The organism is Peribacillus sp. NPDC097224, assembly GCF_044761985.1.
GTDB lineage: Bacteria > Bacillota > Bacilli > Bacillales > DSM-1321 > Peribacillus.
In genome coordinates, this window is record NZ_JBIWDK010000002.1 from 115,343 (window position 1) to 230,685 (window position 115,343).

The 115,343-nt window shown below is 41.7% G+C and carries 117 protein-coding genes and 3 riboswitches (2 of these 120 running past the window's edge); of the genes, 34 read left to right on the top strand and 83 right to left on the bottom strand.

All coding sequences use genetic code 11. The features are described from left to right. Positions 1 to 196 carry the 3' portion of a monovalent cation/H(+) antiporter subunit G gene (gene mnhG, locus ACIQXR_RS04110; protein WP_402871059.1) on the top strand. The gene continues 143 nt to the left of window position 1, outside the view, so the window shows 196 of its 339 coding nt (coding positions 144-339); the start codon falls outside the window, past its left edge; its stop codon occupies positions 194 to 196. Positions 197 to 248: 52 nt separating this feature from the next. Here the strand turns inward: mnhG and ACIQXR_RS04115 are convergent, their stop codons facing one another. The 5 genes from ACIQXR_RS04115 to ACIQXR_RS04135 form a co-directional block, all read right to left on the bottom strand. Then, the gene (locus ACIQXR_RS04115; RefSeq protein WP_402871057.1) at positions 249 to 641 is read right to left on the bottom strand and encodes a hotdog fold thioesterase; all 393 of its coding nucleotides are present in this window, start codon (positions 639 to 641) and stop codon (positions 249 to 251) included. Positions 642 to 803: 162 nt separating this feature from the next. Next, on the bottom strand, positions 804 to 1,370 hold the full coding sequence (locus tag ACIQXR_RS04120; RefSeq protein ID WP_402871341.1) for a 5' nucleotidase, NT5C type: 567 nt from the start codon (positions 1,368 to 1,370) through the stop codon (positions 804 to 806). A 16-nt stretch (positions 1,371 to 1,386) separates the two neighbouring features. Continuing rightward, positions 1,387 to 2,481 carry an FAD-dependent monooxygenase gene (locus tag ACIQXR_RS04125; RefSeq protein WP_402871054.1) on the bottom strand — a complete coding sequence of 365 codons (1,095 nt, stop codon included), beginning with the start codon at positions 2,479 to 2,481 and terminating at the stop codon, positions 1,387 to 1,389. 21 nt (positions 2,482 to 2,502) lie between these two features. Further along, a complete protein-coding gene (ribD, locus tag ACIQXR_RS04130; protein WP_402871052.1) occupies positions 2,503 to 3,597 on the bottom strand; it encodes a bifunctional diaminohydroxyphosphoribosylaminopyrimidine deaminase/5-amino-6-(5-phosphoribosylamino)uracil reductase RibD in 1,095 nt (364 codons plus the stop codon). A gap of 15 nt (positions 3,598 to 3,612) precedes the next feature. Then, on the bottom strand, positions 3,613 to 4,362 hold the full coding sequence (locus ACIQXR_RS04135; RefSeq protein ID WP_402871050.1) for a GTP cyclohydrolase II: 750 nt from the start codon (positions 4,360 to 4,362) through the stop codon (positions 3,613 to 3,615). A gap of 241 nt (positions 4,363 to 4,603) precedes the next feature. Between ACIQXR_RS04135 and ACIQXR_RS04140 the strand changes: the two genes are divergently transcribed. Next, complete coding sequence (locus tag ACIQXR_RS04140) at positions 4,604 to 5,002, top strand: YuzC family spore coat inner layer protein (protein ID WP_402871049.1); 399 nt, start codon at positions 4,604 to 4,606, stop codon at positions 5,000 to 5,002. Between the two features lie 36 nt (positions 5,003 to 5,038). Here the strand turns inward: ACIQXR_RS04140 and ACIQXR_RS04145 are convergent, their stop codons facing one another. Further along, a complete protein-coding gene (locus tag ACIQXR_RS04145; protein ID WP_402954320.1) occupies positions 5,039 to 6,544 on the bottom strand; it encodes a leucyl aminopeptidase in 1,506 nt (501 codons plus the stop codon). Between the two features lie 123 nt (positions 6,545 to 6,667). Next, a complete protein-coding gene (locus ACIQXR_RS04150) occupies positions 6,668 to 7,204 on the bottom strand; it encodes a GNAT family N-acetyltransferase (RefSeq protein ID WP_402871044.1) in 537 nt (178 codons plus the stop codon). 280 nt (positions 7,205 to 7,484) lie between these two features. On the opposite strand from ACIQXR_RS04150, the gene ACIQXR_RS04155 reads away from it, so the two are divergent. Both ACIQXR_RS04155 and ACIQXR_RS04160 read left to right on the top strand, forming a co-directional pair. Continuing rightward, on the top strand, positions 7,485 to 7,967 hold the full coding sequence (locus ACIQXR_RS04155) for a divergent PAP2 family protein (protein WP_402871041.1): 483 nt from the start codon (positions 7,485 to 7,487) through the stop codon (positions 7,965 to 7,967). A gap of 11 nt (positions 7,968 to 7,978) precedes the next feature. Next, complete coding sequence (locus ACIQXR_RS04160; RefSeq protein WP_402871038.1) at positions 7,979 to 8,773, top strand: cobalamin-binding protein; 795 nt, start codon at positions 7,979 to 7,981, stop codon at positions 8,771 to 8,773. Positions 8,774 to 8,828: 55 nt separating this feature from the next. Here ACIQXR_RS04160 and ACIQXR_RS04165 read toward each other — a convergent pair whose 3' ends face one another. From ACIQXR_RS04165 to ACIQXR_RS04180, 4 genes are all read right to left on the bottom strand, one after another. Beyond that, positions 8,829 to 9,524 (bottom strand): 3D domain-containing protein, encoded by a 696-nt coding sequence (locus ACIQXR_RS04165; RefSeq protein ID WP_402871035.1) that lies wholly within the window; start codon positions 9,522 to 9,524, stop codon positions 8,829 to 8,831. Between the two features lie 137 nt (positions 9,525 to 9,661). Then, positions 9,662 to 9,979: a YuiB family protein gene (locus tag ACIQXR_RS04170; protein ID WP_402871034.1), complete on the bottom strand. Its 318-nt coding sequence runs from the start codon at positions 9,977 to 9,979 to the stop codon at positions 9,662 to 9,664. Positions 9,980 to 10,082: 103 nt separating this feature from the next. Continuing rightward, complete coding sequence (locus ACIQXR_RS04175) at positions 10,083 to 10,562, bottom strand: NUDIX domain-containing protein (RefSeq protein WP_402871032.1); 480 nt, start codon at positions 10,560 to 10,562, stop codon at positions 10,083 to 10,085. A 117-nt stretch (positions 10,563 to 10,679) separates the two neighbouring features. Beyond that, a complete protein-coding gene (locus tag ACIQXR_RS04180) occupies positions 10,680 to 11,897 on the bottom strand; it encodes an NAD(P)/FAD-dependent oxidoreductase (RefSeq protein ID WP_402871029.1) in 1,218 nt (405 codons plus the stop codon). A gap of 337 nt (positions 11,898 to 12,234) precedes the next feature. Between ACIQXR_RS04180 and ACIQXR_RS04185 the strand changes: the two genes are divergently transcribed. Next, on the top strand, positions 12,235 to 13,227 hold the full coding sequence (locus ACIQXR_RS04185) for an NAD(P)/FAD-dependent oxidoreductase (RefSeq protein ID WP_402871026.1): 993 nt from the start codon (positions 12,235 to 12,237) through the stop codon (positions 13,225 to 13,227). Between the two features lie 171 nt (positions 13,228 to 13,398). Continuing rightward, positions 13,399 to 14,040, top strand: coding sequence for an SDR family oxidoreductase (locus tag ACIQXR_RS04190; protein WP_402871023.1), 642 nt, complete (start codon positions 13,399 to 13,401; stop codon positions 14,038 to 14,040). Between the two features lie 96 nt (positions 14,041 to 14,136). Here ACIQXR_RS04190 and ACIQXR_RS04195 read toward each other — a convergent pair whose 3' ends face one another. Both ACIQXR_RS04195 and ACIQXR_RS04200 read right to left on the bottom strand, forming a co-directional pair. Continuing rightward, positions 14,137 to 14,286, bottom strand: coding sequence for a hypothetical protein (locus tag ACIQXR_RS04195; RefSeq protein ID WP_402871020.1), 150 nt, complete (start codon positions 14,284 to 14,286; stop codon positions 14,137 to 14,139). Positions 14,287 to 14,654: 368 nt separating this feature from the next. After that, positions 14,655 to 15,017, bottom strand: coding sequence for a HesB/IscA family protein (locus ACIQXR_RS04200; RefSeq protein ID WP_402871018.1), 363 nt, complete (start codon positions 15,015 to 15,017; stop codon positions 14,655 to 14,657). A 203-nt stretch (positions 15,018 to 15,220) separates the two neighbouring features. Here ACIQXR_RS04200 and ACIQXR_RS04205 point away from each other — a divergent pair, with 203 nt between their 5' ends. Next, positions 15,221 to 15,946 carry a DUF2225 domain-containing protein gene (locus tag ACIQXR_RS04205; protein ID WP_402871017.1) on the top strand — a complete coding sequence of 242 codons (726 nt, stop codon included), beginning with the start codon at positions 15,221 to 15,223 and terminating at the stop codon, positions 15,944 to 15,946. 72 nt (positions 15,947 to 16,018) lie between these two features. Here the strand turns inward: ACIQXR_RS04205 and ACIQXR_RS04210 are convergent, their stop codons facing one another. Further along, on the bottom strand, positions 16,019 to 16,255 hold the full coding sequence (locus ACIQXR_RS04210; protein WP_402871015.1) for a YuzB family protein: 237 nt from the start codon (positions 16,253 to 16,255) through the stop codon (positions 16,019 to 16,021). 303 nt (positions 16,256 to 16,558) lie between these two features. Between ACIQXR_RS04210 and ACIQXR_RS04215 the strand changes: the two genes are divergently transcribed. Continuing rightward, on the top strand, positions 16,559 to 17,626 hold the full coding sequence (locus ACIQXR_RS04215; RefSeq protein WP_402871012.1) for an NAD(P)/FAD-dependent oxidoreductase: 1,068 nt from the start codon (positions 16,559 to 16,561) through the stop codon (positions 17,624 to 17,626). A 73-nt stretch (positions 17,627 to 17,699) separates the two neighbouring features. Here the strand turns inward: ACIQXR_RS04215 and ACIQXR_RS04220 are convergent, their stop codons facing one another. After that, a complete protein-coding gene (locus ACIQXR_RS04220) occupies positions 17,700 to 18,026 on the bottom strand; it encodes a YuzD family protein (RefSeq protein ID WP_402871009.1) in 327 nt (108 codons plus the stop codon). A gap of 154 nt (positions 18,027 to 18,180) precedes the next feature. Here ACIQXR_RS04220 and ACIQXR_RS04225 point away from each other — a divergent pair, with 154 nt between their 5' ends. Further along, positions 18,181 to 18,417: a NifU family protein gene (locus ACIQXR_RS04225; protein WP_402871006.1), complete on the top strand. Its 237-nt coding sequence runs from the start codon at positions 18,181 to 18,183 to the stop codon at positions 18,415 to 18,417. A 169-nt stretch (positions 18,418 to 18,586) separates the two neighbouring features. Here the strand turns inward: ACIQXR_RS04225 and thrB are convergent, their stop codons facing one another. From thrB to yutH, 5 genes are all read right to left on the bottom strand, one after another. Further along, complete coding sequence (thrB, locus tag ACIQXR_RS04230; RefSeq protein ID WP_402871003.1) at positions 18,587 to 19,531, bottom strand: homoserine kinase; 945 nt, start codon at positions 19,529 to 19,531, stop codon at positions 18,587 to 18,589. After that, positions 19,528 to 20,589: a threonine synthase gene (gene thrC / locus ACIQXR_RS04235; protein WP_402871001.1), complete on the bottom strand. Its 1,062-nt coding sequence runs from the start codon at positions 20,587 to 20,589 to the stop codon at positions 19,528 to 19,530. Before thrC ends, thrB begins: the two co-directional genes overlap by 4 nt. Next, positions 20,586 to 21,884, bottom strand: coding sequence for a homoserine dehydrogenase (locus ACIQXR_RS04240; RefSeq protein ID WP_402871000.1), 1,299 nt, complete (start codon positions 21,882 to 21,884; stop codon positions 20,586 to 20,588). Before ACIQXR_RS04240 ends, thrC begins: the two co-directional genes overlap by 4 nt. A 177-nt stretch (positions 21,885 to 22,061) precedes the next feature. Continuing rightward, complete coding sequence (locus ACIQXR_RS04245; RefSeq protein WP_402870997.1) at positions 22,062 to 22,979, bottom strand: L,D-transpeptidase family protein; 918 nt, start codon at positions 22,977 to 22,979, stop codon at positions 22,062 to 22,064. 119 nt (positions 22,980 to 23,098) lie between these two features. Then, on the bottom strand, positions 23,099 to 24,100 hold the full coding sequence (gene yutH, locus ACIQXR_RS04250) for a spore coat putative kinase YutH (protein WP_402870994.1): 1,002 nt from the start codon (positions 24,098 to 24,100) through the stop codon (positions 23,099 to 23,101). A gap of 150 nt (positions 24,101 to 24,250) precedes the next feature. On the opposite strand from yutH, the gene ACIQXR_RS04255 reads away from it, so the two are divergent. Then, the gene (locus ACIQXR_RS04255; protein ID WP_402870991.1) at positions 24,251 to 24,748 is read left to right on the top strand and encodes a phosphatidylglycerophosphatase A family protein; all 498 of its coding nucleotides are present in this window, start codon (positions 24,251 to 24,253) and stop codon (positions 24,746 to 24,748) included. Between the two features lie 78 nt (positions 24,749 to 24,826). On the opposite strand, the gene ACIQXR_RS04260 is transcribed toward ACIQXR_RS04255, so the two are convergent. Genes ACIQXR_RS04260 through ACIQXR_RS04270 form a run of 3 tightly spaced genes read right to left on the bottom strand, consistent with a single transcriptional unit; the run spans position 24,827 to position 27,377 of the window. Further along, complete coding sequence (locus ACIQXR_RS04260; RefSeq protein WP_402870989.1) at positions 24,827 to 25,594, bottom strand: TIGR01457 family HAD-type hydrolase; 768 nt, start codon at positions 25,592 to 25,594, stop codon at positions 24,827 to 24,829. Positions 25,595 to 25,618: 24 nt separating this feature from the next. Then, entirely contained in the window at positions 25,619 to 26,056 is a 438-nt protein-coding gene (locus ACIQXR_RS04265; RefSeq protein WP_402870987.1) for a DUF86 domain-containing protein, read from the bottom strand. A gap of 22 nt (positions 26,057 to 26,078) precedes the next feature. Next, positions 26,079 to 27,377: an EAL domain-containing protein gene (locus ACIQXR_RS04270; protein WP_402870986.1), complete on the bottom strand. Its 1,299-nt coding sequence runs from the start codon at positions 27,375 to 27,377 to the stop codon at positions 26,079 to 26,081. A gap of 229 nt (positions 27,378 to 27,606) precedes the next feature. On the opposite strand from ACIQXR_RS04270, the gene ACIQXR_RS04275 reads away from it, so the two are divergent. Then, positions 27,607 to 27,873 carry a DUF3055 domain-containing protein gene (locus tag ACIQXR_RS04275; RefSeq protein WP_402871339.1) on the top strand — a complete coding sequence of 89 codons (267 nt, stop codon included), beginning with the start codon at positions 27,607 to 27,609 and terminating at the stop codon, positions 27,871 to 27,873. Positions 27,874 to 27,939: 66 nt separating this feature from the next. Next, the gene (locus ACIQXR_RS04280) at positions 27,940 to 28,233 is read left to right on the top strand and encodes a cytosolic protein (RefSeq protein WP_402870984.1); all 294 of its coding nucleotides are present in this window, start codon (positions 27,940 to 27,942) and stop codon (positions 28,231 to 28,233) included. Between the two features lie 41 nt (positions 28,234 to 28,274). Here the strand turns inward: ACIQXR_RS04280 and ACIQXR_RS04285 are convergent, their stop codons facing one another. Next, entirely contained in the window at positions 28,275 to 28,550 is a 276-nt protein-coding gene (locus ACIQXR_RS04285) for a YutD family protein (RefSeq protein WP_230159383.1), read from the bottom strand. A gap of 123 nt (positions 28,551 to 28,673) precedes the next feature. Between ACIQXR_RS04285 and ACIQXR_RS04290 the strand changes: the two genes are divergently transcribed. Continuing rightward, on the top strand, positions 28,674 to 29,327 hold the full coding sequence (locus ACIQXR_RS04290; RefSeq protein ID WP_402871337.1) for a YhcN/YlaJ family sporulation lipoprotein: 654 nt from the start codon (positions 28,674 to 28,676) through the stop codon (positions 29,325 to 29,327). 48 nt (positions 29,328 to 29,375) lie between these two features. Here the strand turns inward: ACIQXR_RS04290 and lipA are convergent, their stop codons facing one another. Further along, on the bottom strand, positions 29,376 to 30,290 hold the full coding sequence (gene lipA / locus ACIQXR_RS04295) for a lipoyl synthase (RefSeq protein WP_402870983.1): 915 nt from the start codon (positions 30,288 to 30,290) through the stop codon (positions 29,376 to 29,378). A 234-nt stretch (positions 30,291 to 30,524) separates the two neighbouring features. Here lipA and ACIQXR_RS04300 point away from each other — a divergent pair, with 234 nt between their 5' ends. Beyond that, entirely contained in the window at positions 30,525 to 31,490 is a 966-nt protein-coding gene (locus ACIQXR_RS04300) for a M23 family metallopeptidase (RefSeq protein WP_402871335.1), read from the top strand. A 90-nt stretch (positions 31,491 to 31,580) separates the two neighbouring features. Continuing rightward, positions 31,581 to 32,339, top strand: a complete 759-nt coding sequence (yunB, locus tag ACIQXR_RS04305) for a sporulation protein YunB (RefSeq protein ID WP_402870979.1) — start codon at positions 31,581 to 31,583, stop codon at positions 32,337 to 32,339. A 15-nt stretch (positions 32,340 to 32,354) separates the two neighbouring features. On the opposite strand, the gene ACIQXR_RS04310 is transcribed toward yunB, so the two are convergent. The 23 genes from ACIQXR_RS04310 to ACIQXR_RS04415 all read right to left on the bottom strand — a co-directional run bounded on the left by ACIQXR_RS04310 (position 32,355) and on the right by ACIQXR_RS04415 (position 55,573). Further along, positions 32,355 to 33,461, bottom strand: a complete 1,107-nt coding sequence (locus tag ACIQXR_RS04310) for an HD-GYP domain-containing protein (RefSeq protein WP_402870976.1) — start codon at positions 33,459 to 33,461, stop codon at positions 32,355 to 32,357. Between the two features lie 143 nt (positions 33,462 to 33,604). After that, a complete protein-coding gene (locus ACIQXR_RS04315; protein WP_402870974.1) occupies positions 33,605 to 33,907 on the bottom strand; it encodes a YunC family protein in 303 nt (100 codons plus the stop codon). A gap of 60 nt (positions 33,908 to 33,967) precedes the next feature. Beyond that, positions 33,968 to 35,353, bottom strand: a complete 1,386-nt coding sequence (locus ACIQXR_RS04320; RefSeq protein ID WP_402870971.1) for a bifunctional metallophosphatase/5'-nucleotidase — start codon at positions 35,351 to 35,353, stop codon at positions 33,968 to 33,970. 15 nt (positions 35,354 to 35,368) lie between these two features. Further along, on the bottom strand, positions 35,369 to 36,196 hold the full coding sequence (locus ACIQXR_RS04325; protein WP_402870970.1) for a sulfite exporter TauE/SafE family protein: 828 nt from the start codon (positions 36,194 to 36,196) through the stop codon (positions 35,369 to 35,371). Between the two features lie 84 nt (positions 36,197 to 36,280). Continuing rightward, positions 36,281 to 37,129, bottom strand: coding sequence for a DUF72 domain-containing protein (locus tag ACIQXR_RS04330; protein WP_402870967.1), 849 nt, complete (start codon positions 37,127 to 37,129; stop codon positions 36,281 to 36,283). Positions 37,130 to 37,417: 288 nt separating this feature from the next. Next, on the bottom strand, positions 37,418 to 37,597 hold the full coding sequence (locus tag ACIQXR_RS04335) for a hypothetical protein (protein WP_402870965.1): 180 nt from the start codon (positions 37,595 to 37,597) through the stop codon (positions 37,418 to 37,420). Positions 37,598 to 37,829: 232 nt separating this feature from the next. Then, positions 37,830 to 39,227 (bottom strand): Fe-S cluster assembly protein SufB, encoded by a 1,398-nt coding sequence (gene sufB / locus ACIQXR_RS04340; protein ID WP_402870963.1) that lies wholly within the window; start codon positions 39,225 to 39,227, stop codon positions 37,830 to 37,832. 56 nt (positions 39,228 to 39,283) lie between these two features. Continuing rightward, a complete protein-coding gene (sufU, locus tag ACIQXR_RS04345) occupies positions 39,284 to 39,712 on the bottom strand; it encodes a Fe-S cluster assembly sulfur transfer protein SufU (protein WP_402870960.1) in 429 nt (142 codons plus the stop codon). Continuing rightward, entirely contained in the window at positions 39,702 to 40,931 is a 1,230-nt protein-coding gene (locus ACIQXR_RS04350; RefSeq protein WP_402870958.1) for a cysteine desulfurase, read from the bottom strand. The genes sufU and ACIQXR_RS04350 overlap by 11 nt, the downstream gene beginning before the upstream one ends. Continuing rightward, positions 40,931 to 42,232 (bottom strand): Fe-S cluster assembly protein SufD, encoded by a 1,302-nt coding sequence (gene sufD / locus ACIQXR_RS04355; RefSeq protein WP_402870955.1) that lies wholly within the window; start codon positions 42,230 to 42,232, stop codon positions 40,931 to 40,933. Before sufD ends, ACIQXR_RS04350 begins: the two co-directional genes overlap by 1 nt. Before the next feature lie 15 nt (positions 42,233 to 42,247). Beyond that, positions 42,248 to 43,033 (bottom strand): Fe-S cluster assembly ATPase SufC, encoded by a 786-nt coding sequence (gene sufC / locus ACIQXR_RS04360; protein WP_402870953.1) that lies wholly within the window; start codon positions 43,031 to 43,033, stop codon positions 42,248 to 42,250. Positions 43,034 to 43,463: 430 nt separating this feature from the next. Continuing rightward, positions 43,464 to 43,616, bottom strand: a complete 153-nt coding sequence (locus tag ACIQXR_RS20540) for a YuzK family famiily protein (RefSeq protein WP_483878323.1) — start codon at positions 43,614 to 43,616, stop codon at positions 43,464 to 43,466. 154 nt (positions 43,617 to 43,770) lie between these two features. Continuing rightward, positions 43,771 to 44,604 carry a MetQ/NlpA family ABC transporter substrate-binding protein gene (locus ACIQXR_RS04365; protein ID WP_402870949.1) on the bottom strand — a complete coding sequence of 278 codons (834 nt, stop codon included), beginning with the start codon at positions 44,602 to 44,604 and terminating at the stop codon, positions 43,771 to 43,773. 15 nt (positions 44,605 to 44,619) lie between these two features. Further along, positions 44,620 to 45,288: a methionine ABC transporter permease gene (locus tag ACIQXR_RS04370; protein ID WP_402870946.1), complete on the bottom strand. Its 669-nt coding sequence runs from the start codon at positions 45,286 to 45,288 to the stop codon at positions 44,620 to 44,622. Continuing rightward, positions 45,281 to 46,315 carry a methionine ABC transporter ATP-binding protein gene (locus ACIQXR_RS04375; protein WP_402870943.1) on the bottom strand — a complete coding sequence of 345 codons (1,035 nt, stop codon included), beginning with the start codon at positions 46,313 to 46,315 and terminating at the stop codon, positions 45,281 to 45,283. The genes ACIQXR_RS04370 and ACIQXR_RS04375 overlap by 8 nt, the downstream gene beginning before the upstream one ends. A gap of 144 nt (positions 46,316 to 46,459) precedes the next feature. Beyond that, a riboswitch (SAM riboswitch) is annotated at positions 46,460 to 46,571 on the bottom strand. A 112-nt stretch (positions 46,572 to 46,683) separates the two neighbouring features. Then, complete coding sequence (locus ACIQXR_RS04380) at positions 46,684 to 47,994, bottom strand: O-acetylhomoserine aminocarboxypropyltransferase/cysteine synthase family protein (protein ID WP_402870940.1); 1,311 nt, start codon at positions 47,992 to 47,994, stop codon at positions 46,684 to 46,686. A gap of 339 nt (positions 47,995 to 48,333) precedes the next feature. Beyond that, positions 48,334 to 48,642: a thioredoxin family protein gene (locus tag ACIQXR_RS04385; protein WP_402870937.1), complete on the bottom strand. Its 309-nt coding sequence runs from the start codon at positions 48,640 to 48,642 to the stop codon at positions 48,334 to 48,336. A gap of 3 nt (positions 48,643 to 48,645) precedes the next feature. Continuing rightward, positions 48,646 to 49,011: a toprim domain-containing protein gene (locus tag ACIQXR_RS04390; protein WP_402870934.1), complete on the bottom strand. Its 366-nt coding sequence runs from the start codon at positions 49,009 to 49,011 to the stop codon at positions 48,646 to 48,648. 67 nt (positions 49,012 to 49,078) lie between these two features. Beyond that, on the bottom strand, positions 49,079 to 49,459 hold the full coding sequence (gene gcvH / locus ACIQXR_RS04395; RefSeq protein ID WP_402870932.1) for a glycine cleavage system protein GcvH: 381 nt from the start codon (positions 49,457 to 49,459) through the stop codon (positions 49,079 to 49,081). Positions 49,460 to 49,556: 97 nt separating this feature from the next. Continuing rightward, positions 49,557 to 49,913, bottom strand: coding sequence for an arsenate reductase family protein (locus tag ACIQXR_RS04400; RefSeq protein WP_402870929.1), 357 nt, complete (start codon positions 49,911 to 49,913; stop codon positions 49,557 to 49,559). A 142-nt stretch (positions 49,914 to 50,055) separates the two neighbouring features. After that, on the bottom strand, positions 50,056 to 51,843 hold the full coding sequence (locus ACIQXR_RS04405; RefSeq protein WP_402870926.1) for an acyl-CoA dehydrogenase family protein: 1,788 nt from the start codon (positions 51,841 to 51,843) through the stop codon (positions 50,056 to 50,058). Between the two features lie 89 nt (positions 51,844 to 51,932). Next, positions 51,933 to 53,111, bottom strand: a complete 1,179-nt coding sequence (locus ACIQXR_RS04410) for an acetyl-CoA C-acetyltransferase (protein ID WP_402870923.1) — start codon at positions 53,109 to 53,111, stop codon at positions 51,933 to 51,935. Between the two features lie 77 nt (positions 53,112 to 53,188). After that, on the bottom strand, positions 53,189 to 55,573 hold the full coding sequence (locus ACIQXR_RS04415) for a 3-hydroxyacyl-CoA dehydrogenase/enoyl-CoA hydratase family protein (RefSeq protein WP_402990025.1): 2,385 nt from the start codon (positions 55,571 to 55,573) through the stop codon (positions 53,189 to 53,191). Between the two features lie 210 nt (positions 55,574 to 55,783). Between ACIQXR_RS04415 and ACIQXR_RS04420 the strand changes: the two genes are divergently transcribed. After that, positions 55,784 to 55,915, top strand: coding sequence for a YuzL family protein (locus ACIQXR_RS04420; RefSeq protein ID WP_402870919.1), 132 nt, complete (start codon positions 55,784 to 55,786; stop codon positions 55,913 to 55,915). A gap of 49 nt (positions 55,916 to 55,964) precedes the next feature. Here the strand turns inward: ACIQXR_RS04420 and ACIQXR_RS04425 are convergent, their stop codons facing one another. Next, positions 55,965 to 56,879: a proline dehydrogenase family protein gene (locus ACIQXR_RS04425; RefSeq protein ID WP_402870916.1), complete on the bottom strand. Its 915-nt coding sequence runs from the start codon at positions 56,877 to 56,879 to the stop codon at positions 55,965 to 55,967. Between the two features lie 153 nt (positions 56,880 to 57,032). On the opposite strand from ACIQXR_RS04425, the gene ACIQXR_RS04430 reads away from it, so the two are divergent. Beyond that, positions 57,033 to 57,311 (top strand): hypothetical protein, encoded by a 279-nt coding sequence (locus ACIQXR_RS04430; protein ID WP_402870913.1) that lies wholly within the window; start codon positions 57,033 to 57,035, stop codon positions 57,309 to 57,311. A gap of 13 nt (positions 57,312 to 57,324) precedes the next feature. Continuing rightward, a complete protein-coding gene (locus ACIQXR_RS04435; protein ID WP_402870912.1) occupies positions 57,325 to 57,660 on the top strand; it encodes a spore coat protein in 336 nt (111 codons plus the stop codon). A gap of 39 nt (positions 57,661 to 57,699) precedes the next feature. On the opposite strand, the gene rodA is transcribed toward ACIQXR_RS04435, so the two are convergent. The 5 genes from rodA to ACIQXR_RS04460 form a co-directional block, all read right to left on the bottom strand. Beyond that, positions 57,700 to 58,869, bottom strand: coding sequence for a rod shape-determining protein RodA (gene rodA / locus ACIQXR_RS04440; protein ID WP_402870910.1), 1,170 nt, complete (start codon positions 58,867 to 58,869; stop codon positions 57,700 to 57,702). A 151-nt stretch (positions 58,870 to 59,020) separates the two neighbouring features. Further along, positions 59,021 to 59,902, bottom strand: coding sequence for a metal ABC transporter permease (locus tag ACIQXR_RS04445; protein WP_402870908.1), 882 nt, complete (start codon positions 59,900 to 59,902; stop codon positions 59,021 to 59,023). Beyond that, positions 59,899 to 60,822, bottom strand: coding sequence for a metal ABC transporter permease (locus tag ACIQXR_RS04450; RefSeq protein WP_402870906.1), 924 nt, complete (start codon positions 60,820 to 60,822; stop codon positions 59,899 to 59,901). Before ACIQXR_RS04450 ends, ACIQXR_RS04445 begins: the two co-directional genes overlap by 4 nt. Positions 60,823 to 60,832: 10 nt before the next feature. Further along, positions 60,833 to 61,585 carry a metal ABC transporter ATP-binding protein gene (locus tag ACIQXR_RS04455; protein WP_402870903.1) on the bottom strand — a complete coding sequence of 251 codons (753 nt, stop codon included), beginning with the start codon at positions 61,583 to 61,585 and terminating at the stop codon, positions 60,833 to 60,835. Between the two features lie 11 nt (positions 61,586 to 61,596). Beyond that, complete coding sequence (locus ACIQXR_RS04460; RefSeq protein WP_402870902.1) at positions 61,597 to 62,514, bottom strand: metal ABC transporter solute-binding protein, Zn/Mn family; 918 nt, start codon at positions 62,512 to 62,514, stop codon at positions 61,597 to 61,599. Between the two features lie 267 nt (positions 62,515 to 62,781). Here ACIQXR_RS04460 and ACIQXR_RS04465 point away from each other — a divergent pair, with 267 nt between their 5' ends. The 4 genes from ACIQXR_RS04465 (at position 62,782) to ACIQXR_RS04480 (ending at position 66,456) form a co-directional block, all read left to right on the top strand. After that, entirely contained in the window at positions 62,782 to 62,985 is a 204-nt protein-coding gene (locus ACIQXR_RS04465) for a helix-turn-helix transcriptional regulator (protein ID WP_402870900.1), read from the top strand. Next, positions 62,985 to 63,284 carry a hypothetical protein gene (locus ACIQXR_RS04470; RefSeq protein ID WP_402870897.1) on the top strand — a complete coding sequence of 100 codons (300 nt, stop codon included), beginning with the start codon at positions 62,985 to 62,987 and terminating at the stop codon, positions 63,282 to 63,284. The genes ACIQXR_RS04465 and ACIQXR_RS04470 overlap by 1 nt, the downstream gene beginning before the upstream one ends. A 247-nt stretch (positions 63,285 to 63,531) precedes the next feature. Beyond that, on the top strand, positions 63,532 to 64,494 hold the full coding sequence (locus ACIQXR_RS04475) for a LacI family DNA-binding transcriptional regulator (protein ID WP_402870893.1): 963 nt from the start codon (positions 63,532 to 63,534) through the stop codon (positions 64,492 to 64,494). A 230-nt stretch (positions 64,495 to 64,724) separates the two neighbouring features. Further along, positions 64,725 to 64,907: riboswitch (Lysine riboswitch) on the top strand. A 97-nt stretch (positions 64,908 to 65,004) separates the two neighbouring features. Beyond that, positions 65,005 to 66,456, top strand: a complete 1,452-nt coding sequence (locus ACIQXR_RS04480) for an amino acid permease (protein WP_402870890.1) — start codon at positions 65,005 to 65,007, stop codon at positions 66,454 to 66,456. Between the two features lie 47 nt (positions 66,457 to 66,503). Here ACIQXR_RS04480 and ACIQXR_RS04485 read toward each other — a convergent pair whose 3' ends face one another. From ACIQXR_RS04485 to ACIQXR_RS04500, 4 genes are all read right to left on the bottom strand, one after another. After that, entirely contained in the window at positions 66,504 to 68,186 is a 1,683-nt protein-coding gene (locus tag ACIQXR_RS04485) for a glycoside hydrolase family 13 protein (RefSeq protein WP_402870888.1), read from the bottom strand. Positions 68,187 to 68,373: 187 nt separating this feature from the next. Then, entirely contained in the window at positions 68,374 to 68,934 is a 561-nt protein-coding gene (locus tag ACIQXR_RS04490; protein ID WP_402870886.1) for a YhcN/YlaJ family sporulation lipoprotein, read from the bottom strand. A 53-nt stretch (positions 68,935 to 68,987) separates the two neighbouring features. Next, positions 68,988 to 69,308 carry a quaternary ammonium compound efflux SMR transporter SugE gene (sugE, locus tag ACIQXR_RS04495; RefSeq protein WP_402870883.1) on the bottom strand — a complete coding sequence of 107 codons (321 nt, stop codon included), beginning with the start codon at positions 69,306 to 69,308 and terminating at the stop codon, positions 68,988 to 68,990. Between the two features lie 46 nt (positions 69,309 to 69,354). Next, positions 69,355 to 69,455: riboswitch (guanidine-I (ykkC/yxkD leader) on the bottom strand. 45 nt (positions 69,456 to 69,500) lie between these two features. Continuing rightward, positions 69,501 to 69,830, bottom strand: coding sequence for a DUF948 domain-containing protein (locus ACIQXR_RS04500; RefSeq protein ID WP_402870881.1), 330 nt, complete (start codon positions 69,828 to 69,830; stop codon positions 69,501 to 69,503). 277 nt (positions 69,831 to 70,107) lie between these two features. Between ACIQXR_RS04500 and ACIQXR_RS04505 the strand changes: the two genes are divergently transcribed. The 4 genes from ACIQXR_RS04505 (at position 70,108) to ACIQXR_RS04520 (ending at position 73,382) form a co-directional block, all read left to right on the top strand. After that, positions 70,108 to 70,644 carry a PadR family transcriptional regulator gene (locus ACIQXR_RS04505; protein WP_402870878.1) on the top strand — a complete coding sequence of 179 codons (537 nt, stop codon included), beginning with the start codon at positions 70,108 to 70,110 and terminating at the stop codon, positions 70,642 to 70,644. Between the two features lie 154 nt (positions 70,645 to 70,798). Beyond that, on the top strand, positions 70,799 to 71,920 hold the full coding sequence (locus ACIQXR_RS04510; RefSeq protein WP_402870875.1) for an ABC transporter permease: 1,122 nt from the start codon (positions 70,799 to 70,801) through the stop codon (positions 71,918 to 71,920). Further along, positions 71,920 to 72,600: an ABC transporter ATP-binding protein gene (locus ACIQXR_RS04515; RefSeq protein WP_402870872.1), complete on the top strand. Its 681-nt coding sequence runs from the start codon at positions 71,920 to 71,922 to the stop codon at positions 72,598 to 72,600. Before ACIQXR_RS04510 ends, ACIQXR_RS04515 begins: the two co-directional genes overlap by 1 nt. 161 nt (positions 72,601 to 72,761) lie before the next feature. Further along, positions 72,762 to 73,382: an RraA family protein gene (locus ACIQXR_RS04520; RefSeq protein WP_402870869.1), complete on the top strand. Its 621-nt coding sequence runs from the start codon at positions 72,762 to 72,764 to the stop codon at positions 73,380 to 73,382. A 59-nt stretch (positions 73,383 to 73,441) separates the two neighbouring features. Here ACIQXR_RS04520 and ltaS read toward each other — a convergent pair whose 3' ends face one another. The 5 genes from ltaS to ACIQXR_RS04545 form a co-directional block, all read right to left on the bottom strand. Beyond that, complete coding sequence (gene ltaS / locus ACIQXR_RS04525; RefSeq protein WP_402870866.1) at positions 73,442 to 75,412, bottom strand: lipoteichoic acid synthase; 1,971 nt, start codon at positions 75,410 to 75,412, stop codon at positions 73,442 to 73,444. Positions 75,413 to 76,313: 901 nt separating this feature from the next. Further along, a complete protein-coding gene (locus ACIQXR_RS04530) occupies positions 76,314 to 77,267 on the bottom strand; it encodes a siderophore ABC transporter substrate-binding protein (RefSeq protein ID WP_402871333.1) in 954 nt (317 codons plus the stop codon). 202 nt (positions 77,268 to 77,469) lie between these two features. Beyond that, a complete protein-coding gene (locus ACIQXR_RS04535; RefSeq protein WP_402870864.1) occupies positions 77,470 to 78,228 on the bottom strand; it encodes an iron ABC transporter ATP-binding protein in 759 nt (252 codons plus the stop codon). Then, complete coding sequence (locus tag ACIQXR_RS04540; protein WP_402870861.1) at positions 78,222 to 79,169, bottom strand: iron chelate uptake ABC transporter family permease subunit; 948 nt, start codon at positions 79,167 to 79,169, stop codon at positions 78,222 to 78,224. The genes ACIQXR_RS04535 and ACIQXR_RS04540 overlap by 7 nt, the downstream gene beginning before the upstream one ends. Then, complete coding sequence (locus ACIQXR_RS04545; protein ID WP_402870859.1) at positions 79,162 to 80,112, bottom strand: ABC transporter permease; 951 nt, start codon at positions 80,110 to 80,112, stop codon at positions 79,162 to 79,164. The genes ACIQXR_RS04540 and ACIQXR_RS04545 overlap by 8 nt, the downstream gene beginning before the upstream one ends. 357 nt (positions 80,113 to 80,469) lie before the next feature. On the opposite strand from ACIQXR_RS04545, the gene ACIQXR_RS04550 reads away from it, so the two are divergent. From ACIQXR_RS04550 to ACIQXR_RS04565, 4 genes are all read left to right on the top strand, one after another. Continuing rightward, positions 80,470 to 80,739, top strand: coding sequence for a DUF1450 domain-containing protein (locus tag ACIQXR_RS04550; RefSeq protein WP_403079747.1), 270 nt, complete (start codon positions 80,470 to 80,472; stop codon positions 80,737 to 80,739). A gap of 119 nt (positions 80,740 to 80,858) precedes the next feature. Next, positions 80,859 to 82,514 carry a M14 family metallopeptidase gene (locus tag ACIQXR_RS04555; RefSeq protein ID WP_402870854.1) on the top strand — a complete coding sequence of 552 codons (1,656 nt, stop codon included), beginning with the start codon at positions 80,859 to 80,861 and terminating at the stop codon, positions 82,512 to 82,514. A gap of 122 nt (positions 82,515 to 82,636) precedes the next feature. Continuing rightward, positions 82,637 to 84,532 (top strand): squalene--hopene cyclase, encoded by a 1,896-nt coding sequence (shc, locus tag ACIQXR_RS04560; protein WP_402870851.1) that lies wholly within the window; start codon positions 82,637 to 82,639, stop codon positions 84,530 to 84,532. 373 nt (positions 84,533 to 84,905) lie between these two features. Then, entirely contained in the window at positions 84,906 to 85,982 is a 1,077-nt protein-coding gene (locus ACIQXR_RS04565) for a tetratricopeptide repeat-containing glycosyltransferase family 2 protein (RefSeq protein WP_402870849.1), read from the top strand. Between the two features lie 91 nt (positions 85,983 to 86,073). Here the strand turns inward: ACIQXR_RS04565 and ACIQXR_RS04570 are convergent, their stop codons facing one another. From ACIQXR_RS04570 to ACIQXR_RS04615, 10 genes are all read right to left on the bottom strand, one after another. Further along, positions 86,074 to 86,625 carry a PepSY domain-containing protein gene (locus tag ACIQXR_RS04570; protein WP_402870846.1) on the bottom strand — a complete coding sequence of 184 codons (552 nt, stop codon included), beginning with the start codon at positions 86,623 to 86,625 and terminating at the stop codon, positions 86,074 to 86,076. 64 nt (positions 86,626 to 86,689) lie between these two features. Then, a complete protein-coding gene (locus tag ACIQXR_RS04575) occupies positions 86,690 to 88,045 on the bottom strand; it encodes a sensor histidine kinase (protein WP_402870843.1) in 1,356 nt (451 codons plus the stop codon). Then, positions 88,042 to 88,737 carry a response regulator transcription factor gene (locus tag ACIQXR_RS04580; RefSeq protein WP_402870841.1) on the bottom strand — a complete coding sequence of 232 codons (696 nt, stop codon included), beginning with the start codon at positions 88,735 to 88,737 and terminating at the stop codon, positions 88,042 to 88,044. The genes ACIQXR_RS04575 and ACIQXR_RS04580 overlap by 4 nt, the downstream gene beginning before the upstream one ends. Positions 88,738 to 88,892: 155 nt before the next feature. Continuing rightward, entirely contained in the window at positions 88,893 to 89,414 is a 522-nt protein-coding gene (msrA, locus tag ACIQXR_RS04585) for a peptide-methionine (S)-S-oxide reductase MsrA (RefSeq protein WP_402870838.1), read from the bottom strand. A gap of 118 nt (positions 89,415 to 89,532) precedes the next feature. Then, positions 89,533 to 90,141, bottom strand: a complete 609-nt coding sequence (locus ACIQXR_RS04590) for a response regulator (protein WP_402870835.1) — start codon at positions 90,139 to 90,141, stop codon at positions 89,533 to 89,535. Between the two features lie 11 nt (positions 90,142 to 90,152). Continuing rightward, positions 90,153 to 91,271 (bottom strand): sensor histidine kinase, encoded by a 1,119-nt coding sequence (locus ACIQXR_RS04595; protein WP_402870832.1) that lies wholly within the window; start codon positions 91,269 to 91,271, stop codon positions 90,153 to 90,155. A 93-nt stretch (positions 91,272 to 91,364) separates the two neighbouring features. Next, positions 91,365 to 92,417, bottom strand: coding sequence for a Delta(5) desaturase DesA (gene desA, locus ACIQXR_RS04600; protein ID WP_402870829.1), 1,053 nt, complete (start codon positions 92,415 to 92,417; stop codon positions 91,365 to 91,367). Between the two features lie 328 nt (positions 92,418 to 92,745). Next, positions 92,746 to 94,815 (bottom strand): Na+/H+ antiporter, encoded by a 2,070-nt coding sequence (locus ACIQXR_RS04605; RefSeq protein WP_402870825.1) that lies wholly within the window; start codon positions 94,813 to 94,815, stop codon positions 92,746 to 92,748. Between the two features lie 313 nt (positions 94,816 to 95,128). Beyond that, the gene (gene fdhD, locus ACIQXR_RS04610) at positions 95,129 to 95,926 is read right to left on the bottom strand and encodes a formate dehydrogenase accessory sulfurtransferase FdhD (RefSeq protein WP_402870822.1); all 798 of its coding nucleotides are present in this window, start codon (positions 95,924 to 95,926) and stop codon (positions 95,129 to 95,131) included. 61 nt (positions 95,927 to 95,987) lie between these two features. Further along, on the bottom strand, positions 95,988 to 96,350 hold the full coding sequence (locus tag ACIQXR_RS04615) for a Na-translocating system protein MpsC family protein (RefSeq protein WP_402870818.1): 363 nt from the start codon (positions 96,348 to 96,350) through the stop codon (positions 95,988 to 95,990). Between the two features lie 335 nt (positions 96,351 to 96,685). Between ACIQXR_RS04615 and fdhF the strand changes: the two genes are divergently transcribed. The 3 genes from fdhF (at position 96,686) to ACIQXR_RS04630 (ending at position 101,283) form a co-directional block, all read left to right on the top strand. After that, on the top strand, positions 96,686 to 99,619 hold the full coding sequence (gene fdhF / locus ACIQXR_RS04620; protein WP_402870815.1) for a formate dehydrogenase subunit alpha: 2,934 nt from the start codon (positions 96,686 to 96,688) through the stop codon (positions 99,617 to 99,619). A gap of 17 nt (positions 99,620 to 99,636) precedes the next feature. Beyond that, on the top strand, positions 99,637 to 100,110 hold the full coding sequence (locus ACIQXR_RS04625; RefSeq protein WP_402870812.1) for a helical membrane plugin domain-containing protein: 474 nt from the start codon (positions 99,637 to 99,639) through the stop codon (positions 100,108 to 100,110). 123 nt (positions 100,111 to 100,233) lie between these two features. Then, positions 100,234 to 101,283, top strand: coding sequence for an Mrp/NBP35 family ATP-binding protein (locus ACIQXR_RS04630; RefSeq protein WP_402870809.1), 1,050 nt, complete (start codon positions 100,234 to 100,236; stop codon positions 101,281 to 101,283). Between the two features lie 985 nt (positions 101,284 to 102,268). On the opposite strand, the gene ACIQXR_RS04635 is transcribed toward ACIQXR_RS04630, so the two are convergent. From ACIQXR_RS04635 to ACIQXR_RS04675, 9 genes are read right to left on the bottom strand one after another with little or no spacing between them, the layout of a single operon-like run. Then, a complete protein-coding gene (locus ACIQXR_RS04635; protein WP_403079525.1) occupies positions 102,269 to 103,246 on the bottom strand; it encodes a hypothetical protein in 978 nt (325 codons plus the stop codon). A gap of 8 nt (positions 103,247 to 103,254) precedes the next feature. After that, positions 103,255 to 103,677, bottom strand: coding sequence for a hypothetical protein (locus ACIQXR_RS04640; protein ID WP_402870802.1), 423 nt, complete (start codon positions 103,675 to 103,677; stop codon positions 103,255 to 103,257). 16 nt (positions 103,678 to 103,693) lie between these two features. After that, positions 103,694 to 104,491, bottom strand: a complete 798-nt coding sequence (locus tag ACIQXR_RS04645; RefSeq protein ID WP_402870800.1) for a hypothetical protein — start codon at positions 104,489 to 104,491, stop codon at positions 103,694 to 103,696. After that, a complete protein-coding gene (locus tag ACIQXR_RS04650) occupies positions 104,475 to 107,270 on the bottom strand; it encodes an ATP-binding protein (protein WP_402870798.1) in 2,796 nt (931 codons plus the stop codon). Before ACIQXR_RS04650 ends, ACIQXR_RS04645 begins: the two co-directional genes overlap by 17 nt. A gap of 24 nt (positions 107,271 to 107,294) precedes the next feature. Continuing rightward, positions 107,295 to 107,972 (bottom strand): hypothetical protein, encoded by a 678-nt coding sequence (locus tag ACIQXR_RS04655; protein ID WP_402870796.1) that lies wholly within the window; start codon positions 107,970 to 107,972, stop codon positions 107,295 to 107,297. Then, entirely contained in the window at positions 107,938 to 110,070 is a 2,133-nt protein-coding gene (locus ACIQXR_RS04660) for a dynamin family protein (protein ID WP_403079527.1), read from the bottom strand. The genes ACIQXR_RS04655 and ACIQXR_RS04660 overlap by 35 nt, the downstream gene beginning before the upstream one ends. A 5-nt stretch (positions 110,071 to 110,075) precedes the next feature. After that, positions 110,076 to 111,197: a hypothetical protein gene (locus tag ACIQXR_RS04665; protein WP_402870791.1), complete on the bottom strand. Its 1,122-nt coding sequence runs from the start codon at positions 111,195 to 111,197 to the stop codon at positions 110,076 to 110,078. After that, a complete protein-coding gene (locus ACIQXR_RS04670) occupies positions 111,112 to 112,674 on the bottom strand; it encodes a dynamin family protein (protein WP_403079528.1) in 1,563 nt (520 codons plus the stop codon). Before ACIQXR_RS04670 ends, ACIQXR_RS04665 begins: the two co-directional genes overlap by 86 nt. A 12-nt stretch (positions 112,675 to 112,686) precedes the next feature. After that, the gene (locus ACIQXR_RS04675) at positions 112,687 to 113,319 is read right to left on the bottom strand and encodes a hypothetical protein (protein ID WP_402870785.1); all 633 of its coding nucleotides are present in this window, start codon (positions 113,317 to 113,319) and stop codon (positions 112,687 to 112,689) included. A gap of 754 nt (positions 113,320 to 114,073) precedes the next feature. On the opposite strand from ACIQXR_RS04675, the gene ACIQXR_RS04680 reads away from it, so the two are divergent. Further along, the gene (locus tag ACIQXR_RS04680; RefSeq protein ID WP_402870783.1) at positions 114,074 to 114,196 is read left to right on the top strand and encodes a hypothetical protein; all 123 of its coding nucleotides are present in this window, start codon (positions 114,074 to 114,076) and stop codon (positions 114,194 to 114,196) included. 715 nt (positions 114,197 to 114,911) lie between these two features. Here the strand turns inward: ACIQXR_RS04680 and ACIQXR_RS04685 are convergent. After that, a protein-coding gene (locus tag ACIQXR_RS04685) for an XRE family transcriptional regulator (RefSeq protein ID WP_403079530.1) crosses the window boundary here: on the bottom strand, positions 114,912 to 115,343 show its 3' portion. The gene runs 705 nt beyond the window's last position; the window shows 432 of its 1,137 coding nt (coding positions 706-1,137); the start codon falls outside the window, past its right edge — the gene reads right to left on this strand; the stop codon is at positions 114,912 to 114,914.

The following is a 115,343-nucleotide window of genomic DNA, read 5'->3' on the forward strand; positions in this document are numbered from 1 at the left end:
CATGTTCATCCTGATTGGGACACTCTTATACTTTTATTACAAGCACAGTCATTTCGATTTCCGTGTCGTACTAGCCATCATCTTCATCTTCATGACCAGTCCAGTAGCCGGACATTTGATCAACCGCTCCGCCTACCATTCTGGCGTTAAAATGTGGGATCAAAGTGTCCAGGATGAATTGAAGAAAAGCCGATGAAGCAAAAAAGGAGCTGCCGTTTTACCCAACGGCAGCTCCTTTTTGTTCACTCTCACTTTGGCAGGTCGATGACTGCCAGCGTACATCTGGAAACGCAGACCAGGTTTCCTTCTTCATCCCGGATCTTCACATCCCATATCATGGTTGTTCTCCCATGATGAAGGATGTTCCCTTCTGCAGTGACAAGGCCCGAACGGACACCCCTTACATGATTTGCGTTGATTTCAAGCCCGACGACCGCTTGTTTCGTGCCGTCGACCAGCTGGAAACCACCGATGCTCGCAACCGACTCGGCCAGGGCGACCGATGCGCCTCCATGCAATAGACCAAATGGCTGTTTTGTCCGTTCATCGACGGGCATGGTCGCAATGACTTTCCCATTACTCAATTCCTTCATTTCTATCCCAAGTGCGCCAATCAACGAACCTTCCACATTGATATCCATCTTAGACCCATCCCTTTCATTTTAGAATTCTATCATTAAAACCATTCTACCTTGTCTGGGTGAGTTATAACAGATATAAATGAATAACCATTCATTATTGATGAAAAAAGAGGATGATCCGGGTACCTTCCAGTCATCCTCCATCTCATATACATGCCTGTCTTACTTGGATATAACCTGCTTCAGCTCCGACCAGTTTGTCAGTCTTGGGATGGACTCTATCTCACGGTTATAGGAATTATCGATGGCATATACCTTCGTTTGAATGCCCACCAACGTTTCCAAAACGGCCGGTTTATCATCGAAATAATAGTCCAGCTCCAATTTCTTGATCGTTTCAATTTTTTCATGGTCTTTCATGCCACAATAAAAATGGTCGTCCTTTACAGGGAATCCATTCTCGATCATCCATTGTTTCGTCCGTTCACCATGCTCGGCTTTTCTTGCCGTAATATAAAAGATTTCATGTCCTTCGTTTTCAAGGGTCTGTAATGCTTCCACTGCCCCCTCAAACGCCGGGCACGAGGAATAATAGATTTCTTCGGCAAGGCTATTCCACATTTTTCCGCCTTCTTCTTTACTCATCTCGAACAATTCATGAATCTCCAAGGTTTTCAAGGCTTTGAATTTTGTTAACTCTACATTTTTATTGAGCTTTTCATTATATAACTGGAATGCATATTCCCTTAAATTAATCAAAGTATCATCTATATCAAAACCGAATCTCATCTTCTTCACTCTCCATTTAAACATACGCGGTAAACAAGGATTCAAAAGATTTCTCCATGTCCACCTGCAAGGCCTGTAGCTTTTCAATATAAGCTCTTCTTTTTGGCTCCGCCCTTTTGAGCCCCGTTAATCCGCTATCTCCCAGAAGGATGTGTTCATAAATTTGTTGGGCCACTAGTTCAGCGTCACCCAGGGCACAATTGAGTCCGAAAGCACCAGTGGGGGTCATAGTATGGGCCGCGTCCCCCACTAGCAGAACACCATCTTTGGTCCACGTTTCACATGAGCAACTATGAACGTCCAATAAAATGAAGTCCTGCCAGGATTGGATATTTTCACGGACCACACTCCGTAACTCTGGGAAATTCATGATCAACTTTTCAATAAAAGGTTCAAAAGGCTGTTTCCGAAGCTGAGCGTACGAACCATGTTCTATATTCCATCCGATTTGGATGAACCCCCCCGCCTGAGTGAAGAGTGCCAACTGGGAACCATTGACCAATGCATTCTTGATCGATGGCTTCCATCCGTAAGGGGCCGGTATTTTAGCCCAGAGTAAATCATAGCCGTGGTTCTTGACCTCAACCGGGATTTTCGCTTTTTTCCGGACCGTTGAAAACCTTCCATCCGCCCCGACAATCAATCGGCTTTGAATGGTGAATTCACTCCCATCCTTAACGGCTTTCACTCCACAGAACCGCCCCTCTTTGTCCTGGACGAGATCTGTCACCCTCGTGTTCAGCATCAAGTGGAAGGAATCTAACTTTTCAGCTTCATCCAAGATCACCTTCAACAGATGCTTCTGCGGAACATGAATGCCCAGATTATCTTGATGGGCGTCCGGATAAATCTCTTTTACCAGTCGCCCCTCCTGCCAATATTCAATCTGTTCCATTCTAAGCAGGCCCAGATTCTCCACTTTCGCAAATAAGCCAAGCTTTTTAAGGATGCTCTCCCCTTCATCGTTTAAGAATTCCCCTCGAAATTCCTGTGCGACTGCCTGATTCCGCTCAAGGAGGATGACCGAAATGTTCTGTTTGGCCAATAAATAGGCTAAAAGCGCCCCTCCAGGTCCTGAACCAACAATGCAAACATCCGTTTTACCCATCATGCTTCTCACCTGTTGTCTATTTTATTTTGGATAAGCCGTTATGCGGATGTCTTCCCCAAACGTATCAACATGAGAGATGGAAACATCCAAGGCTTCATCCATTTGATTTACATCGTCCCCTGAAAAAGGAGTAAGTGAGTTTCTTCCACCCAATAGTTTAGGAGCTACATAGATTAGATATTTATCGATGAGTCCTGCCCTTAAGAATGAAGCATTTACCTCGCTTCCGCCTTCAAGCAAGACATCCGTTATCCCCTTTTTATATAGTTCGGCCATCAGGATCTCCAAATCCAACCCTGCTTCTGTTTTGGGGACCATGATGAATTCGACTCCTCTTTCGCTTAGGGAGGCGATTTTTTCCAACGAGGCATTTTCATGCGTGACAATGACCGTTCTCGCTTCTTCTACCTGTAAGACATGGGAATCTAGAGGTACGCGGAGTTCACTATCCAAAATGATGCGGACCGGATTTTTTCCCCCGCCTTCAGGAAGCCGGGTCGTCAAGGATGGATTATCGGCCAGGACCGTTCCGATGCCGACTAAAATTGCATCGACCTCATTACGTAGCAAGTGGACCGAGTGACGGGATTCTTCCCCTGTAATCCATTTCGAATGTCCAGTGTGGGTCGCCAGCTTCCCATCGAGCGTCATCGCAAATTTGGACAGGACAAAAGGCCGCCCTGTCGTCATATTATGGATAAAGCGTTCATTCAGCCTTCGTGCTTCTTTTTCCAAAATGCCCACTTCCACTTCAATGCCTGCCTCTTTAAGAAGCGCGATTCCTCTCCCTGCAACTTCCGGGTTGGGATCTTCCATGGCCACTACGACCCGTTTAATTCCCGATTCCTTCACCAAGTTCGCACATGGTGGTGTTTTCCCATAATGGGAACAAGGTTCAAGCGTCACATATAAAGTTCCACCTTTGGCATACTCTCCCGCCATTTTGAATGCATGGACCTCGGCATGCGGTTCACCGGCTTTGCGGTGAATCCCTGTTCCGGCAATCACGCCGTCTTTCACAATAACAGCCCCGACGATGGGGTTCGGGTTCGTCTTCCCTTTAGCACTGCCCGCTAGGTCCAAAGCCAGTTTCATGTAATATTGATCATTATTCATCATCACAGCTCCCCTTCACACAATTACAGTGGGATCCTCTAGTGGGATATGCCCGGATTTCTTGATTTTTGTATCCAGATAGAAACTATTCGTTTCAGTCAAACCACCCCAAAGCGGGATATGATTCTTCGCCGTCAAGCCATGCTCCTTAAGCGCTGCCAGCTTTTTAGGATTATTCGTAATCAGCGTTACGGGTTTATGACGCAGAGCTTTCAACACCGTGATCGCTCCTTCATAAGATCTTGTATCATCTTCGAATCCCAAAGCATGGTTCGCTTCAACGGTGTCAAATCCTTCTTGCTGAAGCAAGTAAGCCAATGATTTTGTAAATAAGCCAATACCTCTTCCCTCATGATCCGCAAGGTAAAAAATGGCGCCGGTTCCGTCGTCGGCAATCATCCTCATCGATTGGTGAAGCTGGTATCCACAATCACAACGTTGACTGCCGAATATATCCCCCGTATGGCAGATGCTGTGCATACGGACGAGTGCATCCTCCGCTTTCTCGAAATCACCATACACTAATACCGAAGATTGCTGGCCAAAAGCCAAGTTGGCAGTCGAAAGCGATTCGAGCACTGCTTCTTCATCATTATCCTCGCCATCAAGCTGAAGCCAGGTGTACCATTGGAAGACAGCCGAAAAGTCACCTTGCTTAACAGGGAGATTCACGGGACCGACCAGGCATAGATCATCTTTACCCGGTGTTTTCAGGATGTTCATTTTATCTATTAAAAGGTCTTTTATTTGCTTTGTTATTTTCATAGTAAAATCACCTATTTTTTAGTTTTATATAGTACGGTCTCGCTACTTACTTAAGGTAAGCAAGTATTTTAAGTATACTACCAAGCGAGGATTTTTACAAATAATAGTGTACACTTCTTTCTATTTTCCAAGTAAGAAAAACGGCTTTCTAAAACACTATCATAATCTTCTACATCCACTCATATTTTAACCTATATAATAAACCTGTCTATGGAAAGACATAGGAAAGGGAGGCAAACCTTTGGCTGATATCCCTTATTTTTTTTTCGACCAAGATTTTTTTCAGAGAAACCGTGATTGGGGAATGCCTTATCGCAATCAGGTAGATCCGCTGCTTCGCCCTTTCTCCGCCGGAAACCCCGACCTCTTGATTCAATCGGCTAAATCTTCGCAATCGTTAATGGATGATGCAAAAAAAGTAGTGGATATGATTGCCTCGTCCAAACCATTTTCGACACGGCTCATGTCCGCCGCCCAAGAATCGAAAACGGCTGCCGTCACCGACATGATCAAAAAGACAGGTATTAAAAACGAACCAGATATCAAGTACAATCCCGATGGCATCCGTTTTGATTTTTATCCAAAAAAAGGAGAGATAAATTGCCATGTCATCATCAGTTTGAAGTGGAGCAACATATGAAAAAACCGAAGCCTCTTTCCGGCTTCGGCATCGATCCTAGTTCTTGCCCGGATTGAATGTTTCCACAAGAAGGGCAAGGGTACGGGTCATGACTCCAGTCGCCCCGGCCGTACCCAGTTCATTTGCGCTCGCTGTCGTGGATGTTCCCGCAATATCGAGATGGACCCATGGGGTCGATTCGGCAAATTCACCGACAAAGGCACCACCCATGATGGCATGCCCGGCTCCTCCCGGCGAATTATTCAAATCCGCAATCTTACTATTACGCACACGCTCTTTATCCTTTTCGGTAATCGGCAGGCGCCACATTGGCTCACCGGCTTCCTCAGAGGCCTTTTGAACTTGTTCATAGAATTCCACGTTATTGGTCATGGCACCTGTCATATCATTGCCCAAGGCCGTTATAACACCACCCGTTAAGGTGGCAACATCGACAAGGTATTCCGCACCATGGTGTTTCGCATATGTCACGGCATCCGCCAATACAAGCCGTCCCTCGGCATCCGTATTCAGCACCTCGATGGTTTTACCACTCATGGCGGTAATCACATCATCCGGTTTAAATGCATTTCCACTGATCATGTTATCGGTAGAAGGAATGACGGCAACGACATTTTGATCCGGGCCCAATTCCCCGATGATTTCCATCGCACCCAAGACGGCCGCTGCACCGCCCATATCCGTTTTCATTCCAACGATTCCAGCCTTCGTTTTTAATGAGTAACCTCCTGTATCAAAGGTAATTCCTTTTCCGACCAACCCGATTACATCCGTCCATTCTTCTTTTCCCTGATATTTGAGGACGATCATTTTCGGTGGTTCGACCGATCCTTGATTGACCGCTAGAAGAGCACCCATTCCAAGCTTGAGCATGTCTTCCTTCTCGAGGATTTCAACCTCGAATCCATACCGGTCCCCCAATTCCATGGAATAGTTCGCTAAATCCGTGGAAGTCAGTAAGTTCCCAGGTGTATTAACTAGCGTCCTCGCTGAATTCGTCGCTTTCCCAAACACACGGCCGACATGTAGGGCCGCTCCCACTTCATCCGTTTGGCACTCACTATAAACCGTGATGGCTTCCAAACTTTTTTCTATCTGGTTCGATTTCTGTTTATACCCGGCAAATTTATAGCCTGCCAGCTCAAATGCCTCGGAGAATGCATGCGCCGCATCCAGTGCGTCCAACTGTTCAGTCGTGAAGGTGTCCAAAGCGATGCTGATTGTCGTAAGCCTTGATTCAGCCACCACTTTGCGGGCCTTCCCTAAAGCTTCCCTTAAAGTCTCGAAAGATAGTTCTTTTTCTTTCCCTAGACCGACAAAAATCAGCCTCTTTACGCCTAGTTTTCCTAAAGTATGTATTTTAGTGATGGACTTCTTCTTGGAAGAGATATCACCATCCTTCACCAATTGTGTAAGATGTCCCGATAATTTCTCATCCGCTTCCTGCCCAATCCCCGTGAATTTAATCGGCCGATCAAACACACCCATTAACAGGCATTCTTCCGTAACATCTAAGTTTAATGTATGTTTCACTGTAAACATTCTGATACGCCTCCATTCGAATACTCCTATTATAACCAAATTCCCCGAAATTTCCGAATTCAATGCACAAAGTGGATTTGAAATGCCCGCTTCATTCATTTAAACAAGATGATCCATTCGATTTCACTTAACCAATTTGTACATCAGGATATCATCGACATATTCATTTTCACTCATTTTAAATTCTTTAACCTTACGACCTTCTTCAATGAACCCCATTTTCTTGTACAAAGTAATAGCACCGTGATTTGATGCGAAAACGCCTAAACTCACTTTTTCGATGAAGGGATTGCTCTCTGCCCAATCCAATAATGCCTGTAGTAGCATACTTCCAATCCCCATTTCTCTATAACCCTTTCTTATCATCATGCCAAAGGTGCCTGTATGGGACAATCGCATTCTATTTTTGGCCATTTCGAATACTATCCAACCAACGACTTCTCCCTCACTTTCAGCTACCAGTAATGTTTCTCTTTCATGATCCAATATGCTCTGAACCCATTCGCTTTGTTGGGAAGATGTTTTATTGAACTCTGTGGATAACGCGATTAGGAATTCACCTTCTGACACAACGGATTTCTGGATGTCTAAAATCGCCTCGGAGTCTTCCAGTTTTCCAGGACGAACCATGTAACTAACCGGGTCTTTTGAAATAGACAATACTATCTCCTCCTTATAAAACATATGATTACTATTCATATTCTTTATCGACCTACCTAGACCTTCTAAAGAATCGCCTCTTCTTTCTAAATCTTAGCTTTATTTCACCTGCCTAGTAAGGAAGTAGTTTAGAAAGCCGCCCTTTAGAGAAATAGTATAAGAAAGATCATATTTATTTCCAATAAGCAGGGAATCGATAGGATATGATGGAAAGTATTAGTAAGGATGAATATTTTCCCGTCTCACCGTTACTTTATAAATGGAAAGAAGGCTGAAACTTTTGGAATTTTTTTTAAACTTCCCTTTAATTGCCGCTTTAATCGCCATTTTCTTTGCCCAATTCATTAAAGTCCCGATTCATTTCATCGCCTTTCGTAAATGGGATTGGTCGTTGATCAACTCAACGGGCGGTATGCCAAGTTCACATTCAGCCGCCGTGACTGCACTTACCGTAGCAGTGGGGATTGAAACGGGCATGGACTCACCCATCTTTGCCGTTGCGACACTTTTTGCCATCATCACGATGTTTGATGCAACGGGTGTTAGGAGGCAGGCAGGGGAACAGGCTGCCGTCCTGAATCAGCTTGTCACAGATTTCAATTTATTTGTCGAACAAGCGAAGAATTGGCAGAAGAAAGAGGAGAAGCAGAAGCAGCAGCAATTGAAGGAATTATTGGGCCATAAACCGATTGAAGTCTTTTTCGGCGCATTGACTGGAGTATTCATCGCACTTGTTCTTCACTTTTTAATCTTTCAAGGGTAGGTGACTTATAAATGAAATTAATCTCTCTTTGCCCAAGCAATACCGAACTCTGTACATATCTCGGAATCGAAGACCAGTTGATTGCCATCGATGACTATTCGGATTGGCCCGACTCCATACAGCATCTGCCTAAAGTCGGTCCAGATCTGTCCATTAACATCGATCTCGTGGAATCATTAAAACCTGATTTGGTTCTTGCTTCCCTCAGCGTACCTGGTATGGAAAAAAACATCGAGGCACTCAAAAAACGAAAGATTCCTTATATCATCTTTAATCCGCAATCGCTTGAAGATATCGCCCAGGATTTACTGACCCTTGGGGAAGCCGTTCAGGTACAGGAAAAGGCCGCGTTGCAGGCGGACAAATTCCGTTCCACCATCCGGCAATATAAGATGGTAGCGGACAGCATCGACCATCCCCCTTCCCTCTACTGGGAATGGTGGCCCAATCCCCTTTTCTCACCTGGCGGGGTCAATTGGTTAACGGAAATCAGCCGTCTGGCTGGAGGGTATAACCTCTTTGAAGAAGTAGACATGGCAAGCATTCAAGTGCCATCGGAAGAAGTCCTAGAAAAGGACCCGGACCACATTTGTTTAGCATGGGTCGGCGTCCCGTTACATAAGGTCAACCCTGAATTAATCAAGAAACGGAAGCGCTGGTCGGAAATGAAAGCCGTCCAAAACCATGCGATTCATATCATGGAAGAACCCTTATTCTGCCGGCCGTCCCCCAGATTGCTGGATGGACTATCCAAACTGGCTAGGACGCTTCATCCCGAAGCCTACCTCCACATCCCTACAGATTGAACGGCAAAAAAGCCGGCTCTACATTGAGTCGGCTTTTTTGCGAGCATTCATGTATTTAAAACACAAAGGAAGACATGCTTGTATGGACCGCTTTTTCGGCGATCGTATGTTTGAAGACCTGCCTCACTTTCATTTCATTCAACTCATATAACTGTTCCTCTGAAAAACGCCCGTTTCCTTTTTGTACAAGATAGACCTCCAGGGTTTTCTTTCCCCACTTCTCATATACATCTTGCACCGTGTCGTAATACAGGTCAAGGTGGTTCCCTTTAATCGCCCCACCCTTATCGGCTACCACCCCAAAACCATAATCAGGGATCCAAAGGATGGTACCTAGCGGAAACACGGATAGATCAGCAGCAATGGTCGAAAACATATCCCGCTTCACCTTCACCCCAGAATAGGTAATGCCATAAGACGGGCTATCCGGATATTTACCGGTGGATTCATAGCCTGCTGTATATCCCGTTGCCAACACCTTATGTTTTGGATACTTCGAAAGCTCTATAGCCTCTTCTATCGTTGGCGGTCCCCCACTTTTTTTCGTGGACGATGCTATAAAGGTCGCTTTATGGTGCCCACGATGAAAGGCTTTGTATTCCAGCTCGAATACCGTATTTTTCCTAATCGTTTCTTCCAAAGGATGGACTTCAGGCTCGGCTCCAAAAACATGATGAACGGTTGATTCAATAGCCAAGAAAAACAATAGGATGATGGCAACCCGCAAAAATAATGTCCGTATGATTTTCATATGTATGTCATTCCACTCCTCTCACAAGGATATTTGTTCCCTAACATGAGGAAAAGTATTCATATAGACCCAAAAATGACTACATATCACTAGAAAAACAGAAAAAAGGACCACCACTAAATGGCAGCCCCACCTATTTAAAACATTTGGTACCCCTTATTCCTCAATATCTTAATCGTGATTCCAGCCCCTATTGCACCAATTAATCCACTTGATAAAATCATCAGATCCGCCGCATGCAAGGATGCTAGGCTCGTCCCAAGTTCGGAAAACGTGTCACTGGGTTGTCTGAAATATTCAATCAACTTGGCTTTATTCACTATGACAAGGAATACGATAGGAAAAAGGACGACCATGATCCATGATGATCGAAAAAGCATGTTAAGTAAAAAGCCTATCCCGAAAAACAATACAAAGAATAAAAGTATTGAGATGACCAATACCGGTAATGGCATAATCTTCTAGACCTCCTTAAAAGAACCACTTTTAGTTTACAGAATACATAATTGGTTCGTCAACGACATAATACCAATTAATCCCTTGTGATGCATCATTGTCTTACATAAATAATTTATAAGAGGTATATCCGAAATGATTCCCTGGATTGACTCCGTCGAGCATCGTCTGCATTCTTTCTTTTTTAAAGGATAAAAGATGATTCAATAACACAGACTGCTTGCCTTCCGCAATGAGGGCTTCCGGATCATAGAACTTAGCTTCATATAGCTCGTCCATTTGAGCCGATACATCAAAACTAAGCGGCTTAAGTAAAAACACCAACATATTATCACTTATTTCCCCTTTGATGACTCCACTCCTGACGCCTACCATCCCTTCAATTTCCGTATGAATCCCCGTCTCCTCCAGCACTTCTCTAATGACTGCCTCATCCACCGTTTCATCATTTCGAACGAAGCCGGCGGGGAGGGACCATTGACCTTCCAATCCTCCATACCGTTTATTAACGACAAGCCATTCGCCTTTATCGGAAATCACGAGACCCGATACAGCCAACCAGACATTTTTGCAGCGTTCCAATCATTTCACTCCTCGTTTCTCTCAATATTTGTATTATAAACCTTTTTTTTCAGTCATACACAATAGAAAAAAGCCATCCCGGAAATTTCTTGAATGGCTCATACCTTTATTATGAAATTACAGGATGTTGAATTTACCCTTTTTCGCAACCAAATAAGGGCCGCCTATCAATAATAACGCTCTGTTATCCACCATTTTCTTCATGAACGAGGCCGTTTTCCCCGTCACTTTCTTACCAAAAACAACCCCGATTGCATCATGCTCACCAAGTGAACATACCGTCCCTTTGTTTTCGAACGTAAAGGTATCTAGGTCGGTTTGGTTGCGGACCAACTTGGTAATGTTCTTCGCAATGACTTCTCCTTGCTGCATGGCAATCTGTGCGGTAGGGGGATATGGCCGGTTTATTTCTTCATTGATGATCAATGAACAGTCACCCACGATGAAGATATCATCATGACCTGGTGCCCGCATATCGAGGTTCACTTTTATGCGACCACGCATTGCATCGAATCCCGAAGCTTCAATGACGGAATTCCCACGAACTCCAGCTGCCCACACAACGGTCCCTGCCTTGATCTCCTCGGTTTCCTCTTCACCAATTGCCACGATGATTCCTTCAGGGGTAGCTCCCTTTATGGGCGTGCCAATCTTGAATTCCACTCCTTTTTTTTGAAGATATGAAACGGCATAATCCACTAATTCGGGATCGAAACCAGGAAGTACCGCTGGTGCAGCTTCTACACAGTACATGCGGACTTTCTGAGGGTCAATATCATATTCCTTACACAGCACAGGAACACGATTGGCTAACTCCCCAAGGAATTCAATGCCCGTAAACCCAGCTCCACCGACTACGATGGTCAAGCGATTTTCGTCTTTTTCCATTTCCGAGCTATATGTGGCAAATTGCAATTGGATATGATCCCGTATTTTCCGGGCCGAGTTTAAATTGGAAATGGAGAAGGCATATTCCTTTAATCCTGGAATGCCGAATGTTTCTGATTCTGGGCCAAGCCCGACCACTAAGATGTCATACGAAACTTCGCCATTTTCTAGAATGACTTTTTTCTGTTCGGTCTTGATTTCTAAAACGGAGTCTTGAACGAACCTCACTTTACTTTTGTTGATGACATTCTTGATGGGATAGCGCACACGATCATGATGAAGGGTTCCGGCAGACGCCTCATGCAACCAGGTTGTTTCATAATGATAATCATTTTTATTCACTAAGATGATTTCCGCTTCATTTTGTCCCAATGCTTTTTGTAATCGGGTTACGGTCATCAAACCGCCATAACCTGCTCCCAAAATAACGATAGTTGGTTTTTTCAAGTAATCTTCCACCTTTACAGTATTTTTCTTTATCCCGCTTTCCATCTCAATTTCTATGCGATATCCTTAATTTCCATTAAAGAAGGCAATCCTATTCATATGTGATGCCTTTCACTAATTAAAGTTCACGAATGAACCAACAAATTCCATATAATTGAATATTATTCCATTCTCTCTCATTTTTCAAGGAAACCGATTTCCCCTTGATTAATGGAAAATCCGTCTACTTGCGCACAAACTTTCTCATTTTTCAAAAAATTTATCCATCTTCTTTAACTTCAACTATGTTAAAATGAAGAAAGAATTTCAACAAACCTAGTATATCGGAGGGATAGCGTTGGAAGTAAATGAAAAAGTATATGATATTACCATCATTGGTGGTGGACCTGTAGGCTTATTTACCGCATTCTATGGTGGTATGAGACAGGCATCAGTCAAAATCATTGAAAGCCTCCCACAATTGGGTGGACAATTATCCGCTCTTTATCCTGAAAAATACATCTATGATATCGCAGGTTTTCCTAAAGTGCTGGCTCAGGAATTAGTCAATAATTTGAAAGAGCAAATGGCGAAATTCGAACAAACCGTCGTCTTGGAACAATCCGTTCAAGAAGTGGAGAAACAGGCCGATGGCGTCTTCATGTTAACCACGGATAAAGAAGTACATTATTCCAAAACAATCATAATCACTGCCGGAAACGGGGCTTTCCAACCTCGACGCATCGAAATCGAGAATGCTAAGCAATATGAGGGTACGAACCTTCATTATTTCATTGATGACCTTAACCGTTTTGCAGGGAAAAAAGTGGTGGTCTTCGGAGGCGGCGATTCCGCAGTGGACTGGGCACTCATGTTAGAGCCTATCGCTGAAAAGGTGAGCATTGTCCATAGAAGGGATAAATTCCGCGCTCACGAACATAGTGTCGAAAATCTAAAAAATTCTAAAGTAGAAATTAAAACCCCTTACATACCTGCAGATTTAATTGGTACGGAAGATCGAATTCAAACAGTCGTCCTTAAGGATACGAATGGAGAAGAAACCGAAACATTGGATGTTGATGCAGTCATCGTCAACTACGGCTTTATCTCCTCTCTTGGTCCCATCAAAGAATGGGGGCTCGATATTCAGAAAAACAACATCTTAGTCAACTCCAGAATGGAAACGAACATCCCCGGAATCTACGCGGCTGGTGACATCGCAACCTACGATGGCAAAGTCAAATTAATTGCCAGCGGCTTTGGCGAAGCCCCTACTGCCGTCAATCATGCGAAGCAATACATTGACCCAAAAGCAAAAGTGCAGCCCATGCACAGCTCTTCCATGTTTTAGCATCCCATCACTCATTAACCGGCTCTGAATTGAGCTGGTTTTTTTATTTGTTTTATTAACTTGTGGATAACTTCCGGGAAAGCAGTTATCCATAATGGGTTCTAGATGTTTTCGGACTCTTCGATAAAGGGTAATGAATGTAAGAGAAGAAAAAGAAAGGAGTTTACATTCATGAATATCTTAATAGCAGGCGCGAATGGAACGACTGGTAAGAAAATCATCGAAGAACTATCAAAAACCCAACAGGATACGGTATATGGAATGATCCGGAAAGAAGAACAAGCACAAGGGATAAAAGACCTTGGCGGACAGCCCATCCTCGCTGATTTAGAGGAAGATGTGGATAAAGCGGTGGATAACATGGACGCCATCGTATTTGCTGCTGGTTCAGGTCCGAAGACAGGACCTGATAAGACCACGGCTGTGGATAAGAACGGAGCAATCAAACTGATTGATGCCGCTAAGAAAAAAGGCGTCGGGCGCTTTGTCATGTTAAGCTCCGTTGGTTCCGATCAGCCCCAACAAGGCCCCGAAGGAATGCAACACTATCTCGAAGCCAAGCATGATGCGGATGAACATTTAAAGGAGAGCGGTCTCACTTATACCATCGTCCGTCCCGTCGCATTGACCAATGACCAAGCGGTTGGGAAAATTAAGGCAGATGCAAAAGTCGATCATGTCGATACTTCCATACCACGAGCGGATGTCGCTAAAGTATTGGCCCAAGCCATCTCCGAAAAAAACACCTTCAATAAAACGTTTGAAATTCATAGTGGTGACCAACCGATCAAGGAAGCCTTGAAAACCCTATAAGAATGATGAAAAAAAGGGGGACACTTCAAAATGTGTCTCCCTTTTTCCATAATAAAACCCTAGGGAGATTTTAGTCTTCCTAGGGTTTCATTCATATTATTTATCTGTTTGTTTTTGCTTTTTTTTCAAATACTCCGCACGCAGATTTTCAATATGCTGCTTTTTATCAAATTTGGCAGTCGTCTGCTTTTCCTGATATCTTGTCACAGCTGCCTGGCCTTTGTAATCCAATTGATATTTTCCCACTATGTTCACCTACTTTTCCTGTCTTTAAAGAGAATCTATTCAATAAATATATCATACCTTATTTTTGTGAAGTAAACCTTATTACTTTATTTGTGTCCTGCTAACCTTCCATATATACGGTTCGTGCACACACGTAATACTAACATAGCAAGGGACTTTATGCTTTAATCGACAAAAGACGACGAATCCACATAAGCATTTCATTATCATTTTAGAATGCTCGCTTCTACGTGTTTATTGGATAAGTCTTTTATCCTGACATAAAAAGACGCCTCCCAACGTATCGTTACATACGTCAAGAAGCGCCAGATATAAACGTTGATATCGAATTAACTAAACGCTAACGATCACTGACCGTCAACCAACCATTAACAGTTCTCCGGCGTACCTTTTTCGGTAGCCGTCCTGAAGGAAGATCCACAACCGCATGACGCGATGGCATTAGGATTTTCAATCGTAAATCCTCCACCCATCATCGTTTGTTTATAATCGATGACCGTTCCATTCAATATGCTGGCATCCTCTTTGTCCACAAGGATATGGATCCCAAATTGCTCCAACTTCTCATCCTTCTCGCCAGGTTCCTGTTCCAACCCCATGCCATAGGATAATCCACTGCAGCCTCCGCCTTTTACAGCCACTCTTAAAAACGATCCCTCTTCTTCGTTTTGCTTCATCATTTCTTTTATCTGAAAAGCAGCTGCTTCCGTAATCTGAACAACTTCACTCATTATAAACCGCTCCCTCTCCTAAAGATGTGAGATAGAATCTTTCTTTACTTATAGTATATACCAAAGAAATTCCCCTGCTCAATTTTCCAGCTTGAAAAAAATTAAATGTTCCAGATCATTATCCCCCCACATTTCATGAAAAAACTAGATTAAATCGTGATTTATGGGTATAATTACCTGTGTAATTAGTCTTACAAGATTTTATGAAGGAGGTAATCTCTATCGAAGAATTACAGCCTCTATATGATAAAAGTATAGAATGTCTTCATTGTAAACAAACATCAACCACTAAGAAAATACGTTCACGCTTTATTAAAGTATCCCGTTATGACACTGATTTTTGTCCTATATATGAAAACCCGGACGCTAACGCCCTTTACTATTATATTCACGTTTGTCGACACTGCGGTTTTTCCTATTCTGAAGATTTCTCACGATATTTCCCACCTACCACAAAAGAAGTCATCGAAGAGAAAATCTGTTCTAAATGGAATCCCCATCATTTCAGTGATGTACGTTCCGTTGAAGATGCAATCAAAACCTATAAACTGGCCAGTTATTGCGGTTCCTTGAAAAAGGAGAAACATATCATCCTGGCCGGTATTCATTTACGGATTGCCTGGCTGTATAGATTTCAAAATAAACAGGAGCAGGAAAATAGGTTCCTACGACTTGCTCTTCAGGAATATGAAGCATCTTATTCATCAGGGGACTTCAGCGGCACGCAAGTATCGGAAGTCAGGATTTTATACCTTGCCGGAGATATATCCAAAAGGATCGGAAATACACAGGCAGCCATTAAATTTCTTTCCATGGTACTTGAAAGGCAAAAACACGCCATGGAATCGTCCATTATCCAAATGGCCAGAGACCGGTGGCATGAAATCAAGGAAGAATCGGAAATGGGTGGTATCGCGGCAAATGCCTGAGGAAATGTATCCTCCACCAAAAAGGAGGCGGCCCAACATGTTATTCGGCTGCCTCCTTTTTATTTATGTCGATTAAAACATTTGATATTCATCAATAAATTTATATATATTTTTCACAAGTTCATCCGTTGTATCCCCAGAAACTACTTCGCCATTAACAAGGGCATACAAAGAACTGGAACATTTCCCACAATATCCTAGGCAACCATATTCAATAATATCTAAATTAGGATCCTTCTCTAATCTTTCGAAAGCTTCCTGTGCCCCACTGGCCAGATTGCTTACACAGAACTCAATGATTGGATACATCGTTTCACCTCGCTGTCATTAACAGTTTATCCTAAACCTTTTCACATTAACAGTCAATAAATACGCACAAAAATACGCCGTTTTTAAGATATCGGTTGTGATTTACAGTTATATTCGTTATACTTTTGTCGGGGTATGTAAACAAGAAATCATATAATATTTTTATTATTCTACAAATTAGGCATATATTTATTCACATAATTCCATAGGATACAAATGGGGAATCCTATAGTAGGATAATTTATTTTCACAAGTGAAATACTTAACATTATTTCTAGAGATCAAACAAAGGGGAAAAAACATATGAAGAATTTAGTCATACTTGGTGGTGGGTATGGTGGTATGCGCATGTTACAAAGATTGCTGCCTAATCAGCTTCCTGAAAACGTGAGCATCACACTAATCGACCGCAATCCTTATCACTGCTTAAAAACCGAATATTATGCACTAGCAGCAGGTACTATTCCTGATCAGCACATCCGTGTTGCATTTCCAGAACACCCTCGCTTAAAGAACGTATACGGAGAAGTACTTTCCATTGATATGGAGAACAAACAAGTCATTATCGAGAACCAAGAGCCCGTTGCTTACGACGATTTAGTTATCGGCCTTGGATGTGAAGATAAATATCACAATATTCCTGGTGCTGATACACACACATATAGCATCCAAACCATCGATAAATCACGTCGCACTTATTCAGCTTTGAATAATTTGGGCGCTGGTGCAACCGTATCAATCGTTGGCGGAGGCCTTAGCGGTGTCGAGTTAGCCAGTGAATTAATTGAAAGTCGTTCTGATTTGAACGTAAAGCTTTTCGACCGTGGACCACATATTCTATCTGCTTTCCCAGAAAGACTAAGTACGTTTGTCGAATCATGGTTTGATAAACATACCATCGAAATCGTTCATCATTCTAATATCACTAAAGTTGAACCTAACCTGCTTTATAATGGGGATGAAGCGGTTCATAGTGATGTTATTGTCTGGACAGCCGGCATACAACCAAGCAAGATCATTCGTGACATGGATATCGAAAAAGACCGTCAAGGAAGAGCCGTTCTTACACCACAGCATTTCCTTCCTACCAATGACAGCATTTTTGTAGTCGGCGACTGCGCTAGTTTGCCACATGCACCGAGTGCTCAATTAGCGGAATCTCAAGCCGAACAGATTGTTCAAGTTCTCTTGAAAAAATGGGCCAATGAACCACTTCCTGAAAGTTTCCCTCCCGTAAAATTAAAAGGGACATTAGGTTCTCTTGGGAAGAAACAAGGTTTTGGACTTGTCGCTAACCGTCCTATCACAGGAAGAGTGGCACGCCTAATGAAATCCGGGATACTTTGGATGTATAAATACCATAACGGTTAATCTAAAATTTCATGAACCTATTCTTGAACTGACTCAAAAAGCTGCTATAAAGCTTCCTCCTGGGTCAGTTTTTTCATTTCCCTTTATATCCGTAGTTCTCCATTAATTCCACAACTTTTTTCAGGTGAACGTTCCCTTCGGCCACAATCTCATCTTCAATGAGGACAAGTGGATAAAATAAATCTTCTTCGACCATCTTCGCCGCCATGTTTTTTTGCCTATCAACATCAGGCGGATTCAACATATCAATATAAGTAATGGAAAATGGTTGCTCTGGAAACTTTCGTGTCAATGCGGCTTGAAGCCATTCATATGTATCTTTCGAAGAGGGAAGATTAACACAACTCGCACATATTTGCGTCGCCCCATATACCTCTATTTCAATTTTTTTCTTTATCATCTGTTACCTCCACCATGTATTTTCTCTGTGATTTTTGGAATCTTTTCCCTATTAATGACAGATTCGAAAAGAATAGATTTAATTTCCGCAAAGTTACAGTTGGATTTTTTACTATGTTCGCATTATAATATGATTAGGAAAGGAGTCGATTGCAATGTCTGACCAACAAATGGAAACACAAGTTCAAGATGTTCTAGATAAACTTCGTCCGTTTCTACTTCGTGATGGCGGTGACTGTGAACTAGTTGACGTAGAAGATGGAATTGTAAAATTACGATTACTAGGAGCATGCGGAAGCTGCCCAAGTTCGACCATTACTCTAAAAGCTGGGATTGAGCGCGCACTTCTTGAAGAAGTTCCCGGGGTAGTGGAAGTTGAGCAAGTTTTCTAATTAGCCTTTAATAACGGGTTGAGCATTCAACCATATTAGATACAACACATACAGACTAAATATATTTAGTCTGCTATAGAAATAAAGCTGACTCCGCTTTATCAGTCCTATCAATCCTTGATTGATACGGCTTAAAGGGAATCAGCTTTTTTACTGTTGCAATGAACATCTATGATTTATTAAAGCTCCATTCCTTCTTCTCTTCCTCTGATAGGATCGCCGTCTGGCTTCCATCATTGTCGACCCTCAGCTCTTTCACCTGAAAGTCAGGAAATGCTTCCTTCAAACTTCTTAGCAGTTGTGCTGTTTTTTCGCCAGACACTAGGCTGAGGACGGTCGGACCTGCTCCACTTAGAGCGGCACCATAGCCGCCTTCCCGACGTACAATTTCTTCGATTTCCGCTAAATGCGGCACTAAGCCAGCGCGATAGGGTTGATGAAACCGATCTTTCTGCATCATTTGACCGACAAGATCCCAGTTATTCGTCAAGATTCCCGCAAGTAGCACATTAGCTGCCGCACTTCCGCTTATTGCTTCTTTATACGGAAGTGTTTCGGGAAGGACATTCCTTGAATCCTCCGTAAGCAATTCAAAGTTAGGGATCACGGCAATGACGTTTACCCCTTCTATCGGAAATGAAAGAACATCCGTTTTTTCATCCGTATGCATACCGACGACCAACCCACCATGAACAGAGGCCCCTGCATTGTCCGGGTGTCCCTCAAAAGTAGAGGCATGTCTGTTTTTTTCCTCAGCGGATAAGTTCAGTTTAGCGACTAGATTCGCTAATTCAATCCCGGCTACGATGGCTGAAGCACTGCTTCCAAGTCCCCTGGCAAGCGGGATTTCACTAGAAACGGAAATCCGGCACGGTGACAGGTCTTTCCCATAATATGCCGCCGTTTTCTTTGCGATTTGAATGATGTAATTCGTGTCATCTTTCGGGAAAACGGACATTTCCTCAGAAAGCGGAATGACTTCCCAATGATTCGATAGGGATCCGTGTATCTCCAAGTACAATCCAAGGGCAAGACCGATTGAATCGAACCCGGGCCCAAGATTAGCCGTACTTGCTGGCACACGGATCAAAAACATCTCCGATTCCGCACTCATGCCTGGTTCACACCTTGTAAATGTTCTAAAATGATTTTTTCATCCATTGGTAGTAATGTCGGATGAATCGTGCTTGTATCGACAGCCACGTTCGGATCCTTCAATCCATTTCCAGTAAGGACAGCCACAACTTTGCTTCCTTTTTTGATTTCGCCGCTTTTTAATTGTTTATACACGCCGGCAATGGAAGCACATGATGCCGGTTCAGCAAATACGCCTTCCTTTTTAGCCAGGAAGTGATAGGCTTCAAGGATTTCCTCATCCGTTACCTCATCAATTTTACCATTTGATTCACTTGCCGCTTCCACAGCAAACTTCCAGCTGGCAGGATTACCAATTCGTATCGCGGTTGCGATCGTTTCAGGGTTTTCAATGACCGCATCACGGACAATCGCTGCTGCCCCTTCGGCTTCGAACCCTCTCATTTCAGGTAGCCCTGTCTGTTTTCCTTCATTGTACTCCTTAAACCCTTTCCAGTACGCGGTGATATTCCCCGCATTCCCGACTGGCAATGCCAAAATATCAGGCGCAGATCCAAGCGCATCACAAATTTCGAACGCAGCCGTCTTCTGACCTTCAATCCGATATGGGTTAACTGAGTTTACTAGAGTGATAGGTGAATGTTCGCTAAGGGACCGGACGATCTTTAAAGCTTGGTCGAAATTGCCTTCAATCGAAATGATCTCTGCTCCATACATAACCGCTTGAGCCAATTTACCCATGGCAATCTTTCCTTCTGGAATGACAACAATGCAACGGATATTGGCACGCGCCGCATAAGCAGCAGCCGCAGCTGATGTATTCCCCGTGGATGCACAGATGATCGTATCACTTCCAGCCTCGATCGCTTTGGCAACAGCCATGACCATTCCACGGTCCTTAAATGATCCCGTTGGATTGGCTCCTTCGTATTTTACATGGAGCTCAATTCCCCACTCTTCTGATAAACGGTCCAATTTAATCAAAGGTGTATTTCCTTCTAAAAGGGATAATGCCGGTGTATCTTCATTTACAGGTAAAAATTCTCTATATTCGCTAATTAGTCCTTGCCAACTCATTTGTTGTCCTCTCCTTCTACACGGTATGTGCTTTTCACTTCTTTTACCATATTGTAATCATTCAATTCGTATTTAATTTGATCGAAAGCCGCCATTGGGGCTTTATGGGTAACCAATACAATTTCCGAGGACTCTTTTTCATCCAGCGGCAATTGTAGGATCTTATCGAAACCGACCCCATGCTCCGCGAATAAATTCGTGATCCTAGCTAGGACACCCACTTCATCCTGTACATGGAGTCGAATGAAGAACTTAGCCAGAATCTCCGTATGATCTTTTAATTGTTTCGGGTATTGAGGAGAAACGGCACTTCTCCCGTTCACGCCCAATCTCATATTCTTGATGACCGTTACCATATCCGAAACGACAGCCGTTGCTGTTGGCAGGCTACCTGCCCCAGGGCCGTAAAACATCGTTTCCCCCACTGCTTCACCATAAACGTACACTGCATTATACTCATTGTTTACAGAAGCTAGTGGATGTTCCTCCGGAAGCAAAGTCGGCTGCACGCTAACTTCGACCCTATCCCCCGTTCTAGTCGCTACGCCAATCAGCTTCATGGTATAGCCAAGCTTTTGGCTGTATCTCAGATCCTCTTCGGTTATTTCTGTGATCCCCTGCACTTCGACATCATGCAAGCCGATATTCATGGAAAAACCGAGAGTCGATAGGATGGCCATTTTCCGTGCGGCATCCAGTCCACCTACATCCGCGGTCGGATCGGACTCGGCAAAACCCAGTTCCTGAGCTTCTTTCAGCACGTCTTCATAAGCCCTTCCTTCTTTGCTCATCTTCGTTAGGATGAAATTTGTCGTTCCATTAACGATCCCCATCATTTTTGTGATCCGGTCCGAGGATAACCCATCAACTAAACCGCGCAATATCGGGATGCCCCCGGCCACGCTTGCTTCATAGAATAAATCACATTGGTTTTCCGTGGCTAACTCCAAAAGTTCCGGACCATACAGGGCCATCAGGTCCTTATTGGCCGTTACGATATTTTTTTTATTTTTCAAGGCTTTGATTAAGTATTCACGCGTTTCTTCAATTCCGCCCATCACTTCAATAACTAAATCGATTTCAGGGTTTGAAAGAATATCCTCCGGATTGGAAGTTAGCATACTGTTATCCACCGATACGAGTCGTTCCTTTGACGTATCTTTGACCAGTATCTTCTTAATGGTGATTGAGCAACCTACTTGGTGCATGAGCTTGTCTTGATGTCTCTCAATGATTTGTACGACTCCGGACCCGACAGTGCCCAGCCCCAATAATCCGATCGAGATGGCTTTCATTTTGGTTCCCCCTTAAAGTATCTGTTTTCCCCAAGAAAACATTTGTATTTGTATAGTAGACATTATATGTTTTATTCGTTCAATTATCAATAGTTAGAATATACAGTTTTCAATTCTTTTTCGAAGTCCTTGCTAGGTATGACAGGAAAAACCGACGTTTAAGGGCGAACCTCGTATTTATTTCACAGAGTTCAACGAATCATACGTCCCCATGATTATGTGCGGATTCTTCTCGGGATCCATCCACTTCAGCAAGCTAAGGACATTCTTCTCGGAAGTAGCTGTACAACCCGCTGTTGGCTTGTTTTCCCCTCTCCATATATGAAGGAAGATTGCACTGCCCTTTCCCTTGATGATCGGATTCCTATTATAATTGATGACGGCTCCATATTTATAAAGTTCATGGTTCATCCTTTCGAAAGATTTCCATTTCTCATACGGATTCTTTCCTTTATACGTGACCCACTTGTTATAGTCCTTGGACGCCGGATCATCGATCCAATAATCATACTTGGTTGTTTTCCGGTAATCCATCTTCACTTTATCTGGCTTGGATGTGCTTCCAAAGGCCGTTCCGAAAGAATACATCCCGACAGGTGCTTTCCCGTCGCCCTCTTTCTTATTCTTCGTGAATCCATTCTTCCCGGTAACGCCCTTCATATCGCCTAAGGCTCGCCGCCATTCACCCTTCTTCTTCTCATAGGTTCGGATTGTCACCTTCATCCCACCCATGGTTTTGCCTGTGGCGGCTACGAGTTGGCTGATATCTTTCCGCTTATCCAATTTCTTGAGGATGGTCTTCTCGCCTGAGCTAAATACTTCCCTGGCATTTTTCATGGCAATAAAACCAGTATGGTTGGAATGGCAAACCTTATACCAATTACGCGTCTTCCCAATGACCGATAACTCTTTATTTTTCCGATATGTCTCTACTGTTTTACTGTCCGTCGATGCCGACTCTTTCAAATCCGTTGTCGTTTTAAGTACAATTTTGAACTGCGTCGCATCACAGCTGGTTTTGATTGTTGTCTTGGCAGAAACCGCAGCTGGAAAAACGAATAGGACAATCAATAAAGCCAGCATTGCATGTTTCATTGCATGCATCCTTTCTCCACTTGAACAAGTTTTGAAACCACTTATCGAACTATTCTAAAAAATCATATTATTATCATAACATAGTAAATGAGGTGGTATCATATTTCTTCCAGTTTTTTTTAAATCCAATCAATCTTCGGAAGGTTAAAGTGGTTAACTGGAATTTCGGCCAAATCGTAAAACTGCTTGAGAAACGTCTCATACTTCTCCGATGTATTCGTGATGGAGGACAGCTTATCTTCCAATTCATTCGATCTTGCTTCTGATACTTTTGAGAAATACTCTTCAACTGCCTCAAAGTAATGAATGGGAAACAGCATTCTTGAATACAGTAAGCGTGCCGAGAAACTGGAGAATGGTTCAATGCCTTGATATTCACGAAAAAAGGTGGTGATGCCCCGTTGATGCGTATGCACATTTTGAAAATAATGCTCCCTCACCCATTCCGCGGCATCCCGTGTCCCATGGTCAAATACCCAATCAAACGGATTCTTCATCCACTTATTGTTCTTCCAGGTATCATTTAAAAACCGCTCATAACACACCGTACCGCTGTCGATAGGTTGTGGTGTATCATCGATTTCCGTGTCGACTAAATATTGAATCGCATTCTCACCTAGTACCATATAATAGGGAAAGGTTTCTACAAACATTTTTTCGAATGGGTTATCCGGATGGGCTTTTAATTTGTCCCTCCAAATGTTCTCCAGCTGATCGATTCTTTGCTCCCAAAGTTCTTTCCATTTGCCAATCCGTGAACAGGATCGAATCGTCTCCGTTATGGCTCTTCCACGTTGGTGGAACCTTGCTATGTGACGTCCCGGATTGAAATTTTTCGGCCCTTCCAAGTCCTCATTGGCAAGGAGGATAAATAATTGGTCCTCCGCTTCCGAAACAAAACTGCCGTGATTGGCAAGGACGAACGCTGAAACATGACGATCTCCTAGGGCAATCATGTGCTCAGCCATTCTATGGCGCTCTGCCAATTCCTCTTGTTCCCTGTCTTCTAATGGCACGATGCTGTAAATGAAAGGCCCGGAACGAAAGCTAGGAAACCGGCTATTGGCTTCCTCCCGCTCCACCTCGATTCCGTAATTATTAAAAATGATTTCTTCTATCATAGCGTTTTCCTCCCTTATCAAATGGATACAAACAAATTGGGCATCATATACTTATATATATGAGGAATACGCTCTTTTCTGAATAACTATCGATACCGAAAATTCACGCATGAAAAATTTATCCTATAACTATGGAGATTGGATGATGAAATGACTAATATAAAACAATCAATGTCTGAACAAACAGCTCGAAAATGGCTTGGTGAACGAGGAGTGAAAGTGGAGGATATCGCAGAGCTGGTCATGTATCTACAATCAAGCTACCATGAAGACTTGCAAATGGCAGACTGCCTCCACAATGTTGAACGGGTCATTTCGAAACGCGAAGTGCAGAATGCGATCCTTACCGGCATCCAACTGGATATGTTAGCCGAAAAAAAACTGCTTGAAGAACCCCTTCAAAGCATCATTGAGATCGATGAAGGACTATATGGCGTGGATGAAATATTGGCTTTATCCATAGTCAATGTATACGGGTCGATTGGCTTCACCAATTATGGATTTATCGACAAGCAAAAACCGGGTATCCTAAAATATTTAAACGATAAAAGCACCGGCAAGGTCCATACCTTCTTGGATGATATCGTCGGTGCCATAGCCGCTGCTGCATCCAGCCGGCTCGCACACAGGGTCGAAAACGTGGAATGACGCCATAATGGAAAGCGGGGAGCACGTAGGTTAAAACAAAAAAGATCCAGGTCTGCATCTGCAAACCTGGATCCTTTTTTATTCAAACTCCCATAAATCAAGGGTATCCACCACATAAGTCGGTTGTTTTTCGTATTCCTTTAACCGTTCCTTTGTCGTGACGCCCGTATGTACAAGTAAGGTATCAATTCCAGCATTCAGCCCTGCCAAAATATCCGTATCGTAATTATCGCCGACCATGATTGTCTGTTCTTTAGGCACGCCCAATACCCTAAGGGCCTGCTCGACGATGACTGATTCCGGTTTACCGATGAAGATCGGTTGAACCTGCGTAGAAACGGAGACAACGGAAGTCAACGCCCCGTTCCCTGGTAAAAGACCCTGCTCAGTAGGTATGGCGATGTCGCCATTCGTCGAAATGAAAACGGCTCCATTTCTGACGGCAAGGCATGCTTTGGATAGCTTTTCATAATTCACGCCACGATCAATGCCCATGACCAGGAAATCAGGATGTTCATCAACAAGTTTCATACCCTTTTCTCTCAACGCCTCGGTAATGCCTTCTTCACCCACGACATAGACGGACGCATTTTCCTTTTGTTCAGCAATGTAGTTTGCCGTTGCCATGCTTGTCGTGAATACCTGGGCATCGTCAGTCGCAATTCCGATACTGCGCAGCTTTTGGGCCACTTGCTCAGGTGTCCTGGATGAATTATTGGTCACGAATAAATAAGGGATGTCCCTTTTTCTTAACTCATTTATAAAACCGGCCGCTTCCGCTATTTGCTCGGTGCCACGGTACATTGTGCCATCTAAGTCAATTAAATATCCTTTATACGCCTTCATGCACATTCCCCCTATTTAACCAAATTAGTTTTTGAATGCTGAAACTGGGCCCAATTCGTTTAATAAATAGTTCCTTATTAACTCAGGGAATTGCTTGAATGCTTCAATGTTTTCCTTGAAAACGGTTAGGAGCACTGTATGATCCACTTCAATGAAGTCCTGAACGAGCATCTTTCTTAATGGCAATGCCTTTTTAAATTGTAAGGAAATCGGTTCGGTAATGACCTTTTCGTCTAGCAGGATATCGACAATATCTTCATAGCTGCCTGGGTCACGCATAATGAAACCATCGATCATGGCATTCCCCGCATCCAATACGGAATCAATGGAGGTTTGAATGATCCTCTCGACGCTATGTTCCATAAGTTTCCCGTTCCAACTTTCCTGTCCTTCAAAAAGCTCCAATTGTTTTTCCAGATACTCTAAAATCCGTCCGATTTTTTGTCGGTCTACAAAGTACATACTCCCAGATCCTTTCTGATTCTTAAGATGATATAGAAATTTTATCTACAGTTGAAGGTCTAGCGTAGTAATACCCCTGCGCCAAATCAACCCTATTCCTTGATAATACCATAGCTTCTCCTATACTCTCAATTCCTTCTGCCACGACAACGGATCCTGTCTCCTTGGCAATCAGTAAAAGTCCTTTTAACATCGATTCTTTCACGGCATTATGATCGATATTCTCGATGACCGATCGATCGATTTTTATGATCTCCGGCATGATTTCTATGATCGCGTAGAGACTTGAGTATCCTACTCCCGTATCATCCACTGCTAGACGGAACCCCAATTCACGTAACCCTCTAATGCTTTCAATGAATTCTTCTATATTTAGAATCGGGTCTCTTTCGGTAATTTCCATGACGATCTGATTAGCATGCACACCTTTGTATTTCTTGAGCATATCCTTTACTTCATTTACGAACCGGGGATCACTGAGCGTTACCGGGGTGAAATTGATAAACACATTCTGGGGGGACTCATTCTCGGAAATCTGTCTGAAGGACTTTTCCAAAACGATTTTCTCCAAATCATATAACCGCCCCGTCTGCCTGGCCACTGCGAAAAGCGCCAATGGGTTCTCTAGCTCTGTACCACGCGGGCCACGGGTCAGCACTTCATATGCCTTGATTTGATTGGTCGCCACATCAAAAATGGGTTGTGCCAGTAAGTTAATATTCCCATTCTCGATAATTTGATTAATCGATTCCCGCATTTCATTCATCGGTGATTCAGCTTCTGCCATGGTGACCGCTTGCCTATGCGCTTTATCAAGGGCTCCCTCAATCGAATAATGCTTATGCTCCACGAACATGTATCCTGTGTTTAAAGTGACCGGTTGTTCAGGGTTAACACTAAGCAACCTTTCTTTCACTTCCCTGGAAATGGAACGGATTAATTCATCCATATAGATCAATGATTTCGACGACCCTTTTATGTTCATTAAGAGAGTAATGCCGTCTGAATAATAGTCATGTATCGTTAATAGGTTTTCTTCCCGTACTTTATCTATTACAACCTTTTTAAATGCCTGTTTCAAACTGGTAATGAACTGGGGAAGTTCTTCGTGCTGGCCCTTTTCTTTAAGTTCGAGCAATTCTTTTACGTTAAAAACTATGACTGCCACTTCATAATCATGGGAAATAGCCGCTTCCACCGCGCGAACCACTGGCTTTCTTAGGGCGAACTGTGGCGGGTAGAACCGAAGTTTGGCTGATGAGGAAAATACCTTGAACCATTTTCCTAGTAATATATACCCTTTACCCTTTAACGATGTCATAGAATCTTCCTCTATTCCGGGTTATTTTTCCTATATTCTAACATAAATAGGGATTTTTTTAGCTTAAAACAGAAAAATTTTGTCGTTTTATCAGAAACTTCATACTAAATACTCATTTCTTGAAGAAACGGCAACTTGGCAGGCGACAAAAATGTCTGTTTCCCTATGGCAACCGTTTTGTTATGATGATGGTACTACCAATTGCAGGCAAGGGGAAAGGTGTGATACTGTGGAAGATCGTTTTTATTTATACAATGATTTAGTTGATACGAAAACCAGGTTCATTAGTTTTATGGGAGAGGAATCCAGATATGATTTTGCCATTACGATGACCGACCGTTTTTATGGAAAAAAACTTGTGCTGAATATGCAGAGCAATCGTTTTGCCATTATCGGGCCGGATGATTTGGAAGAGGAAGGCTATCTTGAACATGCATTTTCACTGACAGAAGCGGAAGCGGAGGAACTTACCCACTTTTTAATGGAAATCATCTAAGTGCGCCGTTTTTTCTTAAAAGAGGGTAACCTACTGAATGTATGGAGTACATGAGGAGGGATTGCCTTGGATAAAAAAGAGGAAACATACCACGATTTTTCAACCGTGCAAAAACAACAGGACTTTCTAATTCCAGAAGAGTTTCCAGAGGGACCGTTCGGATCGCCCATAAATCAGGATGCTCCCGTTGAGAATAAAACCACGCCGTGGCTAGAAGGACAACGTTATCAGAGTGCATTCAATTATGAAAATAAATCGCTTCATGAAAACCTACAGCGGAAGTATCCCGGTGCTCATCCTACTCATGATGACCCGGAAAAACATATTCAACCTCCATATAAAGGGTACGGAAACTCGTGATCGAGAGAAATGAAAAAGGCCAGAATCCATTCTGGCTCTTTTTACTTTTTAATTTTCTTTACGACGAAATACGGGCAACCAAAATTACAGTATTCATATAGATATTCACTGAGCGTGCTAATTTTCGTGTCAAAGGTGGCTTTCTGATTAGTGTCGTCGAAAAAACCGCGGAGTCTCAATTGACCGTAACCCCAATCCCCGACAATATAATCATACTTCGTTAATATCTCACTGTATCTTGCTTTAAATGCTTCTTCATTATAGCCTTCTCTTTCGTCTTCAATGATTTCATACGTCAGGTTATTGATGTTGATCATACGTTTCACCTCTTTAAAATGCATTCCTTCTTTAAATTATAACTGATTCCCCATTAATTACTAAGCGAAAAATCAAGAAATATGTTCACCCTATTAGACAAGGGGGTGTTTCCGTTGAAAAAAATGATCCTAACGGTAGGTTTAAGCTCAATTATTGCTCTAACGGGCTGCTCGGGCAATCAAGATCAAAGCAACGGTTTGATGAATAATGACAGGGGTGCAGGTGACCCACAAAATGTAAATAACCCGTCGAAGTATTATGACGAGGATAATCGTAATCAAGACACCAATCGTGACGATTTCGGCTTTACCCGTACGAATAAAACGACCGTTGATGGAAGAAACATCGACAATAAAACGGCCTCCATCGATCGCGAACAGCTAGCTGATATGATTTCAACACTAAGCGTTCAGCTACCAAATGTCAATGACGTCGCTACACTCGTCACGGATGAGGAAGTACTAGTCGTTTATGATACGGATTCAAAAAACCGGACTGAAACGGCTGACCAGGTGAAACGTACTGCCATGGGCGTCGTACCCCGTTACTATCATGTATATGTAAGTGACGACCAAACACACGCACAGGATATCGAGAACTTCGCCACACTGGGTTCTGGCAGTCAAGGAATGGATTATACAATTGAACAAACCATCAAAAATATGCTCAAGTCCCCTCAAGGCTACAAGATGAGTAATGTAGAAAATGAAAATGGAGAAATGATGAATGACAAAAGAGATCGTCATGATAACATTCGTCAAAAGACCATGGATTAACTAGCATGAACCTAAGAAAGGACCGAATAAGAATCGGTCCTTTCCTTTTTATTTCAGTAACTCTTCACCTTTACTATGTTTATGCTTGGCCGCAGCATTCACCTGTTCATCTGCATGGTAGGAAGAACGGACGAGCGGACCGGATTCACAATGGCTGAACCCCTTTTCCAATGCCCTTTCCTTTAATTCCGCAAACTCTTCCGGTGTATAGTATTTCAACACCCTTAAATGCTTTTTCGTCGGTTGTAAATATTGGCCGATCGTCATGATATCCACATGATGTGCTCTAAGGTCATCCATGGTTTCAAGGATTTCTTCACGCGTCTCCCCTAGCCCTACCATTAAACTGGATTTTGTCGGTATTTCCGGCTGTAATTCTTTTGCCCTTTTTAATAGCTCCAATGATCGCTCATATTTCGCTTTAGCCCGTACTTTATCGGAAAGGCTTCTTACCGTCTCGATATTATGGTTCAGTATATCAGGCTTAGCATCCATCAACATCTTAATATTGTCGTATTCGCCACCCATGTCAGAAGGTAAGACTTCAATGGATGTAAACGGATTCTTACGCCGGATAGCCCGGACTGTTTCAGCAAAAACAGCGGCGCCCCCATCCTTTAAATCATCACGGGCCACGGCCGTAATCACCACATGCTTTAGATTCATTAACACGACGGAATCCGCTACACGTTCAGGTTCGGCCCAATCCAATTCATTGGGAAGGCCTGTCTGGACTGCACAAAACCGGCAAGCCCTCGTGCAAATTTCACCTAAAATCATGAATGTGGCTGTCCGTCTAACCGCCCAGCATTCATGGATATTCGGACATTTTGCCTCTTCACAAACGGTATGAAGATTTTTTTCCCTCATCATATTTTTCAGACCCATATAATTTTCATTTGTATTTAATTTAATTTTCAGCCAGTCTGGTTTACGAAGAATTTCTTTATTAGTAGTAGACAAGAAAGTCACTCCATTCTGAGAAATTATGACACCCTACTTTAACAATAATAACGCAAATATACAAGTTATAGGAGGTTTACCATTATTTATTTTTCATGTTTAAAGCTAAATCAGTAAAACTATAGAAGAAGCAGAAAGAAAAGCATTTAGGCTCGATGTCCAGCTACACGAAAGGATGAATACGAATTGTCTACGAAAGGAGCTGCCTCTTTGAAAAAGGGATTACTTTTCTTCATCGCCTGTTTGTTTTGTTTGAATACCCATATACCATCAGTATCGGCAGCCGAAACCCCGGATCCCTATCAAGGGAGGATGGAACTATATAAAAACATGGAGGCCACCTTGCAGATTCCTTGGTATTACCTTGCAGGAGCCGACCAATACGAACATAGCCTGCGACTTTCCCGAAACGATTTGGAACCGGCCAAGGGCCTGATAGGGATCCACATGGAGCCTTCGAGGTGGAGAGGGGCCCTCAATCCCAACCTCACCGACTCAAACCCGCTTTCCATCTCTTTCTTCGATGGATTGGGGCAGGATGGCAACGGGGACGGAAAAGCGGAACTGGAAAACGACACCGACCGTTTATATGCCTTTGCCAAGCATCTCCTGTATTACGGCACAGATGAAGATAATATCCGGATTGGACTATTTGATTATTATAAAAGGGACAAGACAGTCAGCATCATCGTTGGCCACGCCCATATCTATAAAAAGTATGGCAGGCTAGATTTACAGGAAAAAGCCTTCCCTGTACCCGTACGGACTCATTATACGTATTTAAATACATGGGGGAGTGCTCGAGGATGGGGAGGCCGAAGGATTCATGAAGGAACGGATATATTCGCGGACTATAGCCTTCCCGTCCGTTCTACGTGTTATGGGATCATTGAAATGAAGGGGTGGAATAAATATGGAGGGTGGCGGATTGGCATACGTGACCTAAACAATACGTACCATTACTTCGCCCATTTAAGCGGTTTTTCTGAAGGTTTGAAGGTGGGACAAATCGTCGAGCCTGGTCAGGTCATCGGCGGTGTGGGCAGTACGGGTTACGGACCGCCCGGGACATCCGGAAAATTCCCGCCTCATCTCCATTATGGGATGTATAAAGATAATGGAATCACCGAGTGGAGTTTTGATCCCTATCCTTATTTGAAAATGTGGGAACGAAAGGATTTAGCAAAAAAAACAAGATGAGCGGCGTTGGGTTCCTTCGCTGCTTTTTGTTATATAACGAACATAAACCCCCGAACTTTATGCATAAGTATTAGTAAAGGGGGCTAAAGTGTGTTTCGAAAAAGATTCCGCCCAAAAAAGTTCCGCAAAAAAGGACCTCTTCCTACCAGAAAGGTTTTTCTTTATTCATTCATCCTTTTTATCCTATCAAGCATCCTGACGCTTCGTTACGTTGATAAGGAAATTGAACCGGTCATCATGAAAGTGGCAGAAAATGAAATCAAGCGGATTGCAACCGAGACCATTCACGAAGCTGTTGATGACAATATCTCTAAAGTCGATATGGAAAAGATCATCGTCACCAACAAAAATGACGATGCCAACCCCTCCTACAGCTTTAACCCTGGAATCTATAATGAATTACGTTCCAACATCACAAAGGATATTCAAAATAATCTCGGAATTAAAAAGGGAAATCCCTTCAACAAAAAGGAACCAGCCAAACTTAATGATGAACAATATAAAACGGTGGTGTATTATGTCCCCTTAGGGGTGGTAACCGGAAATAGCCTTCTTTCCAATTATGGACCCAAGATTCCCGTGAAAATGTCCGTCATCGGGAATGTCCAGTCGGATTTAAAAACCAAACTCACAAACGCCGGCATCAATAATGTGTATTACGAAATGTCCGTCGATTTCAATGTCAATATCCAGATTGTCATCCCCTCATTCACAAAAGAAACCAAAGTCAGCCAGGAAGTGAAGGTTGGCAGCATTTTGATGCAGGGGGATGTCCCAAGTTATTATAGCAACGGAAGCGGCACGGTCGCTCCTGCCATCATGAAGGACGAGAAGGAAGATAAGAAGTAAAAAACAGCTTGCCCTTTATAAGGTTAAGCTGTTTTCTTGTATATTCAGGCACTCCTTTATCAGCAAATGGAGGTCTGTCCGTAAATCCACCTCATATGGATGCACTACTTTATGGTTAGGTTCCTCAAGGATACGTACAATGGGTCGATCCCCTATTCCCTCGTTTTGGGAAGAGACGATTCCTTTTCTCCCATCATTCAGTTCCACAGTTAATCCGTTAGGATAAATGGCCACCGCCCGGCGAAAAGCCTCGATTATCTGTTTGTCGAACTTTTTCCCTGCACCTGCATATAAGATTTCCAAGCCCTCATGGGGAAGCATCGCCTTGCGGTAAACGCGATTAGATGTAACCGCATCGAATACATCGGCGACCGCAATGATTTTACCGTAATAATGAATTTCGTCTCCCCTGACCCCACGGGGATATCCAGACCCATCCAGCCTTTCATGGTGTTGATAGGCGCAATTCGCGACGATGAGTGAAACCGTATATACGTTTTTAATTAAATGAAATCCATACTCGGGATGCTTTTGAATTTGCTCAAACTCTTCCTCGGTTAGCTTACCCGGCTTTCTCAAGATATCCACTGGTACAAGCATCTTGCCGACATCGTGTAGAATGGCGCCCAGTCCAAGAACTTCTAACTGTTTTTTTTCTAGCTTCAATTCCATACCTAAAGCAAGTGTGTATAGCGTCACATTAAAGGAATGAGTAAAAATATAATCATCATATGTATAGACGTCAGCCAGTAAAGTCAGCAATTCGTTGCTGTTTTTCAACTCTTCCATGATACTTCGTACGAGATGGGTGAATTTCAACGCGGCCTTCTCGATTGTAAATGCACTATTCACCTTGACGCCATTTTTGATTTCCAGAAAAGTGGCTTCTATCGTTTGAAGGGCCTCTCGCCTTAGTTCCCCAGAAATCGGTGGCTTTGGCATGATGTCATCCGTTCTAGAATCTTGAATATAAACAAAGGGAATATTAAGGGCAACCAATCGATTGATCATTTTTTGTGTCAATGTTAGCCCCTCGCTCAAAAGGATGGTGCCCTGCTCATTATAGATGTTCATACCGAGCCGCTCTCCCGGATTAAGCGACGCTGTAATGGATAGCCTCATACTAATACTCCGTTTCAGATTCAAAATTTTAAATAGTTCCTTATAGGAAATATCGGCTATATTTGTGGAAATTCAACCTGAAACATATTTATTTTTTTCAATTAAAAATAAGGCCCCCTCTATTTAAAGGAAAGCCTTTATAATTAAATCATTTTCATTAATGCCTTCCTCCCAATCATTCCCCGGTAAATGCCCTTTTCTTCAGCCTCCCACGTAACGGTTTCGAGAGGTGCATCCAGTAACTCTTCTATCGTTTTAACGCCTATAGCCCTTCCTGCAAGGATTTTCCGGTCCTTTAACGTTTCATTCAAAAGACCGACGTCTAATGCTCCGCACATGATATATCCCTTTTCGGATGCTACGGCAAGCAGATTGGTTTTGGGCAGTTGGACGGAGATGGCTAAGAATGTTTTGCTATCGATCATTATTGGCATCATGTTAATCATTTGGTTTCGCCCCCTCTTTCTCATATATTATGAATAAGAGGGAGGAACCGTGATATATACCTAGTTGTCGGGATACATTTTTTTCAACTTCCATAAAAGGATATCACGTAAAAATTCTGGCATTAAGTACTCCTTTTGTTTGGAGCGCTGAATGCTTGGGAAGAAGTGCCCGAATGTAAACATATCTGGTAGGGCTAGTTTATAAGTTTGATCCGGTTGAATCTTTGTACCTTTCACGCTGATTTCTTTAATGATTCCGTTTTTCGTCCGTTTAAATTCTATTTGATCATAGTGCATGACTCCCATGATCTTTCCTCGGAATCCGAAGCCCTTCACCTGGATATGGGGCCACTCCTCATTTCGGGAAAGCATGAGGATTTCCTTCAATTCCCGGCCATTCACTTCAACGATGCACGGATTGATCGGATGGGGACATATTTGGTGAATATCCCCTTTGGAGACGGGACCTTGTGGCAAGCCTTCCAATAACAGCCCAGCATTCACAAAGGAACAGTCAGCTTCGCTCCACTCTCGTAACGCTTCACCTAGAATCTTCGTAAGCGGCGACACTTTAAACCAATCATTCTCCAAAGGTTCAGGTAAGGATAGGACAACTTGCTTGAGAGCATCCCTCCCGACTTGGTTCATCTCTTCAATCCAGCTCCGCTCGCCCTCCAATTCGGGAAGGTCGTTGGTATCGTAGAGCATGGCCGTCTTCTTGATTACTTCTTTTTGGTCATTAAGGGTCAATTCCACTTGACCAATATAAAACCCATATTTTCCCGCACCACAAAGTAATGCTTGGTTGACGAGTTTTCCTTGATGAAGAATATGATGGGTGTGAGCACCAAGAATGATATCTATTTCCGGAAAGTCTTCTGCCATTCTTTCGTCATCATGTATGCCCAGATGAGAAAGAACGATCACTACATCCGCCATTTCCTTGATCTTTTCTATTTGTTTTTGTAACTCCGCAAATGGATCGGCAATATGCCAATCCAATGCACGATAAAACTTTTGGAAAAAGGCGGTCAGCCCGATCATGCCAAGCTTTGTACCTTTTTTCGTGGTATGTATCCAGTAAGGAAGCGCCCATTGGGGCCTAGTATCGTTCAGGTAATAGATATTCGCTGCCAATACCTTGAAATGAGCTTTATTATACAAAGTATCCAACGCTTCATGAGGCAATGTAATGCCTTCGTTATTGCCGATCGTTACATATTGATAACCCGCTTCGTTCAGAAGGTCAATATTCCCCTTACCCATCGTACCTTCTGAGAATGGGTGCCAGCGGTCGACATGGTCTCCTATATCTAGTATGACCGCTTCCTCTCCCGTTTCTTGATGAAGTTGTCTTCTTTCTTTAAGAAACTTATCAATACGAGGCCAATTTTCAAAATGACTGTGAAAATCATTGGTGTGATATAGATGTATGATTTCTGACATCATTTTTCCCCCTCGTTATCCTGTTATACCTTGGTAAATAAGACGTAGCCCAATAATGATCAGAACCAATTTCAGCATGTTCTCAAGTGCTGAGCTGTTCAGGCGTGTATTCACAAAAGCTCCAAGTTTCGCACCAAGCCAAGCCCCTGGAATCAAGGCAATCACATATGGCCAATGAACATTCCCCAGAGAGATATGCGTGATGGAATTCGTAATGGAAGACAAAAATACCATGAACATCGATGTCGCCACAGCCACATGGGGCGGGAAGAAAAATACCAGCATCATGACCGGGACCATGAGTGATCCTCCGCCAATGCCAAATAACCCGGAACTGATCCCCACGACAAATGAGATGGATATGGCCACCAAGGGCTGATATCCATAAGTGGATGCCTGTCCATTTTTGTTTATATAAGTCTTGGTGATTTTTCCGGTCCCCGGTTTGAAGGTGATCGGTCGCAATCTATCTTTCACCAATAAGACGATGGCCATCACTATCATAAAAAGGCCGAAGTACAGCGAAAATGCATCCACATTGAGAACTTTGTTCACATAAGCTCCGATGATCCCCCCTGGGGCGCTTCCAGCAAAGAAAATGAAACCGGCCTTATAATCCACCACTTTATGCTTCATATAAGATAAAGTGGAGGCCAATCCAGTGAAAATCATGATGACTGTTGAAACACCGACCGCTACTTGTGGCGTCAAGGCGCCCATCACCTCTGTGGAGCTACCTAGAAATAAGAGCGAAGGCACTATGATGATTCCGCCCCCTAATCCTACAAGGGCCCCGATTGTACCTGCCAATAAACCCACACTAATTAATAATACCCATATCATGAAGAAATCCGCCTTTATCGATTTGTGAGCTAAAGCCCTTCTTCTAGTTTGCCCACCCAGTCTTTATTCATTATATAGTCCAAATTAAAACAAACCAAGTTGCTTAGGAGCCAATCCTTCATATGTAAGGCCTAGCAAATCGATAAATTGTTTGGCATTATCCGCCGCGTCCCCACCAGAGTTATTGTTGAACAATACATATACATCCTTACTCTGCTTTTCTAATAGGCGAAGTTTCTCCACCCAGTCGGTTAATTCCTGTTGGTTATAGCGATATAAATAGCGCACTTCCCGCCAGTTTGCTCCAGAGGCTGGTTTCTGCCAACCGTGGATATTGCGTCCATGAAAGCGTACTAACGTTTTATCTGGATGCGTAGCCTTGAGGACAAGGGGGATGGAACCTTCTCCTGCCTGTGGTTCGTCACATACCGTGTGAATCCACCCTTCTTGCTCGATGAACTCGAGTGTCTGCTGGACCCTATTCGGTCGGTACCAACTTTGGTTCCTGAACTCAATGGCCACAGGAATATCCCCCATCTCCGCCCTACACCATCGGAGATACTGAACATTCTCCCGTTTGCAATCAAACCATGGCGGAAACTGAAAAAGGACCATCGCGAGTTTACCCGACTTTTGAAAAGCTTCAAGAGATTCCCGGAATGCAGTGAACATCTCTTTTTTACTTTCAAAAGGAATCTCACCTCTTTGGTGACCAGTCATTCCCTGATAGGCTTTTACAACAAATTGAAAGGAATCTGGTGTCTCGGCTATCCACTTCTCTATATTCCGCCTCGGCTGAATGGCATAAAAAGATGCATCCACCTCAACCGTTGGAAAATGCGCTCCATATACCTTCAGCTTGTCACGAGTGGGAACTTTATCGATTGATAATGAATCATGGTCCCCCCAACCTGTTAAGCCAATGTATATCACTCTTCACCCCTCCTAAACCACTTACACTATACTTTTTTTACCCTTTCACTACTGACTTCAAAACGTATAAGCACTGTCACTCGATTCACTCTTCCTGCTTCTCATACGACTGGTTTCCTATTCCTTTATCATATCAAAATCTACCGGTTGTTACACATACATCCAGCAAGGATTCTTCCCTTTTAACCTATGATTTCGTGCAGATAATGAGTAAATGAAAAAGGCCCTTGGATAAGGACCTTTTTCAGACTTAATATTTTAGAACCATTCTAGCCAAAACGGTTCAGTTTATTCATCATGATGCCTAATCGCACCACTATGATCCCTTCCATGACTCTTAGAACGACTTCCGGAAACCGGCTGGGAGTTCGGTTCCCCCTTTTTCAGGAATATCCCAGTCAGCCCTAAAACAAGGCTAACACCGATTCCTACGAAAACCCATTCTTTATTCTGAATCAGCCAATCCACAATATCCACCTCTACCTATATGTACTTTCTTTTAAAGACAAAAAAAGTACCTGCTTGATTGGTACTTTCCCTTCAATCGTCTAAACCCTTTAAGAGGATCAACAGAAAAAAATAGAAGAAGACGAACTAAGTTCGCCTTCTTCGGGCAAAGGAAAACCGAAATGGCATGTGCACACCCGGTTTCCTTCACTTTATTCCATCTACAACGTTTGTTAAAAACATATATAGATGATTAACCAATAGAACCTTCCATTTCGAACTTGATTAAGCGGTTCATTTCTACTGCATATTCCATCGGAAGCTCTTTTGTGAATGGCTCAATGAAGCCCATGACGATCATTTCTGTTGCTTCTTGCTCAGAGATTCCACGGCTCATCAAGTAGAACAATTGCTCTTCTGATACTTTGGAAACCTTCGCTTCATGCTCAAGAGAAATATTGTCATTTAAAATTTCATTGTATGGGATTGTATCAGATGTTGACTGATTATCCATGATTAATGTATCACATTCGATATTTGAGCGGGCTCCCTCGGCTTTACGTCCGAAATGGACCATACCACGGTAAGTTACTTTCCCGCCTTGTTTAGAAATCGATTTTGATACGATTGTTGAAGAAGTGTTAGGAGCAAGGTGAATCATTTTCGCTCCTGCATCTTGATGTTGACCTTTACCAGCAATGGCAATGGATAATGTCATACCACGAGCGCCTTCGCCTTTTAAGATGACGGCTGGGTATTTCATCGTCAGTTTAGAACCGATGTTTCCATCAATCCATTCCATCGTTGCATTCGCATCACAAACCGCACGTTTCGTAACCAAGTTAAACACATTGTTAGCCCAGTTTTGAATTGTCGTATAACGGCAATATGCGTCTTTTTTGATGACAATTTCCACGACCGCACTATGAAGGGAATTGGTTGTATAAACTGGTGCTGTACAACCTTCAACATAATGAACGGATGCTCCTTCATCGACGATGATCAGCGTACGTTCGAATTGACCCATATTTTCTGAGTTAATACGGAAGTATGCTTGAAGCGGTGTATCCACTTTCACGCCTTTTGGTACATAGATGAATGATCCACCGGACCATACAGCTGAATTCAAGGCAGCGAATTTATTATCCGTTGGCGGAATCGTTTTACCGAAATGCTCGCGGAAGATATCTTCATTTTCACGAAGAGCGGAATCCGTATCTTTAAATACGATACCCATGTCTTCTAATTCTACCTTCATGTTGTGGTAAACCACTTCGGATTCATATTGAGCAGAAACCCCTGCTAAATATTTTTGCTCCGCTTCAGGAATTCCTAATTTATCAAACGTTTGCTTGATTTCATCAGGCACTTCATCCCATGATTTCTCGGACTTCTCAGATGGTTTCACATAGTAAGTGATTTCGTCGAAGTTCAAGCTTTTTAGGTCTCCGCCCCACTGAGGCATCGGCATATTGTAAAAATGCTCCAATGATTTCAAACGGAAATCTAGCATCCATTGTGGTTCACTTTTCATGCGTGAAATTTCTTCCACGATTTCTTTTGTCAGGCCGCGCTTTGAACGGAAGATGGAAATATCTTTATCCGCAAAGCCATATTTATAATCGCCAATTTCAGGCATCTTTTTAGCCATAGCTTGTATTCCTCCATTTCAAATGGCTGAATCTACAACAGCTCATTTAAATTTAATTATTCCTTTAAACCTTTTTCCATGGCCTTCCAGGCTAGAGTCGCGCACTTGATTCGTGCAGGGAACTTAGAGACCCCTTGAAGTGCTTCAATGTCACCAAGGTCGATTTCATCATCATACTCTTTTCCTTGTATCATTTCTGAAAAAGTCTTGGACATCGCTAAAGCCGTATCTATATCTTTTCCTTTGATGGCTTGAGTCATCATGGAAGCCGAGCTCATTGAAATCGAACAGCCATCGCCATCGAATTTAACATCACTGACCTTATTGTCTTCGATTTTCATCGTTAAACGAATACGGTCGCCGCATGTGGGATTATTCATATCGATGGTCAAACTTCCATCTTCAAGCATACCCTTGTTACGGGGTTTCTTATAGTGATCCATGATGACCTGACGGTAAAGTGTATCTAAGTTATCAAAAGACATTACTGAAATACTCCTTCGTTTTGACAAGCCCGGACACTAGCTTATCGATCTCTTCTTCCGTGTTATATAGATAGAAACTTGCTCTTGCTGTCGATGATACGTCCAGCCATTTCATTAAAGGCTGAGCGCAGTGATGACCGGCACGGACAGCGATTCCATCTGCATCTAGGACGGTAGCGACGTCATGTGGATGGACGTCATCTATATTAAAGGTTACTACACCGGCACGTTTTTTCGGATCTTTTGTGCCATAAATCGTAAGGCCTTCCACTTCAGACAACTTATCGATCGCATAGGCAGCAAGTTTGTGTTCATGCTGTTCGATTTGATCCATGCCGATTTTTTCCAAGAAATCAATGGCAGCACCAAGACCGATGGCACCTGCGATGATTGGAGTTCCGGCTTCGAATTTCCAAGGGAGTTCTTTCCAAGTAGATTCATACAAACCTACGAAGTCAATCATCTCTCCACCAAATTCAATCGGCTCCATTTTTTCGAGAAGTTCCTTTTTACCATATAATACGCCGATTCCAGTCGGACCGACCATTTTATGGCCTGAAAGAGCAAAGAAATCACAATCTAAATCACGGACATCCACTTTCATATGCGGTGTACTTTGCGCTCCGTCCACCACCATGATTGCATGATGTTCATGCGCGATCTTTGCGATTTCCTTAACAGGATTAATCACACCAAGCACATTGGAAACCTGCATGACAGACACGATTTTCGTGGCATCCGTAATGGTAGCCCGCACATCATCAAGCGAAATCGTTCCATCCTCTTGTAGCGGAATATATTTCAGTACAGCACCCTTTTCTTTAGCGAGCTGCTGCCATGGAATGATATTACTATGATGTTCCATATAGGAGATGACAATTTCGTCACCTTCTTTAATATTTGCACCACCGTAACTCTTCGCTACGGTATTTAAGGATGTAGTCGTTCCTCTAGTGAATATGATTTCTTCAGTAGAGGATGCATTGATGAATTTACGAACTTTTTCACGTGCACCTTCATACGCATCCGTAGCTTTTGTTCCAAGTGTATGCACACCACGGTGAACATTAGAGTTGAAACCGCGGTAATAATTTTCAATCGTTTCAATGACAGCAGCCGGTTTTTGAGATGTTGCAGCGCTGTCTAAATAAACTAATGGCTGACCATTGACTTCTTGATCTAATATCGGAAAAAGCTTACGAATTTCGTATGGGTTCATTACTGTACTTTCCTTTCAATGACCTCGACTAGTTGTTTTCTAACTCCTTCGATTGGAAGTTGATTTACAACAGGGGCCAAGAATCCGTGAATGACAAGTCTTTCTGCTTCTTTTTTCGCGATACCACGACTCATCAAGTAATAAAGTTGAAGGGGATCAACACGGCCGACAGACGCAGCATGTCCTGCCGTAACATCATCCTCATCGATTAACAGGATTGGGTTAGCGTCTCCACGTGCCTTTTCACTTAACATCAATACACGTGATTCCTGTTCCGCATTGGCCTTTGTTGCACCATACTCTATTTTACCAATACCATTAAAGATGGTTGATGCACTGTCTTTCATAACACCATGCTTAAGGATGAAGCCTTCAGAGCGTTTTCCGAAATGAACAACGGCTGTCGTGAAGTTTTGTTTTTGTTCCCCGCGTCCAACCACTACGGATTTTGTATCTCCGTAAGAGCCATCACCTATTAGATTGGTTGTATTATCTGAAATCGTATTACCATCGTTCATCAATCCAAGTGCCCACTCAAGACGAGCATCGCGTGCAACTACCCCACGACGGTTCACATATGTTGTGAATCCTTTGGATAGAGTGTCAACAGCGCCATATTCCACTTTCGCATTTGCATTCGCAAACACTTCCGTTACGATATTAGCGATGCCTTCATTAGACTCAACGGCCGAGAAGTAGTTCTCCACGTATGTTACAGAACTATTATCTTCCGCTACGATCAATACGTGATTGAACAGTGTAGTTTCAGGATTATCCACCAAGAATACTGCTTGGATTGGTTCTTTGATTTCTACATTTTTCGGAACATATAGGAATGCTCCCCCGTTAAGCAATGCAGCATGTAGAGCCGTTAAACGGTGTTCATTCACTTTCACGCCATCTTTCATGAAATACTTCTGTACTAACTCAGCATGATCTCGAGCCGCTGTGAAAATATCCGTGAAGATAACGCCTTGTTCTTTTATAGCTGCTGACAAATTAATATGTGCCGGCGTATTATTGCGTTGAATGTACAGATTTTCATTTTCTTCAATGATCGATTTAATCTCTTTTGGAAGTTCTTCTAAAGAAGCAAATGCTTCACTTTCAACCGTATGGGTTTTGAATGAAGTGAAATTCCATTTATCTATCTTCGTTTTATCCGGTCTAGGCATCGGAAGCTCTTCTAAATCTGAAAAAGCTTTGATTCGAAGGTCTGATAGCCAAGATGGCTCATTATTTTTTGTTGAATAAGAGCTTATGTCCTCTTTTTCAAGCGATAATTTCATTTCTGTAGTCATTGCAAATCCTCCTACTTACGCTTCTTCGCCAACAGTTTCGTCTTCAATTCCCAATTCTTGTTTAATCCAGTCATAACCTTCTGCTTCTAGTCGTGCAGCTAATTCAGGACCGCCTGATTTAACGACGCGACCTTGCATCATAACGTGTACGAAATCAGGTGTGATGTAGTTTAGTAGACGTTGGTAGTGAGTGATGATCAAGCAACCGAAGTCTTCTCCACGCATTTCATTGATTCCTTTAGAAACGACTTTAAGTGCATCGATATCAAGACCTGAGTCAATTTCATCCAAAATGGCGATTTTTGGTTGAATCATCATTAATTGAAGGATTTCATTACGTTTTTTCTCTCCGCCAGAGAATCCTTCATTCAAATAACGTTGAGCCATATCTTCATCCATTTCAAGGAATTCCATGTTTTTATCCATTTGACGGATGAATTTCATAAGTGAAACTTCGTCGCCTTCTTCACGGCGTGCATTGACAGCCGAACGCAAGAAGTCTGCATTTGTAACACCACTGATTTCACTTGGATATTGCATAGCAAGGAAAAGACCAACACGAGCACGTTCGTCAACTTCCATTTCCAATACGTCTTCACCATCAAAACTGATGCTTCCGCTTGTTACTTCATATTTAGGGTGACCCATGATTGCTGAAGATAAAGTGGATTTACCTGTTCCGTTCGGCCCCATGATTGCATGGATTTCTCCGCCTTTTACTTCCAGGTTAACCCCTTTTAAAATTTCTTTTCCTTCTATTGATACATGAAGATCTTTTACCGTTAATGTTGAACCTGACATAATAATACCTCCGTGAACTTAATTCCTATTTTATTACAGAAAGTGAAAATCACTTTCTTGACTATAGTTTTCAAAAAATCATTCTCACTTTATTCTCATTACAATTTTATAACAAATCCAATTTAGAATCAACTAATATAGATGAAGGTTTTTACTCGCTAGGGAGTGGAAACCTGCCCTATTGTTATAAAACGACCGTATAAAGGCTTTTCACTGCAAATATGCCCTTATTTTAGTTTTCGTTAATGTTAGCTAATTATTCGGGATTCCATTCATAATAAGATATTCCCGAAAAGTTCAAGGGGAAGACGGTTGGCCCTTATCATGAAAAAAATCGATCTGCAGGAGTAATGAGCAGGATCCGGTACGTCAACAGATCACTTTTCATTTTACCTCTACAGACCGATTTTTGAAAGACTCTAATATATGCTTATCCGTGGATTTTACGTTGTAATTCCAGAACCATTTTATTGCATTGCTCATGTTCCCTATCTCTTACTTTTTCAACCTCGATACGAAGGTCTAAATTTCTGCTGTATTCACTGTACCCAACCCCATGTGATAACTGCATAGCTTTTTCCATTTCGCTCGTTACGTTTAAATCTAAAGTATTGATAGTGAACCATCCTTTCAAATTTGTGAATCATTTTGTTTCTTCGTCTATTCTATACCCTTTGCTTTCAACTTTAAACCCCAACTTAAAAACGACCTGGAAATCCAGGTCGTCTTTCGTTGCTTTATTCCTTTGCAGGTACGACTGCACCCTCATATTCCTCAAGAATGAAATCTTGAATTTCTTTGGAATGTAATACTTCCACAAGCGTCTTGATTTCTTCTTTGTCTTCGTCACCTTTATTAACAGCGATCACGTTCACATATGGTGATTCAGAATCTTCTATTGCAATGGAATCTTTAAGTGGATTCAAGCCAGCGTCGATTGCATAGTTAGAGTTGATTAGGACCGCATCTCCTTCGCCGCTTTCATAGATCTTCGGAAGTAATGCCGCTTCATAATCTGCATCGAATTTAATGTTCTTCTTATTCTCGACAATATCTTTTACTGTAGCTGTCGTTTTATCAATGCCTTCTTTAAGAGTAATCAGGCCATTCTTTTCTAAAAGTGATAAGGCACGTCCATGGTCTGCAACAGAGCTGCTTAAAATGATTGTTGCTCCTTCTGGAAGCTTATCAATGCTTTTATATTTTTGTGAATACAAAGCAATTGGTTCAATATGGATGCCGCCTGCATTAACAAAATCATATCCATTTTCCTTAATTTGAGATTCTAAATAAGGAATGTGCTGGAAGTAGTTCGCGTCCAGTTCTTTATTGTTCAAAGCCTTGTTTGGCAAGATATAGTCTTGGAATGTTTCCACTTCCAATTCAATGCCTTTTTCTTTAAGAAGAGGAATCGCTTTTTCAAGAATCTCTGCATGTGGTACATTCGATGCACCCACCACTAACTTCTTCGTATCATCGCCACTACCTGTATCTTTCTCTTTATCCGTTCCGCAAGCCGCCAATGCAATTGATAAAACTAGAACGAATGCAAACCCTAAAAACTTTTTCATCCTTTTCATCTCCCCTTATCTTTTATCCAATTTAGAAGTAATCACATCACCGATAATCTGTATGATGAAGACAATAATTAATATGACAATCGTCGCTACCAGGGTAACGTCGTTGTGATTCCGTTGATAACCGTCCAGATAGGCTAAGTTACCCAATCCACCAGCCCCGATGACACCTGCCATTGCCGTGTATCCAACCAATGCAATCGATGTTACCGTGATGCCTGATATAAGGGCCGGCATCGATTCTGGAAGGAGGACCTTATAAATGATGGTGCTGGTTTTGGCTCCCATTGATTTAGCCGCTTCAATCACGCCTTTATCAATCTCACGAAGGCCGATTTCGACCATCCGCGCATAAAACGGTGCTGCACCGATAATGAGTGCTGGTAATGCCGCATTCTCACCAATCATGCTACCGACAAGTAATTTGGTGAACGGAATTAATAATACAATCAAGATAAGGAATGGAATCGAACGGAAAATATTGACGAAAGCACTTAACACACCGTTAACGCCCCGATTTTCCCACATATTCCCCTTGCCTGTTAAAAACAGAAGCAACCCCAATAGTATCCCTATAAAAAAGGTCGCTACAACTGAAATACTTGTCATATACAGCGTTTCTTTCGTCGCTTCTATGATGTCTTCCCAATCTACATTCGGCAATAATTCTTCAAGCATGAGTAATCACCTCCACGCCTACCTGCTGTGCTTTTATGAATTCGATTGCGCGGAGCATTTCATCTTCACTGCCATCAAGGTGGATGAACAATGTTCCATATGAGCCGCTTCTCGTTTGTGATATCTTCCCCTGGACAATGTTCACATCCAACTCAAAATTACGTACCAATTTTGTGATCAACGGGCTTTCTGCATGATCCCCCACGAATGTCAGTTGAATCACTTTTCCTGCTGGATACCGTTCAAACAAATGCTCCATCGTTTCTTTTGTCTCTTCTGGTTCCGTCACCTGCTGAACAAAACGCTTAGTCATCTGTTCTTTAGGGTTTCTGAATACTTCCAGGACAGCTCCCTGTTCGACTACCCGTCCACTTTCCATCACAGCCACTCGATTGCAAATCTTCCGAATGACATGCATCTCATGTGTAATCAAGACAATGGTTAAACCAAGGCGTTGATTTATATCCACAAGCAATTCCAGGATGGAATCGGTTGTCTGGGGATCTAGAGCGGACGTGGCCTCATCACACAAAAGCACTTTCGGGTTATTGGCAAGAGCCCTCGCTATTCCCACCCTTTGCTTTTGTCCACCACTTAGCTGCGATGGATACGCTTTTTCTCTTCCTTCCAATCCAACTAACTTAATGAGTTCATTGACGCGCTTGATGCGTTCTTGCTTGGAGATGCCCGCAATTTCCAAAGGAAAGGATATATTTTCTTGAACGGTCCTTGACCATAAGAGATTAAAATGCTGAAAAATCATGCTAATCTCTTGACGGGCTTTACGAAGCTTAGACCCTTTAATTGTTGAAACTTCATTTCCCGCAACGTTCACGGAGCCCTCAGTAGGCCGTTCCAACCCATTCAGCATACGTATGAGCGTACTCTTGCCAGCCCCACTGTATCCGATGACTCCGAAAATCTCACCTTTATTTATTTCTAAATTCACACTATTCACGGCATGAATCGTTTCGCTATTTCCTTTTCCTGTTCGAAAAAGTTTACTGACGTTTGACAATGTAATCATGTATGCTCACCTCTTTATCCAATTAAGCCTATGAATTTAGTCGATTTATTTTTATGGCCTCCTGATGAATCTATCCTCTATGATTCAAAGAAAATAGAAAAAGCCCTTCTGCATGAGCAGAAAGGCAGGGAAAAGCAGGCCTTCCTCTCATCTCCCAAAGCCTCTACGCTTTGTGTGAATTGGCACCTTTCCAAGGAAAATCCTTGTCGGTTGCCGGGTTTCAACGGGCACATCCCTCCACCTCTCTTGATAAGAGCTATATATGGACTATTCTTTTTTGTCTTAACATTCACTTTACTATGTCTGAAATTTTAACACAGATAAAAAAGGAGTGCAATGTAAAATCCTAGGGTGTACCTGTTTCTCCATTAAACTCTTTGAGAATTCACTGACACGATATTCGTCGCTTTTTCAATCGCTTGCTCTAGATCTTCAAGTAAATCGTCTACATTTTCAATACCGATTGAAAGGCGAACCTGGTCGGCACTGACACCGGCCTTGACCAGTCCTGCATCATTCAATTGCTGGTGAGTTGTACTTGCTGGGTGGATGATTAGGCTTTTAGCATCCCCGACATTGGCGACATGCGACCATAACTCAACCGAATTGATGAGTGTGGAACCTGCTTCACGTCCACCCTTAATTCCAAACGTCACCACAGATCCGGCTCCCTTAGGCAAGTATTTATCCGCTAGGGCTTTATCGGGATGATCATCGTTACCCGGATAAGAAACCCATGAGACTGCCGGATGATTCTCCAAGTATTGAATGACCGTCCTCGTATTCAACAGGTGTTCCTTCATCCTGACATGGAGCGTTTCCAGGCCAAGCGTGAACTGGAATGCACTTTGAGCACTTAACGTCGGTCCCAAATCCCGAAGCAATTGCACACGCGCTTTCGTGATAAAGGCAGCAGGCCCTACCGCTTCGGAATAGACAAGTCCATCGTAACTAGGGTCAGGTTCCGTAAAGCCTGGATAATTAGGCGAATTCCAATCGAATTTACCACCGTCGATGATGACTCCCCCTAATGTCGTACCATTACCCAATAGCCACTTTGTAGCTGAATGGATGACAATATCCGCCCCAAAGTCTATTGGTCGGCACAGATACGGCGTTGCGAAAGTGTTATCAATAATAAGAGGTATCCCTGCTTCGTGGGCTATTTCCGCCACTGCTTCGATATCAAGAACCCTTAAGCTTGGGTTGCCGATTGTTTCGGCAAATATGGCCTTCGTTCGTGGAGTGATTGCCCGTTTGAAATTTTCCGGATCATCAGGTGAGACGAATTTCACTTTGATTCCGTATTTAGGGAGTGTATTTTCAAATAAATTATAGGTCCCGCCGTACAGTGTTGAAGCAGAAACGATTTCATCCCCCATACCAGCGATATTAAGGATGGAAAGGGATATAGCGGCCATGCCGCTTGCAACTGCCAATCCACCGATTCCCCCTTCTAACAGGGCCATTCTTTCTTCAAAGACACTGACAGTGGGATTGTGAAGCCTCGTATAGATATAGCCATTCTCTTTTAATCCAAACAGATTCGCTGCATGATCTGTATCTTTGAACAAATAAGCATTACTTTGATAAATGGGCACGGCGCGGGCACCCGTTTCGTCGACTTTTAAACCGCCATGCACACTCAACGTCTCAAAGCGGTAATTTTTTTCTGTCATTATATTCTCCCCTTCTTCCATTGTTTTAGTAGGGATTAAAGCGATATTGCCTCTTCTCTTGTTATATGCAAGGAACCTTATAATATGAAGAAGTCGGAACTTCCCGCCACCGTCCATAGAAATTTCCCTATTGAACGATGTCGCCTGGATAAGCGCGTTTTGTAAATGGCAGACATTCCATCCTCGTGTATGATGCGTCTATAACGTATGTACTTCATACAAAATATAGCACTTTAGTAGCAGGTAGTCAATTAGTTATTAGAATATTCAATCATTAATACGAATGCTATTTCCCCCCCATGACTTCAACAAAAAAACCAATCCATGTAGGATCGGCTTTTAGCTTATCTCTTTCAGCAATCCATACAAATAAGGAACAGACTGAAAGGCATATATTTTTTTTGTCATCTTTCCTTTTTCAAAAAGCAAAAGACAGGGTACGCTCTCAATTTCATATCGTTCAGCCAATGTCTGGACATAATTCATGTTCATTTTTCCAGCCTTCATTTCCGGGAACAGCTCTAGTGTTATGGAAAGCATTCTTGAAGCCACCTGGCAGGTTCCACACAAAGGTGTGTATAGATATAAGCTAAAAGTGTTCCCTTGATCAACAGCTTGCTTAAAGTCTTCTTCTTTCCATTCCTCCATCAGTTACTCTTCCATCCTTTTACTTGTAAATTTAGTTTTCACTTTCATATTTGCAGTCAGTAGCACGGAAGCGATGTGATGTTCTGGGGTATCCTCGACTTCCTTGTACATCCTATCTATGTACAAATGCCTTGCTTCCGGCAGTTCCCGACGAAATTGTTTCCTTAGCTTTTCCCCTGACGCATCTGCGTCAAAAAGGATATAAACGTCCCGGCCTATCAATTCATCCACCATTTCATCCAACTTCGTTAAAGAAATGGTGCCATTGGTACATCTGATTTCCACTTCTTCGTCCAGAACGGATGCCACTTTGCGCTTGTCTGAAAGGCCTTCAACCATGATCACTTTATCGGGTACATCCCATTCCATCTCATCACCCCGTCTCCACTCAAATTGAAAAAGAGCAGGCTTAATTAAAGCCTCCCCCTCACCTTACTTACCCGTTTATCAGGCTATCATATTCGTTTGCACTCATCAGTTTTTCAACTTCACTGCTGTCTGATGGTTCAAGGACGATCATCCATGCTTTTTCAAACGGAGATTCATTAACGAATTCAGGATTGTCATTTAACTCTTCATTGATTTCAACGACCTTGCCGCTAATAGGAGCATAAAGTTCAGAAACCGTTTTAACGGATTCCACACTACCAAAGGGCTCGTTCGCTTTCAGTTCAGATCCGACCTCTGGAAGTTCAACAAAAACGATGTCCCCAAGTTCAGACTGGGCGAATGCAGTAATCCCTATGCGTACTGTACCCTCTTCCGTTTTGACCCATTCATGTTCTTTTGTATAACGAAGTTCTTTTGGCGTTGACATATTAATTCCCTCCATATTACAGCTTATATTTTATCTATTACATTATAAGGTACATTCTTTGTTATGATAAGGAATTATCCAAATGTTTTGTAAAGTCTTAGCTCCAGGTCTGATCAAATTGTTCTTCTTTGAAACCTACTGTCACTTTTGAACCGTCCGTCACAATTGGTCTTTTCAAAAGCATGCCATCCGTAGCCAATATATCGAGCATCTCTTTCTCTGAAGCTTCTTTCAGTTTGTCTTTTAAACCGAGCTCGCGATATTTTTGCCCGCTCGTATTGAAAAACTTCTTCAACTCTAGTCCACTACTTTTATATATTTGTTCAATTTCTGCCCGAGAAGGGGGATTTTCCACGAGATGAATCGCTTCATATTGCAACTCATGGCGATCCAGCCACTTCTTTGCATTACGGCATGTGCCGCATTTTGGGTACCAGTATAAAGTTAAGCCCATCGTTTCACCACCTTCCCTTAGAATACCCGTTTTTTTGGGGCAATACAACGATAGACTCTCTATTCGCATCCCCATGAAAAACCCACAAAATAAATCAAGGGAATACCCGATATGGGCATCCCCTTAATTAAGACTTTAAGAATTAAAGTGCATATTTTTCATTTTCGATTACTTTGACGGAAGCTTCACGTTTTTTCGCAATGACATTGATTGGATTATGTCTAGTCAACTTGCGAAGGGAAGAAAGCATGATGCGCAACGTATCGCCAGTTTCAACAGCAATCAACGTTTCTTTTGCATGCTGCTCGATTTCATTGAAAGCTTCTTGAACGAAGATTTCAGTGTAAAGCACTTTTTGTTGGTTCTTTTCTAGACCTGTAGTCGCGATTGCTTTTTCCGTACGTAGCACCACTGATTCAGCAGCATAGGCAAGAGATACGATATCAGCAATATTTGAAAGGATTTCTTGTTCTTGATCAAGTTTTTTACCGAATTTTTGTGCAGCAAGACCTGCAGCCAGGATGCCAATTTTCTTAGCATTTCTAACCAGCATTTTTTCTTGTGCCAACGGCTCATCGCCTGGCTCTTCCGGCATCATCATCATTAACTCTTCTTGTAAGCCTTGTGCTTTTTGAAGAAGAGGAAGTTCACCTTTAAGTGCCTTTTTCAGGAATGTGCCTGGAACGAGCAAGCGGTTGATCTCATTTGTCCCTTCAAAGATGCGGTTAATACGAGAATCACGGTACGCTTTCTCAATTTCATATTCTTGCATGAAGCCATACCCACCATGAAGCTGAACCCCTTCATCAGTTACATAATCCAACACTTCCGAAGCGAAGAATTTATTCAATGAACACTCGATTGCGTATTCAGCAACGGCTGCGGCCATCGATTTACCGTCTTTTACTTGCTCATCAGTCAGTTTGCTTTGTCTTTGGTCATAAAGGCCGACCGTACGATAAACAGAGCTTTCCGCGGCATAGATTTTAGAAGCCATCGTCGCTAATTTTTCTTTTGTTAGGTTGAAATCAGAAATTTTCGTTTTGAACTGCTGACGCTGATTTGTATAAGCAGCTGTAAGTTCAAGAGCACGTTTTGAACCGCCTACTGCACCGACACCCAATTTATAACGTCCGATGTTCAAGATATTGAAGGCAATGACATGGCCTTTACCCGCGACACCTAGAAGGTTCTCAACCGGAACGGCTACATCTTCAAGGATCAATGTACGTGTAGAAGAACTCTTAATGCCCATTTTCTTTTCTTCGGCACCTGTAGATACACCAGGATATTCACGTTCTACGATGAAAGCGGAAAACTGTTCGCCATCGATTTTTGCGTAAACACAGAATACATCTGCAAATCCTGCATTCGTGATCCATTGTTTTTCTCCATTTAAAATATAATGAGTGCCTTCTGCATTCAATTTTGCCGTTGCTTTCGCACCCAACGCATCAGATCCCGAGCTCGGTTCAGTTAAAGCATATGCCGCAATTTTTTCACCTGTTGCAAGTAGTGGAAGGTATTTTTGTTTTTGCTCTTCATTACCGAATAATACGATTGGTAAAGAGCCGATTCCTACGTGCGCACCGTGCGTAATTCCGAATCCGCCAGCAAGTGCCATTTTTTCCGTAATTAATGCAGAGCTGATTTTATCAAGGCCAAGACCGCTATATTCTTCTGGTACGTCAGCGCCTAGTAAGCCAATTTCCCCAGCATGCTTCAGCAATTTTACAGAACGGTCAAATTCATGGTTTTCTAAGTGTTCAACTTGCGGAAGGACCTCGTTCACTACGAAATCTTCAGAAGTTTTGGCAATCATTTTGTGCTCATCAGAATAATCCTCTGGTGTAAACACTTGATCATACGTAATATCTTCGACTAAAAATGCTCCACCTTTAATCAAGTTTTCTGTTGTTGGATTGGACATAAAAATTCCTCCTATATGGTAAGTTTCATTATCGTAAGTTTCATTGAAGGCCGGATACAGTGATTACACCTGCATCCGGATAAAAGGTTCTATGCTAATAATTCGAATACTCCGGCAGCACCCATACCGCCGCCGATACACATGGTGACGACTCCGAATTGTTGGTTTCTGCGTTTCATCTCATGAAGCAGGCTTAGGGTCAATTTGGCACCCGAACAGCCAAGTGGATGACCAAGGGCGATGGCCCCTCCATTGACGTTGACAATCTCTTCGTTCAAGCCAAGCTCCCGGATGATTTGAATGGATTGAGAAGCGAACGCCTCATTCAATTCAAACAAACCAATATCAGATAGCTCAAGCCCTGCAAGTTTTAATGCTTTAGGAATCGCAGCGATTGGGCCGATCCCCATGATTTCAGGCGGAACTCCCGCTACCGCAAAGGAACGGAACTTACCAATTGGCTTCATGCCTAAAGAGGAAGCTTTCTCTCCCTCCATCACCATGACGGCAGCAGCTCCATCACTTGTTTGCGATGAATTTCCTGCGGTAACGGATCCAGTTACAGAAAATGCCGGTCTTAGCTTTTTAAGGACTTCGACTGTCGTCCCCTCACGGACGCCTTCATCTTGAGTGAATTGAAATTTCTTTTCCTGCAGTTTCAAATCCGGACCTACAGAACGGAGAGTTACGTCTACCGGAACGATTTCATCAGAGAATTTCCCTTCTGCAATGGCCTTCGCCGCTCTTTGATGGCTGCGTACAGCAAATGCATCTTGGTCATCACGGGAAATCCCATATTTATTCGCTACAGCTTCGGCTGTGTGCCCCATACCCATGTAATACTCAGGCGCCGTTTCAGCAAGATGTGCGTTCGGACGGGTAACATGGCCCATCATAGGCACTAGACTCATAGATTCTGCGCCACCTGCGATGACCGTATCGCTTTGGCCGAGCATGATTCGTTCCGCTCCATATGCAATGCTTTGCAAACCACTCGAACAGTAACGATTGATGGTAATGGCCGGCACCGTGTATGGCAAGCCAGCCAATGCTCCGATATTCCTTGCCATATTCAGGCCTTGCTCTGCCTCTGGCATCGCACAGCCGATGATCAAATCATCGATATTGCCTTCATAATTTCCAGCACGCTTCAACGTTTCCTTTACAACAAGAGCCCCTAAATCATCTGGACGAACGTTAGCAAGAGAACCTTTTTTTGCTCTTCCTACCGGAGTCCTTGCTCCAGCTACTATTACTGCTTCTTTCATGAGGATCCCCCTTACTTCATTTTTAAGCTATCAACCTATTGAACTTTAGTTATTTGACTCTATCTTTGGACGATCAATTAGTTACGAAGTGGTTTTCCCTTAACAAGCATGTGTTGCATCCTTTGTTGTGATTTCGGTGTTGAAATCAATTTTAAGAATGCTTGTTTTTCTAGGTCCAGGATATATTGTTCATCTACTTCTGTACCGAATGGAAGTTTCCCACCAGCCAGGACATACGCAAGCTCTTTAGCGATGACTAGGTCATGCTCGGAGAGGAAGCCTGAAAGACGCATCGCTTCTGCCCCTAAAAGAAGTGCGGCATAACCGGTCTCACCAACCACAGGGATTTTCGTGCGGGTTGGTGCTGTGTAACCTTGGTCATACATCGAAATGACTGACTGCTTCGCATCATATAACTGATGGTCGGAATTCACACTGATTCGATCGGAAGCACCAAGGAAATTATTTTCCCGCGCCTCTTCGGCAGAAGTAGAAACCTTAGCCATGGCAACCGTTTCAAATACCCGATTCGCTACCTTCTGCAAATCAAAGTCGACGCCTTTTGGCATGCTCTTCAATGTTTTCACATAAAGTTCTTTGGTTCCGCCACCACCAGGTATTAAGCCAACGCCAGCTTCCACTAGACCCATATACGTTTCCGTAGTCGCCTGAATGCGTGCGGCAGGAAGGGAAACTTCTGCACCTCCGCCAAGCGTCATATTGAATGGCGCTACGACAACAGGGACCGCACTATATTTAATTTTCAACATCGCTTTTTGGAATTGGCTGATCACCATATCCAATTCGAATATATTGTCATCCTGGGCTTCCATCAACATCATGGCGATATTGGCACCTACACAGAAGTTTTTGCCTTGGTTTCCAATGACCAAGCCTTTATAATTTGCTTCAGCCTCATCAACAGCCGCATTGATCATCTGCATGATATCAAGACCAATTGCATTGTTCGGTGACGTGAACTCAAGAAGTACGACACCGTCGCCAATATCAATCAAACTTGCACCACTGTTTTTCTTGATTACGCCTTTTTGCTTCTTGATCGCTTTCAGGTTGATCACCTTTGGATTCTCAAGAAGTTCCTTATATTCACCATTGTGATAGTAGGAAACTACACCATTTTCTTCTTTATAGAATGAAGTGATGCCTTTTTCCAGCATTTCCTTCACCCATTGAGGAACAGTGACACCTTCTTGTTCTAAGCGTGCTACTGATTTTTCGACACCAATTGCGTCCCACGTTTCGAAAGGTCCTGTAGACCAACCGAAGCCCCATTTCATTGCCTGGTCAATTGCCACAATATCGTCAGCAATGTCTCCTAGCAGTTGTGCAGAATACACAAGGGCTGGATTCAACACATTCCAAAGCAGGAGGCCAGCACGGTCATCACTATAAACAAGCGCTTTCATTTTATTAGAAAGACCTTTTGCCTGTTTCGCCATTTCTATAGAAGGCGTTTTCAGTTTTTTCCGTGGTTCGTATTCAAGTGTTTCAGGGTTCAGCTCAAGGATTTCCTTGCCTTTTTTCAGGAAAAATCCTTGTCCGGATTTACTTCCAAGCCAACCGTTTTCAAGCATTTTATTCATGAAGTCAGGAATGCGGAAAACTTCCTTTTCCTCTCCTTCAACCTGGTCATATACGTTCTTCGCAACATGTGCAAAAGTATCAAGACCAACTACATCAAGCGTACGGAATGTTGCGCTCGTCGCCCTGCCAATCAATGGACCTGTTACAGAATCCACTTCACCCACGCTGTACCCGCCTTTTTGCATTTCACGAAGGGTAACTAGCAGCCCATACGTACCGATGCGGTTGGCGATGAAATTCGGTGTATCTTTGGCTTCGACCACTCCTTTACCAAGAACGTCTTCACCAAATTGCTTCATATATTCAAGCACTTCAGGAGCAGTGGCTTTCGTAGGAATGACTTCCAAAAGTTTCAAATAGCGTGGAGGGTTGAAAAAGTGAGTTCCCAAGAAATGCTTTTGGAAATCTTCAGAACGTCCCTCGGCCATCGCCTCAATTGATATACCTGATGTATTGGAAGAAATGATGCTGCCCGATTTACGGTATTTATCAACCTGAGCAAACACACTCTGCTTCACATCAAGTCTCTCCACGACCACTTCAATTACCCAATCTACTTCATTTAAACGGCTTATATCATCTTCCAGGTTCCCCGCTTCAATCAAGGCCAGATTGCCTTTTGCTGATAACGGAGCTGGTTTTTGTTTTAGAAGTTTAGTAATCGCAGTCTGACTAATGCGGTTACGTACTTGTTTATTTTCTAATGTAAGACCTTTTTTCTTCTCGTCCTCCGTGAGTTCACGAGGTACAATATCCAATAATAAAGTCGGAATGCCGATGTTAGCAAGGTGTGCAGCAATCCCTGATCCCATAACTCCTGACCCTAGAACAGCAGCCTTTCGTATTTGTCGAACCAAGTTCATATCCCCCTTACACAATGTATTGAATGAATGCTCATTCATTTTTGTCCCAAAAATTTTTTGAATATTTATTCTTATTACTAATATAGAATAAATTTGGAAATTCTGCAATGATTAAACAGGAAAAATTAAATATTTTTATCGTAAAACCCCTGGTTAGTTTTCACTCTTTAGAAGAAAATAACGAACAGGAGGTGACGTATACTCATGAAGCATAAAGATAATCCTTCCAAAGGAGCCGTAAGTGCCGCAAGCGTGAAAGGAAACGCGGGTCCTGGCGGTGAACGTAACAACGGAAAGAATAAGGTGAACAGCCAGAACAATCAATTTAAAAAATAGAGTCCAAAGTAGAGTAGCCGTCCCTTATCCGGGCCGGCTCTTACACCTGCTACCTTTTCCATATCCCCTTTAAAACGAAGGCAACATTGGCTGGCCTCTCCGCAAGGCGGCGCATGAAATATCCGTACCAATCCGTACCATATGGAACATACACCCTAACCTTATAACCCTCATCAGCTAATTCCAATTGCTTTTCATTCCGGATGCCGTATAACATTTGAAATTCGAACCGATCCGGGCTGATGCCATGTCTCTTGACGAGGTTTTTCGTGTAATCAATGATTTTATCATCATGGGTGGCGACCGCCGTATAGTTCCCATTTAGCAGATGCTTTTTAATGATTTTCTTGAAGTTTGCATCCACCTTCTCTTTTTCTGGGAAGGCGATGTCACTTGGCTCTTTATAAGCTCCTTTAACCAGTCGAAGATTCGGATGGAGGAAATTCAACTCGTCGAGATCTTTCTCCGTCCGATAAAGATATGCTTGTATAACCGTACCAAGATCATTATATTCAGCTTTTAGTTTTTTGAACACTTCTAATGTTGGCTGACAGCGCGGAAAATCTTCCATATCTAGCGTAACGAATACCCGGGCGGCTTTTGCTTCTTCTAAAATCCTTCTCATATTCTTCATGACAACATGTTCCGAGATATCCAAACCCATCGAAGTAAGTTTCAATGATAATTGGGAATCGAGACCATGCTCGGAAATGGCTCGAATCGCATCGATGCACTGGTTTGCCATCTCTTCTGCTTCCTGCTCATGATCTATGAATTCACCTAGATAGTCTATCGTCACAGATAACCCTTTCCGATTTAGTTCTGCAATGACCTTGGTCGCTTCATCCAAAGTTTCTCCGGCAACAAAGCGGGCTGCCCCAAAACGCAATCCATATCTCCGTGCAGCCTTAATTAATGGTTTATTCTTCGATAGGTAGAGAAAGAAGTTCCTCATTAGTTCCATCTGCGTTCCCTCCAAATCCCCGTTTGGAAAAATAGATGTTAGGGTTAGGCTCTTATATCCTTCATGTATATTCAGTCACTTGCTCTTCTCGAATATAAAATTAAAAACAGGGGAAATTAATCTCGTTCAGACCACAATGAAGGAGGTAAGATGATGGAACAACAAAACTCGATGAACAACCAGCAACAAACGACCGGTTTCATGAAACAGCCACCCGAAATGGTATCTGTAAAAGATAGTATGTACCTTACCGATATGCTTTCCTGGAACTTGATTGCGATTAAAAAAGCACACTTTTACGCGAAACAATGTAAAGATCCTCAAATCATAGACGCTTTAACCCGCTGTGGACAGATGCATCAACGTCATTACGACACCATCTTGTCCCACTTAAATCCAAACCAACAGCAAAACCAACAACAATTCCAGTAAAGGAGGTTTCTTGATGCCTAATCAAAACAAGGTCCAAAATCCCGAATCAACCATTGCCAAGACGCCAGAAATGAATGATCGCGATTTTACAAATGATATGTTGGCAACAGAGAAGTATTTCTGTAACTCTTATTCAGTTGCCCTCCATGAGATGAGTAACCAAGCTTTATTTCAAGATATTTTCTCGGTCTCTAAGGAAACCCAGGAAATGCAACGGGAACTTTATAACCTGATGTTCGAAAAAGGATGGTATGGCTTGGAAAAGGCACAAACTGATAGTTTAGGCCAGTCCTACCAGCAGTTCTCTGGATATAAAGATCAATTCCCATCCGGTTCAAAGCTTCAATAACTATAAAAAACGCCGGCCATGGTGAATGGCCGGCGTTTTTTATATATCCGTCGAAAACATGTACTTTTTATAATGATACCTTATGCTGAATATCAAGCCCATGGCCATCATATTCCCCATGAGCGAGCTTCCCCCGTAACTGATGAATGGAAGCGGAATTCCGGTGATCGGTAATACGCCGACCGTCATTCCGATATTTTGAAACACGTGAAACGTTAACATGCTGATGATGCCCACACAAATATATGTATAGAAATTATTCCGCGTTTCCATGCCGGTTTTTGTAATATGGTAAACCAATAAGAAGAACAAGGAGATAATGATACTGGAACCGATGAAGCCGAATTCTTCCCCGATGATACTAAAGATGAAATCCGAATGACTTTCCGGTAAATATACTTCCCTTGACCCTATGCCCTTACCTGTGGTCTGCCCCGAACCTATGGCCAGCAAGGATTTTGTCAAATGATACCCTTCCGAACTCGCATAGTTATAAGGATCCAGCCATGAATAAATACGGCCGAACTGATACGTTTTCACACCTATTTTCTCAAGCAATTCCGGATGCCAGAGGACGAAGTACATGATGGTGGAAACGGCAACGAGACCGGCTGTCACGATTGGAAGCAAGATTTTCCATGATATCCCCGAAATGAAGATCATTCCGATCATGATTGACATTAAAACAAGCGATGTACCTAAATCCGGCTGTTGCATGATCAACAGCAACGGAGCTCCCGTCACAAGCCCTATCTTAACAAGAAGCCAGAGATCGGTTTGGATGGTTTTCAACGTATTCTTGAGATGATGATTTGAAATGACATTCGCCAAGGCCAAAATGAGAAAAACCTTCATGAATTCCGAGGGCTGTATCGATCCCAGTGGCTTAATGATGAACCAACTTTTCGCACCATTACGTACGGGCGCAATGGAATCTGGCATGACAAGCAATAATAACAATAGCAATAATCCGAACCCATATGCATACCAAGATATCTTCTTCAACTGATCTGAATCCAGCGTGATGATTCCCAGAACAATCCCGACTCCAACCGCATACCAAAATATTTGTTTTATTAAGAAGTTTTCTTCGTATTGTCCAGTAGTCTGCGCACTGTATATGGCCAAACAACTACCAATACATAACAACAATAATATCGTGACCAAAGAAAAATCTATTCGCGATGAAAATTTATTTTGTTCTTCCATAATGAACTCTCCCTTAAAAAGGTTCCTGCTTCTTTAAATTACACTTACTCATTATACTTTAAACAAAGAAAATCACAACTATATCTAAGGATAGTTTGATGGCAAAAAGGCCACATGAAGTGAAAATCATGCAGCCTCTAAGTGGAATGTACTATAAATGGGTTTCCCTCGCCCTTCTTCGTTTTATAAACCTAGTGGCCACCCCGTTGATCGGTGAAAAAAGGAAAGCCAAGCCGAATAAGAAAGCGGCTGAACCAACCATGCACCCTGAGATGGAAGCATCAAGAAAAGTTGCTGAATAATACCCAATGACCGAGCTCAAGATCCCGACCCCGATGCTGACGACAATCATCCGACTTAATCGGTCCGAAAGCAAATAGGCCGTTGCCGCAGGAATAATGAGCATCCCCACCACCAAAATCGAACCGACACTATCAAACGACGCCACAGTTGTCAGCGAAACGAGACCCATCAGTAAATAGTGAAAAAGTATAACCGGTATGCCCATCGCTGCAGCAAGTGCGGGATCGAAGGAAACCAGCTTAAATTGCTTGAAGAAAAGGAAAAGTAAGAGAAGATTGATCATGAAACAACTTCCTACAATCCAAACGGCCTTTGGCCCTGCCATAACCCCACCGATTGACATCATATTCCATGGGGTATATGCAATCTCGCCATACAGGACATGATCCAGATCAAAATCGATTTGCTGTGTATATAAACTGACCAATACAATCCCTACTGCGAATAGGGAAGTGAACACGATGCCTATCGCTGCGTCGGATTGAACCCCGGATGTTTGGAATAGCTGGATTAAGAATACGGTAAGTAAACCGAGTGCTGCTGCACCAATCAGCATGGGAATCGAATCACGCGACCCCGTTATTAAAAACGCCAATACGATGCCGGGTAAAACCGAGTGACTGATTGCATCGCCAATCAAGGTCATCTTCCTTACTATTAAAAAACACCCCAGTACACTGCAGGAACTCGCTACAAGCGCCCCGACTAAGATAATCCAAAAATCGTTCATGCTGAATGGCTTCCTTTCCTTTTTTCCTGTTCATTTACATAGATCTTTTTTGCCGAAACCCTTCTCCACGTCTTGGAGATGACTCCACGTTTAGGAGCAAAAAGCATGGAAAAGAAAAACCAGACCGTGGCCGATAAAACAATCAAAGGGCCTGTTGGCAGGTTATTGACCGACGTGCTGATTAATGTCCCGGACACCCCGCTCAGCAAACCGAAAATTCCAGAGAGGATGACCATGATATGCAGCCGCTCCGTCCAGTACCTGGCGGAAACGGCTGGGGTAATCAGCAAGGATGCCATCAACACCACTCCTACCGCCTGAATGCCGATGACGACAGCCGCCACTATCAGCATCATGATGAAATAGTCGAGGAATACGACCGGCAATCCCATCCCCTTGGCAAATCCAGGATCGAAGGACAATAGCTTAAATTCCTTGAAAAATAACGTACAAGTGAAAATGAGTATAAAGGAAACGGCCATCATCATATACACATCCGACATCACCATCGATGCCGTTTGCCCGAACAGAAAAGTGTCCAGTCCGCTTTGGTTGCCATATTCACTCTGCTGGATCTGTGTCAGCAATACGATTCCCAATCCAAAGAATGAAGTCAATACGATGCCTAGTGCCGCATCCTGTTTGATTTTACTGTACCTCGTCAGTATGCTAATCAGAAAAACCGCCACTAAACCTGCGACGGCCGCTCCGATCAGAAAGAAGGAGGTCGACTTCACCCCTGTTACTATGAAAGCGACGCAAATCCCAGGCAAGGCCGCATGTGCGAGCGTGTCACCCAATAGGGATTGTTTTCTCAAGTAAGCAAAACTTCCGATGACTCCACTGCTTAAGCCAAGGAACATGGTGCCTAGCAATATCCATCTTGTGTTGGGGTCCGCAAGTATATCCAGAACGTTCATCGTGTACACCTCATTTCAATAGCAAGCCTGACTCAGCATCGGATAATATCGCTAACCGTCCTCCATATGTCTCCTGCAAAAACTCAGGAATGAAGACCTCTTCTGTCGGACCAATCTTCATCACCTTTTTATTCAGCAACATCGTCCAATCGAAATATTCCTTCACAGTCGACAAATCATGATGCACTACAAGAACTGTCTTCCCTTTTTCTTTCAGCTCCATCAATAGCTGGATGATTGCCTTTTCCGTTGCGGCATCAACGCCCACAAATGGTTCATCCATGAAATAGATGTCCGCTTCCTGCGCCAACGCCCGTGCCAGGAAAATCCGTTGCTGCTGCCCGCCGGAAAGCTGACTAATCTGACGGTCAGCATACTCAACCATCCCTACTTTTTCCAGACATTCCATCGCCTTCATTCGTTCAGCCTTCCCGGGACGCTTCAACCAGCCCAGGTGCCCGTACCTGCCCATCATCACGACATCGAGTGCATTTGTCGGGAAATCCCAGTCCACCGATTCTCGCTGTGGTACATAACCGATACTCTTCCTCATGGATTTATAAGAAGCACCATGGATCGTGACTTTCCCGGCTAGTCTTGGAACCAATTCAAGAATCCCCTTGATCAAGGTGGATTTCCCCGCCCCATTCGGACCGATGATACCAATCAGATTCCCTTCCGGAACCTCGAATGTAACATCTTCGACCACCGGCTTTTTATGATAAGCTATCGTCAGATTCTCGACTTTCAACGCATAATTCATCCCATTTCCTCCTATTTTAATGCCTTCACGATCGTATCGGTATTATGCCGGACCATTCCGATATAGGTTCCTTCTTCCGTGCCTTTTTCCCCCATTGCATCCGAGAACAGCTCGCCGCCTATTTCCACGCTATGGCCTTGCTTTTCAGCTCCCTGAATGACCGCTTCGATAGCCTTTTTCGGTACGCTTGATTCCACGAAAATGGCTTTGATTTCATTTTCCACAAGATATTCACGCATATCCGTTACATCCTTCGAACCATATTCCGATAGAGTATTCATCCCCTGAAGCCCTCTCACTTCCAATCCATATGATTTGCCGTAATACCCAAAAGCATCATGTGCCGTGACGAGGACCCGCTGATTCTCCGGAATCTTATTTATCTCCTCATGGACATATTCATCAAGTTCCTTCAACTGGATAACATAGGCTTCATAATTTTCTAGATAACTAGCTTCATGGTCCGGGTCATTTGCAATCAGCTCTTCCTTCACGGCTTCCGCTGCCACCATCCAAAGCTTTACATCAAACCAGACATGCGGGTCATGTTCCGTTTCACTGACCTTATGAAGCTGATCCCCCGTAAAGTCTTTCGTCACCGCAATCGTCGGTTTCTCCTTACTCATCATTTCAAAGATATCCGTCATTTTCCCTTCAAGGTGCACACCGTTATAAAAAATCATGTCAGCTGAATCAAGTGTTTTCACGTCCCCCTGCGTTGCCTTATATAGGTGGGGGTCGACTCCCGGCCCCATTAAACTTGTGACCTTCACATGTTCACCGCCGATATTCTCGACCAAGTCCCCAATCATCCCCGTCGTAGCTACTACATTCAGCTTTCCTTGAACGTGATTCGATGGTTCATTGCTACATCCTGATATCATGACCACTGCCATAAGCAAGCTTCCAACCCATTTCAAAAACTTCATGTATTCCCCTCCATTTTATAGCCCTATATAAAAAAGTTTACCAAGGGCAAGATTTAGGCCAAAAAAAATCCGTTATATTTTGTCCTACGCGCTAGAATGTTTCCTCTATACAACTTATTTTATACTATACACAATTATTCGTAAAAAGTGCAAATTTTTAAATGTTGGACTGAAGAAATTTAATGCAGGAAAATATATACAAAACAACTTTTGTAAAGTATACTTTACGTACAGTGAGCTTTACATTAAAGAAAGGAGCCGGAGGGGTTGAAAAACAAATTACGGGATTTGCGCAAGTCTCATCAACTTACACAAGAAAAGCTATCCGAACTAACGGGCGTATCCCGGCAGACGATTATTTCTATAGAATCCGGAAGATTCGATCCATCCATCAAGCTTGCTTACAAACTGGCAAAAGTGTTCGATTTGACCATTGAGGATATATTTCTATTTGAGGAGGAGGAAATGTAATGGATTTTAACTGGTGGGCTTTTTTAGGAAGTACCCTTGGCATCATCGGAGGGCTGGCTGGATTAAGGGGAGGTCGCCGTGCCGCTGCCAAGCGACGGGGATTGGATGAACGATTTGACCTCATCCGAACTAAAGCACGGGCAACCAGCTGGTTTTTCACCCTTTTTGGGATCTATATCTTTTTCTTCTTATTATTTTTTGGCGTAAAACTCTCTGTTGCCCCTGTTCTAGGTATTCTCTTACTTCTTCATCTCGGGTCATGGGCGATTTCCGTTTTTTATTATGAAGCAAAGCTTTAAATCATTTTTTTGCTTCGAATTTTACTGCTAGATAAGCTAACCCCAACTCAATCCCGCAAAGCACGATCAAACAAAGCAAAGTCGTTAACATCTTCATCCCTCCTTCAAGACTTTTATTAATCTTAAAGGATGAAACCCATACCAGAACAAGTCCCAGCATGAAGGCATTTCCCCTTTATGCTTTCGTTCTCTTGCTCTGAAATGGGTTTCATAGGGTAGACTGTAAAAAACGAAAAATGGTGATCTAATGACGAACATAAAAAAAATCGCTGAATATGCAGGTGTATCGATTACGACCGTATCTCGCGTGATGAATAACCATCCTTATGTAAGTGAGGAAAAGAGAAAGAGTGTACTAAAGGCCATCGAGCAATTGAACTATACGAGAAATATCAACGCCATCCATCTTTCGAAAGGCAAGACTCATCTGATTGGCGTCATCATTCCATACACCAATCACCCCTATTACGGAGCAATCATCCAGGGAATTAATAAACAAGCAAATGTCCTTGGTTACCATATTGTCATCTTCCAAACACAATATGAAAGAGAGAAAGAAATCCAAGCACTGAAAATGTTACAAATGAAGCAACTCGATGGCATCATCGTCTGTTCTAGAATCTCAGAAATGAAAGTGCTCTTGGAGTATCATGTCTACGGTCCGATTATCTTATGTGAAGATACATCGCAGTCAGAATTTTCTTCGATCAGCATCGACCATTATGCCGCCTTTTCCTCAGCCCTCGACTACTTGGTAAACAAGGGATATAAGAAAATAGGCTATAGCCTTGGGCGAAAAAAGAGCAGGAATAGTTCACTTCGGATAAAAGCGTTTCAAGATAGCATGAAAAAACATCATTTTATCAGTAAAGAGGAATGGCTCTTTGAAGGCAGTTACTATATCAAAGACGGAGAAAGGGCCTTTCAAGAATGGGTCGCCATGCAGGATAAGCCGGAGGCCATCATTATAACGAACGATGATACGGCAGCTGGCTTCATCATTTCCGCCCAAAAAGCGGGAGTGAAGATACCTGAAGACGTCGCTATCCTCGGTTTCAATAACGATAGTATCAGCGAAATGCTGGACATCTCGACCATATCCCTGCCCTTGGATTCGATTGGGAGAATGGCTGTTGACCTTTTTGAAGATCCCGCCACGATCAAACATGTAAAGCTAGGTTTCAGCCTTATAACGCGAAAAAGTGTATAATAGTCAGAATTATTTGATTTTATTATTCACCTATATTATCCATTTGAGCGCGAAATGGTTTGATTCATGTCTAATTAGGGAAAAAGATACTTGAAAAATAAACATTGCGCTCTCTAGAGGAATATTTTATAATTTTAATATAGCAAATTTCACTCGGTGACTCACCAACTGTATGTCACCATTTAAAATTCGCGTTATTAACAGTACGAATTGAATACTTCCTCATTTACCGATGAGTTAGAGGCTGCGGCTTATAAAAGTAACACGGACGAGATTCAGGAAAGTTGACGACTCCGTATGAAAGGATAAGTTGCCGAAGTGTAGAAATATTCCTTGTATTTCTGGGCTGGCGATGTTTTCGAACAGGAACATCACTGTCACGTTTTCATAAAACGTGGGGAGCTATCTTCGGAAGGATTAAACGGGTATCTATATACAGCCGTCGATCTTTTTCGACTGCTGTTTTTTTTATATTCCGTCCCCTTCCCATAAAAAGGAGTGTAACATCAATTGAAAAATCAACAACAAAATTCAAATCCTACTGAACTGAAAAGGAGTCTGAAAGCTAGGCACCTTATGATGATATCTCTAGGTGGAACAATCGGCACCGGACTATTTTTAGCGAGTGGTGGTGCCATTCATACGGCTGGCCCCGGTGGTGCATTAGTTGCTTATGCGGTAATTGGCGCCATGGTTTTTTATTTAATGACAAGCCTTGCCGAGATGGCTGCTTATATGCCAGTTGCCGGTTCGTTCCGCGTTTATGCATCCAAATTCGTCGATCCCTCTTTCGGTTTTGCGATTGGGTGGAATTATTGGTATAACTGGGCCATCACAATAGCAGCTGAATTGGCGGCCGTTGTCCTGATCATGAAATTTTGGTTCCCGGATACTCCATCATTCATTTGGAGTGCCGTTGCATTACTCATCATGTTCTTAATTAACTATATGTCCGTTAAGGGCTTTGGCGAAGCCGAATATTGGTTTGCAATGATTAAAATCGTGACCGTCATTATCTTCTTAATTACTGGTTTTTTAATCATTTTTGGCATCATGGGCGGAAATGATCCGATTGGTTTTTCTAATTTCACCATGGGTGATGGGCCATTTAATGGAGGCTTCTTTACCATTCTAGGAGTCTTCATGGCAGCTGGCTTCTCCTTCCAAGGAACGGAATTGCTTGGAGTAACCGCTGGAGAAAGTGAAGATCCTGAGAAAAACATCCCTAGGGCGATCAAATCCGTTTTTTGGCGCATTATCTTATTCTATATCCTAGCAATCTTTGTCATAGGAATGATCATTCCTTTCACGGATGCACGTTTACTAAGTGAAGATGTTGCCGTCAGTCCATTTACGCTGGTTTTTGAACGCGCAGGCCTTGCCTTTGCCGCTGCTGTCATGAACGCAGTCATTTTAACATCCGTACTTTCAGCTGGTAACTCTGGCATGTATGCCTCAACCCGTATGCTATGGGATTTAGCACGTGACGGAAAAGCACCGAAGTTCCTTGGCAAGCTTGATAAAAGAGGCGTACCTGTAAATGCTCTTATCGTGACTTCTTTAGTCGGATGTCTTGCTTTCTTGGCTTCCTTCTTCGGGGATGGAGTCGTGTATATTTGGTTACTGAACGCTTCCGGTATGGCTGGTTTCGTCACATGGGTCGGGATTGCCCTTGCCCACTATCGATTCCGAAAAGCTTATATCGCTCAAGGTCTGGATTTAAATGACCTCCCATACCGTTCAAGAACCTTTCCGTTCGGTCCGGTTTTTGCGCTTGTCCTTTGCCTCTTCATCATCCTTGGACAAGGCTATCAAGCTTTCAGCACAGACGGAATTGATTGGAACTCCATGTTTGTTTCCTACATTGGTCTTCTTTTGTTCTTCGTTCTCTGGCTCGGATATAAAATTAAACATAAATCCAAAATCATTCCCCTTGAGGAATGTGATCTAAAAGTGAAATAAAAAAAAGGACCTGAATCTCTCTTCAACAGAGAAGTTCAGGTCTTTTCTTATTTCAAAAGGTAGACACGGCATTCATATGGACGCAACGGTTCACTGGAGACCGTGTCGCTTTCCTCCTGCTCATAATTGCCGATCAACAGGGTAGCCTTTAATGAATGTAACGCCGTCGGTATCGTCAAAGTCGCTTCTTGTCCCTTAAAGTTGCATAGCACAAGCACCTTTTCCTCACCTAGCGTCCTCGTATAGGCAAAAATCTGTTCATCATCCGGACAAAGTAAATCAAAACGACCATATACGATAATGTCATGTTGTTTACGTAATTGAATGAGCTTTTTATAAAAATGAAAAATGGATTGATGATCATTATAGGCCTTCTCTGCATTGATTTCCGGGTAGTTGGCATTCACGCCGATCCATGGAGTTCCTGTCGTGAATCCCGCATTCCGTCCATCATTCCACTGCATGGGTGTTCGCGCATTATCTCGACTACGTGCATGAATGGCAGCCATCATCTTTTCTTTTGACCATCCATACGTATTCACTAATTCTTCATAGGAATTCATCGTTTCTATGTCACGATACTCTTCTATGCTTTCAAAAGCGATATTGGTCATTCCCAGCTCTTCCCCCTGGTAGATATAGGGTGTCCCCTTTAACATATGAAGACAAGCAGCAAGCATCTTCGCACTTTCCACCCGATACTCCCCATCATCTCCGAATCTTGATACAACTCTTGGCTGGTCATGGTTATTCCAGTACAAACTGTTCCAACCTACCTCTTCCAACCCATATTGCCATTTTGAGAGAATCCCTTTTAAATCGCTCAGATCCCATTTTTCATTATTCCATTTTCCTTCCGGTCCTCCCCCTATATCCATATGTTCAAATTGGAAGACCATATGTAATTCCCCACGATCCTCCCCTGTGTAGAGTACCGCGTCATCTGGTGAAACACCGGGCATTTCTCCAACTGTCATCACATCATAATCAGAAAGGACGCGTTGATTGACTTCCTGCAAGAACTCATGAATTCTGGGTCCATTCAGGAAATAGGGACTTCCATCGCCGTGCTGTTTTCCATCCAAAATGTTTCCATCCATGTATCGCTGGTCCTTCGATAGAAAGTTAATGACATCCATCCGGAATCCATCAACCCCTTTATCCAGCCACCACTTCATCATGCTATAGATTTCCTCACGAAGTTGAGGGTTCTCCCAATTCAAATCGGGCTGCTTTTGGCTAAATAAGTGTAGATAATATTCATCCGTTCCCTCATCATATTTCCATGCTGAACCTTTGAAGACAGACTCCCAATTATTCGGTTCCTTTCCATCCTTACCAGGTCTCCAAATATAGTAATCTCGCTTCGGGTCATCCACGGAGGAACGAGAAGCCAGGAACCATGGGTGTTCATCTGACGTATGATTCACTACGAGATCCATCATGATTTTCATTCCCCGTTCATGGACCGCACTTAAAAGCCGATTAAAATCATCCATCGTCCCGAATTCCGTCATGATTGACTGATAATCACTAATATCATACCCGTTATCATCATTCGGTGATTTGTATACGGGAGAAAGCCAAATTACATCCACACCAAGCTCCTGTAAGTAATCAAGCTTGAGTAAGATTCCTTTCAAGTCACCTATTCCATCTCCATTGCTATCCATAAAACTACGAGGGTACACTTGATAAACAACCGACTCTTTCCACCACGTCTTTTCCATACCTACCACTCCCTCCATAACCTTTACATAATTATACAATAATCTTTCTATTATAAAGAGTGAAACTTCAGAATATTACCAATAACATATTTTCTACACCTAAAAAAAGGCTCACCCGCTTTATCTTCAAGCTCTTCAGCTGAAAATCAATCGGACAAGCCTTGATCATGAATGGATATATGCTAGTTTAACTAGGGAAAACCCTGTGTACAAGATTCTGAAACTCATCTGTAAACCCTTCAACCGGTTTTCCACTTTTAACATCTTTCACGTATTGATCCATCCTCTTTACAAAATCGGGGTTGGTCGATACATGAACATCATTGATGGAAGTATCACTGTTTCTTACAGCACCTTCAATTTTGTTTTTCACTTCCGTGGTAAGGGAGTCTTCCCCTTTTCTGAGTACGGCACCCACATATGCATCATTATCGATCACGATAACTCTTGCTCTTTTTACTTGCTTCAATTCCTCGATTCGGTCAGCAATATTCTCAGTTACCCTCATCTGATTGTTACCTTGACCAGCGTTGTTGTTGTTGTCGTTATTATTATTATTATTATTAGTTTTAGTATCCGTTCTATCGTTCACCGTCGTAGGATTATAACCAGTTTGACTCAAATCTCTATCCTGATTGGTCCGATTCAGCCCGAGGTTTTCGTTTGCTCCTTCATTTTCATTCGCGGAACATCCTGTAATGAATAAAGCCACCATTGCGGTTGTCACTAACGCTTTGTATTTTTTCATTTTTTTCCCTCCTCACATATGGTTTCCCTTACTATTTGCAAGGAGGGAAGGAATTATTCAGAAGAAGTGATTTTCAACCCGAGAATCCCTACGACAATACAACCAACGAAGACCAGGCGTATGGCATCCCTCGGTTCGTTAAACGCAATGATGCCCACCAATACGGCGCCGACTGCTCCAATTCCCGTCCATATCGCATACGCCGTTCCCATCGGTAGCGTCTTTATTGCTGAGGACAGAAAATAAAAACTAATAATCATGCCTACAATCGTGATGACAGAAGGAAATAATTTCGTGAAGCCTTCCGTATATTTCAAACTTGTAGCCCAAACCACTTCAAATAACCCAGCAATAACGAGTTGAATCCAAGCCATCTTATTTTCCTCCAATACAGAATAAGCCCGGGAGGTCACGAACATAACCTCCCGGGCTTTTATCCCTCCGTGTACGCAGAGTTTTTCTCTGCGCGTCTCTCTCGGTCCAGTCCGGCCTTGGACCGCGGAACCCTAGAAACATTTCAATTACCTGTACTATATCATTTCGATTTAATGGGGGTCAAACGTTTCTTACCCATTTCTTCTGCTCGTCATTGTCCTTTTTTCGCCTTTAATAGTATGCCAGATATTCTTAAATGGTTGTGGTGTTTGTTTCGCGGCATCCACCGTATACTGAACCGCTTCTTTTTTATATTGAACATCTTCTGTGATTTCCTGCTGTGTCTCCGCAAGATGATCCGTCTCCGACTTAATCTGATCTGTTTTCGCCTGCATGCGCGCAACAGTTTCATTTACATTATCAATGGTTGGTTTAGAATCCTTAAATGTCTTAAAAGCAAAAAATGCTAAATAAATAATCGAACCAATAAAGAGGGCCAGACTAATATATACAATGATCACGTATCGTTTCCTCCTTCTTCTTCTCTTCTTTCCACTACTATACCCATTATACCCGCTAGAAAACAGTACACATGTAATTTCTCATAAGCCTGGGTTTAACAAAGCGAAGCAGAAACACCGAATGATGCAATCCCCGGTAGACCCGCTTCGTCCATTGGTCTCTTTTCAGAAAAGACTATGGGCTTCGCTTCATCCGTTTATCAAGCCAACTCTTGCTATAGATTTGATGTAAAACATGCTACTATAAGAGTAGATACCATCGGAAAGGGGCCCCATTATGGATACGCGATCACTTATTTTACTTGGATTACTTATGGCCCAGAGTCAACATGGCTACCAAATTAATGAATTCATAGAAAGAAACTTAAGTACCATTACAGATATGAAGAAGCCAACCGCTTATGCAACATTAGATAAATTAAGTAAACAAGGCTACATTGAGGTACACACTGAGCAAGAAGGCAACAGACCACCTCGTAAAGTGTATTCCATTAATGAAAAGGGAAAACAATATTTCTACGAGCTGCTCATTCAAAACCTCTCCTCTGCGGAAAGTGTAAAGTTCAGCGGGGATATCGGCCTGATGTTCATTGATCACCTCCCCTTGGAAAATGTCATTCCAGCTCTTGAAAACAAGCTCACAGAGAATGCGAAACTGATTACCGTGTTAAAAAAGACTCCCGTACACGGTTCAGGACATGGCGTCGATTTTGCCGTAGCTCATAAGATTGCCATGCTTGAAGCAGAAACGGAATTCATCAAAAACACCGTACTCACACTTAAGGATCAGCTGAAAGAACTGAAAAGTACATGATAGTCTAAACCCTTGCCAAGTAGCGTGCACTTCCTACTCGGTGGGGTTTTTTGTTTGCATGGAATTTCTATTTGACTATTAATACAGACGGTACTATACTTTAGGAGTAATAGTCATAACTGACTAATCACTATAAAACTAAAGAGGTGTTACGATGTATCTTGCACTAAAGGAACTCAAGCACGGAAAATTCCGATTCATGATGATAGGTATCATCCTAGTGCTCATATCTTGGCTAGTCTTCATCCTTTCAGGACTTGGCAATGGACTTTCTACATTAAGTGCCGCATCCTTCAAGAATATGGATGCCGATTATGTAGTCTTTGAAGAAGGATCCCGAAACTCGATGACACGGTCCATGTTTAGTGGAGATCTTGCAGATGAACTAAAGGAATTCCCGGAAGTCAAAGCTGTATCTCCCATGGGACATTCAATGGCAACTGTTTTAAAAGGGGATACTGACGCAACGGAGGAAAAAACGGATATCGCCTTGCTTGCGATAGAACCCGGTAGCTTCCTGGAGCCTGAAATCATCGAAGGACATGCTCTATCTAAAGATCGTCCCAAAGATGTTGTCGTAAATGATTCATTCAAGGAAGAAGGCTTTAAGCTTGGCGATACCTTGGAATTGGAAGGAACGACAGAGAAAGTTACGATTGTTGGATTTACAGAAAATCAAACATACAACCATGTGACATCCGTCTTTACAACACTTGATAAGTGGCGGAGCATTCACTATGCAGCTCCTGGTTCCGATAATGGAGTCAATGAACCTGTTAACGCCATTATGCTTCAAGGCAAAGATATTGACGTTGATTCCATAAATAAAGAATTCAAGGGTTATGATATCGTTACTAAATCCCAAGCGGTTCAAGGTATGCCAGGTTACGTGGAAGAAAATGGGACAATCGTTATGATGCTTGTCTTCCTTCTTGCGATTTCAGCTTTCGTCCTAGGTGTATTCTTCTATGTACTAACGCTACAAAAATCCAACCAATTTGGCATCATGAAAGCGATTGGAGCAAGCAATGGGTTCCTTGGTAAAGCGATTGTTTCCCAAGTGTTCCTATTATCACTTATCAGTATAATCGTAGGTATCCTCTTAACATATGGTACGGCACTTATCTTACCAGCAGGCATGCCATTTGAACTGGATACGAAGTTAGTGATTATCTACAGCATAATTTTACTTATCATATCCGTTGTAAGTTCATGGATTTCAGTTCGTAAAATCACGAAAATCGATCCATTGCAAGCTATTGGGAGGGCAGAATAATGACTGGATTACAACTTGAACATGTATCGAAATTTTACGAAGAGGGTGGCCATAAGATAGCGGCCCTTCAAGATGTTTCTTTATCCGTCGAACAAGGGGAATTTGTGGCCGTCATTGGCCCATCCGGTTCTGGTAAAAGTACCTTCCTTTCCATAGCAGGAGCCCTCCTTCAAGCTTCTGCAGGTGCAGTCAGCCTGAATGGTAAGGATCTAGGTGGCCTCAATGCGAAAGAACTGGCCAATGTCCGTTTGAACGATATCGGTTTTATCTTACAAACATCGAACCTCATACCGTATTTAACGGTACTTGACCAATTACTTGTCGTGAAAAAAATGGCAGGCAAGATCACAAAGCAAGATAAAGCATTTGCTAAAAGTCTACTCACTGACTTAGGTCTAGGAAGTAAAATGAGTAAGTTTCCAAACGAGTTATCAGGTGGAGAACGCCAGCGGACAGCCATCGCCAGAGCCTTCATGAACCAACCCAATATCATACTTGCAGATGAACCAACTGCAAGCCTTGATTCCAAACGAGGACATGAAGTCGTCCAACTTATCGCCAAAGAAGTTAAGTCACGGAAGAAAGCAGCCATCATGGTAACCCATGATGAACGCATGCTACAATATTGCGATAAAGTGTATAAGATGGAAGACGGTCAATTATCACTCGTCTCCAACTGATATATAAAGCCCATCCTTGTATAAGGATGGGCTTTACTAATGGAATAATGTGAGCAGGTCGACTAGCGAAATCCTCTGGGACCTAGCCGGATTTAGTTATCAGAAAATTAAAATAACATGTATAATGAAGGTGTCTTTTTAAAATGAGGAGGATGAAGAATATGGATCATTTAATTCAACAATTCAAAGAGATTCCTACCACGGCCATTTCAGATGCAATGGAGGGCATGAACAACGTAGATTCAGGCATTAAGCCCTTAAAGGAAGGGTATAGGTTTGCCGGCCGGGCATATACGGTTCAATTACCCGTTGGTGATAACTCAGCCGTGTTAAAAGCAATCGGCGAGGCACGTCCAGGGGATATATTGGTGGTCGACAGTAAAGGAGATACATACCGGGCCATTGCTGGTGACTTCGTCATTGGCATGATGAAGACGATGCAAATTGGGGCACTCGTGGTTGATGGAGTGATACGTGATCTCGGTGCTATTAAGGAACTTGATTTTCCTGTATTCAGCAAAGGCACCACCGTTGCCTCAAGTGGAAAATATGGAGTGGGAGAGACCAATTTGCCCATTTCCTGTGGTGGAGTCACCGTAAACCCAGGGGACTTGGTTATTGGGGACATGGATGGAGTAGTCGTCGTCCCTCAGTCAAAAGGTGAGGAAATTTTAAAAAAGGCAAAAGATAAACTACTTAAAGATGAACAGCGTGCCGAAAAATACGCCGGAAATCCCGAAGAAATCAAAAAGTACATTGCCATGATGACTTCAAAGTCTTAACGTACCTAAAAAAAAGCAGGGTGGGAAGCATTTGCTTCCCATCCTGCTTTCTTTCATTATTATTTATTATCCGGATCAACCTGGTTCGATTCATCTTCTTTGTACGTATAATCGTAATCTGCTGGATCGATTGGTTCAAAGCCCTTCGGTGAATAGAAACGAAGCAAGTCACCATTCACGACTTTGTCGGACAAATTGAGCATGGTCTCCACTCTCGATTTAGAGTTGAGGATGTCTTCATTTTCCTCGACCAATTCCCCAGTTTTCGAATCATAGTATTTTCCTTTGATAGAAGTAACTTCTGGCGATACGAAGTCTCCATTCCGGAAAGGTACAATTTCATTATGATCTTTTGACAATAGATCTGAACCGAATTGTACATAATCATTGGATTCTATTCCGAGTAAATGAAGCATGGTTGGAAGAAGATCGATTTGACCTCCGTATTGGTGCATTTCCCCACCTTCAACACCTGGAACGTGAATCAATAATGGTACACGTTGTAGCTGAGCATTTTCAAACGTGCCCACTTCTTTATCAAGCACTTTTGACATCGCATCTGTATGATTTTCCGAGATACCGTAATGATCACCATACATGATGATGACAGAGTTATCATACAAACCTGATTCCTTCAGATAATCGAAGAATTCTTTAAGGGCTTCGTCAGCATAGCGAGCTGTCTGGAAATAACTATCAACCGATGCATCCCCTGTTGTATGTTTTTCGATTGTTGTTTTCTCTTGGTCCATGGCATAAGGGAAATGATGGGATACAGTTATGAACTTTGTATAGAAAGGCTGTTGAAGCGTTTCTAACATAGGAATCGATTCTTTAAAGAAAGGCTTATCCATTAATCCATAACTCAACACTTCATCTTTGTTGTCCATATTGTAATGTGCGGCATCAAAGAAATTATCGAATCCAAGTGACTTATACATCTTATCCCGGTTCCAGAAGGATTTATAGTTACCATGGAACACGGCGGAAGTGTATCCATTTTGTCCTAGGATAGCTGGTGCTGCTTGATACGTATTTTGCGATTGAGTAGTGAATGCTGCTCCCTGTGGTAAACCGAACAATGAATTCTCAAGCATGAATTCAGCATCCGCTGTCTTTCCTTGACCAACCTGATGGAAGAAGTTATCAAAATACATGAAGTCCGACTCATTATGTGCAAGTGAATTTAGAAAAGGAGTAACCTCTTCTCCATTCAACTTATAGTCGATCAAGAAATTCTGCATTGATTCTAAATGCAAGTAAATAACGTTCTTGCCTTTTGCTTTACCGAAGTATTCCGGATTCGGCTCTGCACTTGTCGCTTTTGTATAGTTGACGACTTCTGCAATATCCGTGCTGTTGGCCGTTGCACGCTGAGCGTACGTTTTAGTGTTTTGAACGGCATCGTATACAGTATAGTTGAACATGCCAAGATACTTAACAATGTAGTTCCGATCAAATGTTCTTGATAATAATTGGGGGCGGTCTTTTTCAGCCAGTCCCAAATTGATAGCGAAAATCACAAGTCCAGTAAGGTAGACCAATGCTATTGTACGACGTTTAACTTTAACGTTTTCCAATTTAACGTCTTTGAATTTATATAGAACCATTAAAAGAACCGTATCTAGGAAATAAAATACGTCATAAGATTTAAATAATGCTAAAACACTCGGTCCCAAATCTCCGGCATTTTGCACTTGCGTCAAGGTTGGTAGTGTAATGAAATCCGTAAAGGAACGGTAATACACAATATTAAAGAATAACCATAAGGACATCAATAGGTTTAACCTGATAACCCATTTGAACGACTTTTTACCTCTCACCAATAATGCCAAGCCGAAAAACAAGATAGCTGAGCTAACTGGGTTAATGAAAAGTAAGAACTGTTGTAATCCATTCTCTAGGCCTAAATTGAATTCCATTCGATAACCAATGTAGGTTTTTATCCAAAACAAGACTATAGCAACAACAAAAAAGCCTAGTATGTTATTTATAAATAAATGCTGGCCTTTTTTCAAGAAATTTTTCATGCTTTCACCTCTATTAAACTAGTGGTATATAGTAAACTTTTACTTTCTTACAGAAGACGGAAATTCGCAAACCTTATGATAGCACTCTTTTGCTTCTATAGTCAAGAATGCACAAAACTTTCAAATGTCACGTGTTTTTTCTCGTCTGTCATTATTCCCCATCCAAAAAAGTTTCAATACCTATACCTTTAAATATATAGGAAGCTCCTGTTATATTCCAATAAATATAACCCATGTTTCCTGGCAACGACGAATGATATTTCCATCCCGATTTCAAATCTCCTAAGCCTTTACCATTATAAACGACTCCTTACGAAAAGACCACAACTTTACAAAATATGTAAACAGCTTTTCGGAAATTATCGGAAAATTCATCGTTTTATTTTGTCATCCCTTTACTATAATTCCTTTTTTTCTTGTCCGATCATTCGACATCTTGAAACCAACTGTAGTTTTCGCCCAATGAAGATCCAAAACCCTTTCTCCTCCCCCCACTTCGTAACGGTTTGAGATGGCTCATACGATTATGAGCGGGCTAATGTTATCCACAAGATATCGTCTTCTATCGACACCATTCTCCTTCTTTCCTGGTTCTCCAATTTCCCTTAAGACATTCCTTAATATATACGGATTGTCCTCGAAAATGATTCATTCTCCATAAAAAAATAATTTTGTAACCTGCATGAGATTTTTTTCATTTCGATTTATTGTAAGATACACACCATCTTACTCGTTTTCATGAGCACTCCGTGAGGAGCATTATAATAGGAAGAAAAATAATTTTACGCACTCTGTTTCGTTGATTTCTTAAAGGTATGTTTCCACCTCTGCGATTGTGTTAGCCAATAAAAAAATGCCTGTTCTCACATAAAGTGGGAACAGGCATTTCGGGATTCATGAATTACTTAAGGCCTTCAGAGATTTCATTAACCATTTCATTAACGGATTCTAATCCGCCACCTGATAAGTACCAGTAGTTAGGGTCAAGATAAACGATGTGGCCATCTTTATAAGCGTTTGTGTTCTTCACAATGTCATTTTCAACAGTTTCTTTCGCAGCAGCACCATCACCCACTACAGCATCTCTATCGATAACGAAAAGGTAGTCCGGGTTTTTTTCAGCAATATATTCGAAAGAAATGCTTTGACCGTGTGTTGATACTTCTAATTTATCGTCTACAGCAGGAACGCCGAATACATCATGGATGATACCGAATCTTGAGTTAAGACCATATGCACTTACTTTTCCACCATTAGCAAGAACGATTAAACCTTTTTTATCAGCAGGAACTTTTCCCTTCAAAGCATCAATATTTTCTTCAACGCTTGCAAGTTCTTTAGCTGCTTGGTCTTCTTTACCAAAGATCTTACCTAAAAGTGTAACGTTTTCTTCAAATGATTCCATATATTTTGTAGTATCCACACCAACGAATACAGTTGGGGCGATTTCACTTAATTCTTCATATGCTTCTGATTGACGACCTGAGATCAGAATAAGGTCAGGAGCCATTTCGTTGATTTTTTCGAAGTCAGGTTCTTTCAAGCCACCTACATTTTCAGTGCTTTCCTTGTAGTCAGAAAGGTATTTAGGAAGGCTATCTTGAGGAACACCCGCTACCTCTACGTCTAATTTATCCAGAGTATCAAGGGCACCCATATCGAATACAACAACTTTTTCAGGGTTCGTTTTAACTTTTGTTTCGCCTAATTGGTGTTTAACGGTGAATTCTTCACTTTTAGCTGTTTCACTTGTATTTTTTTTTGTACTTGATTCTTCTTTTTCATCATTCGATCCACAAGCTGCAGCTACGACTGCCAACATTGCCAATAAAAGCAATAAAGATAATTTTTTCATCATTAGATAGTCACCTCGAAAGTTATTTTATATTTGAAATCACCTTTGAAACCATTAGCCTTCTGTAACCATATCTTCTATAAACCCTTTCAGCCAGCCATATCTTGGGCGCCTGCCTACTGAAACAGTTTGAAAAATAGAGATTAAAGTATGTTCAAGCTTTGAATCCTAGGTGATTTTAAATCAATATGAACGGATTAACTCAAGTAAAGTACACACAAATCTTATTATCATTGATGTTTTGGATTTCAATGTCCATATCATATATTTCCTTTAAGACATTGGAGTTGATGACCTGTTCGGTCGGTCCATTATGGACAACCTTTCCATCCTTCAGTGCAACGATGTAATCGGAGTAACAAGAAGCAAAATTAATATCATGGATGACGATGATGACCGTTTTTCCCAATTCATCGGTCAGTCTTCTTAAAACCTTCATGATTTGAACGGAATGCTTCATGTCCAAGTTGTTTAATGGTTCGTCAAGAAGCACATATTCTGTGTTTTGAGCAATGACCATGGCAATGAATGCCCGTTGTTGCTGTCCACCACTAAGCTGGTCTAGAAACTTGTCCTGCATATCCGCAAGTTCCATATATTCAATCGCTTCATCGACATATACCCAATCCTCTTTCGTCAGTTTCCCTTGTGAATAAGGAAAACGGCCAAAAGCGACGAGTTCACGAATGGTTAAACGAATGTTAATGTGGTTGGCCTGCTTTAGAATGGCAATCTTCTTCGCAAGCTCGTTACTTTTGAAATTGTTCATATCTTTTCCATCAATCAGGACGTCCCCTGAATCTTTGGCAATGAGCCGGCTTATCATGGAGAGGACCGTACTTTTTCCTGCACCATTGGGTCCAATGAAAGAAGTGATCTTTCCTTTTTGGATTTTCAAAGAGACATCCTCAACGACCGTTTTATTATTGTACCGTTTGAATAATTTTTTAACTTCTACCATGATTTATTCTCCTTTAATAGAAGATAGATGAAATATACACCGCCGATAAAGTTGATGATGACACTTAATGTAGTCGAGAAGGTAAAGATCCTCTCAACAATGAACTGACCGCCGACCAAGGCGATGACACTGATCAGCATCGCACCCGGAAGGATGATTTTATGCTGATAGGAATTGATGAATTGATACGCGACATTGGCAACCAGCAAACCGAGGAATGTGATGGGACCGATCAGGGCCGTTGAAATCGAGATGAGTATCGTGACAACGATCAATACTCGTTTGGTGACGTAATCATAATCCACACCCAAGTTGACGGCCTGATCCCTACCAAGGGACATGACATCTAAATATTTCATGAATCTAAAGAAGTAAGCGATAGCCGCGATCATGAGTACAATAGCCAAGATTAAAAGATCTGTATTGACATTATTGAAACTCGCGAACATTTTGTTCTGTATGATTTGGAACTCATTCGGGTCAATCAACACCTGCATGAAGGATGACATACTACCGAATAATGTTCCAAAGATGATTCCAATCAGCAGTAGGAAATAAATGTTCCGGTTCTGCTTGAACATGAATTTGAAAAGCAAACTGGCAAAGATGAGCATGATGGCCAACGTTACCAGGAAGTTAAGGTTTTTATTCGTGATCAAGATATGCGTCGAGCCAAGCAAGAAAATGACCGCTGTTTGGATGAGCATATACATGGAATCTAATCCCAAGATGCTTGGTGTCAGTATTTTGTTATTGGTGACCGTCTGGAATATCACTGTAGCAAAGGCTATCGCACACCCCACTACGATGATGGCGATAATTTTCCAGACCCGCCTCGGAAGGGAATAATCCCAATTCGGGCCAAGGTCCCAAAAGATGTAAAAGGCTGTTAAAACGGCGGCAAGAACCGCCAATATTATGATCTTACTCTTATTATTCATATGCCTTTCTCCTCATTATCAAATAGATAAATATGGCGCTTCCTATTACTCCCACCACAAGGCCAATCGGAATCTCGAATGGATAAATGATGATCCGGCCCAAAATATCGCAGATTAATAGGAAAACAGCCCCTAGCAATGCTGTATGAGAAAGACTCTTCTTCAAGTTATCACCAAGGTAAAGGGAAACAATATTAGGTACGATCAACCCGATGAAAGGAATTGTTCCTACCGTTAATAAAACGAGCGTGGAGGCAAGCGCCACGATAACCAATCCAAGGTTGACCACAAATTTGTAATTGAGGCCCAGATTGATGGCAAACTCTTCCCCCATCCCTGCCACCGTGAATTTATTGGCAAAGATATATGCGACGATGACTAACGGGATACTAGCATATATCAATTCATACCTACCCGACATGATCATCGAGAAATCCCCATTCATCCAAGTGTTGAGGCTTTGGATTAAATCATACTTATAAGCAAAGAAAGTTGAAATGGATCCAACGATATTACCAAACATCAATCCCACTAATGGTATGAAAATAGTATCCTTATATTTTACTTTGTCCAGTATTTTCATGAATAGAAAAGTACCAGCCAAGGCGAAGATGAAGGCAAATGCCATTTTCTCTATAAGGGCTGCCGATGGGAAGATGATCAGAGCAAGAAGAAGACCTAGTCTTGCTGAATCCATCGTACCGGCAGTTGTAGGTGATACAAATTTGTTCCTGCTCAATTGCTGCATGATAAGACCACTGATGCTCATGACGACACCAGCTATAATAATGGTTACCATTCTAGGAAAACGGCTTTGCAACATAATTTGGACTTTATCATCACTTAAGTCCAATAAATCCAAGGGCGTAATATCCTTAACACCTATAAATAGAGAAGTAAAGGATAAAACGATTAACATAAGAACTAAATATCTAATCTTCATCTACGTTTCCTACTCTTCCTATCTCAGTAAATATACAGTGATATATGATTGATTTGAAACTATGTATTAATGCTTGAATGAAAATTCATTTCAAATGAACGATAGAATGATGTTTGTCACTTAAATATGATAATGAGATTCATTATCATTATTACCTTTTCATTCTACCATGTCTCCGCTATGTGTCAACTTAATAAATCTAATTACTTGGGTATAATGTAATTGTCTGGATGACTCTTTACCGAGAATTCCTTTCATTCTTTAGGACCGTTCGTCCAGCTCTACCTATGCACCCCCCTTCCTACATGATAAAATGGAAATAACATCTATTTACTCTTCAACGAAAGTAGCGATATGATGAAAACCTTTCTAACTAAACTTTTCACAAAAAAAGAACATGTCAAAATAGAATTTTGCCAAAATAATCTTGATCGTTTCCTCAATGAACAAACTTCGGAGGTCTATGGAAAATTCTTAAAGAGTCCCCGGATTCAGTATAAAGAATATGAATGTTTAAGTGAATGTGCGCTTTGCAAGAAATCTCCTTACGCCAAGGTTAATGGAGAATTGGTTATTGGGGCCGACACAGACGACCTTTTAAGCCAGTTACAAAACACATTAAAATAATATATGGGCATAAACACTTAGGTTCTATTAATCATTTTTACCATATCGTTAGCTTTGACTACTTTTCTTGTGCACATTATGTTAATTTATGGTAAATGACTTTTCCAGGAGGACTATCTGTGAAAAAAATCGTACCTACCTTAGTTTCTGTCATCTCTCTTAGCCTTGCCACTGGATTGCCGAGCCATAGCAACGTCGCTCAAGCAGAAGAATTCACTCCTTACTATGGGAGTGGGCCAAGTTACATTCAACCTGATAATCTCTCCTACCTCTTTCCTGTACCTGACACTTCATTCAAGACGCCTGCCTTTCAACAAGATCGACTTGCTTTTACCAGTCAAGAAGAAATGAACACATTCATCGAAGGTCTCACCCATAAAAATAAGCATATTCAAATGAAGACCATTGGTCAATCCACAGAAGGTCGCGATATTCCCATGCTTCTTTTCAGTAAGGACTCAAAAAAACTGCAAAAGAATTCAAAGAAACCATTGATCTGGATTCAGGGACAAATTCATGGCAATGAACCCGCTGCCGGGGAATCCACCTTAGTCATTGCCCAATGGTTAGCAGAAGGGAAGCTTGGCAATGTCCTCGATAAAGTGAATATCGCCATCGTCCCACGCGTGAATCCGGATGGATCCTATTACTTTAAACGCACGACGGCCACTAACTTGGATGCCAATCGGGACTATTTAAAAGTGGAGCATCCTGAAGTCCAGACAATCCACCGGGCAATAAATGCTTACGAACCAGAGGTCATTCTTGACGTACATGAGTACACGGTCAACCCTGCCCCGCTTAAAAAAGTCGGCAAGAATGGCGCAATAGCTTCATATGATTTGCTCATCTCTTCAGCAAAGAATCTAAATATCCCGCAGCAGCTGCGAAAAGCATCCGATGAATTGCTTTTGCCGAAGGTTTTTAAGACATTGGAAAAAGAAAAGCTATCCTATAAGGACTACTATACTCTCGCTACCTCTGAAGATGGGGTGCTGACGGCCACAGAAGGAAGCACGGAGGCACGGATTGGACGTAACGCTTTAGGCTTGAAGAATACGATGTCTTATTTAATAGAAACTCGCGGAATCAATATTGGTCGGACGGATTTCACGCGACGTGTGCATGCACACGCTACAGCACAGGCTGCCTTCATAAAAGCAACGGCTGATCAGGCAACCAAAGTGAAAAAAGTGGTTCGCCAATCAGAAAGTGAAGTCGTCAAAAAAGGCGCAAAAGCAAATGACAATGATAAGGTTGTCATAAAAAGTGAAAATAAACGAATCAAGAACCAAAAACTAACGGTCATCGATCTGGAAAAAGCCAAAAAGGTGGATACGTCCATCGATTGGTTTGATTCGACCGACGCTTACCCTACACTGGTCAGAAATCGTCCAACGGCTTATATCCTCCCTTCCGAGTACAAAGAGGTAGCAAAAAAACTGGAGCGATTGGGTGTTCAAGTGAATACACTTAAAAAGTCCATCACTATACCGGTTGAAAGCTACAAAGTAACAGATTTGAAAGTTTCCGACGAACTGGAAAATGGACATGCAACGAAAGAAGTGACGACCTCCGTCCATACGAAGAAACAAAGCTTCCCAAAAGGTAGCTATGTATTCAATATGTCCCAGCCTGATGCCAACTTCATTGCCCTAACCCTTGAGCCCGAAGGCATCGACAGTTACGTGACCTTCAATTTCATCCCTGCGGCCAAAGGCGATGAACTTCCGATTTACCGTTACATGAAACAACCACCCTTACCGGTAAAATAGACTGAGAACCCGAAACGAAAACACGCCTGAGCATTAGTGCTCAGGCGTGTTTTCGTTTCTTTTGGAATGGAACAGTGGTGGGTGAATATATTTAAAAGGATGACTAGAAAGGGGGAAAGTCTTTGAGCGAGCATGTATATACGGAAATCAACCGCCTTGTTAACCGGTTAAAGCAAGATCAGTCTTCGGATGGATCGTGGAATTATCCGTTTGACACCGGGATTACGGCGGATGCCTATATGATTATCTTACTGAAAATACTGCAAATAGAGGACGAACCGCTTATAGAGGCATTGGTGAACAGGATTGAAAGCAGACAGACGGAAAATGGTTCGTGGAAACTCTTCCATGATGAAAAAGACGGAAACCTATCCGTTACCATCGAGGCTTACTATGGGCTTCTCTATAGTGGCCTCCGGAAAAAACAAGATCCCCATATCAAAAAGGCGAAGCAATTCATCCTTGCCCATGGCGGAATCAAAAAAGCCAAAATGTTAACGAAAATGATGCTGACCGTCACCGGCCAATACAAATGGCCACTCATCTTCCCGTTGCCTCTAGAAGTTATATTATTGCCGCCCGTCTCTCCCGTTAATATGTATGACCTCTCCGTATTCGGACGGGTCAACATGATTCCGCTACTTCTTCTAGGTCATAAAAAATTCCAGATCAAATCTCCCATCACTCCTAATCTAAAAGATTTATATCACACCCGGGAGGAACGATCAAAGGAACACGTATGGGAAGAATATCGAACTGATGAGTACCGGTCCTTCTTCTCTACCGTACAGAATGCCGTTAAGTCCTTGATTGGATTTCCCGATTACCTTCATTCGCTAGCCCTTGAAACAACAAAGCGCTTTATGATTGACCGCCTTGAGCCCGATGGAACGCTCTATAATTATTTTGGCTCCACCTTCTTCATGATTTTTGCCTTGCTATCAGTCGGCTATTCAAAAGATGACCCCGTCATCCTGAAAGCTGTTGAAGGCTTGAAGGGCATGGCCTGTTCAATCGATGGCCATACCCATATCCAGTTCACTACGCCTCATGTATGGAATACCTCATTGATTAGCTATGCTTTACAGGAAGCTGGCGTATCTTCAAAAGACCAAACGGTGAAGGCTGCTAATCAATATTTGCTTAGCCGTCAGCATCATATCTTTGGCGATTGGCGGATCCATAACCCAAAAGCTGTTCCTGGCGGTTGGGGATTTTCCGATTTGAATACCATGAACCCCGATGTCGATGATACGAGTGCCTCGTTGCGCGCATTGGCATATGAATTAAAGCACAATCCAACGAATCAGGACAGCTGGCAACGTGGAGTCGCGTTCATGATTTCCATGCAAAATGATGATGGGGGATTCCCTTCATTCGAACGGAATAATGATCATCAATGGCTCCACCTTGTTCCTTTCGAAGGATCGAAATACCTGTTAACGGACCCCTCCACCCCCGATCTAACAGGGAGGGCACTCGAATTCTTAGGTAACTATACAAATATGAAGAAACCTGAAAAAGTCAGCAAAAAAGCCGTCAATTGGCTATTGGATAATCAAGAACCGGATGGATCATGGTATGGACGCTGGGGAATTTGCTATCTTTATGGGACTTGGTCTGCTTTGACAGGACTAAAGGCGGCCGGACACTCTTCAGACCATCCTGCCATAAAGCAATCTGTGGGCTGGTTGAAGAAAATCCAAAATAAAGATGGTGGTTGGGGGGAGTCTTGCTATAGCGATATAAAAGAAAAATATGTTCCACTCGGTACCAGTACTCTGACCCATACGGCCTGGGCAGTGGACGCCCTGATATCCACTTCAGAAGAGCCAACACCTGAAATCAAGAAGGGAATAACCTATCTCATTCGTGAAGGGTCAAAAGAGTGCTGGGCCAATGAGTATCCAGCAGGCCAAGCAATGGCCAACTTTTTGTATATTCATTATCACAGTTATCGTTATATTTATCCCTTATTAACATTAAGTCACTACAAAAATAAGTTCATGAATGATTAAAGACCGGTTATCCACCATTCAATTAAGGAATGGTGTTAGGATGTGGATGAATTGTGGAAAACAATCCTGGATACCGGTTCAGTTATCCACATTCCTTGGTTATCCACACCAAATGACGTCGGATTTTTTTTAAAACAGTACACTTATCCACAAATTTCAATATCTGTATCACATTTCAAGAATCTATAGGCCGAAAATTGTGCACATCCCCTTCTAATATGAGCTCAACCTGTACGTTTTGTGGATAGATTGGGGATGACTCTTTCATTGGATACCTTTCAAAGGTTATAAATGGGGAAACCCATGCCCTTTTACCTTACCGCGTAACACCCATACGAGTAGTCATTAATATGCTGGTAGCGGAGGTGAAAAAATGGCTATCTCGATTAGTCTTTGCATGATAGTAAAGAATGAAGAAGACACGCTTGCTGCCTGTCTTACTTCCGTAGGTGAAGTGGCAGATGAAATAATCATCATCGATACAGGGTCTGCAGACCAGACGAAACAAATCGCTGCCACTTTCACAGATCATGTATATGATTTTGAATGGATTGATGATTTTGCCGCAGCGAGGAATTTTGCTTTTTCGAAAGCGACAAAGGACTATATTCTATGGCTCGACGCAGATGACATTTTAACAATGGAAAATAAGCAAAAGTTATTAACGCTCAAAGAAACGCTTCCTAGTTATGTTGACTCCGTCATGATGTTCTATCATCTCTCATTTGATGAGCATGGCAACCCTAGCTTCAGCTCGCGTCGAAACCGGCTCGTAAAACGAGAAAAGAACTTCCGGTGGATTGGATTCGTTCATGAATACCTCGATGTGAAGGGGAATATTTTTCAATCGGATATTGCGATTGTTCATAAAAAGGAAAAGGTCCATAGCGACCGGAATTTGAAGATCTATGAAAAAGCACTCGAAGCAGGCCACCCTTTCACACCACGTGACAAATATTATTTTGCAAATGAGTGCAAGGACCACGGCCACTACGAAAGAGCCATAGAATGGTATCAAAAGTTCCTGGATGAGGGCAAGGGCTGGAGCGAGGATAATATTCAAGCATGTGGAAAGATTTCCGATTGCCTTCTCCAGACCAAAGATTGGCTTCCAGCCATCCAAAGTTGCTTAAAATCGTTTGAATACGATACCCCAAGAGGAGAAAACTGCTGCCGGCTCGGCTCTATTTATCTGCAGCAAAATGATTATGAACGCGCCATATTCTGGTACAATTTAGCGACACAAGTTGCCATTCCAGAAAATAAAAGCCCCTTCATTGACCGAAGTTGCTATACATGGCTGCCTCATATCCAGCTCTGCTTGTGCTATGACCGTCTTGGAAAGTACGGTGAAGCTAACAAGCATAATGAGTTAGCATCTGAATTCGTGCCTAATCACCCTGCCGTGCTCTATAATCGGAAATACTTCCAAGACATGAACGAGACATGAAAACACCCCCGTTTATCTTAAACGGGGGTGAACCTATATCAGTCATTAAGCTAATAGGTGCTTCTTCTTGTTGAAAGGCAGCCCGGTCTTTTTAATCGTCCAAATCCACTTTTAACACTTTGCCTGTATTCGCGTCAACTTCTAGATCGTATTCCTTCTGGTCTTGCTTGATTTCCAATTCATAAACAAGGATGCCATTTTCCATATCCGCTTCTAGATCCGTTATTTGACCCTCCACCTGCTTCAGGGCGATCTTTTCAGCTTCTTCCATGCTGATTTTTGCCGTTTTCAAAGCTTCCTGGATCAATACGTCCTCATCCTGATCATCGTCCATCTCTTGAGATAGGACCGTCCCCTCTTTCGCATCGACTTCCACATCCTGATAACCTTCTTCCGTTTTAACGGTCATGTCATACGTGATCGGATATTCGTCCCACTCTTTTTCGACTTGGACAACCTCGCCACCAAGTTCTCCAGATATCATGTTGATAGCATCCTTTTCAGATAACGTTCCCTGGTTGACCGCATACACTGCCGTTCCGGCAACACCACCGAATAGTAAAACCGCTGCCCCTGATATCGTTATGATCGCTTTTTTCCTTTTGTTGATGTTTTCTTTTATTTTGCCCCATGTCTTTTTCATGAATGAATTCCTCCTTTAAGTTGTACCTTAAGGATAACCATTCTCTATGAGGCCACCATGAATGCTAGATTAGAATTTGATGAGAAAGACTAATCGTGACGGTTGTACCCGTTCCCTTTTCACTTTGAATCTCCAATCTTCCTCCAAGAGACTCAACTAGGGAGCGAGCAATCGATAGACCGAGCCCATTCCCCCCCGTTTTCCTTGCCCGTGAGGAATCTACCCGGTAAAAACGCTCGAACACGTGCGGCAGATGCTCTTCAGAAATGCCTACACCCTGATCCTGTACCTCTATCAACAGTCTTCCGTCCTTCACATGAATGGAAATGTGAATCGCTGAATCACTATATTTCATCGCATTGTCCAATAAGATTATAAGAATCTGTTCGAGCTTACTTGAAACCGTCTCCGTATGGATGGAAGAAAGCTCTGAACTGACAGTCACTTCCCGTTCCGTAGTCCGTCTGAACGTTTGGGCAATTTGCTCACAAAATGAAATCAGTTCGATCTCTTCCTTCATATCGGAAGACGTTTCCGTTTGAGAAGCCGCCTTCAGTAGATGTCCCGTCAGCTGCTTCATCCTGAGCGCTTCATGATGAATCGCCTCAACTCCCTCTTCTAGAATCGCCTCATCCTTCATGCCCCAACGTTTTAATAAGGAAGCGTAGCTTTCTATCACGGTTATCGGCGTTTTCAGTTCATGCGAGGCATCCGAAAGAAATTGCTGTTGCTGATTAAAGTTCCGTTCAAGTCTTCCAATCATCCTGTTAAATGCAACCCCCATTACCTGAAGTTCATCCTTTGATTTCTCCGGCAATGGGATCTCTTTGAATTCTCCGCTTTCCTCAATATCCGACATGGTCCGGCTCATGATGGAAATCGGTTTTAGGATAAGGTTTGCCAACCACTTCCCGGCGATAACCGATAAGAGAATGACAAATAAGGATGAACCAACGAGCACAAGCGCCAGCATGGATAACTGTTCAAGGAGGGCATCCTGTATTTGGGTGACCTCTATCATCCCCGACGGAGCGCCTTCCTCCGGATAGGGCGATCGGTAAGTCAATACGTATTCACCATCCACTTTTGCGAAGTTATACCCCTTATCGTCAAATGATTTCACCGCTAGCTCCTCAAGTCCATCTTCATCAACAAAGCGATTTACCAAGGAACCGTTCGAATTGAAAATCCGCACCATCCCATCGTCCGGCGTATAGGGCTCAATCGCCTTTGAATCTCCGGAAAAGAGAGCTCCCACCTTTACGTTTTCTTCTAGTAGCTTTGCCTGATTTTCGAGTATATCCTGTTCCCGCTCGATAGAAATCCAAAGAAAAGCAACGAGGACGAAGACACTTAACAAGACCAGCATGATGGTCAAAAACAAACTCGAGTACCATTGGATTTTTGTCCGGATCTTCATAGCGGCTCCTTCAGGCTATACCCCACACCGCGATAAGTATGAATGAGAGGCACATCATAAGGATAGTCGATTTTTTTACGCAAATACCGGATATACACATCCACCACATTCGTATCTCCAGAAAAATCATATCCCCATACATGGGAGATGATCTGATCTCGTGACAGAACCTGATTTTTATTTTGCAAAAGATAGACCAGCAAATCAAATTCACGGGAAGTCAGCTCAATCCGCTTACCGGCACGTAGGATATCTCTTGTGCCCAGTTCCAATTGTAAATCGTGAATCGTTAGACTATCCTCTTTCACATCTTTAATGCCGCCACCAGTTTGCCTCCGAAAGCACGCACGGATCCTGGCCAGCAATTCCTCTATTTCAAAAGGCTTGGTTACATAATCATTCGCTCCATGATCAAGCCCATTCACCTTATCCGGTACCGCATCCCTTGCCGTCAGAAGGATGACCGGCGTATGAACATTCTTTTTCCTGAATCGTCTTAATACTTCGATCCCATTTAACTCAGGGAGCATCACATCCAGTAAAATCAAATCCCAGTCTTGCGCTTCCGCCCTCTCGAGTCCTGTTTTTCCGGTAAAAGCCGATTCGGTTTGATACCCTTCATGGTTGAGCTCCAACGTCAGCACCCTTGCGATTTTCTCTTCATCTTCTATGATCAAAATTCGTTTATCCATCATTCAACACCACCTAAATCTTAGTGTACTGAAGAAATATGAAAATATCATGAGAAATGGACGATTCCCATTGAAAAGATTAAAAAGAAAACAGCCATCTTTCTAGAAGAGGGCTGCTTTCACATTGAAACAAGAGGTTTGGGAATCGTGATGAATTATTTACCCGTCCAATTCTGACTGATAAATTCGTCACGGCCAGATTTCTCACGGTCCTCTTTATAATGTTTTTCGTTTTTCTTGTGATAATCCTGATGATATTCCTCAGCAGGATAAAAAGTTTGGGCCGGAAGGATTTCCGTAACGATCGGTTTCTTGAATTTTCCGCTGGCACTTAGTCGCTCTTTGGATTCAAGAGCTAATTGGTGCTGTGTCTCATTATGATAGAAAATGGCCGTCCGATATTGGCTTCCTCTGTCATGGAATTGTCCTCCATCATCGGTTGGGTCAATTTGCTGCCAATATAATTCAAGCAATCTCTCATAAGCAAAAACTTGAGGGTCGAACGTAATTTCAACAACTTCATAATGCCCCGTCGTCCCCGTTTTCAACTCCTCATAGGTGGGGTTTTCAACCTGTCCACCTGAATAACCGGAGATGATGCCTTCTATGCCTGGCAGTTCATCGAATGGTGTAACCATGCACCAAAAACAACCACCAGCAAATATTGCCTTTTCCATACCAATCGTCCCCCTTTACTCATCTAATGTAATAAAAACCAATATACCATAACCATTTGTTTTATGTAGTGGTTGCTGATTTCATAAGAAATAGGATAATCCATATGGCCCATCCTATTTAATCTTTAGACCAGCCTTTTTCCTTGAACCGAACAATCGCTTCCACACGATTACTGACATCGAGTTTATCGAGAATGACCGAAATATAGTTCCGGACCGTCCCATTGGTAAGAAAAAGCTGGTTGGCAATTTCCTTTGTATTTTTTCCGTCCGCTATCAGCCCAAGCACTTGCGTTTCTCGTTCAGTCAATGGGTTCTCTTCTTCAAAGGCCATATCCACAAGCTCTGGGGCGTAGATGCGCCTTCCATCCATGATGACACGGATGGAATTGGCCAGTTCTTCACTTGGACTATCTTTAAGTAAATAGCCGCCCACTTCAGCTTTTCTGGCTCTTTCAAAATAACCGGGACGGGCAAATGTCGTCAAAATGATGACCTTACATTGGATTCCTTTATTCTTAATCTCTTCCGCAACATCCAGTCCGGTTTTCACTGGCATCTCTATATCCGTGACACAGATATCCGGTTGCAAGCGGTTTATGAGATTCATGGCTTCTTCTCCATCGCTGGCCTTCCCGACAACCTCCATATCCTCTTCCAAGTCGAGGATGGACCCAAGCGCTCCGAGTAACATCCGCTGGTCTTCAGCGATCACGATTCGAATCAAATTAATCCCACCTATTCATTTTTAATTGCATTCGGAACCTTTATATAAACGATGGTCCCGTTGTTTGATTCTATGTCCAGGCTTCCATTCACAAACTCCAGCCTTTCTTTCATACCTTGAAGTCCATTGCCTTTATAGAAATCCGAGGTTTGAGTAAGACCCACCCCATTATCTTCGACTTTAATCATTACGCCCGTCTTCAATTCTTCAATGGAAATTTTACAAAGCGTGGCTTGACTATGCTTAACGATATTGGTCACGGCTTCTTTTATGCACATGCTCAAAACCGTTTCGACAAATAAGGGTGTTGCTCGTAAATCCGTAGAACCATCCAATTCAAAATCTATTTGGGCAGCTTTCAAAATCTGCTTGACCCGAATGACTTCGTCGCTAAGCTTAGCCCCACGCATTTCCGACACCATTTCCCTCACTTCTTTTAACGCTGTCCTCGCCGTTTGACGTATATCCTTGATCTCTTTCTTAGCCGACTCAGGATTCAAATCAATCAACTTTCCAGCAAGGTCACTTTTCAATCCGATCAGTGAAAGCTTCTGCCCCAATGTATCATGCAAATCACGCGCGATACGCTGACGTTCCTCCATCTTCCCAAGTTCCGAAATTTGCTTATGGGCATCTTCGAGCTGTTCTTCTAGCTTATCCCGCTTATTTCGATTATACGTATTGAACGGGAGTAGAATCACGCCCACTATACAAATAAGCATAAAGGGAAACTGTGAAAAGAAAATGGGGTCTTTCATGATGAACCCAATATTGACGGACACGATGGTAGCCAATAGTTGAACCGAATATAAGACAAAAAAGCCTACCTTATTTTGAACATTGCCTACGAAGAACGCTAGAAAAAGAGAAAAGTAAATAAAACCGAAAAAGATGGTCATCGATATGGAAATGGCAATTTGTATCCCTGTCCAAACATATACGGCCCATCCCTTGGAGGCGAACGAAAATCCGTAGGAGATGAAAAATAAAATGATCATAATTATACCGAAAATGATTTCGGACATCGAGGATGATCTAAAAATGAAGTAAAAAGGAAGAATACAGAAAATAATCCAGACATACGGGCTTAATCCAGTATTCTTCGGAAAAATATGATACCAACTTTGCATAGCGTCCCTCTGTTCCTTTTCCTTCTAGTATATACTACGAAGTTTTGTCAAAAAACCATTCAATCGAAACTGAATGGTTTTTTGTCGGGATATTTATTTTTCTTGTAAACTTGGTCGTTTAGAAGTCATTTCAACTTTAGTTTTCGTTGCATTCAAACGTTCCTTAATCTCTTTAAAGCTTACAAACGTTTTATTTTCTCCATCATATAAGCGGAAACGGAGAGATTTCAAACTTGAGCCGAGCGTGATCGTCGTAGCCTGTTGTAAGGGCAGCGTCGAATCATGGACTTTCTCCAGATTATAGTTCGGCACTCTAGGGCTTAAATGATGCACATGGTGGAAACCGATGTTACCCGTTACCCATTGTAAAACCTTTGGAAGCTTATAATAAGAGCTTCCATCTATAGCTGCCTTCACATAATCCCAATCAGATTCTTCTTCAAAATAAGAATCTTCGAACTGATGTTGAACATAGAACAACCAGATGCCCAATGAACCCGATACAAAAAGGATCGGTAATTGAATCATAAGGAATGCCTGCCAACCGATTGCCAAACATAATAGGCCGTATATCAACACGATAGCCGCGTTTGTAAGATACGTATTCATCCGTTCTTTTTTTCTTGCTCCCTTAACATTCAAACGATTGGTAACGAGGAATAGATAAAAAGGTCCTAATCCAAACATGACAATCGGATTCCGGTATAAACGGTAAGCAAGACGTCCCCAGAATGAAGCCGCAACATACTCATCAACCGTCATGACCCAAATGTCGCCTGTGCCACGTTTGTTCAGATTACTACTTGTTGCATGGTGAATCGAGTGACTGTGCTTCCATTGTTCATAAGGAAATAAAGTGACAATCCCACTAATCGTACCTAGGATATTATTCGCTTTCTTGCTTTTGAAAAAAGAGGAATGACAGCAATCATGGAAAATGATGAAAATCCTGATGACGAACCCTGAAGAAAGAATGGCGAATGCCAGTGTCAGCCAATAGGAAATGCTCAAACTCTGGTAAGCCAAGAACCAGAGTAGAAAAAATGGTGGAAATGTATTGATGATCTGCTTCACGCTTGATTTCGTATTCGACTTTTCAAAAGGCGCAACTTCTTTTCTTAACTGCTTTTGATCGTGTTTACTCATAGTTTCCTCCTTAAAATGTAAAAAATATGGAGTGTTTCAATAACGTCTATTCAATGGCATGAATCAACTTCTATATAGTAGTGATGAATGTTTTCTTTTCTATATTTCAATTATAGTTACATTCTTCAACCTACTGTAGTCATAAACGTCAATGACCTCATATGACATCTGTCATATACCCGTCTTACAGTCGCATTTAACCACCCTATTATTTCCTTTTTTTCTTGTTTTACGCATGAAATGGAGGAAATACCAAGAACCTACCTGATAATCCAGAAAAAAGCAGATTCACCTCGAACGGCCGAAACGCATACTGGGAATCATCATTTTACTGACTTTGGATCATGAGCATTTCATCATAAACCAAGTTTTGTCTAAGCTCCGTTGCTGTTCTAGTGGATATTTGATCCTCTTCAACCATTTGCTGAATGATATCACGTTCGATCTGCATCGCATTCAATTGAAAACGACTGACCATCTCTTCGAAACGATTAACTTCTTTTTCACTTAGTGTTCCGAATGGATACAAATAATGATTATATCTTTGAATGACCAGCATGACTTCATGACGGTTTTCTGGAGTAGTTTGTTGTTTGATTACCATCATCGCTTCTTTTTGTGCCTCTTTTTGTGCTTTACGGAACTCCCGGATCAGGTCCGCATTTTCATTAATAGAGTTCTCTAATTTGTTTTCCCACTTTTTATCCCATTTGACATTGATCTTGTTTTTGATAAAGAGGGTCTTCCAATTAATCCACGCTCTTTTCAGAGGTGATTTTTGCATATAGTTTAACGTTCTTGAAATATACACCTTATAAAGCTCAAAAGTTGTTTCGGAGATAGCCCCTTTTTGAACTAACCCAGAAACGACTTCCATTTCCTTGCTGGTCCCTAGCTTCATCAAATCCTGTATGGTCCGATTATCCGGCCTTTTCGTTATTCCACGCTCCAAATCTATCAATTGTTCATTTAAATCTTCCATTACTTGATGAATCGCTTTCTGATTATCCATGGTTGCCTCTTTACTCAGCAGTTGGATTGTCTTATTTAACACTATTTTATAAGCTTCTTCAGTAGTAAGACGTTCATCATCAGATTCAGTCGGTTTCTTTATCAATATCGGTAAAAGAACGGTAGCCAAAAAGACGCTTAACAGAATGACACAGGCCGCGATAAATAAGACTGTATTACGCATCGGGAACGTCGTGTCATCCGGCATTAAAGTTGGTATGGATAAAGCGGTAGCTAAAGTTATGGTACCATGTATGCCACAAACTGATGCCAAAAGGGCATATCGCGATTTTGACACATTCTTAACATCCACGACATCGTTATCTTCAGGATGAACCCTGGACATAATAAATTGTTCCAATGGATTCACTCTGTTTTTCGTGAAAGTATCATGAAGAATGTATACCCAAATAAAACGGATCACCAATAATAAAAGTACAATCAAGACGCTAATTCCAAAAAGAGTTCCCCTATTTAAGTTGGACTCAATTTCCTGATAAACACTCGGTATCATGAATCCTAATAAAGTAAATACAAGACCATTCAAAAGATAACCTAATACAGACCATGTATTCGTAGATATAATTTGCAACTTGGTTGTGGAACTCTGAAGGCGATCCCGCTCAATGCCATGTATGACTCCTGCGGTAACCACTGCTAAGATTCCAGAAACATGGAACTCTTCAGCAACCATATAAATCACAAATGGTGTAATCAGCTCAATAACAATGGACATAGGAATTTCCTCTAGTCCATGAACCCGTAGGAACAATCGCAATTTAACGATTAAATAGCCCAGAAGGAGACCTATAATAATCCCACCTAAAGACACAAATAAAAAATTAAGCGAAGCAGCTTTTATAGAAAAGACGCCCGTCAATGCAGCTGCCAAAGCCACTTTAAAAGCAACGATTCCGGCTGCATCATTGAAAAGCGATTCTCCTTCAAGGATGGGCATCATGTTTCCGGGCAATTTCAAGCCTTTTGTAATGGATTGTACCGCTACCGCATCCGTTGGGGTAATGGTCGCTGCTAAGGCAAAAGCCACAGCCAAAGGCATATCTGGAATTAACCAGTGGATAAAAAAGCCACCGGCAAAAACAGTCACGAATACTAACCCAAATGCCAATAACAGAATCGGCTTACGCAACTCAAGCATTTCTTTCCGAGATGTGTTTTTTCCTTCTGTAAATAGGAGGGGAGCAATAATACAAATCATAAATAATTCAGAATGAAAGTCTAATGATAAGTGGAGCGGTAAAAATGAAATGACTGCCCCCATGGCTATCTGATATATCGGGAGCGGAATACGAGGCCATTTAGCATTTAAGATTGTAGCGACTATTGTGGAAACTAATAAGCCGAGCAAAGTGATTAAAAATGACATAGAATCCTCCTATCTTCTAATATTTTGTACGATTTCCTCTAAAAAGGTGAAAAAGCAGAGATATTTTAAAGCGATTATCACCACTTTAATAATAGTCCCTACTTATAATGTGTATTTTTTAAATGAAACTCTCGCATTAATCATGCATATTTTGTTGTATTAACGATAATTGATATACCCCTTAGTTATTCATTACAAACAGGTATGACAACTTTCAAGTTTCATTTTATTATCAACTGATTTTTCATTTGCAGCTAAAAGACGTCAAAATAAAACCCGAGTGGATCAGCCATCCACTCGGGTCTAATAACTTCTATTCATTTAGTTGAATCCGATCAGGGCAGGTATAAATATTCATGGAATCATTACGGATAAATCCGACGGTAGTGATTCCCAACCCTTCCGCTAGCTCCAACGCCAATTCAGTTGGTGCGGATTTAGAAAGGATCAACTCGCATCCGATCTTCGCCACTTTCAACAGTATCTCCGATGAAATGCGCCCACTGAATACAATCGCTTTTCCTTCTAAAGATATACCATTCTTCAAGCAATACCCATAGATCTTATCCAATGCATTATGGCGCCCGATATCCATTCGGCTTAATACAAGCCCATTCACATCACACAATGCCGCATTATGGACACCACCGGTTTGTTGGAACGTCACCGCGGACTGTTGCAGGTCCTTCATTAAGCGGAAGCAATCTTCCGGTGTTAGCCTTACCGTCATATTCTCCATCTTCTTGGCGGTCAGAGCATCGTTTACGAAGACGAAACCTTGTCTACTTCCTCCACAGCATGAAGTAATATAACGTTTATTCTGAAACTCTTGGTAATAAGGATTCAGCTTATCCGTTTTGACGTGAACATATCCTTCTTTTTCCTGAAACCAAATTTCTTTGATTTCTTCATATTTACGGATAATCCCTTCCGAGGCTAAATAACCGATGACCATATCTTCAATGTATTCCGGTGTACATACCATCGTCACGAATTCTTGCCCATTGATCTTCACCGTGACGGGAAATTCCGTCACAACCGTGTCTTCCGTCTGCTGGACTTCCCCTTTGCTAATGCGGATGATCTCCCGTTTTTTCTCTATCTCCTTCATGCCTTCACTCCTCATTATCTACACGAACTTCATGCCCCTTATATAAAACAGTAAAATGATATCAGTTCGATTTTAGTTTTCCTGCTATGTCCTGGTCAAATACAAACACAGAGATGGCTATATTTTCCTTCACTTTAATATCAGAAAACAAATGAACCAGGTTCGCACCGACCAACTCTTCCATTCCCTCTGGAGGAGCAACCGAATAAAGATCCTGAATCATTTTTGTCCTAGCTGAATGAACCATGTCTTTGCCCTCTTCCGTACTCGAAATGAATATTTCCGTCGGAGTCAAATTCCCATATAGCGTGGAAACAGCCATATTATCTACAAAAACCGTATGAATACGCTCTGGCCCTTTTCCGAATAGTTCTTTTCGGAGCTTTCGAATCATATCATTGAATTCATGGATTACTTTTGACATCTTGATTTCGCTCCTAACATATGATATTTCATCTAGTATTTCCTTATCATAAAGCAATAAGATTAAAAAAAAAAGTTTATTGAAAATAACTACTTTTCTCATACTGATTGTTTCTTTTTATAATTAAAGGTATAATACCTTTGTGAAAGTTGGTCACATAATAAGATTTGTTATGTTTCTATCTTTTATCCATCATTTATATAATGGTTTGGATTGGTATATTGGCAAGATTTGCTTTTAAACTTTTCCACCATGACTTACATCACTGTTCAGAGACAGAGGTGTAATCATGGTGGTTTTTTTCGTGTTTTTTGGTAATAAGAGGGGGAAAAATTATGAGCGATTCAATTACTATTAAAATCAATGGCTTGGATTATAAAGCAAAAACTGGATCGACAATCTTGGAAGTTATCAATGAAAATAAGATAGCCCATCCACAGGTTTGTTATGTTCCTGAAGTGGACCCGATTCAAACATGCGATACGTGTATCGTGGAAGTGAATGGGAAACTTGTTAGATCATGCTCGACAAAAGTCGATAGCAGCATGGATATCTCATTGGATTCAACAAGTGCAAAAGCAGCACAAAATGAAGCGATGGATCGTCTTCTTGAGAATCACCTATTATATTGCACAGTTTGTGACAATAATAACGGCAACTGTAAACTGCACAACACTGTAGAATTAATGGAAATCCCGCACCAAGACTTTACGCCTAAAACTACACCGGATTTGGCTGTGGACATGTCCCATCCATTCTACCGCTATGATGCGAACCAATGTATCGCTTGCGGACAATGCGTAGAGGTTTGTCAAAATCTACAGGTTAATGAAACGCTATCCATCGATTGGGAAGCAGAACGTCCACGTGTTATTTGGGATGAAGGAACTGAAATCAATAATTCATCATGTGTGGGTTGCGGACAATGTGTAACTATCTGTCCATGTAATGCGTTAATGGAGAAATCCATGCTTGGAGAGGCTGGCTTCATGACAGCCATGAAAGAAGATATTATGGAACCAATGATCGACCTAGTTAAAGATGTCGAGCCTGATTTCAGCGTAATTTTCCCTGTTTCTGATATAGAAGCAGCTATGCGTGATACACGTACGAAGAAAACGAAAACGGTTTGTACGTTCTGTGGTGTCGGCTGTTCATTCGAAGTTTGGACAAAAGGGCGCAAAATCCTTAAAGTTCAACCTACGCATGAAGGACCAGTTAATGCGATTTCCACTTGCGTTAAAGGGAAATTTGGTTGGGATTTCGTAAACTCTGAAAAACGTATCACTAAACCATTGATCCGTAAAAATGGTAGATTCGTTGAATCAAGCTGGGATGAAGCCCTTGACTTGGTTGCATCAAGACTTGGTTCAATCAAACAACAATACGGTGGCAATTCCGTAGGATTCATTTCTTCATCTAAAATCACGAATGAAGAAAACTATGTGATTCAGAAATTAGCACGTCAAATGTTCGAAACAAATAACGTCGACAACTGTTCTCGTTATTGTCAATCTCCTGCGACAGACGGATTATTCCGCACAGTCGGTATGGGTGGAGATGCTGGTACGATTAAAGATATCGCTGCAGCAGGACTTGTCATCATCGTCGGTGCAAATCCAGCCGAAGGACATCCTGTTCTAGCCACACGCGTAAAACGTGCACATAAGCTACACGGACAAAAACTGATCGTTGCCGATGTACGTAAAAACGAAATGGCTGAGCGTTCTGACATCCATATCAGTCCAAAACAAGGTACTGACCAAGTTTGGTTGATGGCCGTTACTAAATATATGATCGACCAAGGCTGGCATGATCAAGAATTCATCGATGAAAATGTTCACTTCTTTGACGATTATAAAGAGATACTAGAAAAATATACCCTTGATTATGCAGAGTTAAACACAGGAATTTCAAAAGAAACATTGATCCAAATTGCAGAAGCGATTCGCGATGCAGATGGTACTTGTATTCTTTGGGGAATGGGTGTTACACAAAACACTGGTGCTTCCGATACGTCGGCTGCTATCTCTAACCTTCTATTGGCTACAGGTAACTACCGTCGTCCAGGGGCTGGAGCTTATCCGCTTCGTGGCCATAATAACGTTCAAGGTGCTTGTGATATGGGAACTCTACCGAACTTCCTACCAGGATACCAACGTGTTACGGATGATGTTGCCCGTGCTAAATTCGAAGAAGCATATGGTGTCAAAATTGACAACAAACCAGGTATGCACAATATTGAAATGCTGGAAGCCATTGAAAAAGGCGACATGAAAGCGATGTACCTTGTCGGTGAAGATATGGCACTTGTTGATTCTGATGCAAACCATGTTGATAAAGTATTATCAAGCTTAGACTTCTTTGTTGTTCAAGATATCTTCCTTTCTAGAACAGCCCAATATGCAGACGTAGTATTACCGGGAGCTCCTTCTCTTGAAAAGGATGGAACATTCACGAATACAGAGCGCCGTGTCCAACGTCTATATAAAGCACTTCCTACTTTGGGAGATTCTAGAGCGGACTGGGAAATCACCCAAGAAATCGCTAACCGCTTAGGTGCAAATTGGAATTACACTCATCCTAGTGACATCTATGATGAAATGGCAAGCCTGTCACCTATTTTCAGCCAAGCCAATTACGAAGTACTTGAAGGCTGGAACAGCTTCCTATGGGGAAGTCATGATGGATCAAGCACACCGCTTCTTTATACGGATGGCTTCAACTTCCCTGATAAAAAAGCTCGCTTTGCCATAGCTGACTGGGTAGAACCACATAAATTCCCTGAAGAATTCGATCTTCATATCAATAATGGACGTATGCTTGAACATTTCCATGAAGGAAATATGACGAACAAATCAAACGGAATTCAATCTAAAGTTCCTGACATTTTCGTTGAAGTTTCTCCGGAGTTAGCCAAGGAACGTCAAGTGAGTGATGGCGGATTAGTTCGATTGGTATCACCATATGGTGCCGTCAAATTAAGAGTGCTTATTACAGACCGAGTGAAGAAAAATGAACTATTCCTTCCGATGAATTCAGTCGACAAGGATTCAGCCATCAACTTCCTGACTGGTCCTATATATGATCAACGTACAAGTACACCTGCTTATAAACAAACAAAGGTACGTATGGAAGTGCTTAAAGAAAGCGGAGAAATTCCATTGCCGGGATCTAACCCACGTAATAAAAAACGTCATCCTCAAAATGGTGTTGAGGTTCAACGTAAGTGGGCACGTCCGGGTTATGTACACTTAACTGATAAATAATAAGGAGGGTAAAGATCATGGCAGCTCCTATCACGGAAATCCATAATCCTATAACAGAGGAAGATATCAAGTTACAGAAAATCGAAGAACTAAAAATGCTAGTCACCGATAATGAAGAGGTGTTAAACAGTCTGTTTAACATCCTCGGTGAGCTGAACGACTCTGGCGTGCTTGATGCCGCCACTTCTATGCTTAGAGGAAAAGAACAAATAGCAAAAGTCGCTCTTGGACAAGTAACCAGAGAACCCGTAACCAACTTAATCAATACGCTTATGGGTGCAACTGGAGCCTTGATGAAGGCTGATACCGACCAAGTGACAAAGCTTCTTAGCAGCGCACTTGCCGGCATCGATGAAGGTAGCAAATTCATTGAGACCGATAAAAAAATCGGTGTGATGAGTTTAGTAAAAGTATTGAACGACCCCGACATTAATCGAGCAATTGGTTTCGGCGTCCATTTCTTAAAAGGAATGGGTAAAGAACTAAAATAGTAACAATAATTTAAACAGACTATCCCCAAGTCGAATGTAAACAATAAATAGAATGAAGGCTTAGAAGAGGCATCAGCCTCTTTTGAGTCTTTTTTAAAATAATAACTATAAAGGACGGATGAAATGCTAACAAAAGAAAACGTCATAGATGCCTTAAAACACGTTCAAGATCCGGAATTGAATAGAAGTATCGTTGAACTGAATATGGTTCGAAACATTAAAATCATGGAGGGACATGTTTCACTAGAAGTAGTCCTTACCATTCAAGGATGTCCACTAAAAGCTAAGATTCAAGATGATATCGAGAGCTCTTTAAGAAAAATCGGTGCTTTAAGTGTATCCTTGAAATTTGGTTCAATGACCAAAGAAGAACGGGAAACATTGACGAAAGTATTAAAAGGCAATGCGACGACCGAAACCGGTATGCCAAAGATGCTTGCTCCTGATTCAGGCGTGAAGTTCATTGCCATCACAAGTGGTAAAGGCGGCGTCGGTAAATCTACCGTGACAATCAATCTTGCGGTTGCACTAGCACGTCTAGGCAAGCGCGTCGGTATTCTGGATGCTGACATTTACGGATTCAGCGTTCCTGCAATGATGGGCATCACCCAAAAGCCGACGATGATCGACCAAACTGTCATCCCGGTTGAGAGCCATGGTGTGAAAGTCATGTCGATGGGCTTCTTTGCAGCCGATGATAACCCTGTAATGTGGCGCGGACCAATGCTGAACAAGTGGATCAAAAACTTCCTTGTGAACACGCACTGGGGAGAATTAGATTACATGTTGCTTGACTTACCTCCTGGTACAGGTGACGTAGCGATTGATGTCGCTGCCATGATTCCACAAGGTAAAGAAATCATCGTAACTACACCACATAATGTCGCCTCTTTTGTTGCGTCAAGAGCAGGTGCAATGGCCAAGCATACGAAACACGAAATCGTCGGTATAATCGAAAACATGGCTTACTTTGAAGAACAAGATGGATCGAAGAACTACCTGTTCGGAAAAGGCGGCGGAGAAATGCTTGCGAAACGTCTTGGAACAGAAGTGATCGCGACCATCCCATTCTCGAACCGTAAAGAAAACAACGACGCCAACGTTTTTGATGAAGAATCCTACATTGGTGAAACTTTCGCATCATTAGCGGAAGACTTAGTTAATCAATCCTAATAGGTAGAGGCTGGCTCAATTGGAGTCAGCCTCTTTTTCATCTTCACAAACAAGATTTTATCCTCTGAAGTGACCCTTTTATCTTCGTAATGGCGTAATATATATCGATTTATCGATACTAAAAAAATCATGAATGGGAAACAAGACTCGATCACCGGGAGCGAGGATCAGGATGTCCATATTGATCTGGTCTAGTTCTCAAACCAGAAAATAGTCTACAATTACCCACCCTCCAGTCGCGACTCAATGGCACCCTACCCAAGAATAAAATTTGTCCTCAAGAAGATTCTAGAGCGACTACAAGTGTATTTTGGTGGCAGTGTGAACATGGGCTTCAAAAGAAAGCTAGTGTTGCAAACGGCCTAGAAGAAGTGATCGTTGTCCCTATTGTAGTAGGAAAATAGCAACAGAGGAAATTGTTTACAAAATAAACGACCAGACTTGGCAAAGGAATGGAGTTATAGCAAGAATGGTTCACTGATCCCAAATGATTCACATTAATGTCTATTAGACTAGCAATAAACTCGTTGAACTTATCCTTAAGTATTTCATAACTACGCTCGCTATTTGCTCCTCTGAATTGTTCTGGTACACTGTCAGCATCATTTCGGATTGCTAGCAATGCATTAGGAAGAGAACTAGCAGTTTCATTAAATCTAAGGACTTCAAGTACCTGCTCTTTCATTCGTTGTTGTTTGCCTTTCTTTCATTTCCTTTATCCGCTTTATTTTGTCCTTTTTTAATCATAAAAATCCCTCCTATGACAACAGTATGTTTTTTTCATACTGCCTACACAGAAGGGATAATATCATTTTCTGTCACTGCAGGTCTTGGGTAGATTAACTGGATTAAGGCAACATTATTAAATCCATCAACCAATTATATATATCTAATGTTTTTAAGTATTAAAAATGTCCTCACTTAAAGATTTGTAACCCTTTAGCTTTTGCTCTTTAAGGATTAGTTCAGTCTGTGACACGACCGTCTAAAATACCATCTTTGCAAGTTTTGCTTTCAACTTCTCCCGAGAGTCTGTTGGGATGTCCAATGTGATAGTGTAGCCGTCATTATAGGTGATGGTAACGGTCTTGATGAATTGCGGCTCCTCTTGATGCACCACTCCAGCTTCAACTGCTCCCACTTCTTCCAATCCTTCGTCTAGTTTGCTCACCGTTTCAGGTTCTGCTTCCCGTATCATTTCATTTGTCTCCTGTTTGACTTCCGTACTTTCGAATTCCTCATCAACATTGAAACCGGAGGTTTCTTCCTTTCCACTAATCATAAATGTTTCCGTTATCGCTGAATCCCCATTGGAAAACCGTTGATAGTATTCTTGATAAACATTGATATAATTAGATAAATACTTGCGATAGGTGCTTATGATTTCATCGACCTTAGAATGTAGCTTCCATTCTTCTCTTTTTCTAAAATCATCAATCGTGTCTTCACTTCGGATTCTTTGATACAGGGTCATCATAGATTTGAGATCTCTCGAATAATACAGCTCGCGGCTCTGATTATTAATTTTACCTACAATCTCCTGCAACTTAGTATCCTGGTATGGGAAATCAATCTCACTTTGGAAGACTTTATTAACATTTGCTTTATATTGTCTTAATGCATTTTCATCTGGGCCGAGTATACTAATACTACTAAAATTTCGTTGAAATGCTTTTAATTCATTTTCAAGTTTGTTAGAAACCGATACTAATTTACTTTTAATAGTATTAAACTTATTCTGTTTGTCTATTTCTCCAGCCCCCGGCCTAGGTAATTTCTGCTCAATCTCCATCATCAAATTCTCATCTATAGGAAACAATCTCTTAATCTCGTTTCGTAAGGTGTTGATGTAATTGTCAATTTTCTCCAGGATGTATTCGATGCTGTGAGGGTTATCATGAATTCTTTGTTTGTTTTCTTCTAGAAATTTAGCCGCATCTCTTCGTAATTTTTGAAAATCCACTTTATCACCTACATTATCCAAATAATGATGTTTTGCTTCTTTGATTTTGCTTTTTCTAAAAAGAACATGACATTCTTCACAGACTCGGTTGCAGGTAGATTCATTAAGGTGATTAGAACGTCCTCAATTTTCTCCCTCGAAATAAAATTTGACTGTAAATATCCCTTTATTTCTTCATTCTTCACTTCTTGAATCGCATCCGAAAGTTCCTCTATCTTATCCGGCGTTAAAAACCCAAGAATTGTCCCATTCTCGAGCAGGCGATCTTGAATCTCTCCTTTTAAAGCCTCTTTTTGCTTTTGGATCGCTGTTTTTTCTTCAGCATCAATCGATTTATTAAACATTTCTCTTGTCAGTTGGCTGTATTTCCTGATGTCCTTTTCTAACCCGTCGTATTTTTCCTGATTTACACCATAATAGGTTTGTCTCATAATCGTTCACCTCTCCTTACAGACGAAGACTGTTGAATAATCCGACACTTATTTCAGATGCCGTTACGTCGGTCACATAAATATAACTGCCTTTTTCGGCTAGTTTCTTTTCAAAATCGGCGCGAACCCCTGGACTGAGGTCTAAATAATCCTTCGTCACAACGACCAAGGAGTTGCCCTCATGCCCTTCCACCTGTTTTAAGATATGACCCATTTCATTACGAATATATTCAGGCGACCCGCATTTCGCTTCAATATAAAGGTCCTCAGCCTTTTTAATCTCCAATCTCCCAATCATCATATCCTCTTGTGCATCGCGGAGGATTACATCCGGCTTCGTTTCGCCCCATTCCGTTGAAACAATTTGCTGCTTATCCTCGACTTTTTCAAATTTTTCCTGGAGACTGTCCTTTAATTCATGCTCAAAAATCGTCCCTTTATACCGTTCAAGATTTTCAGACACCCGCTGAAAGTTCAGGTCAGAGGAATCATTTTGCAATGATACCTCAGCCTTTGATAATACCTGATTGATTTTCTCATTCTCATTGCGGATTTCACCGATATAATCAGAATCACCGAACTCGGCATTTTTCCCCTTCAAGCCGATATCGTCGGACATATATTGATCAACTTCAATGACCTCTTGCAGTTCTTGGTCAGGCTTTATGTCAGTCAAGATGTAACCATCCAGAAGACCTTCATCAAACGGGATTTCCTTGACTGGCTCGAGCTTGCCAACTTCCGCCGTCTCTACTGTTTCCATTGTACCTTTTAAAGCCTCAATCATCGTCGCAATTTCAAACAGTGTAGTCATCCCCTAACTTTTGTTGGTTCATTGCAATCAACACGTATTCCTTTTTATGGACCTGATAATCCTTTGAAAGAAGGTCGAGACAAGCCTCGATATATCTCCCAATAAAGATTAGTTTGTTAACTTGTTTCTTTATCTTTTCATTCGTTTTAACTAACCGCGTCAAAGCCTCTTTAATGAAAGAAAATACAAACTCCTCAACATCGATATTCATATCAAACCCTGCCTGAATCGATAAACGGATGATTTTTTCCTTCGTCGCTTGATACTCATCCTGCAAGCCGATTAAGTTTTCCTTCAATAAGAAACGGTAGAATCCTTTAACTTCTCCCTCCAACTCCGGATAACCAAGCAGGTTTTGCATAATAATCTCCGTTAACGGATGCATTTTTTTCGAATATTCCAGCTGCAGATTGAAAGCTTGACTAAAGCGGTGAACATCCACATCGCTATAGAATGGAATATGTTCCTTTCCGTGAAGAATCTGCAAATGTGCCGGTGCACTCATACCGTCAGTAAAAAGAAGTGCCGCACCATTAGTTAACTTACTGATAAAATCAACTTTTTCATCGGTCAAGCCCAGTGAATTCGATACATATTCACAATCATCCCTTGAAACAATGCGGTGAATGATTTTCGTATTAGTATTTTTTAATACGTCAGGAGCAAGCTTCGTTGGCACCTGATCAACAATAATCATCCCCTCGCCATATGCACGAATTTCCGAGAGAATATGACTTAAGCTTTCTACGGCTTTTCCTTTGATGTTCACATCTTCCTGTCCACCCTGCTGATTAACATTGGCGAAGATTCGGTGGGCCTCTTCAAAGACAAGTAAATGCTTCAATTCTCCTGAAAAATTGCTCTCCTTCGCCTTCAAGTATTCATAAATAAAAATCGAAATCAGCCCAATAATCAGTGATTTTTCATCATCATCGGCGATTGCTTCCAGCTCCAAGACGGTTGGATATTGAAGAAGCTCACCAATATCAATCGTCTCTACGGTGTTAAGCATGAAGCCTTTTCCACCAATCATTAAGCTTTTTATCCGTGTTAACAAGGCAGCACGAATGTTCTGCATCTGCTCCTGAGCATAGCCCAGTTCCTTCGTATAGCTGTCAATCTCGTAATAAAGGTCTTCAATTGTCGGAAAGTATTTTTCAGAAGCAAGGCCGTCTCCCTGATAAATATTCCTTGAAGTTGATAGGCTCCAGCCTTTTTTCATATAAACATTTGTTAAGCATTGCTCCAAAATATTCGGCATCGACGCATACATTGTAAATGAAGCATTAAAAATCACTTTCAAATTATCGATATGCTGCTGGATGTTGACGTTGGGCGGAAAATAGAAAGGATTGATTCGAAATGGCGAAACCTCTTCATTTCCGAGGGTATAGATCCGTAAGTCAGGAATAATTTTTCTCAGCCCACGGTACTCCTTCTTTGTCGGTTCAATGATTAAAAATGGTACATCAATATTTTTAAGCAAATTAAAAATTGTATTTGTTTTACCGCTGCCGGTAATCCCTGCTACCAACAGGTGCTTCACAAGCTGGTTCAGCTGTAAATGATACAGCGACGGTGTTTTCTTGTCGCCATCATAAATATTGCCAAGCGGAATCCCTTTGGAATAAGGAAGGTTTTGGCTAAACCTCGGCGTTAACGAAAACTCATAACCCTTATACTCCTCTTTCGGGACATCAAACACATAGGAGAGCTCCTCCCCTGTTAAAAAGCTAAAGCCGCGTGATTCTTCATCAAAAAGATCGAGAGAGTGACCGACGGCATCCCTTTCGAACCAGACTGCCGGCTCATAAACATTCCTCAATGGAAACACTTGATAAGGCTCGACCGCTTCAGAACTATAGCTCGATTTATAGACATCACAAACCTCAGCAAGCATGCTACGGTTCTTTGTAAAAATAGAAATCGACGTTTTCCATAATCCGGAGGACAATGCCTGCACCAGCCGTTCCGTATACTTTTCTAATAATTGATCGAGCTCCAATGCCCGATGGTCCGCTTTTTCAATACTTTTCGTTACTGTCTCAGTCCGGCCCTTAGAATCAGTATAGGTACTTGTTGAACCTTCACTTCGCGAGTTGCCGGTATTGAATAAAAGCAAACCTCCGCCATTATTGCTTCCATCCGTCATCGTCTGCCCGGAATTGGTGGACGACGTATCCGAGTCAGCGACGCTTTCCTGATGTGTATTTTTCAACAGAGCAGAATTGCTGGACCTGCATTCTGCAATTTTATCTAATTGTTGAACGATGGATACTTTTTTGATTGGCTTCACGACAACCTCCAGCATCACATCCTTGCCGCGGATATAGCGGATAAATGGCTCAATATAGGTAAAGATTTTCGTATCATTTTTTGCCGGAATTCCCGTAATCAGGGCCTGAGATTGGTAGAGGTTCTGGTCCTCCTGGTCATGGACCTCATAGAAATTAACCGCCTGAAAAAATGAACCAAATCTCTCTGCAAGCGACTGACCATACTTCCGCTTTGCTCCGATATACACAGAAACGGATTGGTCAGCACCGCCGCTTTTTATCCGAAAAATAATCGGAGAAAGACTATTCGTTAACGATAAAAGAAAACGGCGAATGCTATCATTCACAAACGTTTGAATTTCCTCTTTTTCATTTTCATCGGAAATTGAGATCTTATTGATGCGGAAAAACTGATAGTCAGCCCTGTTAACGAGATTGCTGCTAAAGCGGTCTTCGTTGATACTCTTAGATATTCTTTTTATTTGAACAATGTCTTCAATCATGATAGCTGAAATCCACTTCCTCTTTTAGACTTGTCTAACAGCGGCTTCTAATTGCTTACAGTATTGGCTGAAAAGACTCTTGATTGTTGTCTTCCTTGCTTGAATAACCGTTTCGAGTTTCGCTGGACTCATTTTTTCGAACATCTGCTTCGGCTCGGTGGAAACAGGAACAGCTTGTTGGTTTGGAATACCATTGGAGCCCGCTCCTTTCCCAAGAAACGAACCAATCGCCGCGCCTCCAAATCCACCGATAAAAAGAACAGGAAAGCTTTTTTCAATAATTAAGCCAACCCCTAAACCGACGACCGCACCGATTGCTGTTCCGATGTTAACAATTGCTTGAGACTGTTTTTTGGGAGTAGCAGCAATATTCGTTTCTGTTGATACCGTCACGATTTCCAGGCAGTCCTGTTTCGCAACTCTAAACTCCGGAATTCTCAAATCCTGATGAATCTTGTCTAACATAAACAAGGTATGCTGTTTAGCTGCATCATCTAAACTCTTAAAATCAGGCGATTGAACAAGTTCATTCTCGATTTCTTCTTTAATCGCAAATTTATAGTTAAATAGTTTAGTAGTTTCGAGATTGAATTGTTTCACTAATGTCTGATAATCTCTAACCGCACTTCCATCTTTAAGCAACTTTTTATAATAATTGTCTAAATAATTATTGATAGACTGGGCTTTGTTCGTGAAGTTCACTCTCAAACGCCTCCTTTGAAAATTGTAAGGCTTTCTCTTCAAAGCGCTGGCTGATGACTTTCATATTAGAAATTTTTTGCTTCTTCTGACTGATAGACGTTAGCTTTTCATCCTCATTCTTATACATTTCCTTCTTCAATTCCTTGAGGACATTTTCTTTAACCTTTATGACATTGATAATGATATTTGACGATTCCGTTTTTATATCCTCAACAATCTTTTGTGACATATCAAAAATTGGTTTCGCAATTTCAACTTGGCTCTCTAGCACCTTATCTTGCATCACTGCAGTCAAATCATCGATTATTTGATCAAGCTCACGCTTAAAGCGATATAGATCAAATCTTTCTTCATACTCTTCATAGCCAAACAAACCTTTAAACCAGTTCACAAACCCTTCTTTTTTCACGTCGTATATGGAAGAATTATAGGCTCCTTGAACCTTTTCCTGACAGTCCTTAGCAATACCGACAATAATGTCAGAGAATTCGCGTTCAATTTTATTTATTGTCGAACCAACTAAGTTATCGACATTCATATTACTGATCGTATCCATTTTTATACCAAGGTTTTTTAATTCTGCTTCCTCTAACTTCTCTGTAACGATATCCAACTGCTCCTGAATATCACTGATTAATGAGGAGATTTCTTTTTTTACAAAAATGAATGATGTGCGGACTAATTCCTTAATTTTTAACACGAGAAATTCCTCGGCATCGAGAATTACCTCTTTTACAACGTCTTCACCGCTATCGCGGGTAATTCCTTTTTTGGCTTTTGACCATTTTTTAAAAATTTCCCTATCTATATCCTTACCAACATCGACTAGGTTCCCACCTACTTCATCATAAATTTCATCGTCTAAGCCACGGCCAGAAGTGCCACCAACAATTTTCTTACTAATAATCGTCTTTACGTTAAATAAAGTTTCTTCCTTTAACAATTCGATTTCCTCTTGAAGTGCTTCAATCTTCTTGATATAAGCGGTTTTATCCTCAGTGATCATCTTTTCTACTTCTCTAATTTCAAATTTCATCTTGTTGATGGTGCCGGAAAGTACAGTTCTAATGCTCGACATAACGTCAGTTATTAAGTATTGATTTTTACTTTGGAGGTACTCACCGAGTGACTTCTCTAATTCATTAATTTTACTAAACGCGATAATATCGGTAGCATTTTCTTCCGTTATTTGGCGGCCAGCTATCGTATATTCCGGATCAAGCGGATCCGGAATTTTAATTTTTCGATCCTTCTGAACTTCAGTAATATCAATATCCTTTGTATGTAGCTGCTTGCCCTTCATTCCAAAATAAGCAGAAACCTCGTGGATATTCGGTTTCATAATAATGCCGGAAAGAACCTGCCTCAATTCGTGGCGAGCCTTCGTGATATCCTCTGGATCAAAGACATCTATTTTATTGATAACAAAGAAAATATGGCGGCCATCTTCCTCTAAGCTGGAAGTCTTAGCTGAATTCACGTATTTCCGTATTTTTTCGGTAAAATGCTCCTCGCCAACACTGTCAGGGTCAATCATAAAAATAACAGCGTTCACTTGGGGAATAATGTTATTAGTAATCGCTTCATGCTTCTCATGTCTCGAAAACAGCCCGGGGGTGTCAATGATTTCAACATTGTCACGGCAGATATCTAACGGACAATACACAACAACTTCCTTGATTTTTTCTTCATTTGTTTCATCTCGGACCGTTGTAATCTTCTTAAGAATTTCTTTACATGTCGTATAAGTAAGCGGACTTCCGAAATCATCAGTATCAAACATTTCGACTTTATTTTTCTCAAAATAAGTAACTTCGACCTTGATTTGATCCGAGTAACTGATTTTTGTAATGACCGAAGTTTCCGCACGAATATCCATACTTAACAGGTCTTTACCAATGATAGAATTAATAAAAGTCGATTTTCCTGCGCTGAATGGAGCAACAAGCGCTATCTTAAAATTACCTTTTTCAAGGCGGTCTATTTCTTGGTTTAGGGATGAGTTTTCCAGTATGGTGCGATCTATATTCTTCGATTTGTCTAGCTCATTAGTAAAGTTTAAAAGGAATTTTTTTGTTTCTTTAAATCTCTCTAACATTCATTTCACTCCCAATGTTGTAGTAAACGGTCAAAACCCGATTGTTTTAATAATAGCTTCGGTAGAGTGGTTTTGCTTTTTCCCTTGGATATTGGAAAATTAAACGAATCAACTAAAACAATCGCAGGATTTTCAATGATCTCAAAGATCTGCATGTCCTCTCGTTTTAATTGAAGGCATTGCTTATAATAAAAAGCAGAAATATAATAGACCGGATCGCTTGTTATGCTCTTAATCTTCTTTTGGATATCCATTTGCAGCTCCTGCTGGCTCTTGTGATAAAACATGAATTCATCCAGTTTATTTACAACAATAACTTTTTCGATATCGACATACTTCGAACAAATGCTTTCAAGATAAAGAAGGTTGTCTTGAATCTCTAAATCTACGACAAGAATCATTCCCTCATAGTATTGAGCCAAATCAGTTACTTCAGGAATCTTGTCAATAAAATAGAAGGATTCTCCTAAAGATTCTTGAAGCAGCACGCTGACGATACTCTTCCCCGTCTTTTCCTGACCAAGTACGAGCCAGTTTTTCTTCGTGATATCAATCCCTGCTGCTTGGATGCCTACGGACAAACTGGCAACCAACTGATAAAGCTGGTCAATCTTGCTCAATGACTTCAATTGCTCGAGATTTTCCTCTATAATTTGCCGGCCGGTCAGAAACTCACCGTCTGCCGCAGGAATCATAATATCTCTATTTTGTCGGATGCCCTCAAGGTTAATCTCCCCGCTCTCATATTGCCTGTGGAGTGCCGCATAATAGGAGGAAACCGTGAGTATCGTAGGGTTCGGTATCAGATGTTTAATTGAATCCTTTAGTTCGAGAATTACTTTATAGGACTCTTGCTCGTCCAGGCGATATAGATCATCAATTGCTAGAAGTATCGTTTTACTACTTCTACGAACTCTAAGTACTTCGTCAATCGCTTGAATAAAGAACTTGTTGCCAACCTGGCTTGGAGTAAGCAGAAAAAATACCATATCATAGTTTGGTAGAGACTGAATATCGCAATCTTCTTCTAAAACTGCCTTTTTATATTGAAGCCGTGGTCTCAGTTGCTGAAGGGACTCCAGTTGCCGCCGATTTTCTACGATCCAGATTGAGTTTGTTTGGGGCATAATGTTCACCTCTTTCCCTTATGAATTGTTCAAGCCTTTCAATTTGACTAAATGTCACAAGTGATTCGGCATGGTGTTTTTCAATTCCGCGCCCCATAATAATCTCATCATCCTCAATGATAAAAAGACCTCGATTCCTGCGGATCTCATGAAGATCCATCTTTTCATTCCCCAGCAGCTTTCCATAAAGAGCAAAATAGCCGGATATAAAAAATAAATCTTCGTCGACATAATTAGAATCCAAATCCTTCAAAACGATTTTCATCTCCTTCATAATAACCCCATAGTCATCACTGTATAGATCGAGTTTAGACAGAACAAAACCGTATTTTTTATCAGTTTCTTTCATTTGTTCTAGAAATTCTTTAATTTGACTAGAAAAATTAACCTCGCCAATATGCGTAGGACTAAATATGAAAAGAATCAAATCGCTCATTCGGAACGCTTCCAATGCAATTTGGTTATGATCCGAATGCCGAGAATTTAACCCAGGCGCATCAATAATCGTGATCCCTGGCAGATGCGGCAGATGATGATGGATTTGCACCTCCGAAGGTGTTTCCTTACTTCTTACACCAGTAAGATCCTGCAGTTTCCTTCTTAATTCGGGCAGGTCCTCGTACGGCTCCATAACGATCCGGGTATTGTCGTACTTCACAAAAAGCCGGTTTGAATCGGCACTGACGACCTTAGTAATAATAGCCGTCTCAGCGCGGATATCCATATTTAGCATTTTTTCGCCGAGAAGTCCGTTAATCAACGTCGATTTTCCAAAGGAAAACGGACTTATAAAGGTAACATTGAAATTCCCATCGTAGAGCTGATAATGCGCTTGCACCACTTGGTCAATATTATTGTAAGACCGCCGATAAATCTCAAGCAGCCGTTGAATCGATGGTATGCGTTGGTCCAGCTCTTCCCTGACAGAGAAGACATTTGTTGAACCATCGACCACCTTTAGGTCGACCGTTGTTTTCCCTTTTTGAAAAAGCTGTTTAAAATATAAAGGCAGCCTTACACGAATGATTTGATTTAATTTGGGATACATTCGTCCCGGGAGATGGCAAGTGTTGATGATTTCGTTAGTTAATGTACTCGCGAACACAGTAGCAAACTGATATTCCAAATCCATCGGCAGTTTTCTGGTTGTTTCCGCTTGCTGACCGACGATGCTCACGGAAGCTGTTGGGTAGACTTCCTTTAACGCCTTCTCAAAACGCTTGAATACGGGATGCAAGTGAATCGTACTTACATCCTCTTTCAGTGAATGTTTTAGTTCATTAAAGAAAGCCTCGATTTTTGCCTGGTCTTTCTCTATAAAAAAATTAAAGATATATTCCGGAAATAAATTGATCGCTTTTTCTATCTTATCTCCAATTATCGTTTTGTGGTTGTGGTGATAAAAATAAGGAGATATCGATTCAAAGATTTCCTGTCTTGCTAGCGTAATCTCATGTTTAGAAATAGTTATTTTCATTTGCCTGGCTCCCTACAAGAAATAGCCTAATAAAATAGCAATAAACGTAGTTATATACCATTTCTTCTGGAACTTCTTAAGGCTTTGATTCTCCTCATTCAGCTTTTTTACTTGACCTTTATTGAGACTAATAATCGTTTTCTTCAAATCGCTAAGGTTCCTTAACAGCTTTTCTTGGTTGGTAAAACCCACTTCTATCTCAGTAAATAGATTTTTCTGGATTTCTAAGATGAGTTCCTTTTGCTCACGGGCCTGTTTAGCTAATGCATTTTGCAAAGCTTGAAATTGCTGATCCTGACGTTGCTGTTGTTTTTCAAGATCCTTTTGAATCACATCATAGGAGAACTTCGTCGTTTCCCTCAACTCTTCATTATCCTTGCTGATTCTCTGTAACGATTTATTCGTGAGTTCACTGATTTCCTTGTTTAGGTCGTTCTCCAGATTTTGTAATTGTTTCGTAAGTTCTGTTTTTGCTTGGTTGATGTTTTTCTCTGTCTCTTTATCCAACAAGTCAATTCTAACAAGAACCTCCTGCGAAACCTTTTTGGTTTCCTTTGCTGTATCTTGAGCATCAAGCATATTGGAATTTAAGAGAATATTTGTTTCATGAATCCTACTTAAGACATCCTCTGTTGCTGTTACCATCTTTAAAACCCCTTTTACATAAAAAAATCAATTAAAATTAATGGAACGACTAAAGTTATCGAAAACTGCCGCATTTTCTTGAGTATCTGAATCTTTTGTATCAGCTGAAACCCTGAAATTCCGAGCTTTAAAAGACAGAAAAACTTGTTATAACATGGGAGTCCAAATATATTAATTTTAATAGATTGAGTTTATTTCTCGTTATTACAAAAGGAAATATTTTTTACGTATTTCTAGTGTTACTATCGGCAAAAACCATTTTTAGATTAGCGAATAACCTAAAAAAACAACCACAACTTTTAGCTGTTCTTAGTGAACTGACTTTATGAATGACAAAAAGACCACCATTTTCGGTCCGTGGCATATCCCTGTTCCGAAAGAAGAAGAAATCACTAGAGAACGATTGAGGTTGCTACGGGTTCCTAACAAAGGTTTAATTCTGTTCAATCTTGAATATTATTCTTTACGTGTAAGGACCGACCTCGTACTTCTAAGTGTGAAAGCTTCGTGCTAATATAGCGAACCCCTATGGTCACTCCCTTCTACAATATAAAAAGTATTTAGGGTAAAAGTTTGCTGACGGTACCTAGTCTTATTATTTATTTTATTGTTGAAAAAGAAGAGCCCCAGGGTAGTCACTTTGCTACCTCTGGGGCTTTGTATATGAAACCTTTCTTATGGGAGATCTGCTGGTTGCTTTTTTGTTTTAAAAACCACTCCAGATAAAGAGAACTTATTATAAGAGGATAATTTTATGGAAATCGAATTAGACATACCAGTAGGTGTAGAGGAAGGAATCAATCAAAGGATTTGTTGTGAGCTCTTAAACAAGCAATACAGCAATTTCAAGAACAACTTAATACTAATGAATGGATGACACTAAAAAAAGGAGTTCAATATGCGGGAGTAAGCATTAATACTTTTAAAAAGTTTTTTCTGGAAGGCCTAAAAGTAAGCAAACCCAGCTCTTCCTCCATTCAATTGGTTTCTCGTACTGAGATAGATTGCTTCTTAGAATCTTGTATTTACTAAGTAATGGTTATAAAAATCCGCATGAGGTAATAAAAGGTGGTTATATCCAGACAAACTCATTTTCTCATTATTGATGTACCTAACAATACTAAACGAACATTCCAATTTAGAAGAAAAAAATTTTTACTCACGTGAATAACTTAAATCTTTCCTCATTTGCTTCGAAAAAGAAAGCAACTACAAAGCCTACACTTTTTTTCGTTTGCTTGCTTATTCTGGTATGCGGAAAGAGTAAGCATCAGCTTCTCAATTTTTAACTACGATTGTAACTACTACAAGTGATATTAGATGACACTATATGAAAAACAAAAACACCTAAACCCTTTATTATTGAGGTTCATGATAATAAAAAACCACCAATATATGTATTGGTGGAGACGGTGGGAGTCGAACCCCTATCTTTATAAATTATTATAATATCAGTATTTATAAGGCTTTTGGTGCAATCAATACATTTTTGACCATGGATTTGACCATGGAATGAATAAATTACTTACGGAGACAAGACTTTTATTAAGATTTTAAAAATAAAAGCCCTCAAAATTGAGGGCTTTTATAGTCTACCTCTTAACCAACTTGATTGTTGGCTCTGGCTCTTTGTAATTTAAAGTACCTTTCGGGAGATTGCATAAGATTTCAATAAACTCCTGCGGTACTCCTATTTCCTGAATAAGCTGTAACTCATTTTTCACATCATTTTCAAGTAGCATTAAGACGCTCTTTTTCAGAACTACAGGTTCCTGTAAAGGAAACACATCATCTAAAGGTTCCTTTGACCTCATTTTTTTCATGGACATTTGTTTCTGTAATGACGTATATCTACTTTCATCAATTATATTTAGTTCGTAACTTCTATATATCATTGCACCTATGGAAACTCGCCAATACTTTTTTAACTCTATAAAGTGTAATAATGAAGTAGAAGTAACTGTTTTAGCAAATGCTTCTGCTGGCAACAATAGTGCTGAGGCAAAACGATTTGCTTGGTTCTC

Excerpts from the sequence above, each read along its gene's own strand:
- ACIQXR_RS04425 (WP_402870916.1), bottom strand. The coding sequence starts at position 56,879 with ATGGAACTAATGAGGAACTTCTTTCTCTACCTATCGAAGAATAAACCA.
- ACIQXR_RS04115 (WP_402871057.1), bottom strand. The coding sequence starts at position 641 with ATGGATATCAATGTGGAAGGTTCGTTGATTGGCGCACTTGGGATAGAA.
- ACIQXR_RS04410 (WP_402870923.1), bottom strand. The coding sequence starts at position 53,111 with ATGAAAGAAGCAGTAATAGTAGCTGGAGCAAGGACTCCGGTAGGAAGA.
- ACIQXR_RS04430 (WP_402870913.1), top strand. The coding sequence starts at position 57,033 with ATGGAACAACAAAACTCGATGAACAACCAGCAACAAACGACCGGTTTC.
- ACIQXR_RS04370 (WP_402870946.1), bottom strand. The coding sequence starts at position 45,288 with ATGCTTGAAGAATTATTGCCGAATGTAGATTGGGAAGACATCATAGAA.
- ACIQXR_RS04565 (WP_402870849.1), top strand. The coding sequence starts at position 84,906 with ATGGCTATCTCGATTAGTCTTTGCATGATAGTAAAGAATGAAGAAGAC.
- ACIQXR_RS04170 (WP_402871034.1), bottom strand. The coding sequence starts at position 9,979 with ATGCCATTACCGGTATTGGTCATCTCAATACTTTTATTCTTTGTATTG.
- ACIQXR_RS04320 (WP_402870971.1), bottom strand. The coding sequence starts at position 35,353 with ATGTCAGAAATCATACATCTATATCACACCAATGATTTTCACAGTCAT.
- ACIQXR_RS04485 (WP_402870888.1), bottom strand. The coding sequence starts at position 68,186 with ATGGAAAAGACGTGGTGGAAAGAGTCGGTTGTTTATCAAGTGTACCCT.
- ACIQXR_RS04660 (WP_403079527.1), bottom strand. The coding sequence starts at position 110,070 with ATGTTAGAGAGATTTAAAGAAACAAAAAAATTCCTTTTAAACTTTACT.
- ACIQXR_RS04450 (WP_402870906.1), bottom strand. The coding sequence starts at position 60,822 with ATGAACGTTCTGGATATACTTGCGGACCCCAACACAAGATGGATATTG.
- ACIQXR_RS04670 (WP_403079528.1), bottom strand. The coding sequence starts at position 112,674 with ATGAAAATAACTATTTCTAAACATGAGATTACGCTAGCAAGACAGGAA.
- ACIQXR_RS04650 (WP_402870798.1), bottom strand. The coding sequence starts at position 107,270 with ATGATTGAAGACATTGTTCAAATAAAAAGAATATCTAAGAGTATCAAC.
- ACIQXR_RS04400 (WP_402870929.1), bottom strand. The coding sequence starts at position 49,913 with ATGGGCTTAACTTTATACTGGTACCCAAAATGCGGCACATGCCGTAAT.
- ACIQXR_RS04260 (WP_402870989.1), bottom strand. The coding sequence starts at position 25,594 with ATGAAGGCGTATAAAGGATATTTAATTGACTTAGATGGCACAATGTAC.
- ACIQXR_RS04490 (WP_402870886.1), bottom strand. The coding sequence starts at position 68,934 with ATGAAAAAATACAAAGCGTTAGTGACAACCGCAATGGTGGCTTTATTC.
- ACIQXR_RS04245 (WP_402870997.1), bottom strand. The coding sequence starts at position 22,979 with ATGAAACATGCAATGCTGGCTTTATTGATTGTCCTATTCGTTTTTCCA.
- fdhF (WP_402870815.1), top strand. The coding sequence starts at position 96,686 with ATGAGCGATTCAATTACTATTAAAATCAATGGCTTGGATTATAAAGCA.
- ACIQXR_RS04570 (WP_402870846.1), bottom strand. The coding sequence starts at position 86,625 with ATGAAAAAGACATGGGGCAAAATAAAAGAAAACATCAACAAAAGGAAA.
- ACIQXR_RS04190 (WP_402871023.1), top strand. The coding sequence starts at position 13,399 with ATGAATATCTTAATAGCAGGCGCGAATGGAACGACTGGTAAGAAAATC.
- ACIQXR_RS04665 (WP_402870791.1), bottom strand. The coding sequence starts at position 111,197 with ATGCCCCAAACAAACTCAATCTGGATCGTAGAAAATCGGCGGCAACTG.
- ACIQXR_RS04595 (WP_402870832.1), bottom strand. The coding sequence starts at position 91,271 with ATGCAAAGTTGGTATCATATTTTTCCGAAGAATACTGGATTAAGCCCG.
- desA (WP_402870829.1), bottom strand. The coding sequence starts at position 92,417 with ATGAGTAAACACGATCAAAAGCAGTTAAGAAAAGAAGTTGCGCCTTTT.
- sufU (WP_402870960.1), bottom strand. The coding sequence starts at position 39,712 with ATGTCTTTTGATAACTTAGATACACTTTACCGTCAGGTCATCATGGAT.
- ACIQXR_RS04460 (WP_402870902.1), bottom strand. The coding sequence starts at position 62,514 with ATGAAGTTTTTGAAATGGGTTGGAAGCTTGCTTATGGCAGTGGTCATG.
- ACIQXR_RS04640 (WP_402870802.1), bottom strand. The coding sequence starts at position 103,677 with ATGAGACAAACCTATTATGGTGTAAATCAGGAAAAATACGACGGGTTA.
- ACIQXR_RS04605 (WP_402870825.1), bottom strand. The coding sequence starts at position 94,815 with ATGTCATTTTTAATCACTTTGCTCGGCTTATTAGTTTCCACAATAGTC.
- ACIQXR_RS04675 (WP_402870785.1), bottom strand. The coding sequence starts at position 113,319 with ATGGTAACAGCAACAGAGGATGTCTTAAGTAGGATTCATGAAACAAAT.
- ACIQXR_RS04645 (WP_402870800.1), bottom strand. The coding sequence starts at position 104,491 with ATGACTACACTGTTTGAAATTGCGACGATGATTGAGGCTTTAAAAGGT.
- ACIQXR_RS04215 (WP_402871012.1), top strand. The coding sequence starts at position 16,559 with ATGAAGAATTTAGTCATACTTGGTGGTGGGTATGGTGGTATGCGCATG.
- ACIQXR_RS04375 (WP_402870943.1), bottom strand. The coding sequence starts at position 46,315 with ATGATTACATTGTCAAACGTCAGTAAACTTTTTCGAACAGGAAAAGGA.
- fdhD (WP_402870822.1), bottom strand. The coding sequence starts at position 95,926 with ATGAAGGAGATAGAGAAAAAACGGGAGATCATCCGCATTAGCAAAGGG.
- sugE (WP_402870883.1), bottom strand. The coding sequence starts at position 69,308 with ATGGCTTGGATTCAACTCGTTATTGCTGGGTTATTTGAAGTGGTTTGG.
- ACIQXR_RS04165 (WP_402871035.1), bottom strand. The coding sequence starts at position 9,524 with ATGAAAATCATACGGACATTATTTTTGCGGGTTGCCATCATCCTATTG.
- ACIQXR_RS04385 (WP_402870937.1), bottom strand. The coding sequence starts at position 48,642 with ATGGAGGAATGGAAAGAAGAAGACTTTAAGCAAGCTGTTGATCAAGGG.
- ACIQXR_RS04405 (WP_402870926.1), bottom strand. The coding sequence starts at position 51,843 with ATGTCCAATCCAACAACAGAAAACTTGATTAAAGGTGGAGCATTTTTA.
- ACIQXR_RS04535 (WP_402870864.1), bottom strand. The coding sequence starts at position 78,228 with ATGGTAGAAGTTAAAAAATTATTCAAACGGTACAATAATAAAACGGTC.
- ACIQXR_RS04455 (WP_402870903.1), bottom strand. The coding sequence starts at position 61,585 with ATGAATTATGCGTTGAAAGTCGAGAATCTGACGATAGCTTATCATAAA.
- ACIQXR_RS04615 (WP_402870818.1), bottom strand. The coding sequence starts at position 96,350 with ATGTCAAAAGTAATCCATGAATTCAATGATATGATTCGAAAGCTCCGA.
- ACIQXR_RS04365 (WP_402870949.1), bottom strand. The coding sequence starts at position 44,604 with ATGAAAAAGTTTTTAGGGTTTGCATTCGTTCTAGTTTTATCAATTGCA.
- sufC (WP_402870953.1), bottom strand. The coding sequence starts at position 43,033 with ATGTCAGGTTCAACATTAACGGTAAAAGATCTTCATGTATCAATAGAA.
- ACIQXR_RS04255 (WP_402870991.1), top strand. The coding sequence starts at position 24,251 with ATGACTAATATAAAACAATCAATGTCTGAACAAACAGCTCGAAAATGG.
- ACIQXR_RS04550 (WP_403079747.1), top strand. The coding sequence starts at position 80,470 with ATGAAAACCTTTCTAACTAAACTTTTCACAAAAAAAGAACATGTCAAA.
- ACIQXR_RS04630 (WP_402870809.1), top strand. The coding sequence starts at position 100,234 with ATGCTAACAAAAGAAAACGTCATAGATGCCTTAAAACACGTTCAAGAT.
- yutH (WP_402870994.1), bottom strand. The coding sequence starts at position 24,100 with ATGATAGAAGAAATCATTTTTAATAATTACGGAATCGAGGTGGAGCGG.
- ACIQXR_RS04530 (WP_402871333.1), bottom strand. The coding sequence starts at position 77,267 with ATGAAAAAATTATCTTTATTGCTTTTATTGGCAATGTTGGCAGTCGTA.
- thrC (WP_402871001.1), bottom strand. The coding sequence starts at position 20,589 with ATGAGTTGGCAAGGACTAATTAGCGAATATAGAGAATTTTTACCTGTA.
- ribD (WP_402871052.1), bottom strand. The coding sequence starts at position 3,597 with ATGAATAATGATCAATATTACATGAAACTGGCTTTGGACCTAGCGGGC.
- ACIQXR_RS04120 (WP_402871341.1), bottom strand. The coding sequence starts at position 1,370 with ATGAGATTCGGTTTTGATATAGATGATACTTTGATTAATTTAAGGGAA.
- ACIQXR_RS04125 (WP_402871054.1), bottom strand. The coding sequence starts at position 2,481 with ATGATGGGTAAAACGGATGTTTGCATTGTTGGTTCAGGACCTGGAGGG.
- ACIQXR_RS04445 (WP_402870908.1), bottom strand. The coding sequence starts at position 59,902 with ATGAACGATTTTTGGATTATCTTAGTCGGGGCGCTTGTAGCGAGTTCC.
- ACIQXR_RS04135 (WP_402871050.1), bottom strand. The coding sequence starts at position 4,362 with ATGAAAATAACAAAGCAAATAAAAGACCTTTTAATAGATAAAATGAAC.
- ACIQXR_RS04545 (WP_402870859.1), bottom strand. The coding sequence starts at position 80,112 with ATGAAGATTAGATATTTAGTTCTTATGTTAATCGTTTTATCCTTTACT.
- gcvH (WP_402870932.1), bottom strand. The coding sequence starts at position 49,459 with ATGTCAACGCCAAAAGAACTTCGTTATACAAAAGAACATGAATGGGTC.
- ACIQXR_RS04325 (WP_402870970.1), bottom strand. The coding sequence starts at position 36,196 with ATGATATGGGTATTATTAATTAGTGTGGGTTTATTGGCAGGTACAATC.
- ACIQXR_RS04285 (WP_230159383.1), bottom strand. The coding sequence starts at position 28,550 with ATGATCAACATCAATAACCTGACGTATGAAATCATTGAAGACGAAAGA.
- sufB (WP_402870963.1), bottom strand. The coding sequence starts at position 39,227 with ATGGCTAAAAAGATGCCTGAAATTGGCGATTATAAATATGGCTTTGCG.
- ACIQXR_RS04210 (WP_402871015.1), bottom strand. The coding sequence starts at position 16,255 with ATGTATCCAATCATTGAGTTCTGTGTAAGCAATCTGGCCAGTGGGGCA.
- sufD (WP_402870955.1), bottom strand. The coding sequence starts at position 42,232 with ATGACTACAGAAATGAAATTATCGCTTGAAAAAGAGGACATAAGCTCT.
- ACIQXR_RS04315 (WP_402870974.1), bottom strand. The coding sequence starts at position 33,907 with ATGATTAACATGATGCCAATAATGATCGATAGCAAAACATTCTTAGCC.
- rodA (WP_402870910.1), bottom strand. The coding sequence starts at position 58,869 with ATGGAAGAACAAAATAAATTTTCATCGCGAATAGATTTTTCTTTGGTC.
- msrA (WP_402870838.1), bottom strand. The coding sequence starts at position 89,414 with ATGGAAAAGGCAATATTTGCTGGTGGTTGTTTTTGGTGCATGGTTACA.
- ACIQXR_RS04420 (WP_402870919.1), top strand. The coding sequence starts at position 55,784 with ATGAAGCATAAAGATAATCCTTCCAAAGGAGCCGTAAGTGCCGCAAGC.
- ACIQXR_RS04205 (WP_402871017.1), top strand. The coding sequence starts at position 15,221 with ATGAAGGAGGTAATCTCTATCGAAGAATTACAGCCTCTATATGATAAA.
- ACIQXR_RS04270 (WP_402870986.1), bottom strand. The coding sequence starts at position 27,377 with ATGACATCGTTAAAGGGTAAAGGGTATATATTACTAGGAAAATGGTTC.
- ACIQXR_RS04310 (WP_402870976.1), bottom strand. The coding sequence starts at position 33,461 with ATGAGGCTATCCATTACAGCGTCGCTTAATCCGGGAGAGCGGCTCGGT.
- ACIQXR_RS04240 (WP_402871000.1), bottom strand. The coding sequence starts at position 21,884 with ATGAAAGCCATCTCGATCGGATTATTGGGGCTGGGCACTGTCGGGTCC.
- ACIQXR_RS04160 (WP_402871038.1), top strand. The coding sequence starts at position 7,979 with ATGAAATTAATCTCTCTTTGCCCAAGCAATACCGAACTCTGTACATAT.
- ACIQXR_RS04390 (WP_402870934.1), bottom strand. The coding sequence starts at position 49,011 with ATGGAATGGGATGTACCCGATAAAGTGATCATGGTTGAAGGCCTTTCA.
- ACIQXR_RS04350 (WP_402870958.1), bottom strand. The coding sequence starts at position 40,931 with ATGAACCCATACGAAATTCGTAAGCTTTTTCCGATATTAGATCAAGAA.
- ACIQXR_RS04680 (WP_402870783.1), top strand. The coding sequence starts at position 114,074 with ATGGAAATCGAATTAGACATACCAGTAGGTGTAGAGGAAGGAATCAAT.
- ACIQXR_RS04290 (WP_402871337.1), top strand. The coding sequence starts at position 28,674 with ATGATCCTAACGGTAGGTTTAAGCTCAATTATTGCTCTAACGGGCTGC.
- ACIQXR_RS20540 (WP_483878323.1), bottom strand. The coding sequence starts at position 43,616 with ATGGAAAAAGCTATGCAGTTATCACATGGGGTTGGGTACAGTGAATAC.
- ACIQXR_RS04265 (WP_402870987.1), bottom strand. The coding sequence starts at position 26,056 with ATGTACTTTGTAGACCGACAAAAAATCGGACGGATTTTAGAGTATCTG.
- ACIQXR_RS04520 (WP_402870869.1), top strand. The coding sequence starts at position 72,762 with ATGGATCATTTAATTCAACAATTCAAAGAGATTCCTACCACGGCCATT.
- ACIQXR_RS04540 (WP_402870861.1), bottom strand. The coding sequence starts at position 79,169 with ATGAATAATAAGAGTAAGATCATAATATTGGCGGTTCTTGCCGCCGTT.
- ACIQXR_RS04435 (WP_402870912.1), top strand. The coding sequence starts at position 57,325 with ATGCCTAATCAAAACAAGGTCCAAAATCCCGAATCAACCATTGCCAAG.
- thrB (WP_402871003.1), bottom strand. The coding sequence starts at position 19,531 with ATGAGTGCGGAATCGGAGATGTTTTTGATCCGTGTGCCAGCAAGTACG.
- ACIQXR_RS04470 (WP_402870897.1), top strand. The coding sequence starts at position 62,985 with ATGGATTTTAACTGGTGGGCTTTTTTAGGAAGTACCCTTGGCATCATC.
- ACIQXR_RS04625 (WP_402870812.1), top strand. The coding sequence starts at position 99,637 with ATGGCAGCTCCTATCACGGAAATCCATAATCCTATAACAGAGGAAGAT.
- ltaS (WP_402870866.1), bottom strand. The coding sequence starts at position 75,412 with ATGAAAAATTTCTTGAAAAAAGGCCAGCATTTATTTATAAATAACATA.
- ACIQXR_RS04220 (WP_402871009.1), bottom strand. The coding sequence starts at position 18,026 with ATGATAAAGAAAAAAATTGAAATAGAGGTATATGGGGCGACGCAAATA.
- ACIQXR_RS04200 (WP_402871018.1), bottom strand. The coding sequence starts at position 15,017 with ATGAGTGAAGTTGTTCAGATTACGGAAGCAGCTGCTTTTCAGATAAAA.
- ACIQXR_RS04475 (WP_402870893.1), top strand. The coding sequence starts at position 63,532 with ATGACGAACATAAAAAAAATCGCTGAATATGCAGGTGTATCGATTACG.
- ACIQXR_RS04380 (WP_402870940.1), bottom strand. The coding sequence starts at position 47,994 with ATGACAGAAAAAAATTACCGCTTTGAGACGTTGAGTGTGCATGGCGGT.
- ACIQXR_RS04515 (WP_402870872.1), top strand. The coding sequence starts at position 71,920 with ATGACTGGATTACAACTTGAACATGTATCGAAATTTTACGAAGAGGGT.
- ACIQXR_RS04505 (WP_402870878.1), top strand. The coding sequence starts at position 70,108 with ATGGATACGCGATCACTTATTTTACTTGGATTACTTATGGCCCAGAGT.
- ACIQXR_RS04145 (WP_402954320.1), bottom strand. The coding sequence starts at position 6,544 with ATGTTTACAGTGAAACATACATTAAACTTAGATGTTACGGAAGAATGC.
- ACIQXR_RS04225 (WP_402871006.1), top strand. The coding sequence starts at position 18,181 with ATGTCTGACCAACAAATGGAAACACAAGTTCAAGATGTTCTAGATAAA.
- ACIQXR_RS04580 (WP_402870841.1), bottom strand. The coding sequence starts at position 88,737 with ATGGATAAACGAATTTTGATCATAGAAGATGAAGAGAAAATCGCAAGG.
- ACIQXR_RS04575 (WP_402870843.1), bottom strand. The coding sequence starts at position 88,045 with ATGAAGATCCGGACAAAAATCCAATGGTACTCGAGTTTGTTTTTGACC.
- ACIQXR_RS04510 (WP_402870875.1), top strand. The coding sequence starts at position 70,799 with ATGTATCTTGCACTAAAGGAACTCAAGCACGGAAAATTCCGATTCATG.